We start from the raw sequence: 115,343 nt of genomic DNA, 5'->3' as shown, positions 1-115,343 counted from the left end.
TTTAGGACGATGGATATCATCAAGGCGATTAACACCGCGACCGTTCATCAGGTTCTGCGTTACCCAGTCGAACATGATATCGGCCATTTGCGCGTTGCGAATCAGCTGGTAGCGGTCATAGCGGTATTTATCATGCTGGTGCAAGTAAACATCGTTCAGGCTTGCTCCGCTATACAGGACGCTATCATCGATGATAAAGCCTTTGAAGTGCAGGACGCCAAGCGCTTCACGAGTATTAATCGGTACGCCGTAGACCGGAATATCGATCCCTGGGTTTTCTTGCGCCATTCGGCAATACCAGTCAGCGTTGGTATTGGAGGCCGCTGCGCCAATACGCCCTCGCTGGGCACGATGCCAGTCAACAAGTACCCGAATATCCAGTTCGGGACGCTGCCGCTTAGCCGCATAGAGCGCGTCGAGTATGCCTTTGCCACCGTCATCCTGCTCCAGGTACAGAGCTATGATGCAGATCCGTTGCGTCGCGCTGGCTATTTTCTCCAGCAGAGTCTCCCTGAAATTAGCGGGAGCATAAAAGAAATCTACATCATCAACTGACTGAGAAATCTTAGGTAGTTGGGCAAGGTGTTGTTGATGTTTATTACGCTTAAATTTTGACAACATCACAGTGCATTTCTTCTCTGTTCATTGAAGGGTCCTCTGTGCTATGCAGACGACATAAGCGAGCAATGATACCACCAGTACCCATTAATGTGGTCAACATTTCCAGTACCTTACTCACGATTCCTCAAATTGGGCCAGATTAAGCGTTAGCCCAACAATCCCCTCTTCGAGCTGGACGTCAACATCAAACCCGAGCTTCCGGGCCAGGGCGACCATCCCACGATTGTTTGGCATCGTAATACCATTCAGGCGCCTGAGTCCGTGATCTCGGGTATACGTAATTAACTTTTCCATCAATCGACGGCCGAGTCCCAGTCCTTTGAGATCGGATCGAACCAGTACAGCAAACTCTGCATCTACGTTATCAGGATCCGAGATAGCTCGCGTAACACCGAGGATCTCTTCATGGTTATCTCGACAACGTACGGCGACAAAGGCCATTTCCCGATCGTAGTCGATCTGCGTCATATTGGCTAAATCTTCATGGGTAAATTCGTTGATCTCACTGAAGTAGCGGTAATAAAGATCTTCTTTCGTTACCTGTGAAATGAACTGCTGCAGTTGAGGCTCATCCTCCGGCAAAATAGGGCGGAACAGGCAGCGTTCGCCGTTTTTCATCTCAACCCACTCTTCCAGTTGATGGGGGTAGGGGCGTACAGCCAGTCTGCTTTCGTTGTCGCCAGTGAAAGGGGCAATATCCAGCGTGACGTCCAGTGCAGTAAATTCACCGGCAGAGGCCAGAAGCGGATGGATATCCAGACGCTGAATCTCCGGACAGTCGACGATCAGGTTGGATACCTGGACCAGAAGCTGACTTAAACCGGCGATATCTAATGGTCGTAGTGCGCTGCGGGCGCGGATCTTTTTATTTTTGATCCCCTGAATCACCAGATAACGTGCCAGATTCATGTTCAATGGCGGTAATGCCACCACGGCTTGTTCTTCAGGCCTCCACTCAACTCCACCTTCGCCCAGCATAATCAATGGCCCAAATACCGGATCGTGTTCAACAACTACGCGAAGCTCCTGAGCACCAGCGCGGTTGGCCATACTTTGTACCAATAAACCGTGGATACGCGCCTGCGGCCAGGCCATTTTCACCCGATCAAAAATCGCATTAGCGGCCTGCTGCACCTCTGTTGCTGTACGCAGATATAACATTACCCCCTGAACTTCCGATTTATGCGGAATATCAGGGGAACGCAGTTTTAATGCCACCGGGTAGCCGATTTGTTCTGCGATGTGCACGGCCTCTGCGCTGTCACTGGCAATCCAGGTCGGCAGTGTGTGTAAGCCATAGGCTTGCAAAATTGGCTGTACTTCATGTGTATCGAGAGATGTCGCCCCGTCAGCGATCGCCCGCTGCAAAAGATTATGTGCTTCGGCGGTATTGGCGGTCAGGCTGTCGGGCAACGCTGGTGTTTCTCGCAATTGCTTCTGGTTACGCCGATACTCGACCATATGCATAAACGCGGTGATGGTTCCCTCCGGTGTGCGATAGGTGGGTAATCCAGCCTCACTAAACAGCCTGCGTGCCTCCTGGGATGAAAATTCTCCGCACCAGTTCGTCAGCAAGGAAATGAATTTCCCTCTGGGGTGGTGTTTAACTGCTTCGATCAGTGCATGTGCGCTCTCGGTGCCTGGAGCCGCAGCGCTGGGCGAGTGAATCACCATCAGGGCGTCGAAATCCTGGCTGGAGAGTAAAATATCCAGTGTTTTGATGTAGTGTTCGCTGCTGGCGTCGTCACGCAGATCCAGTGGATTTGCGATATCAACATGGACAGGTAAGGCATCGCGTAATTTCTGACAGGTCTCTTCACTCAGCGTGGCCAGCTTGCCGTTTCGTGACCACAACTCATCTAATGCCAGAGCAGCGGGAGCGGCACCGTTGCTGATAATCATTAACCTGTCGCCCCGTAGCGGGCGCATATGGCTCAGGGTTTCTACTGCAGAAAAAAGCTCGTGAGTATCCTGTACGCGTAACAGACCGGCACGCTGGATGGCGGCATCCCAGGCAGGGTCCATTCCCGCACTGGTATGAAGTAAACGCTGGGCTGCCGGACTTCGACCGCTTTTAATCACCAAAATAGGTTTATTGCGCGATGCGCTACGTGCCGCAGAGACAAAGCGTCGGGCATCACTCAAATGTTCGAGATAGAGCAGAATTGCGCTGGTTTTACTGTCACGAGCCAGGTAATCAAGTAGCTCATCAACGTCGATATCCAGGCTGTCGCCCAGCGCGATGAAATAGGAAAATCCCATTTCCCGCTGCTGCGCCCAGTCGAGAATAGTGTTGGATACGGCAGCAGACTGAGAGATAAATGCAAGCTTACCGCGCTTAATCGGTACCGGTGAAAAACTGGCGTTGAGTCCCTGCCAGGGGGCGAGAAGTCCCAAACTGTTGGGACCGAGCAGACGTATTTTATGGCGTGATGCGCAAGCTAACAGTTCAGCGTGCTGTGCTGCGGGCGCCGAGAGAATAATGCAGGTTTTACAGCCTTTTTCACCTAACGCTTCAAGCAATGCCAGATTGCGGCTCGCATTGGTGCACAAAACGGCAAGATCGGGAGTAAAAGGCAGGCTGGCGATATCGGGCCAGGCAAGAACACCTAAAACCGCTTTCCAGGCAGGTGTCACCGGTAAAACCGGCCCATTGAAACCTCCAGCCAGTAAGTTACGCATCATCAGGTAACCTGCACGATTGGGTTTCATTGATGCCCCAATCACCGCAATGGATTTCGGTCGCAGTAGCGCTTCCAGACCACGTTGACTCATATCGGCTTCCTTAATGACACCAGTGACCGAATGATTTTAAACGCTTTCTGCTGAATCTGCTGTGACGCTTCCCTGATGTTGAGTTTTTCCTGCCAGATAGCGTGTTTTAAAGCGTGTGAAGTGCCCACCTAATGCTTCTGCTGCTTGCTTGTCGCCAGCCAGATCCAGTAAGGCTATCGCCACTTCGGCAGTGCAATATTGCCCCTCAGCATGCGCTTCGCGCAGATCGTAGGCGGAAAGGCGCGATAAATCGACGGAAATCACCGGCAGGTTATCCAGGTAAGGACTTTTACGGAACATCTTGCGCGCTTCCGGCCAGGTACCATCGAGCATAATAAACAACGGCGGTTTATCTGCTGGTGGCTTGAAAATTACTTCACGTTCCTCACCTGCATATGAAGCGGGGAACACTACCATGGGGTGATAATCTGGATTTCGTGCCAGCTCAAGTAATGCCTGCGGCGGTTCGGTTCGTGACCACTGAAAGGCAACGGTATCTGGCAAAATATCGGCAATTAAACGCCCCGTATTGCTGGGCTTCATAGGTTCGGTATCAAACATCACCAGACAAAAGCGACTTTTTGCCTGAGAGGGCGCGAGCGTTTCGCAAAGGCAGAGCTTTAGTGGCAGCAGGCAACGCTGGCAGCGACGGATGCGATTACCTCTGGCAAGAAAAGGGCGCGTGGCGCGCGCAAGGCGCTCGGCACGTAACTGAAGAACGGCGTTATCTGTCATGGGGAAGCACGTTGAAAAACGTTATTGTCGCAGAGGACAAAACGGGGCACAAGACGTGCCCCGGATAGATTATAGTGATTCGTTAAGCCAGCTATCAAATGGGGCTTTTGGCACGGCGCCATTTAACATATCGACGACTTCACCTTTCTTGAAAATCATGATTGTCGGGATGCTGCGGATGCCGAAACGTGCGCTGAGTTCGCGTTCAGCTTCCGTATTCACTTTAACAAAGCGTACTTTACCGCTACGCTCTTCGGCAACATCTTCAAAAATTGGGGCGAAGTTACGGCATGGGCCACACCATGGTGCCCAAAAGTCGACTACCACCGGAAGATCGTCTTTTAATAACTTATCCAGTGTAGCTCCGGTCGCATTGATCACCTCACCATCAAACAGATCGTGACCACAGCGTCCGCATTTGGCCGTATCCTGAACGCGATCTTCAGGGATGCGGTTGATAGCCTGGCAGCTGGTACAAACGGTATTCATAACTAACCTCTGGATGAGTAGGATGGACTTCGCGGCAATGACGCCGGTATGTTTCTATTATGTTACATATTATCGGAGAGACTGTTTTAAACAACAATGCGTTTTATTCAATGAGTACAATAGTCATAAGCTTTTAAATGAAATAATGGCTAACGACGTGCACATCGGGTAATCTGCGCGCTTCGCGCAGCGCTGGTGGAGAAAAGCATGAACGATGAATTGAAGAATAAAAGCGGCAAGGTCAAAGTGATGTATGTCCGCAGTGATGATGATTCTGAAAAACGTACCCAGAACCCGCGTACCGGGAAAGGGGGAGGACGTCCAGGAAAGTCTCGTGCAGACGGTGGCCGTCGCCCCGCCCGCGATGAAAGAAATAATCAGAGCCGCGACCGCGACCGCAAACGTGAAGACTCACCATGGCGTACCGTATCCCGCGCGCCGAGTGATGATGTCGCGGAAAAGGCTGATCACGGTGGTATTAGCGGCAAGAGTTTTATCGATCCTGAAGTATTACGTCGTCAGCGTGCGGAAGAAACCCGCGTTTACGGTGAAAATGCCTGTCAGGCTCTGTTCCAGAGCCGTCCGGATGCAATTGTCCGTGCCTGGTTTATTCAGAGCGTGACACCACGATTCAAAGAAGCGTTACGCTGGATGGCGGCAAATCGCAAAGCCTACCACGTGGTTGACGAGGCCGAACTGGCGAAAGCTTCTGGTACCGAGCACCATGGCGGCGTTTGCTTCCTGATTAAGAAACGTAATGGTACTACCGTTAAGCAATGGGTCGGTCAGGCGGGCGCGCAGGATTGCGTACTGGCGCTGGAAGATATCGCTAACCCGCACAACCTGGGCGGTATGATGCGTAGCTGTGCGCACTTCGGTGTGAAAGGCGTGGTAGTGCAGGACGCAGCTCTGCTGGAATCTGGTGCAGCGATTCGCACCGCGGAAGGTGGGGCAGAGCACGTTCAACCAATTACTGGTGACAGTATTGTCGATGTGCTGGATGATTTCCGCCAGGCAGGTTATACCGTCGTCATGACCTCCAGCGACAAAGGTAAGCCGTTGTTTAACACAACGCTGCCGGAAAAAATGGTGCTGGTATTAGGCCGCGAACGCGAAGCTCTGCCGGAAGCGGCATGCTCAGCAGACGACCTGTGCGTCGCGATTGACGGCACAGGCAATGTAGAGACACTCAACGTCTCCGTCGCGACAGGCGTACTGCTCGCGGAGTGGTGGCGTCAGAACAAAGCCTGATAATAAAAATGCCAGCGAATCGCTGGCATTTTTTTACTCACTCTCAGCTGGCAGTACCGGCATCCAGTCAATTGTTTTTTCACCTCGTTGTTCCAGCCACGTATTTGCCTGTACAAAGTGATTGCAGCCAAAGAAACCGCGATGTGCCGAGAGCGGTGAAGGGTGCGGCGCTTTCAGGATATGGTGACGCTGCGCATCAATAATTGCCCCTTTCTTCTGCGCGTGCGCGCCCCAGAGCAAAAATACCACCCCTTCACGATGTTCATTGATCAGGCTAATGACTTTATCGGTAAAGGTTTCCCAGCCGAGACTCGCATGTGAATGCGCCTGACCAGCCCTAACGGTAAGGACAGTGTTAAGTAACAGAACACCCTGGCGTGCCCAGCTTTCCAGATATCCGTGTGCAGGTCGCGTAAAACCTGGAATTGTGGCTTCCAGCTCTTTATACATGTTCAGTAATGATGGCGGAATGGCAATGCCAGGACGGACAGAAAAGGCGAGACCATGTGCCTGACCTGGCCCATGGTAAGGATCCTGCCCCAGAATGACGACCTTAACATCGCCCAGCTCGGTAAAACGAAATGCGTTAAACACATCTTTTTGTGGTGGGTAAATTGTCATACCCGACTGGCGTTCGCCGGCGACAGTATGCAGTGTATTAACAAAGTAGGGCTGTTGTTTCTCTTCAGCCAGCACATCGTGCCAGGTTAATTCGGTGGCCATCTCGCTCTCCTGCGAATTTGCAATCGCTATAGCTTAACTGCTTCTTTATGAGGCGCAAAATTCTGTACGTTTCTCAATGGGCTACCCCTTAAAGATAGTTGAAAATTTATGTAAAAAGTTTACCTGAGCACTTGGCGTAAGTTGATGTAAAACAATAAAATCCACCCATCACCACTTTTGATGTGTGGTTTTTGTTGATTTAAATCAAAGATTCAAGGGTGTGTGAGGGGTATATATACACTCAAGCAACAATGGTTTTACCAATTGGCCGGAGAAACGGCTGACCGAAATCAAATAATTTTGCCGGGGAGGCATCAACATGATTACAGGTATCCAGATTACTAAAGCTGCAAATGACGACCTGCTGAACTCTTTCTGGCTGCTGGACAGCGAAAAAGGTGAAGCACGCTGCATCGTTGCGAAAGCAGGTTTCAATGCCGATGAAGTCGTTGCCGTCAGCAAACTGGGTGAAATTGAATACCGTGAAGTTCCAGTAGACGTGCAACCAGAAGTGCGCGTGGAAGGCGGTCAGCACCTGAACGTCAACGTTCTGCGTCGCGAAACGCTGGAAGATGCGGTTAAGCACCCGGAAAAATATCCGCAGCTGACTATTCGTGTTTCTGGTTATGCAGTGCGTTTCAACTCACTGACACCAGAACAGCAGCGCGACGTTATTGCTCGTACCTTTACTGAGAGCCTGTAAGGCTTACGGGGAATCAACCCCGCTAAATCAATAATCAAAAAGCGGAAGATGTCAGTGCATCTTCCGCTTTTTTACATCATTTAATAAAAGATCCTCACAGCGCAGTACACCAGCAGTAATGCCAGAATGACATTCAATTGCCGCCCATAGCTGCGAAAGATGCGCTGGAAAAAATGACCAGCCAGCGCCCAGCAGGCATTGCCGAATGTTCCTATCAATGCCAGTAGTACACTAACTCCAATTATCCAACTCAGCTCTTTTGTATGCGGCAAAACAAACGTGGATAACGCGGTAATGCCGTACAAAATGATTTTGACATTAACAAACTGCAAGCCAAAACTTGCCCAAAAGCTAATCGGTTTTGCCTCAAGGCTATCATTTGAGGTCGGGCTGGTGGCGATTTTTATGGCCAGCCATAAGATATATGCTGCCCCCGTCCAACTGAGCCAGTGGACGATAGCCGGATCAATGACTGCAAGCGAGAATGAAATCCCGGCACACAGCAACATGACTATCAAAAAGCCCAGGCTCATTCCCGCCAGAACACGCGTACTCTGACGAAAGCCATGTGATGTCGCTGCACTAAGCGCGAGGATATTGTTCGGGCCGGGGGTTAGCGCAGTAATCAGTGTATAGGTCCAGAATGCACTTAAAAGCGTGGGGGTCACTTGTTATCTCCTCTGTTTTAGCAGAGAGTACCCGACACAGAACATTTAAAAAAATGAATGTTTTTGCATTCTAAGTTCGATAATTTCGATAGGTTGGTGAAGATGGATTTACGTCGGTTTATTACGCTAAAAACGGTGGTAGAAGAGGGCTCATTTCTTCGGGCTTCGCAAAAACTTTGTTGTACGCAGTCAACCGTTACGTTTCATATTCAACAGCTTGAACAAGAACTCTCGGTGCAGTTGTTCGAAAAAATTGGTCGCCGGATGTGCCTGACCAGTGAAGGGAAACGGCTGATGCCGCATATACATGACTTGACGCGCGTGATGGCATCGATCCGGCAAACTGCACAACAAGATGCACAACCGAGCGGCGATCTCCGCGTCGCAACCGGAGAAACGCTGTTGGCTTATAAAATGCCTCAGGTTTTACAACGGTTTAAACAACGTGCGCCCAATGTTCGCTTATTCTTACAGTCACTCAATTGTTATGTCATTCGTGATGCTTTGCTGAGTGATGATGTTGATCTGGGAGTATTTTATCGGGTTGGTAATGACGATGCTCTTGAGATGCTGCCATTAGGCGAACAACCTCTTGTCCTGGTTGCTTCTCCGGTTCTTCAGCACGTTAATTTCACCCAGCATAACCAGCACATACCCTGCAGCTTTATCATTAATGAACCGCAATGTATCTTCAGGCAACGCTTTGAAAGTCTGCTGCGAAAGCGACAGATTACACTGGAAAATACCATTGAACTCTGGAGTATTGAGAGCATCAAGCAGTGTGTATCTGCTAATCTTGGTGTTAGCTTTTTACCGCGATTTACCGTTGAGAAGGAGTTGCGTTCAGGAGAATTGATAGCGTTACCGTTTGGTGAAGATTCTGAGTTGATTACCGCATTGTGCGCGCATCATGCCGGAAAAGTCGTCAGCCCGGCTATGCGGGTTTTCATGGATTGTATTGTAGAGAGCTTTGCGAGGCATGAAAAAATGCCGGGCTGACTGGCCCGGCATTCGGTTTATTCTTTGTCGGACTGCTGTGAGGCAGCTCCGCTCGGCTTACGACGCTTGCCGATATTCTTGGCATCGCGGTGACGTTTCTTCACACGCGGCTTCTCTTTATCCTTCGCCTTCTTCTCGGCGCGTTTTGCCAGCACTTTCTTGGATGGCTTGCCGTTAGATTTTTCACTTGGCGCACGGGTTGTTGGACGCAGTTCGTCAATAACTCGCGGCTTCAGTGGTTCATCTACATAACGGCTTGCTTTGCCGAGCAGCAGGTGGTCATGCGCTTCAACCAGAGAAATCGCGGTACCTTTACGGCCAGCACGACCGGTACGACCGATGCGGTGCAGATAGGCATCGCCACTGCGCGGCATGTCATAGTTAAACACGTGGCTGACGTCTGGGATATCAATACCACGTGCGGCCACGTCGGTCGCAACCAGTACGTTCACCCGACCATCGGTCAGTCGTTTGATCGCTTCGTTGCGTTTATTCTGTACCATCTCGCCTTCGAGATAGCAGTTATTAATCCCCGCCTGGCGCAGCCAGCCTGCAAGTTCGTGCACACGCTCGCGTTTGCGTACAAAGACAATTGAGCGGGTCGCTTCAGGCTGTTTTAACAGATGGATCAGCAGAGCTGTTTTATGCTCGATGTCATCGGCGCGGTAGTACCACTGATGGATCTTCTTGCGTTCGCGCGTTGACGGATCCGCTGAGACCTCAACCGGATCTTCCAGCAGACGCTCGGCAAAATCTTTAATCGCATCACCTTCCAGCGTGGCGGAGAACAGCATGGTCTGCTTGCGCCAGCGTGTTTCACCGGCGATGTGCTCGATGTCCTGGGCAAAGCCCATGTCCAGCATGCGATCGGCTTCATCGAGGATCAGTGTTTCGACTGCATGGCAGTCGAAGTTCTCTTCTTTAATATATTGCAGCAGGCGGCCTGTGGTTGCGACCACGATGTCCTGGTTTGCGCTGAAGACTTCCATGTGGTTCATGTAAGCCACGCCGCCGGTAATAGTGGCGATATCCAGATGCGTATTTTTGGCCAGTTCACGAGCGTGTTCGGCAACCTGCATCGCCAGTTCGCGCGTCGGCGTCAAAATTAAAATGCGCGGTGGACCGGATTTTTTGCGCGGGAAGTCGAGCAGGTGCTGCAACGCTGGCAGCAAGTATGCCGCCGTTTTACCGGTGCCTGTCGGCGCAGAACCGAGTACATCACGTCCATCGAGCGCAGGCGGAATGGCGGCAGCCTGAATGGCGGTCGGGCGAGTGAAACCTTTTTCCTGGAGGGCATCCAGCAGGCTTTCATCGAGTTCAAGTTCGGAAAAAGTCGTTACAGTCATGTTCTACCTCTGTGTGGGGCGCTGATTATAGACGTTACGGCTGCAATCTTCATCTGTTTGTATGGATATACCTTCTCAGGTATTGTTTTTATCCAATGTTATCGTTTTTTTTCCAGGAAGGTTGTTCTTCATGCCCCAGTCTACATCCGTACTTCGACGTAATGGATTTACTTTTAAGCAGTTTTTTGTGGCACACGATCGTTGTGCAATGAAAGTCGGAACGGACGGTATTTTATTAGGCGCCTGGGCGCCCGTCGCGGGTGTAAAACGGATCCTTGATATTGGTACCGGGAGTGGCCTGCTGGCGCTGATGCTGGCCCAGCGCACGGATGAAAGCGTCATTATTGATGCCGTGGAGCTTGATGTCGATGCCGCGCTGCAGGCTCAGGAAAACATTGTAAAATCTCCATGGATGCATCGTGTGACAGTGCATTCAGAAGATGCGCAGCTGTGGGTACCGCGCCAGACCGTGCGTTTCGATCTGATCATCAGTAACCCTCCCTATTATGAACAGGGGGTAGAGTGTGCCACGCCGCAACGTGAGCAGGCACGCTATACCACCACACTCGATCACGAAGCATTGTTAACACTGGCGGCTAACAGTATTACAGAAGAAGGTTTTTTTTGTGTGGTGCTGCCGGAGCAGATTGGTAACGCATTTACCCAGCAGGCTCTGGGTATGGGCTGGCATCTGCGTCTGCGTACGGATGTTGCAGAAACTGAGGCTCGTCTACCGCACAGGGTATTGCTGGCTTTCTCCCCGCAGGCCGGGGAGTGTTTTATTGACAGGCTGGTGATTCGTGGGCCAGACCAGCGCTATTCAGAAGGCTATACGGCGCTGACCCAGGCGTTTTATCTGTTTATGTGATGGCTTAACGGCGACAGGATAGAAGGGCCTGACTCGGGACGTTGTTCAGGATAATCCAGTGTGTAATGCAGGCCCCGACTCTCTTTACGTATCATCGCGCAGCGCACAATTAATTCGGCAACCTGCACCAGATTGCGCAGTTCCAGTAAATTGTTTGACACACGGAAATGGGCGTAATACTCATCAATTTCCTGTTGAAGCATGGTGATACGCCGCAGGGCGCGCTCCAGACGTTTGGATGTACGTACAATGCCAACGTAATCCCACATAAAGAGCCGTAGCTCATGCCAGTTATGCTGGATAACAACCAGTTCATCAGGGTTTTCTACCCGGCTCTCGTCCCACCCTGGGAGCGTACTTACGCCGCGCGCGTAAGGCATTCTTCGATCAATATCTTCCGCCGCAGACCAGCCATACACCAGACACTCCAGCAGTGAGTTCGATGCCATGCGATTTGCGCCATGCAACCCGGTATAACTGACCTCTCCGATGGCATACAGACCGTCGACATCGGTACGGCCAAAGTCATCGACCATGACGCCACCGCAGGTATAGTGTGCAGCAGGCACAATCGGAACCGGCTCTTTTGTCAGATCGATCCCCAGGCCCAATAATTTTTCATAAATCATCGGAAAATGCTGGCGGACAAATTCTTCCGGCTTATGGCTGATGTCAAGGAACATGCAGTCCGCGCCAAGGCGTTTCATTTCATGGTCAATGGCGCGAGCAACAATATCTCGCGGAGCCAGTTCTCCACGCTCGTCGAAGTCGGGCATAAAGCGCGATCCATCCGGGCGCTTCAAATGTGCCCCCTCGCCACGTAACGCTTCAGTCAGTAGAAAATTACGCGCTTGCGGGTGATACAGCGCAGTTGGGTGGAACTGGTTAAATTCGAGGTTGGCAACGCGGCAACCTGCGCGCCAGGCCATCGCGATCCCATCGCCCGAAGAAATATCCGGATTAGTGGTGTATTGGTAAACTTTGGATGCGCCGCCGGTTGCCAGTACCACGGATTTAGCTTGGCAGGTTTCGACGGCTTCTTTATTACGGTTCCAGATCCAGGCACCGACAACGCGACGCGTACCCGGCAGGCCGATTTTATCGGAGATAATCAGGTCCACGGCGTTGCTACGCTCCAGAACCTGAATATTGGGATGATTTTGTGCCTGGCTGACCAGCGTGGTTTCGACCTCTTTGCCAGTAGCGTCGGCGGCATGCAGGATACGTCGGTGGCTATGGCCACCTTCTCGGGTCAGGTGATAGCTCTCTTCGCCGTTGGGCTGAACCTGGGTATCAAAAAGGACGCCCTGATCAATCAACCACTGGACGCACGTGCGGGCATTGCTGGCAACAAACTCAACCGCATGTCGATCGCAAAGACCAGCCCCTGCAACCAGCGTGTCTTCAACGTGGGAGTCGATACTGTCAGTTTCATCGAAAACAGCGGCGATGCCACCCTGAGCATAGAACGTTGAGCCTTCACTTACCGGCCCTTTACTCAGCACAATGACCTGATGTTTTTCAGCCAGGCGTAACGCCAGCGAGAGTCCGGCAGCTCCGCTGCCAATGATCAACACATCACAGGATAATTCAGGGGTCGTATTCATGATTTTTGTTTAATTTACTAAACAGTGTTTGGTCACCATAGCACCACATTGCGCGATACTGCACGTTTTATTTTTGATTGTGTTGCAATGACTAAACATTAAAGAAATGTACGATGAGGAGTAAAATACGAAAAATATTTTGCGAAGCAGGCCGTTAGCAACAGATTAGGTGATGAAATAAAGTAGCCGTTGGGTTACTCTGCAAGCGGTTTAATGGGCATTTCTGAACAGATAGTGCGTTGATCGGGTTATGTAGACTTATAATGATAGATAAGACCTGTCTACAACATGACAAACAAAAACAAATGCGTAACGGAACTTTACGAAACTTGAGCACTCTAACTCGTTGCTTGCTCATAGTGCAGCTGATGGAGTGGCGTTTCGAAAGCGCGTGGAAATTTGGTTTGGGGAGACTTTACCTCGGATGAGCGAGCAGTTAACGGACCAGGTCCTGGTTGAACGGGTCCAGAAGGGAGATCAGAAAGCCTTTAACTTACTGGTAGTACGCTATCAGCATAAGGTGGCGAGTCTGGTTTCCCGCTATGTGCCATCGGGCGATGTTCCTGATGTGGTACAAGAAGCATTTATTAAGGCCTATCGTGCGCTGGATTCGTTCCGGGGAGATAGTGCTTTTTATACCTGGCTGTATCGTATTGCAGTCAATACAGCGAAGAATTACCTGGTCGCTCAGGGGCGTCGTCCACCTTCCAGTGATATAGATGCGATTGAAGCTGAAAACTACGAAAGTGGCGGAGCACTGAAAGAAATTTCGAACCCTGAGAACTTAATGTTGTCAGAAGAACTGAGACAGATAGTTTTCCGAACTATTGAGTCCCTCCCGGAAGATTTACGCATGGCAATAACCTTGCGGGAGCTAGATGGCCTGAGCTATGAAGATATAGCCGCTATCATGGATTGTCCGGTAGGTACGGTGCGTTCACGTATCTTCCGAGCGAGGGAAGCTATTGATAATAAAGTTCAACCGCTTATCAGGCGTTGACGATAGCGGGATACTGGAAAAGGTATTAGGCATGCAGAAAGAAAAACTTTCCGCTTTAATGGATGGCGAAACGCTGGACACTGAGTTACTCAAAGAGCTGACTCACAACCCGGAAATGCAAAAAACCTGGGAGAGTTATCACCTGATCCGCGATTCCATGCGAGGTGATACTGCCGACGTTCTCCATTTCGATATTTCCGCCCGCGTTATGGCTGCTATTGAAGCTGAGCCAGTACGCCAGACGGCGCCGTTGATCCCTGAGGCCCAGCCCGCACCGCATCAGTGGCAGAAAATGCCATTCTGGAAGAAAATGCGTCCGTGGGCCGCGCAGCTTACCCAAATGGGCGTGGCTGCGTGCGTATCGCTTGCAGTTATTGTTGGCGTCCAGCACTATAATGGACAATCTGAAATGTCCCAGCAGCCCGAAACGCCGGTATTTAATACATTACCGATGATGGGTAAAGCCAGTCCGGTGAGCTTGGGTGTACCTTCTGACGCGACGGCCAGCGGCGGTCAGCAACAGCAGGTACAGGAGCAGCGTCGTCGTATCAATGCCATGTTGCAGGATTACGAACTGCAACGCCGACTGCACTCCGAACAGCTTCAGTTTGAGCAGGCGCAAACACAGCAAGCCGCTGTACAGGTGCCAGGAATTCAAACTTTAGGAACGCAATCGCAGTAATGAAGCAACTTTGGTTTGCCATGTCACTTGTGGCTGGTAGCCTGTTCTTCTCTGTAAACGCCTCGGCCAATCCTGCGTCCGGGGCGTTGTTGCAGCAGATGAATCTGGCCAGCCAGTCGCTAACCTATGAGCTGTCATTTGTCAGCATCAATAAGCAGGGTGTTGAATCCCTACGTTATCGCCATGCACGCCTGGACAACCGTCCTCTTGCACAGTTGTTGCAAATGGATGGACCGCGCCGGGAAGTGGTGCAGCGTGGGAACGAAATCAGCTATTTTGAGCCTGGGCTGGAGCCGTTCACGCTGAACGGTGACTATATCGTTGATTCCCTGCCGTCTCTGATTTATACCGACTTTAAACGCCTTTCGCCCTACTATGATTTTATTTCAGTAGGCCGCACCCGTATTGCCGACAGACTCTGTGAAGTGATCCGCGTTGTGGCGCGTGACGGTACTCGTTATAGCTACATTGTCTGGATGGACACCGAAACCAAGTTGCCGATGCGTGTCGATCTGCTCGATCGTGATGGTGAAACGCTCGAACAGTTCCGTGTTATCTCCTTTACCGTGAATAGCGGTGTCGGTGACAGTATGCAGACGCTGGCGAAAGCGAACCTGCCACCGCTGCTGTCCGTTCCTGCGGGCGAGAAAACGAATTTTAACTGGAGCCCGTCGTGGTTGCCGCAAGGATTCAGTGAAGTATCCAGCAGCCGTCGTCCGCTACCGACGATGGATAATATGCCTATTGAATCTCGTCTTTACTCTGATGGTCTGTTCAGTTTCTCCGTGAACGTTAACCGTGCAATGCAAAACAGTGCCGATCAACTGCTGCGTACAGGACGCCGGACAGTCAGCACCAACGTGCGTGATAATGCCGAAATCACCATTGTGGGTGAGCTTCCGCCACAGACGGCGAAGCGTATTGCGGACAATATTAAGTTCAGGGCTGCACAATGATTAAAGAGTGGGCAACGGTTGTTTCCTGGCAGAACGGTCTGGCAACGGTCAGCTGTGACGTTAAAGCGTCTTGCAGCAGTTGTGCCTCACGAGCAGGCTGCGGAAGCCGTGTGTTGAACAAACTGGGGCCGCAGACGACGCATATTATTGTGGTGCCCAGCGACGAACCACTGGCTCCAGGTCAGAAAGTTGAACTTGGGATTGCGGAAGGCAGCCTGTTGGGCTCGGCAATGTTGGTCTATATGTCACCATTGGCGGGGCTTTTTGTTTTTGCAGCGCTGTTTCAGGTGCTGTTTGGTAGTGATATCGCAGCGTTAAGCGGTGCGATACTGGGCGGCGTGGGTGGATTTCTGATTGCACGCGGTTTTTCACGAAAACTGGCAGTACGTGAAGCCTGGCAACCGGTTATTTTAAACGTTGCTCTCCCGCCTGGAATACTGCGCGTCGATACATCCTCTACCGAAACAAGCCAGTGATATCTTCGTCTGATCTGGCCTGCAAGTGGCAATAATGTACATATTGTATTTGTCGGCCCGATAAGCGTGCTCCATCGGGCATAACGTTACCCTTGCGAGCTTTGCATTAGAAAAGCGAAGTTGTTTCCAGTTCCCGCTATCCTTGCTCTATGAACATTTCCTCGCCTCAGCGTTGTAGTGTAGAATGCGGCGTTTCACTTAAACAGACGTTAAGCTCAGAACAGCGACTTCTCAGAGCCTGTCGAATCAGGCGTAAGGCACAATAACTACTCTATATGAAGAACATACGTAACTTTTCAATCATTGCTCACATCGACCACGGTAAATCGACGCTGTCTGACCGTATTATCCAGATCTGCGGTGGCCTGTCTGACCGTGAAATGGAAGCGCAGGTTCTCGACTCGATGGATCTTGAGCGTGAGCGCGGTATTACTATCAAAGCGCAGAGCGTGACGCTCGATTTCAAAGCATCTGATGGTGAAACCTATCAGCTTAACTTTATCGACACCCCGGGACACGTTGACTTCTCGTATGAAGTTTCCCGCTCGCTTGCTGCCTGTGAAGGCGCACTGCTGGTTGTCGACGCCGGGCAGGGTGTTGAAGCGCAAACGCTGGCTAACTGCTATACCGCCATGGAAATGGATCTCGAAGTGGTGCCGGTATTAAACAAAATTGACCTGCCTGCCGCTGATCCTGAGCGTGTGGCGGAAGAGATTGAAGATATCGTCGGTATTGATGCGACTGATGCCGTTCGCTGCTCAGCGAAAACCGGGGTTGGCGTGACAGACGTTCTGGAACGTCTGGTACGAGATATTCCACCGCCGGAAGGTGATCCGGAAGGTCCGTTACAGGCGCTGATCATTGACTCCTGGTTCGATAACTACCTCGGCGTGGTTTCGCTAGTGCGTATTAAAAACGGCACTATGCGTAAAGGTGACAAAATCAAAGTGATGAGTACCGGACAGGTTTATAACGCCGATCGTCTGGGGATCTTCACACCAAAACAGGTTGACCGTACCGAACTGAAATGTGGTGAAGTGGGCTGGCTGGTTTGTGCAATTAAAGACATTCTCGGCGCACCGGTTGGCGATACGCTGACACAGGCTCGTAACCCGGCAGACAAAGCGTTGCCAGGTTTTAAAAAAGTGAAACCGCAGGTATATGCTGGTTTGTTCCCGGTCAGCTCTGACGATTACGAAAACTTCCGTGATGCGCTTGGTAAGCTGAGCCTGAACGATGCTTCGCTTTTTTACGAGCCGGAAAGCTCTACCGCACTGGGCTTCGGTTTCCGCTGTGGCTTCCTTGGTCTGCTGCACATGGAGATTATTCAGGAACGTCTGGAACGTGAATACGATCTGGATCTGATCACCACCGCGCCGACTGTAGTCTACGAAGTGGAAACCACGTCGAAAGAAACTATCTATGTCGATAGCCCGTCCAAGCTGCCGCCGCTGAACAACATTTACGAACTGCGTGAGCCGATCGCTGAGTGTCACATGCTGCTGCCTCAGGCTTACCTGGGCAACGTTATTACACTGTGTATTGAGAAGCGTGGCGTACAGACCAACATGGTTTACCACGGTAACCAGGTTGCGCTGACCTATGAAATTCCGATGGCAGAAGTGGTGCTCGACTTCTTCGACCGTCTGAAGTCGACCTCTCGCGGCTATGCGTCGCTGGATTATAACTTCAAACGCTTCCAGACCTCTGACATGGTGCGTGTTGATGTACTCATCAACAATGAACGTGTCGATGCGCTGGCGCTGATTACCCATCGCGATAACTCTCAGAGCCGTGGTCGCGAACTGGTAGAGAAGATGAAAGATCTGATTCCTCGCCAGCAGTTTGATATCGCGATTCAGGCGGCCATTGGTACGCATATTATCGCGCGTTCAACGGTTAAGCAGTTGCGTAAAAACGTTCTGGCGAAGTGCTACGGTGGTGATATCAGCCGTAAGAAAAAGCTGCTGCAGAAACAGAAAGAAGGTAAAAAGCGCATGAAGCAGATCGGTAACGTCGAACTGCCGCAGGAAGCGTTCCTCGCCATTCTGCATGTCGGTAAAGACAGTAAATAATCCTAAGGAGTTGGCATGGCGAATATGTTTGCCCTGATTCTGGTGATTGCCACACTGGTGACGGGCATTTTATGGTGCATTGATAAATTTGTCTTTGCACCAAAACGCCGGGAGCGTCAGGCGGCGGCACAAGCTGCAGCGGGTGATTCACTGGATAACGCAACGCTGAAAAAAGTCTCCCCTAAGCCGGGCTGGCTGGAGACGGGGGCATCTGTTTTTCCGGTGCTGGCGATTGTGCTGGTGGTGCGCTCGTTTATTTATGAACCGTTTCAGATCCCGTCGGGTTCGATGATGCCGACACTGTTAATTGGCGACTTTATTCTGGTAGAGAAATTTGCCTACGGAATTAAAGATCCGATTTATCAGAAAACGTTAATTGAAACAGGCCATCCGAAACGTGGTGATATCGTGGTGTTTAAATACCCGGAAGATCCGCGTCTGGATTACATCAAACGCGCTGTCGGTTTACCGGGAGACAAAGTGACGTACGATCCAGTGGCTAAAGAGGTCACCATTCAGCCCGGGTGCAGCTCCGGTCAGGCATGTGAAAACGCATTGCCGGTAACGTATTCTGATGTTCAGCCGAGTGATTTCGTGCAGACGTTTGCTCGTCGTAATGGCGGAGAAGCGACCAGTGGTTTCTTCGAGGTTCCGCTGAACGAAACAAAAGAAAACGGGATTCGTCTGACCGAGCGTAAAGAGACTCTGGGTGATGTAACGCATCGCATTCTGACCGTGCCGATCGCGCAGGATCAGGTGGGGATGTATTTCCGTCAGCCAGGGCAGCAACTCGCGACCTGGATAGTCCCGCCGGGACAATACTTCATGATGGGTGATAACCGTGATAACAGCGCGGACAGCCGTTACTGGGGATTTGTACCGGAAGCGAATCTGGTGGGTAAAGCGACAGCTATCTGGATGAGCTTTGATAAGCAGGAAGGTGAGTGGCCGACCGGTGTTCGTTTAAGCCGTATTGGTGGTATTCACTAATCTCTGATAATCGTTCACGTTGTCGTCATTATGGCGACAGCGTGAATTATTTCTTGGATAAATTCCCGCAGACTAACGACATCCCTTGTCGTTGTGTATAGAATATTCCCCCGAAGTTTTAGGTTGGCAGCGTTAGGTTGCCACGGCACACGAAACAGCGTTGGTTCGTATACATAAGCATTCTGGCTATGCCGAAACGGCTACCCGGATTGTGTATATCAGGTCTGTTTCGTGTGCTGGATTGTTGACGCATTCATTTATTGGTATCGCATGAACCCCATCGTAATTAATCGGCTTCAACGGAAGCTGGGCTACACTTTTAATCATCAGGAGCTGTTGCAGCAGGCATTAACTCACCGTAGCGCCAGCAGCAAACATAACGAGCGTTTAGAATTTTTAGGCGACTCTATTTTGAGCTTTGTTATCGCTAATGCGCTATATCATCGTTTCCCTCGTGTGGACGAAGGTGATATGAGCCGCATGCGTGCCACGCTGGTACGTGGTAATACGCTGGCGGAATTAGCCCGTGAGTTTGACCTCGGTGAATGTTTACGTTTGGGGCCAGGTGAGCTGAAAAGCGGCGGTTTTCGTCGTGAATCTATCCTGGCGGATACTGTCGAAGCATTGATCGGCGGTGTCTTCCTCGACAGCGATATTCAGACTGTTGAACAACTTATTCTTAACTGGTATCAAACCCGTCTGGATGAAATTAGTCCCGGCGATAAACAAAAAGATCCGAAAACGCGTTTGCAGGAATATTTGCAGGGTCGCCACCTGCCGCTGCCGTCTTATCTGGTAGTACAGGTCCGGGGCGAAGCGCACGATCAAGAATTTACTATCCACTGCCAGGTTAGCGGCCTGAGTGAACCGGTGGTTGGCACAGGTTCAAGCCGTCGTAAGGCTGAGCAAGCTGCCGCCGAACAGGCGTTAAAAAAACTGGAGCTGGAATGAGCGAAGAAAAAACCTATTGCGGATTTATTGCCATCGTCGGTCGTCCGAACGTTGGTAAATCCACCCTGTTGAATAATCTGCTTGGGCAGAAGATTTCCATCACCTCACGTAAGGCGCAGACAACACGTCACCGTATTGTCGGGATCCATACTGAAGGCGCGTATCAGGCTATTTATGTTGATACCCCGGGCCTGCATATGGAAGAGAAACGAGCCATCAACCGTCTGATGAACAAGGCTGCCAGCAGTTCTATTGGCGACGTTGAGCTGGTTATTTTTGTCGTGGAAGGCACTCGTTGGACGCCGGACGACGAGATGGTGCTGAATAAACTGCGTGACGGTAAAGCACCGGTTATCCTGGCGATCAACAAAGTTGATAACGTACAGGAGAAGGCCGATCTGCTGCCGCACCTGCAGTTCCTGGCAAGCCAGATGAACTTCCTGGATATCGTCCCCATTTCTGCCGAAACCGGCATGAATGTCGATACCGTTGCAGGTATCGTGCGTAAGCATCTGCCAGAAGCGATTCATCACTTCCCGGAAGATTACATTACCGATCGCTCTCAGCGCTTTATGGCTTCAGAAATCATTCGCGAAAAGCTGATGCGTTTTCTGGGGGCTGAACTGCCGTATTCCGTTACCGTTGAGATTGAGCGTTTTGTCTCTAACGAACGTGGCGGCTACGATATCAACGGCCTGATCCTTGTTGAACGTGAAGGGCAGAAGAAGATGGTGATTGGCAACAAAGGGGCCAAAATCAAAACCATCGGTATCGAAGCGCGTAAAGACATGCAGGAGATGTTCGAAGCGCCTGTGCACCTTGAACTGTGGGTGAAAGTAAAATCTGGCTGGGCTGATGACGAGCGAGCACTGCGCAGTCTCGGTTACGGCGACGACGTTTAATTCCCTGTTCTGAAAAGACGGCGGGTATGATGGAAGGATGGCAACGAGCCTTTGTCTTACATAGCCGCCCGTGGAGCGAAACCAGCCTGGTGCTGGACGTCTTCACGGAAGAGTCGGGTCGCGTGCGCCTTGTGGCTAAAGGCGCACGTTCCAAACGTTCCAATCTTAAAGGCGCACTTCAGCCTTTTACGCCGCTATTACTTCGCTTTGGTGGACGTGGTGAGGTCAAAACCCTGCGTAGCGCTGAAGCCGTCTCTCTGGCGCTTCCTCTAAGTGGTATCACGCTTTACAGCGGTCTTTATATCAACGAACTCATTTCTCGGGTGCTTGAGTACGAGACCCGCTTTTCCGAACTCTTCTTCGACTACCTGAATTGCATTCAGGCGCTGGCTGGCGCGACTGGCTCACCTGAGCCCGCCTTGCGTCGTTTTGAGCTGGCTTTACTTGGTCATCTGGGCTATGGCGTGGATTTCACCCACTGTGCCGGTAGCGGCGAGTCGGTCGAAGACACCATGACCTACCGTTATCGTGAAGAAAAAGGATTTATCGCCAGTGTGGTGATCGATAACAGCACCTTTACCGGGCGGCATTTGAAAGCACTTGAGTCGCGAGAATTTCCGGATGCTGATACGCTACGTGCCGCGAAACGCTTTACCCGCATGGCGTTAAAGCCGTATCTTGGTGGTAAACCGTTAAAAAGCCGGGAACTGTTCCGGCAATTTATGCCAAAACGCGCAGTAAAAACAAATAATGATTAACGAGGATTGTCATGGCTGAATTACTGTTAGGCGTCAACATTGACCATATTGCCACTTTACGTAATGCACGCGGCACCGCATATCCGGATCCGGTTCAGGCGGCGTTTATCGTTGAGCAAGCAGGTGCGGATGGTATTACCGTACATCTGCGTGAAGATCGACGCCATATTACCGACAGAGATGTGCGTATACTGCGTCAAACGCTGGATACGCGCATGAACCTGGAAATGGCTGTGACGGAAGAGATGCTGGCCATCGCCGTTGAGACAAAGCCGCATTTTTGCTGCCTGGTGCCGGAAAAACGCCAGGAAGTCACCACCGAAGGTGGCCTGGACGTAGCAGGTCAGCGTGACAAAATGCGTGATGCCTGCAAGCGACTTGCGGATGCGGGGATCCTGGTATCGCTGTTTATTGATGCCGACGAAGATCAGATTAAAGCAGCTGCCGAAGTGGGCGCGCCGTACATTGAAATTCATACTGGTTGCTATGCCGATGCAAAAACCGACGCTGAACAGGCCAATGAACTGGCGCGTATCGCTAAGGCTGCGACCTTCGCAGCCAGTCTGGGGCTGAAGGTTAATGCTGGTCATGGTCTGACTTACCATAATGTCAAAGCGATTGCACGGATCCCGGAAATGCACGAACTGAACATCGGCCATGCGATCATCGGACGCGCGGTAATGAGCGGCCTGAAAGATGCGGTTGTGGAAATGAAACGCCTGATGCTGGAAGCGCGTGGCTAATGGCAATTCTGGGATTAGGTACGGATATCGTGGAGATTGCTCGCATTGAGGCGGTGATCTCTCGTACCGGCGATCGTCTTGCCAGACGGGTTCTGAGCGATAACGAATGGGCTATCTGGGAAACGCATCAGCAGCCGGTGCGTTTTCTGGCAAAGCGGTTTGCGGTAAAAGAGGCGGCGGCAAAAGCTTTTGGTACCGGTATCCGCAACGGACTGGCGTTCAATCAGTTCGAGGTGTTTAACGATGAACTTGGCAAACCGAGTCTGCGGTTGTGGGGAGAGGCGTTAAAGCTGGCAGAAAAGCTCGGTGTGGCGCATATGCATGTGACGCTGGCTGATGAACGTCACTACGCCTGCGCCACGGTGATTATCGAGAGTTAAAGTTTGTCTGCGTGGTGCATTAATACAAACTTATCCCACAGCTGTTCTTCTGTTTCGACATGTGCCGGATCTTTCAAAATAGTATTGGGGATTGGGCACACTTTCTGGCAGGTCGGCGTGTCGTAATGTCCTACACATTCGGTACATTTGTCGCTGTTAATCTCGTAGATGCTGTCACCCATCGAAATCGCCTCGTTCGGGCATTCGGGTTCGCACATATCGCAATTGATACACTTTTTAGTGATTAACAGGGCCATCAGGAAACTCTCAAAACATCACAAATCGGGCGGGCATTATACGCGCATTCTTTGCTCAGACCAGTTTTTTTACCAACGCTTCGCTGTGACGGATACGCTCCGGCGCGTGCTCCAGATCCTGCTGAACCAGCGCCATAAACAACAAATCGGTAAGCATCATTTGCGCATGAGTGGATGAAATCGCAGCGCTCCGGGTGGCCTGCTCCTCTGCAATGGTGTACAGGCAACGGGTTGCACGTTGCTGCAGAGCATTGGGGGTAAATCCGGTGATGGCGAGGATTTTTGCTCCGGTGCGTAATGTTTCATCGGCAGCCAGATTGAGCTCGCGTCGTTCCCCTGTATACGAAATTGCCAGCAAGAGATCGTTTGGTGACATTGCCTGTACGGTCGCCAGCAAGGCGTGCATATCGCGTTCAACTACCGCATTAAATCCAATCTTCAACAGCTTCCAGGCAAAATTCTGCGCGACCAGACCGGATGCGCCAATACCTGTCAGTACAATGCGACGGGCAGACCGCAGCATTGTAACGCTTTCCATCAGCTTCTCTTCACTGTTGATATCCAGAGTTGCATGCATTGCTGCCACATTCTCTTTAATCAGTTTATCTCCGACCAGAAGCATGGGATCGTCACCGCGGATCTGATTGTGCACTGGAACAGAATGTGGATTGGGATTACTGGCCAGCGCTTCGCTGATCGCCAGTTTTAGTGCCGGAAATCCTTTGAATCCCATTTTCTGTGCGAACTTCACGACGCTGGACTGGCTGACGCCTGCCTCGCAGGCCAGTTGCTGTGAGCTGAGATGACGCGCATCATCCGGATGAGCAAGGAGGTAATCCGCAAGCTTTTTATCGCTTTGCGCGAGATCCGGGTAACGCTGACGAATGCGAATCAAACAGTTCATGCTGTCTCCTGGCGAAAACGTGATGGCGATTACAAAACAAAATTTCACTCGCCTGGGTGAATATAATATTCCATTATGGCGGATTATTATGAATTAAAAATTCCTAAGGAACAAAAAATGAATCTCGGTGCGTTAGTGTCAGAAACCCGCAATCCACAGACGATGGATCTCGATGCTTTATCCACGCTTGAGCTGGTTCATCGTTTTAATCAACAGGATACGCTGGTAGCGGAAGCAGTAAAAGCAACGCTTTCTGAAGTTGCGCATGCGGTCGATGCGGCAGCTGACGCGTTAAAAGCAGGCGGGCGGATTATTTACATGGGGGCAGGCACCAGCGGTCGTCTTGGCGTGCTGGATGCTTCTGAATGTCCACCGACCTTTGGTGTGCCACATGATCTGGTTGTCGGGCTTATTGCCGGAGGTCCGGGCGCGTTGCTGAAGGCGGTTGAAGGCGCAGAAGATAACCCTCAGTTGGGCGAAGATGATCTTCGGGCACTCAATCTTCGCATGCCGGACCTGGTTGTTGGTCTGGCGGCGTCAGGACGTACGCCGTACGTGATAGGCGGTCTGCAATATGCTCGCAAAGTGGGATGCACGACGGTGGCGATCTCCTGTAATCCGGATTCCCCTGTCGCCCGTGAAGCTGATATCGCCATCTCTCCGGTTGTAGGTCCGGAGGCCCTGACGGGGTCAACGCGTCTGAAGTCAGGTACTGCGCAAAAGCTGGTGCTCAATATGATCTCCACCGGGGCAATGGTGAAATTTGGCAAGGTATATCAGAACCTGATGGTGGATATGAAAGCGACCAACGTCAAGCTGGTAGACCGGGCGTGTCGCATGGTGGTGGAAGCTACCGGCATTGCGCGTGAAGAGGCCGAAGCACTGCTGAAACAGACTGACTTTGATGTTAAACCCGCCATACTGATGGCGCTAACCGGGTTGGATGCAACCGCAGCCAGAGCCAAACTTTCCGCTCACCAGGGTTTTTTGCGCGCGGCGTTAGAACACTAGAGGTGCATATGGACAAAACGGCGGTTCTTGCCAGCGACATCCTGCTGGGGATTGGCGGAGAGAAAAATATTCTGCGCCTGGAAAACTGTATGACGCGCGTCAGGGTGGAAGTGCAGGATGACGACCAACTGGACATTTCCCGGCTGAAGCAGTTACCCGGTGTCAGTGGCTATGTGAAGCAGGGGGCGCAGCATCAGATTATTGTTGGTCCCGGTAAGGCCGCCAAAGTGGTGGATGCCATGCGTTCTCTGATTGCTGATGACGGCGAACGTCCGAATGTAAATGACATTGAACGCACGAAGTCTCAGGTGAAAGCGAAGTACAAAGCGCCAATGAGCGATGCGCTGCGCAAGCTGGCGAATGTCTTTATTCCGCTGATCCCGGCGTTTATCGCCTCCGGTTTGATTACCGGCATCATTAACATCCTCAAACGACCGGATATTGTGGGTGATTTTGCTACTCACTATCCGAATATGCTGGGGTTGATGGGTATCTTCGGTAGCGCCGTATTTGCCATCATGAACATCCTGGTCGGGGTAAACACCGCCAAAGTGTTTGGCGGTTCGTTAGCGATGGGCGGCGTAATGGCTGGGATCCTCTCCAGTCCGCAGCTGGCACAGATTACTCTGTTTGGCGAAGCACTACAGCCTGGCCGCGGTGGAGTTATCGCGGTGTTGTTAGTGGTCGCGCTGATGTGCTGGATTGAGCGTAAATTTCGTGAGGTGCTGCCGGGCTCGTTGGAGCTTATCCTGAACCCTTTGCTGACGACTATCATCACCGGGACAATCGCGATTGTGGCACTGCAACCGCTCGGTGGCTGGATTTCGGAATCCATTGCTCATGGCGCATCCTGGGCTATCGATCGCGGCGGTTTCCTCGTCGGCGCGGTACTGGCGGGAACATTTCTACCGCTGGTACTCACCGGTTTGCATCAGGGGCTGGTGCCCATCCATGTTGAGCTGGTGCAGGCACATGGCTATAACGCGCTCTTTCCCATTCTGGCGATGGCGGGAGTGGGGCAGATTGGTGCCGCGATTGCTGTTCTGATGAAAACCCGTAACGCACGGCTGAAAAAAGTGATTAAAGGTGCGTTACCAGTAGGATTACTGGGGATCGGTGAGCCGCTGATTTTTGGTGTGACGTTGCCGCTGGGTAAGCCATTTATTGGCGCTTGTCTTGGCGGAGCGGTCGGCGGGGCGCTGATCAGTTACTGGAAGGTCGCGACGGTTATTACTTTTGGGATCTCAGGATTACCGCTGGCTCTGACGATTGTTGCCGGAAAAGTGATGTTCTATCTGTTAGGCTATCTGGTAGCGGTTATCGCCGGGTTTCTTTTTACCTGGCTATTGGGGTTCAACGATCCAGAGGAATAAGGTTTGACCAATCACGAGCGTCGCGTTGTCTTTTTTGATTTGGATGGTACGTTACACCAGCAGGATATGTTCGGCAGTTTTCTGCGCTACCTGTTACGTCGCCAACCGCTGAATGCGTTGCTTGTGCTGCCCCTGCTACCGATTATTGCGCTGGGGTTGTTGATTCAGGGGCGCGCCGCCCGCTGGCCGATGAGCCTGCTCCTTTGGGGATGCACTTTTGGTCGGAGTGAAGCGCGCCTGAAATCCCATCAGACCGATTTCGTGCGCTGGTTTCGACAGCACGTAACGGCGTTTCCGGCCGTGCAACAGCGTCTAACGACTTACCTGTTAAGCTCTGACGCTGATATCTGGTTGATTACCGGATCCCCAAGGTCACTGGTCGAACAGGTCTACTTCGACACCCCATGGCTACCGCGCGTTAATCTTATCGCCAGCCAAATTGAGCGGGGGTACGGCGGTTGGGTGCTACCTCTGCGCTGCCTGGGCCATGAGAAAGTGACGCAACTGGAACGTCATATTGGCGCTCCGCTGCGCCTTTACAGTGGCTATAGCGATAGCAAACAGGACAATCCGCTGCTTTCATTTTGCCAGCATCGCTGGCGCGTTACGCCACGCGGTGAGCTTCAGCAACTCGAATAGAGTAAACGATAGCGTCTGTGTATAATGCGCCCGCTTTGATTACCGGAGTTCTGCCTTTGTCTGATGTTGAATTTAGCCATGAGTACTGGATGCGCCACGCCTTAACGCTGGCTAAACGCGCCTGGGATGAGCGGGAAGTCCCGGTAGGTGCGGTATTAGTACATAACAATCGCGTTATTGGCGAAGGCTGGAACCGGCCGATTGGTCACCATGATCCAACAGCCCACGCTGAAATTATGGCGCTGCGTCAGGGCGGTCTGGTGCTACAAAATTACCGCTTACTGGACGCCACTCTGTACGTCACCCTGGAGCCGTGCGTTATGTGCGCTGGCGCGATGGTACATAGTCGTATCGGACGCGTAGTATTTGGTGCGCGCGATGCGAAAACGGGGGCCGCAGGTTCGCTGATGGATGTGCTACATCATCCGGGAATGAACCATCGGGTTGAGGTCACTGAGGGTATACTACGGGATGAATGTGCCACGCTGCTTAGTGATTTCTTCCGTATGCGTCGTCAGGAAATCAAAAACCTGAAAAAGTCTGCAAGTGAGTGATTACGTGTTCCAGCAAGCCGGATGCGGCTATTTTTCCTCTTTCTTCTGTGAGGAAAACAGCAGTGAAGGGGAGTGCGTCAGGTAATTAGACGATGTCTGAGACAGAAACGCAGAGAGAGGAAATTTCTCCTGGTCTAATAATTCTGCCAGAGATACCGCCGGGTAATCCTGTGCCAGTTGCTGCGTTTCTGTCGCCTGTTTTTCTTTCTCTTGCAGATATCCCACCAGGCTTATCTGGTATTTACGAATATTTTCTACATATGCGTAGGCTTCGTGGCCACGAGCATAGCCATACGTCAGCTTGTTGTAATATGGCTTCTGGCTGAGCAGTGGCAGGCGTTGCTTCACATCGGCCCAGCTGTCCGGGTTGCCTTTGGTTTTAACCGTTAACGCCCGGGCATCCAGCATATGTGCATATCCCATATTATATGCGGCAAGCGCAAACCAGATGCGCTCTCCTTCCGGTACGGTATCCGGCACTTTACTCATCATGTCCTGTAGATAACGCGCTCCACCGCTGATGCTCTGTTCAGCGTCGGTCCGGTCGGTCAGCCCCAGGCTTTGGGCGGTATTTTTGGTTAACATCATCAGGCCACGTACGCCGGTCGGGGAAGTAGCCTGCGCATCCCAATGGGATTCCTGATAGGAAATAGCCGCCAGCAGCCGCCAGTCTATCTCCTGTGCATATTTTTCAAACAATGGTTTGAGATCCGGCAGTACGCTATCTACAGCGCGTAAAAAAGTGCGAGTATCGACATAATCGAAATCATCGCCATGTCCGAGATACTTTTCTTCCAGTCGCGCCAGTGAACCGTCTTCATTAATAGTGTTAAAGAAATCCAGCAGGGCAGCGGAGAGTGTGTTGTCGTCATCCAGAGGACTAAACCAGGTTACTGGCTGTTCGTCTGAAACATCCAGCGCCACGGCAAGCTCCGGGTGCACGCGTTGGTACAGGCTGATAGCGACTGAATCGGCAATGGTATAGTCGAGCTTACCGGAGATGACATCATCAAGCAGTTCTGTCGTTCCTTTTTTGTCATCGATCTTCCAGCTCAGTTCGGGAAATTTTTTCGCTTTCAGCTGCTGCAAATCATTCACCACGACATGTCCGGGGGCGATAGTCAGCTGATTTTCATTCACGCTGGCAAGGGTGCGAGGGCGATATTTTCCGACCCGATACACCAGTTGCTGCGAAACCGAATAGTAAGTCGGACCCGGCTGGTAGTTTTTAACGCGTTCGCTGTTATAGACCAGGCCTGCGGCTAACAGATCGGCATCGCCGTTATCCAGGTCGTCAAAAAGTTGGCTGATATTCTGACGTACAGTGACTTTTAACTTCACCCCTAAATAGCTGGCGAATTGTTGGGTCAGCTCATAATCCAGACCAAAGGTTTTCCCGTTAAGGGTGGAGTGCGTTAAAGGCGAGTCGATTGTACTGACGCGCAATTCTCCCCGAGCTTGAATCGCGGCGATACGATTGTCGGCTTTACCGAACCAGGGGATAGATGGCCAGAGGGCCGCTGCCAGCAGCAGCGTCAATATGCCGATGAACAGATAATTAATCTTTAATTTTTTCAATTAGTTAATTCTCTGAATCGTGCGTAATCTTAGCCTGCTGTGATATTGATTAAGAAGTGAAGTAGTCATTAATGAGCGGCATTTTGCTTAAACTTGCGCCAGTTGGCAACTTATTCAGAAAACTGACCGCATTTGATGATAAGAGAAAGTCGTGATTTTATTTCGACGCAAACGGTTTCGTCTCCGCGGTAGATTCTTTATAATGACGCCCGTTTCCCCCCTTGCGCACACTTATAAGCGCCTCAGGCGCTTCGAAGACGAGAGACTTATGATGGAAATTCTGCGTGGTTCGCCTGCACTGTCTGCATTCCGTATTAACAAACTGCTGGCGCGTTTTCAGGCGGCCAATCTTCAGGTCCACAATATTTACGCCGAGTATGTCCATTTTGCTGACCTGAATGCCCCGTTAAACGAGGATGAGCATGCGCAACTTGCACGCCTGTTGAAGTATGGTCCTGTTCTTCGCAGCCATGTCCCTGAGGGCAAACTGCTGCTGGTAACGCCTCGCCCTGGCACCATCTCCCCCTGGTCTTCTAAAGCGACTGATATTGCCCACAACTGCGGTCTGCAGCAGATTAGCCGTCTGGAACGTGGCGTCGCCTATTATGTAGAAGCCTCTACGCTGACTGCAGAAGAGTGGCAGGACGTTGCTGCCGTACTGCATGATCGCATGATGGAAACGGTATTCTCTTCGCTGGACGAAGCAGAAAAACTGTTTGTGCATCACCAGCCGGCACCGGTTTCTAGTGTCGATCTGCTGGGTCAAGGCCGCCAGGCGCTAATTGACGCTAACCTGCGCCTGGGTCTGGCGCTGGCGGACGACGAAATTGATTATCTGCAGGATGCGTTTACCAAACTGGGACGCAATCCGAACGACATCGAATTGTATATGTTTGCGCAGGCCAACTCTGAGCACTGCCGTCATAAAATTTTTAACGCCGACTGGGTTATCGACGGAAAACAACAGCCGAAGTCGCTGTTCAAGATGATTAAAAACACCTTCGAAACCACACCGGATCACGTGCTGTCTGCTTATAAAGACAACGCGGCGGTGATGGAAGGTTCTGAAGTGGGCCGCTACTTTGCCGACCATCAAACGGGTCGCTATGACTTCCATCAGGAGCCGGCACATATCCTGATGAAAGTAGAAACACACAACCACCCGACGGCGATCTCGCCATGGCCGGGCGCGGCGACCGGTTCCGGTGGCGAAATTCGTGATGAAGGCGCAACCGGACGCGGCGCAAAGCCGAAAGCGGGCCTGGTTGGTTTTTCCGTCTCCAACCTGCGAATTCCTGGCTTTGAACAGCCGTGGGAAGAAGATTTCGGTAAACCAGAACGTATTGTTACCGCGCTGGATATCATGACCGATGGTCCTCTGGGGGGCGCGGCGTTTAACAATGAATTTGGTCGTCCGGCGCTGACCGGTTACTTCCGTACCTACGAAGAAAAAGTTAACAGCCACAACGGCGAAGAGCTGCGCGGTTACCACAAGCCAATCATGCTGGCCGGTGGGATCGGTAATATCCGCGCCGATCACGTACAGAAAGGTGAGATCGTCGTGGGTGCGAAACTGATCGTCCTCGGAGGCCCGGCAATGAACATCGGTCTTGGCGGCGGTGCGGCCTCTTCGATGGCTTCGGGCCAGTCCGACGCCGATCTCGATTTTGCTTCCGTGCAACGTGACAATCCGGAAATGGAACGTCGTTGCCAGGAGGTTATTGACCGTTGCTGGCAGATGGGCGATGCCAACCCGATTCTGTTTATCCACGATGTGGGGGCAGGCGGACTGTCTAATGCTATGCCTGAGCTGGTCAGCGACGGCGGGCGCGGTGGTAAGTTTGAACTGCGTGATATCCTCAGCGATGAGCCGGGCATGAGCCCGTTGGAAATCTGGTGTAACGAATCTCAGGAACGTTACGTGCTGGCGGTTGCCGCTGACCAGTTAGCGTTGTTTGACGAGCTGTGTAAGCGTGAGCGCGCACCATATGCAGTGATCGGTGAAGCCACCGAAGAACAGCACCTTTCTATGAATGACCGTCATTTTGACAATCAGCCGATCGATCTGCCACTCGATGTATTGCTCGGCAAGACACCGAAAATGACCCGCGATGTACAGACGCTGAAAGCGAAAGGCGATGCGTTAAATCGAAGCGATATCACGATTGCAGATGCGGTCAAACGCGTGCTGCACCTGCCCGCAGTTGCAGAAAAAACTTTCCTGGTGACAATTGGCGACCGTACCGTTACCGGCATGGTTGCACGTGATCAGATGGTGGGGCCGTGGCAGATCCCGGTCGCGAACTGCGCGGTGACGACTGCCAGCCTTGACAGCTACTATGGCGAAGCGATGTCAATCGGCGAGCGCGCACCGGTTGCGCTGCTGGACTTCTCCGCTTCGGCACGCCTCGCGGTAGGTGAAGCGCTGACCAACATTGCGGCAACGCAAATAGGTGATATCAAACGTATCAAACTGTCCGCAAACTGGATGGCGGCCGCCGGTCACCCTGGTGAAGATGCCGGGTTGTACGAAGCGGTAAAAGCGGTAGGGGAAGAATTATGCCCTGCACTTGGTCTGACCATCCCGGTGGGCAAAGATTCCATGTCGATGAAAACCCGCTGGCAAGAAGGTAACGAACAGCGTGAGATGACCTCGCCGCTGTCGCTGGTGATTACCGCTTTTGCCCGCGTGGAAGATGTGCGTCATACCATTACACCGCAGCTCTCGACCGAAGAGAACGCGCTGCTGTTGATTGACCTGGGCCTTGGCCACAATGCACTGGGTGCGACATCACTGGCGCAGGTTTACCGCCAGTTGGGTGACAAACCGGCTGATGTACGCGACGTCGCGCAACTGAAGGGCTTCTATGACGCCATTCAGGCGCTGGTGGCGCAGCGTAAGCTGCTGGCCTACCATGACCGTTCAGACGGCGGTCTGTTGGTGACTCTGGCTGAGATGGCATTTGCCGGTCACTGTGGTATTCAGGCTGAAATCAGCACACTTGGCGATGACGCTCTGTCTGCTCTGTTTAATGAAGAGCTGGGTGCAGTGATTCAGGTGCGTGCGACAGATCGCGATGTAGTAGAGGCTGTTCTCGCAGCTAACGGTCTGACAGATTGTGTACATTACCTCGGACAGGCAGTCGCAGGTGATCGTTTCACTCTGACAGCCAACGGCCAGTCCGTATTCAGTGAAAGCCGCACTACGCTTCGTATGTGGTGGGCAGAAACCACCTGGCAGATGCAGCGTCTGCGTGACAACCCGGAATGTGCCGATCAGGAACACGATGCCAAGGCGAACGATGCGGATCCAGGCCTTAACGTAAAACTGTCGTTTGATATCAACGAAGATGTTGCCGCGCCGTATATTGCCACCGGTGCGCGTCCAAAAGTGGCTGTGTTGCGTGAGCAGGGTGTTAACTCCCACGTTGAGATGGCCGCGGCTTTCCACCGTGCTGGCTTTGATGCCATCGACGTTCACATGAGCGATCTGCTGGGCGGACGTATCGGCCTGGGGAATTTCCAGGCGCTGGTTGCCTGTGGCGGTTTCTCTTACGGTGATGTACTGGGTGCCGGTGAAGGCTGGGCGAAATCAATACTGTTCAACAACCGCGTGCGTGATGAGTTTGAAACCTTCTTCCATCGCCCACAGACGCTGGCGCTTGGTGTATGTAACGGCTGTCAGATGATGTCCAACCTGCGCGAATTGATCCCGGGTAGCGAACTGTGGCCGCGCTTTGTACGTAACCACTCTGATCGTTTCGAAGCTCGTTTTAGCCTAGTGGAAGTGACGCAAAGCCCGTCTCTGCTGTTGCAGGGAATGGTCGGGTCAATGATGCCGATTGCCGTTTCTCATGGTGAAGGGCGCGTGGAAGTACGTGATGATGCACATCTGGCGGGGCTGGAAAGCAAAGGTCTGGTAGCGCTGCGCTATGTTGATAACTTTGGCAAGGTGACTGAAACCTATCCAGCGAACCCGAATGGTTCGCCAAACGGGATCACTGCGGTGACGACCGAAAATGGTCGTGTGACGATTATGATGCCGCATCCGGAACGAGTATTCCGTACTGTGAGCAACTCCTGGCACCCGGAAAACTGGGGCGAGGACAGCCCGTGGATGCGTATCTTCCGCAATGCGCGTAAGCAACTCGGCTAATCTTAACGATAGACATCAAGCCCCTCTTCGTGAGGGGTTTTTTTTGTCTGGTCCAGTTGAGCGACGTAAATCCTGTTAGGGGATGAGGCGTTTACACCTCCAGGGTGTCGGCAAATGCCGACAATGGCACGACCGGGGTGTCGCCTAAAAGAGACATTTAATTAATTGATTTATATATTATTTATTTTTTAGTGTTATATGTGTTGCTAATTAGCGACAAAAAGTGCAAAAAACAGACGGAAGACTTTTTAGCATATTTAAACATATTTCCTATATTTATCATCGTGTTAATAAAATGTTTTGATTATTGGCACAGTTGCTGCATAATAATAACCAGTGGCTCATTCACCCTCTTATGTCAGCCCCTTCGGGACGTGCTACATAAACTTCGAATGACGCACAACAAGGTGCCTGCCGTCCAACTTCTGATATTAGCGTTGCTCATATCAATCTCCGGGCGAAACGTCGAGTTAGGCACCGCCTTATTCCACAACAAAGCCGGGTTAATCCCGGCTTTGTTGTATCTGGCGTTTCCCTCAGTTAGCATCTTCTTATTCGTGTCCGTTGAGGTAACGCCTTGAAGCGCTGGTCTGTTTTCCCCCGTTCTTTACGCCAGTTGGTGACGTTGGCTTTTTTGCTGATCCTGCTGCCTTTGTTAGTGCTGGCCTGGCAGGCATGGCAGAGTCTGAACGTGCTTAGCGCCCAGGCTGCGTTAACGAACCGAACGACGTTGATTGATGCCCGACGAAGCGAGGCGATGACCAATGCGGCACTGGAGATGGAACGTAGCTATCGGCAATACTGCGTGCTTGATGATCCGACCCTGGCGAAGGTCTATCAAAGTCAGCGCAAACGCTACAGCGATATGCTGGATGCGCATGCGGGCGTTTTACCGGATGACAAACTCTATCAGGCGTTGCGCCAGGATTTAAACGACCTCGCACAGCTACAGTGTAAAAATAGCGGCCCTGATAGCGTGGCGGCGGCACGACTTGAAGCTTTTGCCAGCGCCAATACGGAGATGGTTCAGGCAACGCGTACGGTGGTTTTCTCTCGTGGGCAACAATTACAACAAGATATAGCGGAGCGTGGGCAGTTCTTTGGCTGGCAGGCACTGGTGCTGTTTCTCGTCAGCCTGGCGATGGTGTTGCTGTTCACGCGGATGATTATCGGACCAGTCAAAGGTATAGAACGGATGATCAACCGCCTGGGGGAAGGGCGCTCGCTGGGTGATAGCGTACTGTTCACCGGCCCTCGGGAACTGCGCTCGGTTGGTCAGCGAATTATCTGGCTGAGCGAGCGCCTTTCATGGCTGGAGTCTCAGCGGCATCAGTTTTTACGCCACCTTTCACACGAGCTGAAAACACCGCTGGCAAGTATGCGTGAGGGAACAGAACTGCTGGCAGATCAGGTGGTTGGTCCTCTGACGGCGGAGCAGAAAGAGGTTGTCGGTATTCTGGATGACAGCAGCCGCAATCTGCAGAAACTGATTGAGCAGTTGCTGGATTACAACCGGAAACTGGCTGATGAGGTGATTGAGCTTAAGAACGTTGAGATAGCGCCGCTGGTGGATGGCGTTGTTTCTGCACATAGCCTGCCCGCTCGCTCAAAAATGATACATACTGATGTTGCGCTGGCTGCGAGTTCCTGTCTGGCAGAGCCTGGGCTGTTAATGAGCGTGCTGGACAATCTTTATTCCAATGCGGTGCACTATGGGGCTGAATCCGGTACCATTTGTATCCGCAGCAGTTTGCATGGCTCTACGGTATATATAGATATAGTGAATACCGGCACACCGATTCCAGAAGCAGAAAAGACCATGATCTTCGAGCCTTTTTTCCAGGGGAGTCATCAGCGGAAAGGGGCGGTAAAAGGAAGCGGGTTGGGGCTTAGTATCGCCAGAGATTGCATCCGCCGTATGCGGGGAAAACTGTATCTGGTCGATGATAATGCGCAAGGTGTTTGCTTTCGCATAGAACTGCCGCTATCTGCAACGAAAAAACACTAAAATCAACCTAAGTCTGGTGAGTATGCCACACGTTGTTGTCCGAATGCTTAAACGACATTTTTTCCGCCGCGCCTTATGGGTGAGCTTGCCGTGCCTGGCGCTGGTAGGGTGTGTACCGAATGCGGTGAATCATATTATCGGTGATTCTTCGCAGGAGAAAATTCCTCCTCATCAATTGGCCGATTACCTTTCAACAGAATGTGCGGATATCTGGTCACTACAGGGTCAGTCCACAGAATCTAATCCGCTGTATTGGCTGCGGGCAATGGATTGTGCCGATCGCATGATGGCGGTTCAGGCGCGCAGTGAAGCCAGTGCCATGCTGGCGGATACCTGGCAGGGCGCTTTCAAACGTGGGATCCTGCTAGGCAGTGCCAATATTACCCCACCAGAACGGCGGGACGCGATTACGCGCCTTGATGCGTTAAGCCCGCAAATCCCCGCTCAGGTACGACCGCTTTATCAGGTCTGGCGCAGCAGCCAAACGCTGCAGTTACAGCTTGCAGAAGAACGCATGCGCTATAGCAAACTCCAGCAGGCATCAGACAGCGATCTTGATACGCTGCGTTTACAACAACAGCATTTGCAAGCCCAGCTCGATCTGACTACCCGCAAACTGGAGAATCTGACGGATATTGAACGCCAGCTTTCTACCCGCAAACCTGCCGGTAACTACAGTCCCGATACGCAGCATGGGAGTGATAAACTCACCACACCTGACAACGGGGATGGTGCGGTGTCGTCATCTGATGAGGTAACGCCATGATAAGCCGTAAACCCGCGCATTTACTGCTTGTAGATGACGATCCTGGGTTGTTGAAATTGCTCGGAATGCGACTGACCAGCGAAGGTTACAGTGTCGTAACGGCGGAAAGCGGTCTGGAAGGACTGCGGATCCTGAACCGTGAAAAGGTGGATCTGGTTATTAGCGATCTGCGCATGGATGAAATGGACGGTATGCAACTGTTTACTGAAATCCAGAAAGTCCAGCCTGGGATGCCGGTTATTATTCTTACGGCTCATGGTTCTATTCCTGATGCTGTTGCCGCTACTCAGCAGGGTGTTTTCAGTTTTCTCACTAAGCCGGTCGATAAAGACGCGTTATACAATGCCATTGACGGGGCGCTGGAACAGTCTGCGCCCGCCACTGATGACCGCTGGCGTGAATCAATCGTTACCCGCAGTCCTCTGATGTTGCGTTTGTTGGAGCAGGCACGGATGGTGGCGCAATCAGACGTCAGCGTACTGATCAACGGTCAAAGCGGTACCGGGAAAGAGGTTTTCGCTCAGGCTATTCACAACGCCAGCCCGCGAAGCCACAAACCTTTCATTGCGATTAACTGCGGCGCGTTGCCGGAACAACTGCTCGAGTCTGAACTGTTTGGTCATGCGCGCGGCGCCTTTACCGGCGCGGTGAGCAACCGTGAAGGGTTATTTCAGGCCGCTGAAGGCGGGACGCTGTTTCTCGATGAGATAGGTGACATGCCCGCGCCATTACAGGTCAAATTATTGCGCGTGTTGCAAGAGCGTAAAGTCCGCCCCCTTGGCAGCAATCGTGATATCGACATTGATGTGCGGATCGTTTCTGCGACGCACCGTGATCTGCCCAAAGCGATGGCGCGGGGTGAGTTTCGCGAAGATTTATTCTATCGCCTCAATGTCGTGAGTTTGAAGATCCCGACGCTGGCCGAGCGTACTGAAGACATCCCACTACTGGCAAACCATCTGCTACGCCAGTCTGCTGAGCGGCACAAACCGTTCGTGCGTGCATTTTCGACTGACGCGATGAAACGTTTAATGACAGCCAGTTGGCCAGGAAACGTGCGTCAGTTGGTCAACGTGATTGAACAGTGTGTGGCGCTAACTTCTTCACCGGTAATCAGCGATGCGCTGGTGGAGCAGGCGCTGGAAGGCGAAAATACTGCGCTGCCAACCTTTGTCGAAGCGCGTAACCAGTTTGAACTCAACTACTTGCGTAAGTTGTTGCAAATTACCAAAGGCAACGTTACTCATGCGGCGAGAATGGCGGGGCGCAACCGGACGGAGTTCTATAAGTTGCTCTCTCGACACGAACTGGATGCGAACGATTTCAAAGAATAATTTTACACTGCATCATTCAAGCTGCTGCCAGGCATCATGAATGATTTTGTGTAATCGTTTAATGTGTTAGGTTTATCCGATCAAAAGACAGGCGACCTTTTCAAGGAATAGCATGAAAAAGATTGATGCGATTATTAAACCCTTCAAGCTGGACGACGTCCGCGAAGCGCTGGCAGAAGTCGGCATTACCGGTATGACTGTGACGGAAGTGAAAGGATTTGGCCGTCAGAAAGGCCATACCGAACTGTATCGCGGCGCGGAATATATGGTGGATTTTCTGCCGAAGGTGAAAATTGAAATTGTGGTAACTGACGATATTGTTGATACCTGCGTCGATACCATTATTCGTACTGCACAAACGGGTAAAATTGGCGACGGCAAGATTTTTGTCTTTGACGTGGCACGCGTTATTCGTATTCGTACCGGTGAAGAAGACGACGCGGCAATTTAAGTCGGGTCTGCTTAGCAGGCCTGACAGGCGTAGCGCCATCAGGCCTGCTTTATAACGAACTACAGCACTTTATGTGGACCGAAACATTCGTAGTGTATGTTTTCGTTCTTCACGCCCAGACCGACCAGTTGCTTCGCGGCAAACTGCATAAAGCCAACCGGACCGCACAGATAAAACTGCATTGACGGGTCGCTGATTGCACCTTCCATCTTGTTTAAATCCATCAGTCCTTCGCTGTCATATCCACCTTTTTCGCGATCCGCTTCGTTCGGCTCACGATACCAGGTATGTGCAGTAAAGCGCGGCAGCGTTTTACCCAGTTCACTTACTTCATCGGCAAAAGCATGCACATCGCCGTTTTCTGCCGCGTGGAACCAGTTAACCAGTGCGGTGTGCCCGGATTTTGCCAGCGTATCCAGCATGGCCAGCATCGGCGTCTGACCAACACCCGCAGAAATCAGAGATACTGGCGTATCGGTTGCCACATCCATGAAAAAATCGCCCGCTGGTGCGGCTAAATGAACGATGTCACCGATATTCGCGTGGTTATGCAACCAGGTAGAAACCTGGCCGCCGTCTTCGCGTTTAACGGCAATACGATAGCCTTTACCATCCGGTTTGCGGGTCAGAGAGTACTGACGAATTTCCTGATGCGGGAAACCTTCCGGCTTCAGCCAGACGCCCAGATATTGCCCCGGATGGTATTCTGCCACCGCACCGCCATCGACCGGCTCAAACTCAAAGCTGGTGATTAACGCGCTACGCGGGGTTTTTGCCACGATACGGAACGGACGAGTACCTTCCCAGCCGCCATTTTTGTTGGCGTTTTCACTGTAAATCTGTGCTTCGCGGTTGATGAAGACGTTAGCCAGCACGCCATACGCTTTGCCCCAGGCATCCAGTACTTCCTGACCTGGACTGAACATTTCGTCCAGCGTTGCCAGCAGGTGACCGCCCACGATGTTGTACTGCTCGGGCTTAATCTGGAAGCTGGTATGCTTCTGGGCTATTTTCTCAACCGCAGGCAGCAACGCCGCCAGGTTTTCGATATTGCTGGCGTAAGCGGCGATGGCGTTAAATAACGCTTCACGTTGATCGCCATTACGCTGGTTACTCATGTTGAAAATTTCTTTGAGTTCGGGGTTATGCGTAAACATGCGATCGTAGAAATGGGCGGTCAGCTTCGGGCCTGTCTCAACCAGCAGGGGAATGGTGGCTTTCACTGTAGCGATGGTTTGTGCGTCAAGCATACTGTCTTCCTTTATCTGAGACTTTAATGATGTATGTCAAATACATCTTATAAAAAATACCCCTGCATTGTAAATGGTTCTTTGTAACTTTGCGTTGTAATGGTTACAACGTGAAAAATCTGCATCACAAACCTGAAAAGAAATCCGTTGAAATTAAGCAGACCTTTGTTCTCCAAAGCCTTGCGTGCTCTGAAGGTAATCGTTTGCGTAAAATCCTTTGTCAAGACCTGTTATCGAAGAATGATTCGGTTATACTGTTGGCCGAAGTCCAACGGGACTGCCTTTTTAGGCCGAAATTCTATTGTTAGCTGAGTCAGGAGATGCGGATGTTAAAGCGTGAAATGAACATTGCCGATTATGATGCCGAACTGTGGCAGGCTATGGAGCAGGAAAAAGTACGTCAGGAAGAGCACATCGAACTGATCGCCTCCGAAAACTACACCAGCCCGCGCGTGATGCAGGCGCAGGGGTCTCAGCTGACCAACAAATACGCTGAAGGTTATCCGGGCAAGCGTTACTACGGTGGTTGTGAATACGTTGATATTGTTGAGCAACTGGCGATTGATCGCGCCAAAGAGCTGTTTGGCGCAGACTACGCTAACGTCCAGCCGCACTCCGGTTCTCAGGCTAACTTCGCTGTCTACACTGCTCTGCTGCAACCGGGTGATACCGTTCTGGGTATGAACCTGGCGCAAGGCGGTCACCTGACTCACGGTTCCCCGGTAAACTTCTCAGGTAAACTGTACAACATCGTCCCTTACGGTATCGATGAATCCGGTAAGATTGACTACGAAGACATGGCGAAGCAGGCTCAGGAGCACAAACCGAAGATGATTATCGGTGGCTTCTCTGCTTACTCCGGAGTGGTTGATTGGGCAAAAATGCGTGAAATCGCCGACAGCATTGGCGCATACCTGTTCGTCGACATGGCGCACGTTGCCGGTCTGATTGCCGCGGGCGTGTACCCGAACCCGGTTCCGCATGCTCATGTTGTTACCACCACTACCCACAAAACCCTGGCGGGTCCGCGCGGCGGCCTGATCCTGGCAAAAGACGGTAGCGAAGAGCTGTACAAAAAACTGAACTCTGCTGTATTCCCTAGCGCGCAGGGCGGCCCACTGATGCACGTTATCGCGGCGAAAGCGGTGGCACTGAAAGAAGCGATGGAGCCAGAGTTCAAAGTCTACCAGCAGCAGGTTGCGAAAAACGCCAAAGCGATGGTGGAAGTGTTCCTGAACCGTGGCTACAAAGTGGTTTCTGGCGGTACTGAGAACCACCTGTTCCTGCTGGATCTGGTAGACAAAAACCTGACCGGTAAAGAAGCTGACGCTGCGCTGGGCCGTGCTAACATCACCGTTAACAAAAACAGCGTACCGAACGATCCGAAGAGCCCGTTCGTCACTTCCGGTATTCGTATCGGTTCCCCGGCTGTGACCCGTCGTGGTTTCAAAGAAGCCGAAGTGAAAGAGCTGGCTGGCTGGATGTGCGATGTTCTGGACAACATCAATGATGAAGCTGTAATCGAGCGCGTCAAAGCGAAAGTCCTGGATATCTGCGCACGCTTCCCTGTTTACGCGTAAGTCATTTTTATTGCCGGATGGTGGTTTAACATCACATCCGGTAGTTATATCGATTTAAGCGTCACTGACTCATCTAATAAAGCCGCTATCTGCGGCTTTTTTTCTGCCTGAATCCACTGCCTCAGTAATTGCATTTTACGCCCCTGATTTTTGAGCTATGTCAGTATTGCTCCGCCCTGTTCCGGCTCGTTAGCGATAGCTGTGAAGGCGTGGTTTAAACAGCAACAAAGTCAGACCATTATTGTTCAGGTCTCTACGAATATTCAGGTGATCATGAGCCTGGCCGGTACAGGAGAGGCTTTGATGCCCGGTTATATGAATAATTTTAATACCGAGCTGGTGGTTTTCAGGCCAAAAGTCGGCGATAAAATCTGCGCTGGCGGATTTTATCGCTACGGTACAGGGATGTTTGGCAGTGACTATGACGGGTAATGACTACAGCTCGCTAAGCTGTGATTCCACATACAGATAACCAATTCCCATCAATTGCTGAGCGCGGTTAAGTTGACCGAAGCTTATCTGTGTTGCTCTGGCACGCGGATTATCGCCGTGGTCGAACGGATTAAATCCGGTTTGCTGTACCAGAGTATGTAACCAACTATCACCAAAGGCGCAGCTACGGCCGTACAGCCATATTTGATTAATATTCAATATATTCAGAAAGTTATACAGACTCAGTCCAATTGCACTGGCTGCGTGTTCGGCCCAGGCCTGAATACGCACATCTCCGTGTTTCCAGGCATCAATTAGTTGATCGGTAGTCAGTGTTTCCGGATCATAATGGGGTGCCGGTTGAGATTTCATCCACACTCTGGCCTGTTTTTTCAGTGCACTAAGAGATGCCACTGTCTCCAGACAACCGTAACGCCCACAGTCACAGGCAATCCCATCGGGATCAATGATGGTATGACCAATCTGGCCGCTGCCATACAAACTGCCACGCCAGATACTGTCGTTGATCACGAACGATGAACCAATCCCGTAATCGACGTTAATGACACAAAAGTCGCCGTTAGCTGCCGGATTCTGCCACTTTTCAGCCAGTGCCAGCATGACACAGTCATTATCCAGACGTACCTGTACACCCAGCATTTCCTCCAGCAGATATTTTATTTCAACCGGTGTTTTCCACGGTGCCTGCGGCATCGTTTTGGAGGCACCGGTAACAGGATCAACCTGCCCGTGAACGCCCAGAGCGAGGTTAATGGTCACCTCGGGATACTGCCGACGATACTCCCGCCAGTGTGTCGCTAATGCAGCCAGTAACGCTTTTGGCGTCTCTGGAGTGATAACTTCATGTCGCCAGTCACCGACGGCCATCAACCGTGCGTCCGCCAGTTGGCTGATGATGCTGGTGGGAGTGACGTTAATACACAACGTCCAGGCGCCTTTTTCCGGCAAATGATAGCTGCCGCTGCTCAAACCGCGCTGGCTTAACGTTTCCCGGGAGTGGCTGATTCTCCCTTCATCCATTAACTCTTCGAGGATGTTGCTCACCGCCGGGATCGACAGACTGGTGAGCTGCGCCAGCTGTGACTTACTGAGCTGTTTTTCCCGCCACAGATGCGACAAAAAAATCTGTTTATTCGCCTGGCGAACTCTGGCGTTATTGAATCCCGGTCGCTGCATTCACTTAACTCCCTTAACTGTATTGCGTGAGCATTGCGCATTTTAACGCCACTTAACTGCCGCAGAATAGCATCAGGTTAAGTTTTTACTTTTGTTTATTGAGTGGAGAGCGGCATGTACGGTTCAGTTAAGGTTTGGCAGGAAACGATCACCCTCCCAACATGGACTGCGGGCGAGGAAGACGCTAACCCGATGTTTCTGGAGAAACGGGTTTATCAGGGATCTTCAGGCGCGGTTTATCCCTATGGCGTGATTGATACGCTGACTGGTAAGCGTGAAATGCGCGATTACCAGGCGGTGTGGATGGAGAATGATTTCATTCGCATTATGCTGTTACCGGAGCTGGGCGGGCGCATTCACCGTGCATATGACAAAGTGCAGCAGCGCGATTTCGTTTACTACAACGAAGTGGTCAAACCTGCGCTGGTAGGGCTGCTCGGGCCATGGATTTCTGGCGGTATTGAATTTAACTGGCCGCAGCACCACCGCCCAACCACGTTTATGCCGGTTGATTTTACGCAACAGCAAGGTGAGCAGGGTGAATACACCGTGTGGATGGGAGAAGTTGAACCCATGCGTGGTTTACAGGTCATGACCGGATTCACGCTGTACCCGGATCGCGCTCTGATTGAAATAACCGGTAAGGTGTTTAATGGCAATGCCACTCCGCGCCACTTTTTATGGTGGGCGAATCCGGCAGTGAAGGGCGGTGACGATCACCAGAGCGTTTTCCCGCCGGATGTGACCGCAGTTTTCGATCATGGTAAGCGCGATGTGTCTGCGTTCCCTATCGCTACCGGTACTTACTACAAAGTGGATTACTCCGCTGGCGTGGATATCTCCCGCTACAAAAACGTCCCGGTTCCAACCTCCTATATGGCTGAAAAATCAAACTATGATTTTGTCGGCGCATGGCATCACGGGGAACGTGGAGGATTGTTGCACGTTGCAGATCACCACGTTTCACCGGGGAAAAAGCAGTGGACCTGGGGATACGGTGATTTTGGCGTCGCCTGGGATCGTAACCTCACCGATGACAACGGTCCGTATATTGAACTGATGACAGGGGTCTTTACCGATAACCAGCCTGACTTTACCTGGCTTGCTCCGTACGAAGAGAAAGTCTTCGTACAAAATTTTCTGCCCTACAGTGAACTTGGCATGGTGCAAAACGCCAGCACGCAGCTGGCGCTTCGTCTGGAGCGTGATGGCAGCCAGCTCTCTATTGGTGTCTATGCCATTGCGCCGCTGCGGGATGTGCAGGTTACGCTTTCTGCAAAGGGACAACCATTCTATGAAAATACGCTGACCCTGGCGCCGGGGCAAAGCTGGCTGGCTGACGTGTCTGATGGCGGTCATACTCGGGTGATGATGAGCGTGACGCGGGCTGATGGTGTTACGCTTCTGGATTATGAAGAGCACATTGCCGAAGAGCTACCACTGCCTAAGGCGGCTGTTGCCCCTGCGCAACCAGAAGCATTGTCCAATACCGATGAACTCTATTTTATTGGGCAGCATCTGGAACAGTACAACCACGCCAGCCGCTATGCGGAGGACTATTATCGCCGTGCGCTCGAGGTAGACCCACAGGACTATCGCAATAATGTGGCGCTGGGAACGCTGGCACTAAACCGTGCTGACTGGATCCTGGCCGAACGTTGCGCGCGCAAGGCGCTGGAACGTGCGCATAAGCTTAATAAGAATCCGCGCGATGGTGAAGCGAGCATGTTGCTGGCCGCTGCGCTGGAGCGTCAGGGTGACGATGACAGCGCCTGGGAAAATTACTATAAGGCAAGCTGGAGCGGCAACTGTCGCGATGCGGCGTTCTGGTCATTATCACGCCTGGCGATGAAACGCCAGGACTACGCCGGTGCGCTGGAAAAGGTAGAACAGAGCCTGCGTTTTAACGGTAGTAATAACCTCGCCATGGGGTTGAAAGCCCTCGCGCTGGCGAAACTGAATCTTCCTGCGAAAGCACTGGACTATATTACCCAACAGCTTGTTGATTATCCGCTGAGTTATACCCTGCACTACGCGCGCTGGGCAATCAGCCAGGATGATGACTCAGCACAAGCGCTTATCTCCATTACCGGTCGACGTGGCACGAATGCCTGCGAGCTGGCAGGATGGCTGACCTCATTTGGTCAGCAGGATGCCGCCCGTGATGTGCTGGAACTGCTCGACAGCCAGGAAACATTACCGATGTTGTGGCGAGCCTCACTGAGCGAGGATCCGCAGCCTTTCATTGACCGTGCCCGTAAGTGTCTGCAAAAACGCGTGCGTTTCCCTAATACGCTGGATGAAGTGCAGATGCTGCAAACGCTGGCGCAGAGTGCCTTTGCCCGCTACTTGTTGGGGTGTTTCTGGTACAGCAAACGGCGTTATACCGAAGCGGTTTCTTGCTGGCAATTTACCCTTGAGCAGGAGCCGGATTTTGCCCCGGTGCACCGATTACTGGGGATTTACGCCTGGAACAAACAGCACGATGCATCGCTGGCGAAACGCTATCTGTCTCAGGCTGTGGCGCTGGAGCCACAAAATGCGCGTTTCCTGTTTGAACTCGATTATCTCAATAAGCTGATGGCGCAACCGGCTGAACAGCGTTTAGCAAAACTTGAAGCCAGTAAAGACGTGGTATTCCATCGCGATGATCTGACGGTAGAACTGCTCAGTCTGTGGAATGGGCTGGGGCACTATGATGCTGCTGCGGCAGTGCTGAGTGAGCGCGTATTTCACCCCTGGGAAGGAGGTGAAGGCAAAGCCACCGGACAATATCTGCTTAATCAACAACATCGGGCGCTGGCTGCTATTCAGGCAGGCGACTACCAAACTGCCATCATTTTGTTGCAGAAGGCATTGCACTACCCGCAGAACCTGGGGGAAGGACGTTTACCCGGACAAACGGATAATGACATCTGGTATTTGCTGGGTTATTGCACCAAACAGCAGGGATATATCGAAGAAGCCCGGCAGTATTTTGTGCGAGCAACTCGCGGTGGCAGTTCGCTTGATGCCGGACGCTATTACAACGATCAGCCGGTGGATTATCTCTTCTGGCAGGGTATGGCATTGAGAGCGTTGAGCGATAACGCAGAAGCAGACAACCTGTTTCACAGCTTCCTGCAATGGGTCGAGTCGCAACACGACAAGGTTCCTGAAGTCGATTTCTTTGCAGTATCGCTTCCCGATCTTGTAGTGCTGGACACCTCTGCACAAGCGAAACACCAGCAACACTGTCTGTTCATCAATGCGCTTGGGCATCTGGGACTGGGAAATATTCCTGACTCCCGGCACTTCCTGGATGCGCTTCTGCAACTCAATCCGGCGCATGACAAGGCGCAACTGCTGCGTCACGCCATTAACGTAAAGCTATTCCTGTAACGCTCTGATCGGGTGGGGGCGACTCCACCCGAAACCTTCTGTCCCCTGCGTTTCCCTGAAAGAGGAATCATAATGAATAACGCGCAGACACATTTAAAGATTGGCTATGTCTGGACTATCTGCCTGGTTGCGGCTTGCGGTGGTTTACTGTTTGGCTATGACTGGGTGGTGATTGGCGGGGCAAAACCCTTCTATGAAGCTTACTTCTCTATAACCGATCCGGCACAGTCTGGTTGGGCGATGAGTTCGGCGCTGGTGGGCTGTATCTTTGGTGCGTTGATTTCCGGTTGGTGCGCCGACAAGTTCGGCCGCAAAATGCCGCTTATTCTCTCAGCGATACTCTTCAGCGCTTCGGCCTGGGGTACCGCCGTAGCCAGCAACTTCGACATGTTTATTGTCTATCGAATTGTTGGTGGTGTAGGGATTGGTCTGGCGTCGGCGCTCAGCCCACTTTATATCGCCGAGGTCAGCCCGGCTGAAAAGCGCGGTCGCTTTGTGGCGGTCAACCAACTGACCATCGTAATTGGCGTGCTGGCAGCACAACTGATCAACCTGATGATTGCGGAACCGGTTGCAACCGGCGCCACGCAGCAGGCGATTGTTGAAAGCTGGAATGGCCAGATGGGCTGGCGCTGGATGTTTGGCGCCGAGTTAGTGCCTGCGGTGGTGTTCCTGGTTTTGATGTTCTTTGTACCGGAATCACCGCGCTGGCTGGTGAAGGCTGGGAAGGTCGAGCGTGCGCGAGCTATGTTGCAACGGATTGGTTCTGCCGAATATGCCGGACAAACTTTGCAAGAGATCGAACATACTCTGCAAAAAGATAATCATAGGGTGGCCTGGTCCACGCTATTACAACCGCAGATCAAACCGATCGTCATTATTGGAATGGTACTGGCTGTATTCCAGCAATGGTGTGGGATCAACGTTATCTTCAACTATGCCCAGGAGATCTTTGCGTCCGCCGGGTTCGATATCAATGGGACACTAAAATCTATTGTGGCGACGGGGATTATTAACCTGGTCTTTACCCTGGCCGCGTTACCACTGGTGGATAAAATTGGTCGCCGTAAACTGATGCTGTTTGGGGCCTCTGGACTTACGGTCATCTACGTGTTGATTGCCGGTGCGTATGGGTTAGGTATTCTCGGCTGGCCGGTCCTGGTCCTGGTGCTGGCAGCGATTGCCATTTATGCCCTGACGCTGGCTCCGGTTACCTGGGTATTACTGTCAGAAATTTTCCCTAACCGTGTGCGTGGGCTGGCAATGTCGCTGGGCACACTGGCGCTGTGGATTGCCTGTTTCCTGCTGACTTACACTTTCCCGTTGCTTAATGCGAGTCTCGGCGCATCAGGAAGCTTCCTGCTCTACGGTGTTATTTGTGCCATGGGTTACGTTTATGTGCTACGCAATGTGCCGGAAACTAAAGGCGTAACGCTGGAGGCACTGGAAGAAAAACTGGCGGCACAGCATACGAAGGTTAGTGCATCAGCCCAACAACGAAGCGCCCGATAATGAACGACGCGCTGACGTTGCAAAACGCACATCTGCGGATGTGCGTTGACCCTCAGGGCGGTTCGTTGCTGAGTCTGGTTTCGTTACAACATCAACAACCTGTCTTACGTGAAGGGCAAGGCAAGAAGCCTGGTGATTGCGGCCTGTTCCCTATGCTACCTGTTGCTAATCGTGTGGCGGACAATCGTTTTCTGCTGTGTGGAAACCGGGTGGTTTTACCCCAACATGATGCGGACGATGTTTTCTTTTTACATGGTGACGGTTGGCTGAAACGCTGGGAGGTTGTTGCTGCTACCGAAAGTCATTGTTTACTGCGGTTGCGCAGCCAGCACGCATGTGGCTATGACTATATAGCGGATCTTTGCTATCAGTTGGAAGAGTCAAGCCTTTACGCCTCGTTAATGATAACCCATTGCGGCGTGCAGTCGATGATCTATGGCTGTGGGTTCCATCCGTTTTTTGCCTTTGATTCGCACAGTACGGCGCAGTTTACCGCCGGTGGTTACTGGCCGGAGGGGGAGCAGCACCTGCCACTGAGCTGGCAAAGTGATATTCCGCCGCCTGCAGATTTCATACACGCGCAATATGGCGAAGATGACTGGTTAAATGTGGGATATTCCGGCTGGAGCGGACGGGCTGTTATCCAACATGATGTGATGAAGGTCACGCTTTTAGCGCAAACTCCCTGGCTGATGCTGTTCAGAATGTCGGGTGGCGAGTTCCTTTGCCTTGAGCCGCAGACGCATCCGGTGAATGCCCACAACATGCAGGGACTGCCGGGGTTAAGGGTATTAGGCCAGGGAGAACAGTGCCATTTTTCGATGCAAATTTGCGTAGAGTAGGGCAAGAATCATGTTATCTGCCTGTTAATGCTCTCTTGCGCCAGCCCGTGTTTATCGCCAGACTATCGCCACCAAACGGGAGGGAATCATGGCTTTGCATTCCACGCGCTGGCTGGCGCTCGGTTATTTCACCTACTTTTTTAGCTACGGTATTTTTCTGCCTTTCTGGAGCGTCTGGCTCAAAGGTTTGGGGCTGACGCCGGAAACCATCGGTTTGCTGCTGGGCGCGGGGCTGATTGCACGTTTTCTCGGTAGTTTGCTGATTGCGCCGCGCGTGAGTGATCCCTCTCGTTTGATTACCGCTTTACGTATTCTGGCGCTGCTGACGCTGGTGTTTGCTCTGGCATTTTGGGCGGGTACGCATGTGGCATGGCTGATGGTGGTGATGGTCGGGTTTAACCTGTTTTTCTCACCGCTGGTGCCGCTAACGGATGCGCTGGCTAACACCTGGCAAAAACAGATCACCATGGATTATGGTCGGGTACGTTTGTGGGGATCGGTGGCCTTTGTGATTGGTTCGGCGCTAACCGGTAAACTGGTGAGCCTGTTTGATTACCGGGTTATCCTGGTGCTGCTGACGCTTGGGATGGCTTCAATGCTGCTGGGTATGATGATTCGACCGAGCGTGCAGCCGCAGGGTGAAAGCCGCCAACAGGAGAGTGCCGGATGGCCAGCCTGGCGTTTGCTGATCACGCAGAGTTGGCGTTTTCTTGCCTGTGTGAGCCTGCTGCAAGGCGCACATGCTGCCTATTACGGTTTTAGCGCAATTTATTGGCAGTCCGCCGGGTATTCCGCCTCGGCGGTCGGTTATTTATGGTCGCTGGGCGTGGTTGCCGAAGTGATTATCTTCGCACTGAGCCACAAGCTGTTCCGCCGCTTTAGCGCTCGAGATCTGCTACTGCTTTCTGCTGTTTGTGGCGTTGTACGTTGGGGACTGATGGGTTGGAGCACAGAATTACCGTGGCTGATTGTGGTGCAGATCCTGCATTGCGGTACGTTTACCGTCTGCCACCTGGCGGCCATGCGTTATATTGCTGCGCGCCAGGGCAGTGAAGTGATTCGCCTGCAGGCGGTTTACTCTGCTATTGCGATGGGGGGGAGTATCGCCATCATGACCGTGTTCGCAGGCTTCCTGTATCAGCATTTGGGTAGTGGCGTATTCTGGGTGATGGCGCTGGTTGCTCTGCCTGCCATCGTCTTGCGACCTAAAGTGCAGGCGCAATCTCCGGCGTTATGATTCCAGTATTTTGCGGATCTGTTGTTGCTGATGAGGCGTAAGCGCCAGGTCCGCATGAATTAACGGCGGTGAAAACAGCGGTAGCGGCGTGGTGTACGGTGTGATAATCAGCGCCACGCCACGCGGTGAACCCTGTTTCTGAAAATCCTGCATCGGCATATGTTTTACGTTCAGCGGCAGCAGGGTCAGCTCACGTAGCTGTTGTTCAATATGCGTCTCAAGCCGTTCATTATTGCCCGTCAGCAGGATAATTTGCTTCTCGTGTAAATCCTTCTCCTGCATCAGCCATGCGCCGAAAATCACCGCGACCAGCCCCGCTTCTTCCTCTGAAAACTGCACATCGTATTCCGCTTCGAACCCGTTTAATGCCTCGCGTGTGGTGCGCACCAGCCGGGGATAAAGCCGGCTGAACTCTTCCGGCAGGGTGTTATCAATACCGATGGCAAATAAGCTTCGGTTAAGCGCCTGAGCAAGGTGTATATACAACTGGTCGTTCAGTCCTTGCTCGTCGCTGAAGCGAACGTTGCCATACTCGCGAAAACGCAGTACCAGCCGGGCGATGGCCAGACGCAGACGGCGGTCCTGCTGATGGTTATCACGAATAGGGTCAGGAATACGGATCATCGAAAATAGCAGCGCCATGAACAGCGACTCGCCCAGGGGGGCAGTCTGCATTACGTGGCGTTGCCAGTGACGGCCAATTTCTTCGGCGAGCGGATACTCGGCGCAAGATTGCGCCCAGACCTGCTGTACCGGATTAAACTCCGGGGTGATCCCTGTATGGTGTTGCAGCAGGCAATACTGCAAAAAAAGCCGCAGGAACTGGATATCACGACACTCAAATGGTTTCTGCAACCGCCGGGAACAGAGGTTGATGAGCGCCTGCAAATTAGTATCGTCATACAGCTGGCGTGCGATACCCTGTTGTTTCAGCTCCATTTTTAATGCTGGTGTAAATTGTTGGTTGATAAACGTCGGACACAGGCGCAGTCCACGTCGAAGCCAATGTAACAGGCACAGGCGTTGATTCAGCGGGGTCCCTTCGATTTGATAGCGACCGTTTTGAGTCGAGGTAATCGCGAGCCGGTGATAGCGCTGGATTTCGAGGCCCGCGCCAATGATATCCTCGCGGACAATATTGTCATCGACGCCATTGAGACTGCTGAAGGTCTGCGCAGTGGCGCTTTGTCCCGGCAGAAAAAGCGTCAGCAACATCTGGCAGCGACGTTGGGGAGCAGAAAGTACAGATGGCGGGGCAAGCGTTGACATCATCTGTAAGGTCTCCCGAAAGTATTTTTGATAAGAATAGCTAAAGTTTGCTGATAGAAATGGAGAATGGAATCCTTTCCGCCAGGAATGCTGGGAGACGTCACAGAATTTTTAACGTAAGGAACAGAAGGTCGTAGTTAAACGCAGCGCGTTAACCTGTTTTTTCGCTGTTTTATCTTTGTTTAAACAACAAAAACCCCGCCAGCGGGTGACGGGGTTGGAAAAGTGAGCGGAAATGCGCGGTTTAGACTTTCTGCTTCTGACTTAGCGTTAATCCTACATCACCGCCTGGATGCACCGCCAGCAGGGTTTCTTTTGAGTATCCACTCTCGCTCATCAGACAGGCACAGGCGGCATCAAAGATAGCCAGAACCAAAATAATAGATGTGGTTGCCAGCATATTCAGCGGATCGGCCTCGCGCTGCACGCCCGTGGAAATCACCAGTCTGGAAGCGCTGGCGATGGCTGAATTCGCGTTTTCAGTTACGCTCAGAATCGGTACCTTTCTCGCTGCCAGCCCAGGCAGCAGTCGGGTGAGTTCATCGGAGTTGCCTCCGCGCGACAGCATAATGACCAGATCGCCAGTATCCAAAAAACCCAGGTCGCCATGAGCTGCATCGGTGGCATTGAGGTATATCGCCGGACGCTCAACGCAGGCAAGCATATGCGCCACTTTGCGCGCCGCAATGCCAGAAGTACCCACGCCGGTTACCACTATTTTACCTTTGCAACTGCGCAATTCTGTCAGCAGAGCTTGCCAGACCTGTTCATTCAAATGGTGTTGAAGACCTGCGAGGGCATCGCTGTAGAGATGCCACACGTGGGTGGCCTGAGACCATGAATCACTCATGCGTCCTCCTGCATCAGCTTGCGGTATTTCATATGATCCTGATACATCTCGTGGAAGACGCGATATTTACGGTCATAGTACTGCTTAATCCGGTTGGTCTGTGGCGTGACTGTTTTACCAATGCGGCTCATTGCCGACATTGCTTCCGGGAAAGTTTCGAATACCCCTGCCGCGATAGTTCCCATCATTGCGCTGCCCAGCAGCATGGCTTCGCTCTCTTCCGGCAGCAGCATGGCGCAGCCGGTGGCATTGGCATGTTCCTGAACAAAGATTGGGTTTTTCGTGCCGCCGCCACTGGCCATAATCGTATCGATGTTGTAACCGCTTTGATTCATCGTTTCGATAATATGACGCGTTCCCAGGGCAATGGACTGGATGGTTGCCAGATACTGCAACGCCATATCCTCGGGCGTGCGGGACAGCTTCAGCCCGGTGATAGCGCCGGTGAGTGTCGGGTTCGCGCGCGGTGAGCGGTTGCCGTGGAAATAGGGAAGAATATGCATATCACGGGTCAGGAACGCGATGTCTTCCGGTTCGCCAGCCATTTTACGTAGCAATGAATTCAGTACTTCGTAAATAGTCTGTCCCTGAGATTTTGCCTGTGCCAGCAGCGTTTCGTAGCATGGGTGCGACTGAATGACGTGGTCGATTAACGCTCCTGTTGCAGACTGCCCGCCTTCGTTGAGCCAGTATTCCGGCAGCACAGCAGAGTAGTAAGGCCCCCAGACACCGCCGATAAAACGCGGCTCTTTGGAAATCGCCATATGCCCGGTAGATGTGCCGCCAATTAGCGCAACGCGGCGGTCAAAATCAGCCACTTCTCCAGAAACGCCGCAGGCCCCAAGCGTGCCGAGCGTACCAGCGTGCGCATCGATAATTGATACGCTGACCGCAGTCCCCGGGATCAGACCCAGTTCGCTGGCGGCACGTGCTGACAACCCGTGCCCGAGCGGTTCGCCCATGGTTTTCACGTAACGACCAATTTTGGCGGCATCGTGCTCCAGCAGGTCTTCCAGCCCAATCTGGCGGAAATAGCTGGCGTCCCATTTGTCTTCATGGCCCATGTAGGTCCATTTGCACACGGTTGAACACAGTGAGCGCGTGTCATCTCCGGTGGCGCGCCAGGTCAGGAAATCAGGCAGATCAAAATAGTAACCCGCGTTTGCCCAGGTGTTGGGCATATGCTGTTTCAGCCATAGCAGTTTTGGGGTCTGCATTTCCGGAGAAATAATTCCTCCGACGTAGTCCAGCACCCGATGGTGCAGGGCGTTAATACGCTCGGCCTGGGTAATGGCCCGGTGATCCATCCACACAATAATGTTCTGCTCGCTGCGCCCGGAAGGGCTGATAGTCAGCGGCTTACCTTCTTTATCCAGAACAACCAGTGAACAGGTAGCGTCGAAACCCAGACCTTTAACCTGGATAGGGTTTATATCTGACTGGTTAATAGCGTCGCGAACCGCGTTACACACAGCCTGCCAGATATTATCAGAGGACTGCTCAACGAAATCAGCTTGCGGACGGTAGATCTCAATGGCCCGACTGGCCTGCCCGACCATCCTGCCGTTGAGATCAAATACCCCTGCGCGGGCGCTTCCGGTTCCGACATCCACACCAATAAAGTAACTTGCCATAATTTTTTCTCCTGAAATCAGGCTTTACGATTCTGTAATGCGATAAAGAGGATCAGTACTGCGCCCCAGAGAGCCATCGTCAGATAGCTACTGATCCCCAGCAAGTTAAGGCCGCTTTCCAGCATTTGCAGCACAATGAGCGCCAGCACCAGGCCGATAATGCGCCCAAAGCCACCATCCGGATTGATACCGCCAAGCACGGAGGCGAGGATGGTTACCAGCAGGTATGATTCACCGTATCCGGCTTTTGCCGAGTTGAATTTCGCCATCATCAGAATGGCCGCTACCCAGCCGAGCAGAGCAGATATGACATACACGGAAATTTGTACGCGAACGGTATTCACACCGCTGTAGCGGGTAGCCTGTTCATTGGAGCCGACAAGATACAGGCTGCGTCCCAGCGTGGTGTGCTCCAGCAGTACCCACAGCAATATGGCGACCAGGAAAAAGAGCAATAGCGCCACAGGGATACCGGCAATGGTGGCATTACCGAGATATTGAATGACCGGCGGGAATCCGGAGATCACCGTCCCGTTGGAGAGCAGAATATTCAGCCCTGAGATAAGCGTCATCGTGCCGAGGGTGGCGAGAATCGGTGAAACGCCCACCCAGGCGATCAGCGCGCCGTTCAGTGTGCCAATGGCAACTGCTACCGCGGCGCCCGCCAGCAGAGCGAGAACCAGAAATAGTGGATTATCCGGGTGGGTGACAATCACCGCAGCCATTACCAGCGAGCAGGCGTTAGCACCGGCAATAATCGACAGGTTAATGCCCCCAGTCAGCATGGTCATGCCCATCCCGAGCGCCAGCATCCCGAGGATCGGTAATTGTGAGCCAATAGACTGGAAGTTAGCGACGCTGAAAAAGCGGCTACCCAGCAGGGCCGAGAAAACCAGCGCCACGACCACAATAATGACGCATTGCAGGCGAATGATGGCATCACCGGGTAAAAATCTGGCGAATGTTTTCATCTCAAAGCTCCTTTGCCAGTTTGCGTTTTTCGTTCCAGGCCGTGGCGCTAATACTGACCAGGATAATGGCGCCGCTGAAAACAGTGTGCCAGTAAGAGGAGACGCTCAGCAGCGTCAGGCCATTTTGTAAGAAAGCCAACAGGACAACGCCGAGCAGAGTTCCCGTCAGCGTACCGCGCCCGCCGCTCATGCTGGTTCCGCCGAGAACGACCGCCGCCAGAACGGTTAGCTCAAAGCCGAGCAGTGAATTGGGAGCGACCGATTGAGTGATTTGTGCCTGAACCACTGCGGCGATGCCTGCGAGAATACCCATATAGCCATACACGTAGAAATGCAGCTTCAGTAGGTTCAGCCCCAGGCGTGAAGCCGCGTCGCGGTTGCCGCCCATGGCGTAAACCTGGCGACCGAGGCGGGTATAGTTCATTAGCACGGCAGTAAAAATAATCACTGCTGCCAGACACAACAAGGGAAGAGTAAGGCCGTAGTCGTAGCCGTCCGCAGCAGTGAACGAGAACCAGTTGATACCGTTCATAAACCAGTCTGGAAAACCGTACAGCCAGGTGCCCTTCGTTGTGTAAACCAGCAGACCGTAGTAGACGTTCAGCGTGGCAATGGTAATGATGATCGCCGGAACACGCAGCCAGTAGACCAGAAAACCGTTGATAAGCCCGAGCAGTAGACCGACAGCAATCGCGATAACCAGCGCCAGCGCGAAGTTGCCGCCGTGGCCGATAATCCAACTGGCCATCGCGTATTGGGCAATGGCGGTCATAGCAGGGAATGAAATATCGATTCCGCCGGAAATCAGTACTACAAACAGCCCACAGGCAAGGATGCCGAGAATGGCGTAGCTGGTGGCGACGTCCGTCAGGTTCCCCAGTGACAGGAACTCATCGGTGCTGACGCTCAGTCCGACGGCAAGGGCAACCACCAGCAGCCCCAGCCAGAACTCATGTTGCCCGATCAAACGGGAGATACGCATACTATTCATTGATTACCTCAACCACTTCAGCAATCTCCTCTTCACTACAGTGATGAGGATTAAATTCCGCCACCAGCTTGCCGCGACGCATCACCAGCACGCGGTGGCTGTTGTAATACGCTTCCGGAATTTCATCGCAAATCATTAACACAGCCATTCCCTGTTCGGCCAGATCGCGGGCGATCTGGTAAATGCCCTCTTTGTTAGCGATGTCCACGCCAACGGTTGGTGAGTCAAGGATCAGGATGCGCGGATTAGTCGCCACCCATTTGGCAATGGCAATGCGCTGGGCATTGCCGCCGGAAAGTGTTTTCACTGGCAGATGCGGATCGGAGACTTTAATGTTCAGCTCGCGGATCAAATCAGAGACCAGCTTCTGCGCTTTGCGATGATCGAGCAGACCGCTGCGAGTGTGCAGTTGGTCAAATACGGTGACGATGGTGTTGTCGTAGATTGACTGCTCCATGATCAGCCCTTGCGTCAGGCGATCTTCCGAGACATAGCCGATCCCGTGTTTAATAGCGTCGTGGTTATTGCGAAGCTGAACCGGCTGACCGTTAATACGGATCTCACCGCTTTCAGGATGCGTCATGCCGAACAGGCTCAGGCATAGCTCGGTTCTCCCGGCTCCCAGCAGGCCGACAATGGAAACAATCTCACCGCTACGCAGAGACAGATTGATATTTTGGTATTTTCCTCTACGACTGAGATCGCGCAGTTCCAGTAACGGTTCCTGTTCGACGGGCGGTTTCTCTGGCAACGGGCTGTAGTGGAAGCGCTGCCCGGTCATCAGGAAGGCCAGTTCGTGACTGTCAAGTTCACTGGCAGGGAAAGTCCCCACCAGCTTACCGTCGCGCATTACGCTGATACGGTCTGCTACTTCCATCACTTCATCAAGGCGATGGCTGACAAAGACAACGCAGATCCCGGCTGCTTTTAATTCGTTGACTACCCGCAGCAGACCATTCACTTCCTGGCGGGTCAGGGAGGCGGTTGGTTCATCCATGATCACCAGACGGGCGTCGGCAGCAATTGCCCGACAAATAGCCACTAACTGGCGATCGGCAATAGAGAGTTTTTCGACTTTTTTATCAGGATCGATGGTCACACCGATACGCTTCATTGCGGCCAGAGCCTGTTGCTTCATGGACCCGCGACGCACCCAGATATCACCACCCGGCAGGTAGCGGTTGACCGCAATATTTTCCGCGACGCTAAAATTTGGAAATAACGACAGGTCCTGATAAATAACCTGAATGCCGTAATGTGAAGACAGCTGTGGCGTCAGGTGGTGGAACAATTTGCCGTCGAGTAAAATCTGCGCACCTTTTTCAGGATGATAAACCCCGGAGATCACTTTAATAATGGTGCTTTTGCCACAGCCGTTCTGACCTGCCAGACAGTGAACTTCGCCTTTTTTCAGCGTCAGATTCACGTTATCCAGCGCCAGCACGCCCGGGAATTGTTTGCTGATATTCTCAAGAGTGATAAATGCGGTGGTGTCTGTCATGGACAATACCCCTGCGAGCGTCCTGCTGGACGCTGAGTGTTAGTTTTGTGGATAACGCCGACCAGGCGGTCGGCGTGAGGTTCCCTGGTGTTGGCTAAGGCCTTAGAAACCGAGTGATTGTGCGTTATCTTTGGTGACTTCGAGGATCTTGTTAAAGCGGATCACTTTCTTCTCCATGTCGACATCGGCTTTCCCTAAACTATCGATACTCAGATCGGCGTTGACTTCTTTACCCTGCAACAGTTGATCGGCAACCGTGACCAGTGCGTAGCCAGCGTCTTTCGGATCCCACAGCAGCGCTTTTTTGATATCGCCGCGCATCAGGTAAGGTGCAGCCTGTGCTGGCATGGCGATACCAACAACGGCAATCTTGTCTTTAGCGCGTTTTTTCTGAACGGCCTGACCTGCTCCGATAGGACCCAGTGAGCCGAAACCAATGATGCCTTTCATCTGCGGATAGGTTTTCATCAGATCCAGCGTAGTGGAGTAGGATTTATCGATACTCTCCGCTACTGGCAGGCGCGAAGTGACTTCAAACATCTCAGGGTATTTTTCTTTCTGATATTTAATCGCGTAGTCAGCCCATGCGTTATGCAGCGGCACCGTCAGCGAGCCCACATAGATGGCATAACCGCCTTTGCCGCCCATATTTTTTGCCAGCTCATCGACGTTGGCCTGTGCGTATTTTTCACTGTCGATGGTTTCGATATCCCACTGACCAATTTGCTCGTCCGGGGATTCGTGGGTCAGAACGACAATGCCTTTCTCGCGAGCTTTTTTCAGGACAGGCTCAAGGACCTTGGCGTCATTCGGCACTACGATTATCGCGTTGACGTTTTTGGCGATCAGATCTTCAATCACTTTTACTTGCTGAGCCGGATCCGGCGTAGAAGGACCGGTCTGGTAAGCATTTACATCTAATTTTTTTGCTGCTTCATTGACGCCGGTTTCCATGCGGTTAAACCATGGAATACCGGTGACTTTAGCAACCACAGCAATCTCATATTTTTCCGCCGCAAAGGACGTACCGGACAACATGCATGCAGAAACCAGGGTTGCACTGAGTAATGCGAGTTTGAATTTCATAGTTGTACCTTTAGTAGGGGGCAGGGCATGTCACGGCGTGAAGTTAACAACGAATGGAAGAGGGAATGAATCATAAGTTTGGTAAATGTGATCTGCGCCCGTTTTTGTGGTTTTTTAGATAAATAATGGTTAAATTTTTGTTAAATATGAATGATTGGGCATTCATGCACTTCAATTGTTTGTTAATAAATAATTAAAATGAAACTATTAATTAACAATTTATTATCATCTTCCTTAAGTTAATGCCTCATGGAAGCATTTTTGCCTTTATCGTCGGGAAACAAAATTTCAAAATTGAGAACTGAATCGAGACCACAAAGAGGGGCTAAATATTCTTCCGTTCAATGGTATGCTCACCACACTTTCGCCAAAGACGTCATCATTGCGATTGTGGCGGCCTGTATTTTTATCGTGGAGAACTCATGCAACGCTTTAAACATATTGTCATAACGTTGCTTCTCGCTGTTCTGTCCTTTAGTGCTGGCGCGCATCCGCATAGCTTTATTCATCTGAAAACCGAGATAGTCAGCGAAAATAACCAGTTTGTGGCGTTGAAAATGCGCTGGACAATGGACGAAATCACCTCGGCCGACCTGCTATATGACGCGGGCAATGCCAAACCGGGAGATGAAGTGTGGAAAAAACTGGCGGCAGAAGTGATGGCGAATGTACTCGGACAACACTACTTCACCGAAGTGTGGCATGCCGGGCAAAAGGTAAAATTTAAAAATCGCCCGACAGAATATGGCATGGAGCGTAAGGAACACCAGGCGGTGCTGACGTTTGTTTTGCCGCTGGCCGAACCGCAGCCGCTGGGTGGACAGGCCTATGTCATATCCACGTTTGATCCAACCTATTACGTGGATATGAGCTACGACAAAGACAGCGATGCCACCCTGGCGCCGGCCATAAGCAAGCAATGCCGGATTAGCGTGCACACGCCAACGCCTGATGAAGAAACGCTGAGTTTTGCGCAGTCGCTGGATAAAGAAGATGCGCCGCCGGAGGATATGGATTTGGGTAAACAGTTTGCACAGAAGGTAACGGTGGAATGTCAGTAATCTGGCAACAACGTATATCCGGCCGCCGCTGGCTGACACTGTGGCCGCTGGTCGTGTTTTTGCTGCTGGCGACAGGCGGTGGGCTGTGGTTATGGCATGCCTGGCCGCAGGTCATGGTGAAAAGTATTCTCTGGCAGCGTGAGGTCAATCAGCAAATGAGTGGCTTGCTTAAAGCCGTCGCCGCCAGCCCCACCCAGGCAGGTGGTTCGTTGCTGTTGTTTAGTTTTGTTTATGGAGTATTGCACGCGCTGGGGCCGGGGCATGGAAAAATCGTCATCACCACCTGGCTGGCGACGCACCCTTCTAAGCTTAAATCGAGTATCGGACTGACGCTCGCCTCTTCCTTATTACAGGGGCTGGTAGCGATTGGGCTGGTGGTTGCGGTGCTGACAGTTCTGCAATTGCCGGCTCGACAGCTACACATGAGCAGTTTCTGGCTGGAAAAGGGGAGTTATGCGCTGGTGGGCATACTGGGCGTTTTGCTGTGCTGGCGGGCGCTGAAAAAATTAAGCAAGCTGTTGCGTCGCCCCAAATTTACCTCCTTCACGGCCCATCATGTACATCACGACGGTTGTGGTTGTGGGCATCAGCATTTACCTGACCCTGAACAGATACAGAGCGGTGATGACTGGCGCGCCCGGATGATGATTATTCTCTCAATGGGTATGCGCCCGTGTTCCGGGGCGATTATGGTGTTGCTGTTCAGTAAAGTGGTTGGTGTATTTAGCTGGGGAATGGCATCGGCGCTGGCAATGGCGGCGGGAACATCCCTTACCATTTCTTCTCTGGCATTACTGGTACACTTTTTCCGTACGCTGGCGGTGAGGCTCAGTAGAAATAAGGCACCGGTGTTATGGCGTCAGGTCGGCTGGAGCACGCTGGCATTAGCCGGGGGGGCGGTGTTGATTGTTGCTGCCGTGGTGATGTGGGTAAGTGCAGTACCGGTTGGCAGGGGATTAAGACCGTTTTGAAAAGTGCCGGATAGTTTTCAGGCCCGGCAGGCGGTAACGCCACCGGGCACTGCTGAGATTAACGCTTCAGCGCATCACTCAGTTCGTCACGCATGTTCGCCAGCATAGCTTTAACGACGCGCGGATTGCCTGCAACGATGTTGCCGGTTGACATGTAGTTATGACCACCGGTGAAGTCGCACACCAGTGCGCCTGCTTCACGAGCAATCAGTTCACCTGCGGCAAAATCCCACGGCTTAAGGCCGATTTCGAAGTAACCGTCAACACGAGCGGCGGCAACATAGGCCAGATCCAGCGCAGCAGAGCCGGTGCGACGGAAGTCAGCGCACTCGGTAAACATTTTGCCAAGGATCTTCATGTAAGAGGCGGCGTGTTGCTTCGCTTTAAACGGGAAACCAGTAGCGATGATAGTGCCGTCCAGATCGCGAGCGGTGCTACCACGCAGACGGTAACCATTCAGCTGTGCGCCCTGACCGCGAGTTGCGGTGAAGAGTTCGTTACGCATTGGATCGTAAACAACAGCGACTTCAGTACGGCCTTTGATGCGTACTGCGATGGATACCGCGAAGTGCGGCAGACGTTTTACGAAGTTGGTAGTGCCATCCAGTGGATCGATAACCCATTGAACATCCAGATCTTCACCAACATGTTCACCGCTTTCTTCGGTGATGATGGTGTGCTGTGGGTAAGATTTGCGGATCGTTTCGATAATAATCGCTTCTGCGGCTTTATCGACGTTAGTCACGAAATCATTGCTGCCTTTCTGGCTGGTTTCTACAGAGTCAGGCGTTTCGTAGTGTTTGGCAATTACATTACCCGCCTTGCGCGCTGCGCGCACGGCGATGGTCAGCATCGGATGCATCGGTCTCTCTCACTGGATGTTAAAGAACGGGAAAACGGCGCAGAGTATAGCAGCGAGTTCGGAATATGTCTTCGTTTTATGATAATATGGCCGAATAATCTTAAGCTGAAGAAATACAATGCTGCAAAATATTCGAATTGTGCTGGTGGAGACTTCTCACACTGGCAATATGGGTTCTGTCGCCCGTGCCATGAAAACCATGGGTTTAACCAATCTGTGGCTGGTAAATCCACTGGTAAAACCGGACTCCCAGGCCATCGCCCTGGCGGCTGGTGCCAGTGATGTGATTGGCAATGCGCAAATCGTTGACACGCTTGATGAAGCGCTGGCCGGTTGCAGTCTGGTTGTCGGTACCAGTGCGCGTTCGCGTACATTACCGTGGCCGATGCTTGACCCACGCGAATGCGGATTGAAAAGCGTCGCTGAAGCGGCGAATACTCCTGTGGCGCTGGTCTTTGGTCGTGAGCGCGTTGGGTTGACCAACGACGAACTGCAGAAATGCCATTATCACGTCGCCATTGCGGCTAACCCGGAATACAGTTCGCTTAATCTGGCGATGGCAGTACAGGTCATTTCTTATGAAGTGCGTATGGCCTGGCTGGCAACGCAGGAAAGCGGTAAGGCTGCGGACTATGAAGAAACTCAGTATCCGTTGGTGGATGATTTAGAACGTTTTTACGGTCATCTGGAACAGACGCTGTTGTCGACGGGCTTTATTCGTGAGAACCATCCGGGGCAGGTAATGAATAAACTGCGCCGTCTGTTTACCCGTGCGCGCCCGGAGAGCCAGGAGCTGAATATTCTGCGTGGAATGCTTGCATCTATTGAGCAGCAGAATAAAGGAAAATAGACCGCTTTAATGCTGGATGGCACTGCGCTTATCCGGCGCTAAGAATAGCGCACTGAAAGTTAAATACTTGACTAAATTAGTCAAGTAAATAGTTGACTGATTTAGTCGGGAATGTCAGACTTGCCCCTGCTATGCAATACCCCCATTTTACAATAAAAAACCCCGGGCAGGGGCGAGTTTGAGGCTAAGTAAGACATGAGACTGACATCAAAAGGGCGTTATGCCGTGACCGCAATGTTGGACGTTGCGCTCAACTCCGAAACGGGCCCGGTACCGTTGGCTGATATTTCTGAACGTCAGGGAATTTCCCTGTCATATCTGGAGCAGCTGTTCTCCCGTTTGCGTAAAAACGGTCTGGTTTCCAGCGTACGTGGACCAGGCGGCGGGTATCTGCTGGGTAAAGATGCAGGTAGCATCGCAGTAGGTGAAGTAATCAGCGCTGTTGACGAGTCGGTTGACGCCACTCGTTGCCAGGGCAAAGGTGGTTGTCAGGGTGGTGATAAGTGCCTGACACATGCGCTGTGGCGTGATTTGAGTGACCGTCTGACCGGTTTCCTCAACAACATAACCTTAGGTGAACTGGTGAATAACCAGGAAGTACTGGATGTGTCTGGTCGCCAGCACACGCATGACGCTCCACGCACTAACCGTGCACAAGACGCGATCGACGTTAAGTTACGCGCTTAATAATAGTATTTCAGAATCAGGCCGGGGTGTTGCACACCCCGTTAACTCGGTCGTACATCCAGCCGGTTGCCTGATTCCTTGCATTGAAGCGATGTACGGAGTTTATAGAGCAATGAAATTACCGATCTATCTCGATTACTCCGCAACCACGCCGGTGGACCCGCGTGTTGCCGAGAAAATGATGCAGTTTTTGACCCTGGACGGAACCTTTGGTAACCCGGCCTCTCGTTCACACCGTTTCGGCTGGCAAGCAGAAGAAGCGGTAGATATCGCCCGTAATCAGATTGCTGATCTGGTCGGTGCCGATCCGCGTGAAATCGTCTTTACCTCTGGTGCGACTGAATCCGACAACCTGGCGATTAAAGGTGCTGCCAACTTTTATCAGAAAAAAGGCAAGCACATCATCACCAGCAAAACGGAACACAAAGCCGTGCTGGACACCTGTCGTCAACTGGAGCGTGAAGGGTTTGAAGTGACTTACCTCGCCCCACAGCGCAACGGCATCATCGATCTGAAAGAGCTTGAAGCGGCGATGCGTGATGACACCATTCTGGTTTCTATCATGCACGTGAACAACGAAATCGGTGTGGTACAGGATATCGCGACTATCGGCGAAATGTGCCGTGCGCGCGGTATCATCTACCACGTTGACGCAACCCAGAGCGTGGGCAAACTGCCTATCGATCTGAGCCAGTTGAAAGTGGATCTGATGTCTTTCTCCGGCCACAAAATCTATGGTCCGAAAGGTATTGGTGCGCTGTACGTTCGTCGTAAACCGCGTATCCGTATCGAAGCACAGATGCACGGTGGTGGTCACGAGCGCGGCATGCGTTCCGGTACTCTGCCTGTTCATCAGATCGTCGGTATGGGCGAAGCTTACCGTATCGCGAAAGAAGAGATGGAAACCGAGATGGCGCGTCTGCGCGGTCTGCGTAACCGTCTGTGGAACGGCGTTAAAGATATGGAAGAGGTGTACCTCAACGGTGATCTCGAGCATGGCGCTCCGAACATTCTCAACGTCAGCTTCAACTTTGTTGAAGGTGAGTCGTTGATTATGGCGCTGAAAGATCTGGCTGTATCCTCCGGTTCTGCTTGTACTTCTGCAAGTCTGGAACCATCCTACGTGCTGCGCGCGCTGGGTATGACTGACGAGCTGGCACACAGCTCAATCCGTTTCTCTTTAGGTCGTTTTACTACCGAAGAAGAGATTGACTACACCATCAATCTGGTTCGCAACTCCATCGGCCGTCTGCGTGACCTTTCTCCGCTGTGGGAAATGTTCAAACAGGGCGTGGACCTGAACAGCATTGAATGGTCACATCACTAATCGGTAGATAAGGAGAATTCATCATGGCTTACAGCGAAAAAGTAATCGATCATTACGAGAATCCACGTAACGTGGGCTCTTTTGACAATAGCGACGAGAACGTGGGCAGCGGCATGGTGGGTGCACCAGCTTGTGGCGACGTGATGAAGTTGCAGATCAAAGTCAACAATGAGGGTATCATTGAAGACGCGCGTTTCAAGACTTATGGCTGCGGTTCCGCGATTGCCTCCAGTTCTCTGGTCACCGAATGGGTGAAAGGGAAATCACTGGACGAAGCACAGGCGATTAAAAATACCGATATCGCTGACGAGCTTGAACTGCCACCAGTGAAAATTCACTGTTCTATTCTGGCTGAAGACGCGATCAAAGCCGCGATTGCGGATTACAAAAGCAAACGTGAAGCAAAATAATTAAGAGTTGAGGTTTTATTATGTCGATTACCTTAAGCGACAGTGCAGCAGCGCGTGTAAATACCTTCCTGGCAAACCGCGGTAAAGGGTTTGGTCTGCGTCTGGGCGTGAGAACCTCCGGCTGCTCAGGTATGGCCTATGTACTGGAATTTGTTGACGAGCCGGCGGCTGAAGATACCGTGTTTGAAGACAAAGGCGTTAAAGTTGTGGTCGACGGCAAGAGCCTGCAATTCCTCGACGGTACGCAGTTAGACTTCGTCAAAGAAGGTCTGAACGAAGGGTTTAAGTTCACCAACCCGAACGTGAAAGACGAATGTGGGTGCGGCGAAAGCTTCCACGTGTAACGCGCTTACCGATAACCCCACCGTGGTCGCCTGCGTGTGGGGTTTGTTTTACCTGACTCTCTGGTTTTGCCACATCGAACAACAGAGAATCGATGCCCTGAGAATGTTATGGACTACTTCACCCTCTTTGGCTTACCGGCCCGTTATCAGCTCGATACTCAGGCGCTGAGCCTACGTTTTCAGGATCTACAACGTCAGTATCATCCTGATAAATTCGCCAGCGGTTCCCAGGCGGAACAACTCGCTGCTGTTTCGCAGTCCGCCACTATCAACCAGGCCTGGCAAACGCTGCGCCATCCCTTGATGCGCGCCGAATATTTACTGTCTTTACACGGCTTTGATATCCAAAGCGAGCAGCATACGGTGCGTGATACCGCGTTCCTGATGGAGCAGCTCGAACTGCGCGAAGAGCTGGATGAAATTGAACAGGCAAAAGACAGTGAACGTCTGGATGCATTGATGAAACGCATCAATGACATGTACACCGTTCGTCATCAACTGATGGTGGAACAGCTGGATAGCGAGGCGTGGGACGTGGCGGCAGATACCGTGCGTAAACTGCGTTTTCTCGATAAACTGCGAAGCAGTGCAGAACAACTCGAAGAAAAACTGCTCGATTTTTAATTTCGGAAGCGAAAATGGCCTTATTACAAATTAGTGAGCCTGGTCTGAGCGCTGCGCCACACCAGCGTCGTCTGGCGGCAGGCATCGACTTAGGCACCACCAACTCTCTGGTCGCGACCGTACGCAGCGGCCAGGCCGAAACGCTGGCTGACCACGAAGGTCGCCACCTGTTGCCGTCAGTGGTTCACTATCAGCAGCAGGGGTATTCGGTTGGTTACGATGCTCGTGCCAACGCTGCGCTTGATACGGCAAACACTGTTAGCTCGGTAAAACGCATGATGGGCCGCTCGCTGGCGGATATCCAGGCGCGCTACCCGCATCTACCTTATTCGTTCCAGGCGAGCGAAAACGGCTTGCCGATGATCGAAACCGCTGCCGGTTTGCTCAATCCGGTACGCGTCTCAGCCGACATACTGAAAGCGCTGGCCGCGCGGGCGACCGAAGCGCTGTCCGGCGAACTGGATGGCGTGGTGATCACTGTTCCGGCTTACTTTGATGATGCTCAGCGTCAGGGGACGAAAGACGCCGCGCGCCTGGCTGGCTTGCACGTGCTGCGCCTGTTGAACGAACCGACAGCTGCGGCAATCGCCTATGGCCTGGATTCCGGTCAGGAAGGTGTGATTGCCGTTTATGACCTCGGTGGCGGTACTTTTGATATTTCTATTCTGCGTCTGAGCCGTGGCGTGTTCGAAGTACTGGCGACCGGTGGTGATTCCGCGCTCGGCGGCGACGACTTCGACCACCTGCTGGCTGATTACATTCGCGAGCAGGCGGGCGTTGCCGATCGCAGCGATAATCGCGTGCAGCGTGAACTGCTGGATGCCGCCATTGCCGCTAAAATTGCGCTCAGCGACGCCGGGTCCGTGACGGTCAACGTGGCGGGCTGGCAGGGTGAAATCACCCGCGAAACCTTTAATGAACTGATTTCCGCACTGGTTAAGCGCACGCTGCTAGCCTGCCGTCGCGCACTGAAAGATGCCGGCGTTGAGGCGCAGGACGTGCTGGAAGTTGTGATGGTCGGTGGTTCAACGCGCGTACCGCTGGTGCGTGAGCGCGTGGGTGAATTCTTTGGCCGTACGCCGCTGACTTCTATTGATCCGGATAAAGTGGTCGCCATCGGCGCGGCAATCCAGGCTGATATTCTGGTCGGGAATAAACCAGACAGCGAAATGCTGTTGCTGGACGTTATCCCACTGTCCCTGGGGCTTGAAACCATGGGCGGTCTGGTGGAAAAAGTGATCCCGCGTAACACCACTATTCCGGTGGCGCGCGCACAGGATTTCACCACCTTTAAAGACGGTCAAACCGCGATGTCCATCCACGTGATGCAGGGCGAGCGTGAGCTGGTGCAGGACTGCCGTTCACTGGCGCGTTTTGCGCTGCGTGGTATTCCGGCGCTGCCAGCAGGCGGCGCGCATATCCGCGTCACCTTCCAGGTCGATGCGGACGGACTGCTAAGCGTGACCGCCATGGAGAAATCCACTGGTGTGGAATCCTCCATCCAGGTCAAACCATCCTACGGATTGACCGACGGTGAAATCGCCTCAATGATTCAGGATTCGATGAGTTTTGCCGAGCAGGATGTCAAAGCCCGCATGTTGGCAGAACAAAAAGTCGAAGCGGCACGTGTGCTGGAAAGTTTATCCGGTGCGCTCGCTGCTGATGCCGCGTTGTTAAGCGCCGCAGAACGTCAGGCTATCGACGCCGCCGCCGCGCATTTGAGCGAGGTTGCACAGGGCGACGATGTTGACGCTATCGAACAAGCCATTAAAAACGTAGACAAACAAACCCAGGAATTTGCCGCTCGCCGTATGGATAAATCCGTCCGTAGCGCGCTGAAAGGCCATTCCGTGGACGAGGTTTAATATGCCAAAGATTGTTATTTTGCCTCATCAGGATCTCTGTCCCGATGGCGCAGTTCTGGAAGCTGAGACCGGCGAAACTATTCTCGACGTTGCCCTGCGTAACGGCATTGAGATTGAACACGCCTGTGAAAAATCCTGTGCCTGCACTACCTGTCACTGCATCGTACGTGAAGGTTTTGACTCTTTACCGGAAAGTACGGAAGAAGAAGACGACATGCTGGATAAAGCCTGGGGGCTGGAGCCGGAGAGCCGTTTAAGCTGTCAGGCGCGCGTCACCGGGGATGATTTAGTGGTCGAAATCCCACGTTACACAATCAATCATGCGCGTGAGCATTAACAGAGGGTAGTATGGGACTGAAGTGGACCGATAGCCGCGAAATCGGTGAGGCGCTGTATGATGCGTTCCCCGATCTCGATCCTAAGACCGTTCGTTTCACCGATCTTCATCAGTGGATCTGCGATCTTGAGGAATTTGATGACGACCCTGGCGCATCCAATGAAAAAATTCTGGAGGCGATTCTGCTAGTCTGGTTAGATGAAGCAGAGTAAGTCACATAACGGGCTGCCATATGGCGGCCCGTTTGCTAATAAGGATAAATAAAATGACAGAAGCCATGAAAATTACGCTTTCCACGCAACAGGCCGATGCTCGCTGGGGTGAAAAGGCGACATACAGTATTAATAATGACGGCATTACCCTGCACCTTAATGGAAAAGATGATCTGGGGCTTATTCAGCGTGCCGCGCGTAAAATTGATGGTCTGGGTATCAAACATGCCCAACTTGACGGCGAAGGCTGGGATATCGAGCGTAGCTGGGCATTCTGGCAAGGCTACAAAGGGCCTAAAGGCAGCCGCAAAGTTGAATGGGCAACCCTGGATGAGGCGCAGCGCAAAGAGCTGGACAGCCGCCTGAAAATCATTGACTGGGTACGAGACACCATCAATGCCCCGGCAGAAGAGCTTGGCCCGGAACAACTGGCGCAGCGTGCTGTTGACCTGCTGTGCAGTGTGGCGTGTGATAATGTTTCTTATCGCATCACCAAAGGTGAAGATCTGCGCGAACAGAATTATATGGGACTACATACGGTTGGCCGGGGTTCTGAACGTCCGCCGGTACTGCTGGCGCTGGACTACAACCCGACAGGCGATAAAGAAGCGCCTGTCTATGCCTGCCTGGTCGGCAAAGGGATTACCTTTGACTCCGGTGGTTACAGCATCAAACAAAGCGCGTTTATGGACTCCATGAAGTCTGACATGGGCGGTGCGGCAACGGTGACCGGCGCGCTGGCGTTTGCAATCACCCGTGGTCTGAACAAACGTGTGAAGCTGTACCTGTGCTGTGCGGATAACCTGATTAGCGGTAACGCGTTCAAGCTGGGCGATATCATTCGCTATCGCAACGGCAAAAATGTTGAAGTGATGAACACTGACGCTGAAGGGCGTCTGGTACTGGCGGATGGTTTAATTGACGCCAGTGCGCAGAAGCCGGAGCTGATTATTGATGCCGCTACCCTGACAGGTGCAGCGAAAACGGCGTTAGGTAATGATTATCACGCGCTATTCAGCTTTGATGACAAGTTAGCGGCTCGCCTGCTGGCAAGCGCTGCTGAGGAAAACGAACCGTTCTGGCGTCTGCCGCTGGCGGAATTCCACCGGAGTCAGTTGCCGTCTAATTTTGCGGAACTGAATAATACCGGTAGTGCTGCCTATCCAGCAGGTGCGAGTACCGCTGCGGGGTTCCTGTCACACTTCGTGGAAAACTATCAGCAAGGCTGGCTGCATATCGACTGCTCTGCAACCTATCGCAAAGCGCCCGTTGAGCAGTGGTCCGCGGGTGCGACCGGTCTGGGTGTACGCACGATTGCTAACCTGTTAACCGCGTAACTTATGACTGTATTGCCGGATGGCGTTTCGCGCATCCGGCTTGCACGTATTCATCCAATTTGTGGTTCTTATGTCTGAAACAAAAAACGAATTAGAAACGTTGCTGGAAAAAGCCGCGACAGAGCCTGCGCATCGTCCGGCATTTTTTCGCACTTTGCTGGAGTCTACCGTCTGGGTACCGGGTACAGCCGCAGAAGGTGAGGCGGTGGTTGAAGACAGTGCGCTGGATTTGCAGCACTGGGAAAAAGAAGACGGCACTACTGTAATCCCGTTTTTCACCTCCCTTGAAGCGCTGCAACAGGCCGTTGAAGATGAGCAGGCGTTTGTCGTCATGCCGGTGCGTACACTGTTTGAAATGACGCTGGGCGAGACGCTGTTTCTCAATGCCAAGCTGCCGACGGGCAAAGAATTTATGCCGCGCGAGATCAGCTTGTTGATGGGAGAGGAAGGCAATCCACTGAGTACCCAGGAAGTACTGGAAGGCGGTGAATCGCTGATCCTCTCTGAAGTCGCGGAGCCTCCTGCGCAGATGATTGACTCGCTGACTACGTTGTTTAAGACCATTAAGCCGGTTAAACGCGCGTTTCTTTGCTCAATTAAAGAAAGTGCAGATGCCCAGCCTAACCTGCTGATTGGCATTGAAGCCGATGGTGATATTGAAGAGATTATTCATGCAACAGGTAGCGTAGCAACTGACACGTTACCGGGGGATGAACCTGTTGATATCTGCCAGGTGAAGAAAGGTGAGAAAGGGGTAAGCCACTTTATTACTGAGCACATCGCACCGTTCTATGAGCGCCGCTGGGGCGGTTTCCTGCGCGATTTTAAACAGAATCGAATTATCTAAAAGATGTTGCCGGATAAGCGAAGTGTTATCCGGCATTTCAAACGTTATGCCGGTTCTACTGGTAAATCGTTGCGCGCTCCCCATTCACTCCACGCGCCGTCATACAACGCCACGTTGGGGACGCCAAGAGTAGCAAGCGCCAGCACCACGACGGCAGCCGTAACGCCGGAACCACAACTGGCAATGATTGGTCTGTCGAAACTGACGCCGTGGCTAAAGAAAATGGCATCCAGCTCGTCGGTTGTTTTTAATTCCCCGTCACGAACCAGTTCTGTCCACGGTACGTTCAGTGCACCGGGAACATGGCCGCGCTTCAGGCCAGGACGCGGTTCGTCAATCTGTGCATTAAAACGTGCAGCCGGACGGGCATCCACGATCTGTGCCGTTTTTTCATGGCTGGCCAACAGGACATCGGTCACCTTAACTACAGCTTCTGGTGTAAACGCCACGTCAAACTCACCCTCTGGTAAATCAACGATTCCTTCCTGCAGCGGTAGCTCATCACGCTGCCAGCCCGCCAGACCGCCCGCCAGAATAGAGACATTTTCTACGCCAAATGTCCTCAGCATCCACCATGCGCGCGGGGCAGAGAACAGATTGCCTTCGTCGTAGATCACCAAATGTTTATCCTGATGAATACCAGACTCGCGCATGGCGACGGCGAAAGCTTCCGGGCGCGGCATCATATGCGGTAACGGTGATGTATGGTCGGAGAGTGCTTCGATATCAAAAAAGATCGCGCCGGGAATATGGCCAGAACGATACTCTTCGCCAACATCGCGATCTTCCTGTCCTGGCGGTGCCATACGGGCATCAAGAATTTGTATTTCCGGATCGTCAATATGTTCGATAAGCCAGTCGGCAGCGACAAAGAAGGCGGTGGTCATAGGCATCTCCATTTTTACCAGGTTTCGGCAAATTGTCGGATGTTTACCTGAAAGGGACAAGTAAAAGAGGCTGATTTGTCAGGCGGATCCACATTAATCACGAAAATTTAGACTACGCGGACGAGTTACTGGCTTCCACAACCTGAAATCTCACGCATAATAGTTGTTCTACGTAGCTAACAGGCCACTACGGCCAGGGATGAAAAATGAAATATATACGCGTAGCGGCCTGTATGCTGATGTTGGCGCTGGTGGGGTGCGATAATAACGATAAGCCGCCGACGGACGGGAAAAATGATGCACCAGCCCCGCAAACCGCCCCGGCAAAAGATAAGGCCCAGTTACAGAAACTGACGCAGCAAAGTCAGGGTAAGGCGCTGACGCTGCTCGATGCCTCTGAAGTTCAGTTAGACGGTGCGGCGACGTTGGTGCTGACCTTCTCCATTCCGCTCGATCCAGAGCAGGATTTTTCCCGTGTCGTGCACGTTGTTGATAAGAAAAACGGCAAAGTAGATGGTGCCTGGGAACTGGCGCCAAATCTGAAAGAATTGCGTTTACGTCATCTGGAACCTAACCGCGAACTGGTGGTGACCATTGAGCGTAATTTGCTGGCGCTGAATAAGGCAACATTTGGCATCGATTATGAAAAAAACATCACCACGCGCGACGTCCAGCCGAGCGTAGGATTTGCCAGTCGTGGTTCTCTGTTGCCGGGTAAAGTTATCGAAGGGCTGCCGGTGATGGCGCTGAATGTCGATAGTGTGGACGTGAACTTCTTTCGCGTGAAGCCGGAGTCGCTCGGTGCGTTTATCAGCCAGTGGGAATACCGCAACTCCCTGTCCAACTGGGAGTCAGACAATCTTCTGAAGATGGCCGAACTGGTCTATACCGGGCGCTTTGACCTCAATCCTGCGCGCAATACCCGTGAGAAACTGTTGTTGCCGCTGGGCGATATCAAACCGTTGCAGCAGGCAGGCGTTTACGTTGCGGTGATGAATCAGGCCGGGCATTACAACTACAGCAATGCCGCCACGCTGTTCACCCTCAGCGACATTGGTGTTTCCGCACACCGTTACCACAACCAATTGGATGTCTTTACCCAGAGCCTGGAAAATGGAGCTTCCCAGGAGGGAATTGATGTCACCTTGCTGAATGAGAAAGGGCAGACGCTGGCGCAGGCGACCACTGATGCACAGGGACACGTTAAGCTTGAGACCGATAAAGAAGCGGCGTTACTGCTGGCGCGCAAAGACGGGCAAACCACGCTGTTGGATCTGAAGTTGCCCGCTCTGGATTTGGCTGAATTTGATATTGCGGGCGCGCCGGGATACAGCAAACAGTTCTTCATGTTCGGCCCGCGCGATCTTTATCGTCCTGGTGAAACGGTGATACTTAATGGATTGCTGCGCGACAGCGACGGCAAAACGTTGCCCGATCAACCGATTAAACTGGAAGTGATAAAACCCGATGGACAGGTGTTACGCACCGTAGTCAGCCAGCCAGAGAACGGTCTTTACCGTCTGAGCTGGCCGCTGGACAGTAGCGCGCCAACCGGAATGTGGCATATCCGGGCAAACACCGGGGATAACCATGCGCGGATGTGGGATTTCCACGTCGAAGATTTTATGCCAGAGCGGATGGCGCTCAATCTCACCGCCAGCAAGATGCCGATAGCGCCGACTGACGACGTGAAGTTCTCGGTTGTTGGTTACTATCTGTACGGTGCGCCAGCGAATGGCAATGCCTTGCAGGGACAGCTTTTCCTGCGGCCACTGCGTGAGGCGGTGCCGGCATTGCCAGGATTCCAGTTTGGTAATATTGCCGAAGAAAACCTCTCCCGCAGCCTGGATGAAGTTCAGCTCACGCTGGATGAAAACGGTTGTGGTGAAGTGGTAACGAATAGCCAGTGGCAAGAAGCGCACTCCCCTCTACAGGTTATTTTGCAGGCGAGTTTGCTGGAGTCGGGCGGTCGTCCGGTGACGCGCCGGGTCGAACAGTCTGTCTGGCCTGCCGATATTCTGCCGGGCATCAGGCCACAATTCGCAGCGAAATCTGTATATGACTACCGTACGGATACCACCGTTAATCAGCCCATTGTTGATGAAGACAGCAATGCAGCTTTTGATGTTGTGTATGCTGATGCCCAGGGATCGAAAAAAGCCGTTTCAGGTTTACAGGTTCGTTTGATTCGTGAACGCCGGGATTACTACTGGAACTGGTCAGAAGGCGAGGGGTGGCAATCACAATTTGATCAAAAGGATCTGGTTGAAGGTGAACAGACGCTGGATCTTAAGGCCGATGAAACCGGTAAGGTTAGCTTCCCGGTTGAGTGGGGGGCTTACCGTCTGGAGGTCAAAGCGCCGAACGATACGGTGAGCAGCGTGCGCTTCTGGGCCGGATACAGCTGGCAGGATAACAGCGATGGTAGCGGTGCGGTGCGTCCCGATCGAGTAACGCTGAAACTGGATAAACCCAACTATCGTCCTGGCGATACCATGAAGTTACACATCGCTGCGCCAACCGCTGGCAAAGGCTACGCGATGGTGGAATCCAGCGAGGGGCCACTGTGGTGGCAAGAGATAGATGTACCTGCTGATGGACTGGATCTCTCTATCCCGGTCGATAAAACCTGGAATCGACACGACCTTTATCTCAGTGCACTGGTAATTCGTCCTGGTGACAAATCGCGTTCTGCAACACCAAAACGCGCAGTCGGATTGCTGCATCTGCCGTTGGGTGATGAAAACCGCCGTCTTGATTTGACGCTGGATAACCCTGCCAAAATGCGTCCAAATCAGCCTCTGGCCGTTAAAGTGAAGGCCAGTGTTAAAAACGGTGCAGTGCCAAAACAAGTTAACGTACTGGTTTCTGCGGTGGACAGCGGAGTGTTGAATATTACGGACTACACCACGCCGGATCCATGGCAGGCGTTTTTCGGGCAGAAACGCTATGGGGCGGATATTTACGATATTTATGGTCAGGTGATCGAAGGGCAGGGCCGTCTGGCGGCGCTGCGTTTTGGTGGCGATGGCGATGAGTTAAAACGTGGCGGTAAACCGCCGGTCAATCACATCAATATCGTGGCACAACAGGCGTTGCCGGTAATACTCAACGATCAGGGTGAAGGCACGGTGACGTTGCCGATTGGTGATTTTAACGGTGAACTGCGGGTGATGGCCCAGGCCTGGACGGCGGATGATTTTGGCAGTAGCGAAAGTAAAGTGATTGTCGCCGCGCCGGTCATTGCCGAACTGAATATGCCGCGCTTTTTAGCCGGAGGCGATAGTTCGCGCCTGACGCTGGATGTGACTAACCTGACTGACAGGCCGCAGACGCTGAATATCAAGCTTACCGCCAGTGGATTACTGGAGCTGATTGGTCAGGCCCCTGCGCCGGTGAATCTTGCCCCGGGAGTGCGTACTACGTTGTTTATCCCGGTGCGGGCGCTGGAAGGGTTTGGCGATGGCGATATTCAGGCGGTTATCAGTGGTCTGGTGTTGCCAGGAGAAACGCTCCCGGCTCAGCATAAGCAGTGGAAGATTGGTGTTCGTCCGGCATTCCCGGCGCAGACCATCAATAATTGCGTGGCGCTGCAACCTGGTGAAACGTGGCAGATCCCGGGGGAGGAACTGATCAATTTTTCCCCTGTAACCATGCAGGGGCAACTACTGTTCAGCGGTAAGCCGCCGCTAAATCTGGCACGCTACATCCGTGAACTAAAAGCCTATCCGTACGGTTGCCTGGAGCAAACGGCAAGCGGATTATTCCCGTCTTTGTATACCAATGCCGCGCAACTGAAGGCGTTAGGGATTGCTGGCGATAGTGATGAGAAGCGTCGTGCAGCGGTTGAGATTGGTATTTTCCGGTTACTGCAAATGCAGCGTGACAACGGAGGTTTTGCTCTGTGGGACAAGAACGGTCCTGAAGAGTACTGGCTGAGCGCGTATGTGATGGATTTCCTCGTTCGCGCTAACGAACAAGGCTACAGCGTTCCGGCAGAAGTGATTAACCGGGGTAACGAACGACTGCTGCGCTATTTGCAGGATCCGGGCATGATGTCGATTCGCTACACCGACGATACACCGGCAAGCAAATTTGCCGTGCAGGCATACGCCGCGCTGGTACTGGCTCGTCAGCAAAAAGCACCGCTTGGCGCACTGCGTGAGATTTGGGAGCGTCGTGCTCAGGCCGCTTCCGGTTTACCGTTGCTGCAACTGGGGATTGCGCTGAAAAACATGGGTGATGCGAATCGCAGTGAACAGGCGTTGACGCTGGCGCTGAATACTCCGCGTCGCGATGCACAACAGTGGATGGCGGATTACGGCAGTCAGCTTCGTGATAATGCACTGATGCTGGCATTGCTGGAAGAGAACAAGCTTAAACCTGATGTGCAGAACACGTTGTTGAATACGTTGTCGGAACAGGCTTTTGGTCAACGTTGGCTCTCAACTCAGGAAAATAACGCGCTGTTCCTGGCCGCGCGTACCCTACAGGATCTACCGGGAACCTGGCAGGCGCAGACCTCGCTCTCCGAACAACCGTTGGCAGGTGAAAAATCGAAAACCCATAATCTGGATGCCGACCAGTTATCCACGCTGACGGTAACCAATACGGGGAATCTGCCGCTGTGGCTGCGCCTGGATGTGAGTGGTTATCCGCAAACTTCACCGCTGCCGACAAACAATGTGCTGAGTATTGAGCGTCAGGTGCTGGGTACGGATGGACAAAGTAAATCACTCTCGACGTTGCGTAGTGGGGAACTGGTGCTGGTATGGCTGACGGTGAAAGCTAACCAGAATGTACCGGATGCACTGGTGGTTGATTTACTGCCTGCCGGACTGGAGCTGGAAAACCAGAATCTGGCTAACGGCAGCGCGAGTCTGCAGGACAGCGCAAGCGAAGTGCAGAATCTGCTTAATCAGATGCAGCAGGCGGATATCCAGCACGTTGAATTCCGTGACGATCGCTTTGTCGCTGCAGTGGCTGTCAACGAAGGGCAACCGGTCACGTTGGTGTATCTGGCGCGAGCGGTAACGCCGGGAACGTATCAGGTTCCCGTCCCGCAGGTGGAATCGATGTATGTTCCGCAATGGCGAGCCACCGGTACGGCAGAGGGACCACTGATTGTCAGACCGTAAATGATGCGCTGGGTTGGTAAACGCGGCCGCTGGCTTTGGCTGGCAGCTGCACCGCTTTTGATGGCGGCAGTTGTCTGGGGTGCAGACAAAATCTGGCCACTGCCGCTCACTGAGGTCAACCCGGCACGCGTGGTGGTGGCACATGACGGTACGCCGCTGTGGCGCTTTGCCGACGCTGAGGGTATCTGGCGTTATCCGGTAACCATTGATGAAGTATCGCCCCGTTACCTTGAGGCGTTGATCAACTATGAAGATCGCTGGTTCTGGAAACATCCCGGCGTCAATCCGTTATCAGTGCTCCGCGCTGCCTGGCAAGATCTCTCGTCGGGGCGAGTGATTTCTGGTGGCAGCACGCTCACCATGCAGGTGGCCAGGCTGCTCGATCCTCATCCGCGCACCTTTGGCGGCAAGTTTCGCCAACTCTGGCGCGCACTCCAGCTTGAGTGGCATCTCTCCAAAAATGACATTCTGACACTGTATCTGAACCGTGCGCCGTTTGGCGGCACGCTTCAGGGGGTCGGCGCGGCAAGCTGGGCGTATCTTGGCAAATCACCTGCGCAACTGAGTTACTCCGACGCTGCTTTACTGGCTGTTCTGCCACAGGCACCAAGTCGTCTGCGCCCCGATCGATGGCCGGATCGTGCCGAAGCCGCGCGCAATAAAGTGCTCGAGCGCATGGCGACGCAGGGTATCTGGTCAGCTAAGCAGGTGCAGGAATCACGTGAAGAACCGGTCTGGCTGGCACCAAGACAGATGCCGCAATTAGCACCATTATTCTCGCGCATGATGTTGGGCAAAAGTCAGCGTGACAAAATTGTGACCACGCTGGATGCAGGACTGCAACGCCAACTGGAAGAACTGGCGCAAAACTGGAAAGGACGGCTTCCGGCGCGCAGTTCGCTGGCAATGATTGTCGTTGATCATACCGATATGAGCGTCCGTGGCTGGGTGGGGTCAGTGGATATGAATGACGACGCCCGCTTTGGTCATGTGGATATGGTGAATGCGATTCGCTCGCCAGGCTCGGTGCTTAAACCCTTTGTCTATGGTCTGGCGTTGGATGAGGGACTGATTCATCCGGCTTCCCTGTTGCAGGACGTACCGCGACGTACAGGGGATTATCGTCCCGGTAATTTTGACAGCGGTTTTCATGGCCCAGTGAGCATGAGCGAGGCGTTGGTACGTTCGCTGAATTTACCTGCTGTCCAGGTGCTTGAAGCCTATGGCCCGAAGCGATTTGCCGCTAAATTGCGTAACGTCGGTTTACCGTTGTACTTACCAACCGGAGCGGTGCCGAATCTTTCGTTGATCCTGGGAGGTGCAGGTGCAAGGCTTGATGACATGGCGGCGGCGTACAGCGCATTTGCCCGGCATGGCAAAGCGGGGACATTGCGCTTGCAACCAGACGACCCACTGCTGGAACGTCCGCTGATGTCACCGGGGGCGGCATGGATCATTCGTCGGATTATGGCGGATGAAGCCCAGCCGTTACCGGATAATGCCCTGAGCAGAGTTGTGCCGCTGGCATGGAAAACCGGTACCAGCTACGGCTATCGCGATGCGTGGGCGATTGGTGTTAACGCACGATATGTGATGGGTATCTGGACTGGCAGACCGGATGGTACTCCGGTGGTCGGGCAATTCGGTTTTGCCAGTGCTGTGCCTTTGCTGAATCAGGTTAATAATCTGCTGCTGGCGCGCGGGGCGAATCAGCCTGAAGATCCACGTCCAGATTCTGTCAGCCGTGGTGTGGTGTGCTGGCCTGGGGGGCAATCGCTTCCAGCCGGTGATAGCAACTGTCGTCGTCGCTTAGCCACCTGGCTACTGGATGGCAGCCAACCGCCCACGCTGTTATTACCTGAGCAGGAAGGGGTCAGTGGTATCCGTTTTCCAGTCTGGTTAGATGAGGCGGGAAAACGAGTGGCTGCGGATTGCGAACAGGCGCATGAACAAACGTTAATCGTCTGGCCTTTACCACTGGAATCCTGGCTACCACCTTCTGAACGCCGTACTGCACGGCTACCGCCAGTTTCATCAATTTGTCCTCCGCTGGGACAGGACGCTTTGTTACCGCTCCAGTTGACAGGTGTGCGTGATGGCGCGATTGTGAAGCGCTTACCCGGTTCACCGGAGGTCTCAGTACCGGTGTATATCAGCGGTGGAGCAGGTGAGCGCTGGTGGTTTCTTAACGGCGATCGACTGGAGGAGCGAGGACGCTCTCTTACCTTGCGGTTGGCGGTTAAAGGGGAATATCAGTTGCTGGTCATGGATGATGCTGGGCAGGTTACGACGGTGAGATTTTCTTTGCAATAGAATCGTTTGATAGCGGTTGTTGCTAAAATTCATCTTATTTTAAAGAAATGTTACCTTCGTCAATAGTCAACCGCCGGGATGCTCTTTATAATCCGCGCCAGGTAAACCACAACAAAACATCTTTTTTCAGAGGTAATCATGGCTATTGAACGTACTTTTTCCATCATCAAACCAAATGCGGTGGCAAAAAACGTTATTGGGAACATCTTTGCGCGCTTTGAAGCTGCAGGGTTCAAAATTGTCGGTACTAAAATGCTGCACCTGACCGTTGAGCAGGCTCGTGGTTTCTATGCCGAGCACGACGGTAAGCCGTTCTTTGACGGTCTGGTTGAATTCATGACCTCTGGTCCAATTGTTGTTTCCGTGCTGGAAAGCGAGAACGCCGTTCAGCGTCATCGTGATCTGCTGGGCGCTACCAATCCGGCGAATGCGCTGGCGGGTACCCTGCGTGCGGACTACGCTGACAGTTTCACCGAGAACGGCACTCACGGTTCCGACTCGGTAGAATCTGCCGCGCGCGAAATCGCCTATTTCTTCGGTGAAGGCGAAGTGTGCGCTCGTACTCGTTAATTTAACGGGTTCGTTTACATATTATTTTCGCTAATGCTTCGTGCAAACGTGGCATCCCTGCGCCAGACTTTGTACAATGCAACGCCCCGGAAGAGCAGACCGCTTGCCGGGGCGTTTCTTTTTAACCCTCCACGGGCCATAACGTGTAACAACGAGGCCGGAAAATATTATGTCTGAATTAGTTAACACCTCTGAAGTCGCCATTGCTGCGGTTCCAAATAAAAATGGAAAAATTAACCTGCTGGATCTGAACCGTCAGCAGATGCGCGAATTCTTCAAAGAGATGGGCGAAAAGCCGTTTCGTGCCGATCAGGTCATGAAATGGATGTACCACTATTGCAGCGACAACTTTGATGACATGACTGACATCAATAAAGTGCTGCGTAACAAGCTGAAAGAAGTGGCTGAAATTCGTGCGCCTGAAGTTGTTGAAGAACAACGTTCGTCTGATGGCACCATCAAATGGGCCATCGCGGTTGGCGATCAGCGCGTTGAAACGGTCTACATCCCGGAAGATGACCGCGCTACCCTGTGTGTTTCTTCACAGGTTGGTTGTGCGTTAGAGTGCAAATTCTGCTCTACGGCTCAGCAGGGCTTTAACCGCAACCTGCGAGTATCGGAAATCATTGGTCAGGTCTGGCGCGCGGCGAAGATCGTCGGGGCGGTGAAAGCGACGGGCGTGCGCCCGATTACCAACGTAGTGATGATGGGCATGGGTGAACCGCTGCTCAATCTGACTAACGTGGTACCGGCAATGGAAATCATGCTTGATGACTTCGGTTTTGGCCTGTCAAAACGCCGCGTGACGCTGTCTACTTCAGGCGTTGTACCTGCGCTGGATAAGCTGGGTGATATGATTGACGTTGCGCTGGCGATCTCTTTGCATGCGCCGAACGATGAAATTCGTGACGAGATTGTGCCGATCAACAAAAAATACAATATTGAAACGTTCCTGGGGGCTGTGCGTCGTTATCTGGAGAAATCCAATGCGAACCAGGGGCGCGTTACGATTGAGTATGTGATGTTGGATCACATCAACGATGGTACCGAACATGCCCATCAGCTTGCCGAATTGCTGAAAGATACGCCGTGTAAGATCAACCTGATCCCATGGAACCCGTTCCCTGGCGCGCCGTATGGCCGTAGCTCCAATAGCCGTATCGATCGTTTCTCCAAAGTGTTGATGAGCTATGGTTTCACGACCATTGTGCGTAAAACACGTGGTGACGACATTGATGCAGCCTGTGGTCAGCTGGCGGGTGATGTTATTGACCGCACCAAGCGTACTCTGCGTAAGCGTATGCAGGGTGAGTCTATCGATATCAAGACCGTTTGATGTTGAGCGCACTACGGTATAATTAATGTGCCGTAGTGCGATATAAGTACATGAGGTTCTTTGTTGTCGCTGCCTCGACAATAATAACGGTGCGTTTTTGTCGACTTTAAGGCAGTATGTAGCGGCGCAACAAGAGTTTAGCCCTCAGGTTTACGCTGTTTTGTCATTGATAGTCAGACCGTTTTATACTGTCAGACTAAGGTTAACTGACCAGATGTTTCGCGGTGTGGGTGAGCATTGTGACTCACCGGCATCAGAACCCCAATTTACGCAGCTGTAGCGAATGAATACTGAAGCCACGCACGACAAAAATGAAGCACTAACCACCGGCGTTCGTCTGCGCAATGCCCGTGAACAACTCGGATTCAGCCAGCAGGCAGTCGCGGAGCGACTTTGCCTGAAGGTTTCCACGGTACGTGATATTGAAGAAGATAAGGCGCCAGCCGATCTTGCTTCAACATTCCTGCGTGGATATATCCGTTCCTATGCGCGTCTGGTGCATATTCCTGAAGAAGAACTGTTGCCAGGGCTGGAAAAACAGGCTCCGATTCGCCCAGCCAAAGTTGCCCCGATGCAAAGCTTTTCGCTGGGTAAACGTCGTAAAAAACGTGACGGTTGGTTAATGACCTTTACCTGGCTGGTGCTGTTCGTCGTTGTAGGACTGACAGGTGCCTGGTGGTGGCAGAACCATAAAGCGCAGCAGGAAGAGATCACCACGATGGCCGATCAGTCTTCTGCTGAGTTGAATGCCGGTAAAGATAATGCACAAAGCGTGCCGCTGGATACCAGCGCAGCAGCAAGCCAGGATAATACCCCGGCTCAGGAAGAGAGTGCAGTAGCCGGTTCAGCGCAAACGCCTGATGCTGCTACGACACCAGCACCTGCTACAGATGCTTCGCAAAATGCTGTTGTGGCACCTTCTCAGGCGAATGTTGATACTGCGACCACAGCCCCTGCTGCGCCAGATACAGCTGCGCCGTTGCCTACTGATCAGGCGGGTGTCACAACACCTGCTGCTGATGCTAATGCCCTGGTAATGAACTTTACCGCCGACTGCTGGCTGGAAGTTACGGACGCGACCGGTAAAAAACTGTTTAGCGGCATGCAGCGTAAAGATGGCAATTTAAATCTTACCGGCCAGGCACCGTACAAACTGAAAATTGGTGCTCCGGCAGCAGTGCAGATTCAGTATCAGGGTAAACCTGTCGACCTGAGTCGTTTTATCAGAACTAACCAGGTTGCGCGTCTGACCGTTAATGCCGAACAATCACCGGCTCAGTAACAGACGGCAATGCGGGAGATTTTTTAATGCATAACCAGGCTCCAATTCAACGTAGAAAATCGACACGCATTTACGTTGGGAATGTGCCGATTGGCGATGGCGCACCCATCGCCGTACAGTCTATGACGAACACACGCACCACTGATGTGGCGGCGACGGTCAATCAAATCAAAGCACTGGAACGCGTAGGCGCTGACATTGTTCGTGTCTCAGTACCGACAATGGATGCCGCCGAAGCGTTCAAGCTCATCAAACAGCAGGTATCTGTCCCGCTGGTTGCCGATATTCACTTCGACTATCGCATTGCGCTGAAGGTGGCGGAATACGGCGTCGATTGCTTGCGTATCAACCCTGGCAATATTGGTAACGAAGAGCGTATCCGCATGGTGGTGGATTGCGCTCGTGATAAAAATATTCCTATCCGTATTGGCGTAAATGCCGGATCGCTGGAAAAAGATCTACAGGAAAAATACGGCGAACCTACGCCGCAGGCGTTGCTGGAATCAGCTATGCGTCATGTGGATCATCTCGATCGTCTGAACTTCGACCAGTTCAAGGTCAGCGTTAAAGCTTCGGACGTTTTCCTCGCGGTAGAATCCTATCGTCTGCTGGCGAAACAGATCGATCAGCCGTTGCATCTTGGGATCACCGAAGCCGGTGGCGCGCGCAGTGGTTCGGTTAAATCTGCGATCGGACTTGGATTGTTGTTGTCCGAAGGGATCGGCGACACGCTGCGAGTCTCTCTGGCAGCCGATCCGGTCGAAGAGATCAAAGTGGGATTCGATATTCTGAAATCGCTGCGCATCCGCGCGCGCGGGATCAACTTTATCGCCTGTCCAACCTGTTCCCGTCAGGAATTTGACGTCATTGGTACGGTTAACGCGCTGGAGCAACGTCTGGAAGATATCATCACGCCAATGGATGTTTCGATTATCGGTTGTGTGGTAAATGGACCTGGTGAAGCACTGGTTTCGACGCTGGGCGTGACCGGCGGCAACAAGAAAAGCGGCCTGTATGAAGACGGCGTGCGTAAGGATCGTATCGATAACGACGATATGATTACGCAGCTTGAAGCCCGCATTCGTGCCAAAGCCAGCATTCTGGATGAAACGCGTCGAATTGATGTGCAGCAGGTTGAAAAATAATAACGTGATGGGAAGCGGCGTGCTTCCCGTGTATGATTGAACCCGCATGGCGCCCGTAGAATTCGGGTTAGCGTTGAGGGTTCATTTTTATATTCATAAAGAGAATAAACGTGGCAAAAAACATTCAAGCCATTCGCGGCATGAACGATTATCTGCCTGGCGAAACCGCCATCTGGCAGCGCATTGAAGGCACACTCAAAAACGTGCTCGGTAGCTACGGTTACAGTGAAATCCGCTTGCCGATTGTAGAGCAGACCCCGTTATTCAAACGTGCGATCGGTGAAGTTACCGACGTGGTTGAAAAAGAGATGTATACCTTTGAGGACCGTAATGGCGACAGCCTGACTCTGCGTCCTGAAGGAACCGCGGGCTGCGTACGCGCCGGCATCGAACATGGTCTCCTGTACAATCAGGAACAGCGTCTGTGGTACATCGGGCCGATGTTCCGTCACGAACGTCCGCAAAAAGGACGCTATCGCCAATTCCATCAGTTGGGTGTCGAAGTGTTTGGCCTGCAAGGTCCGGACATCGATGCAGAGCTGATTATGCTGACAGCTCGCTGGTGGCGCGCGCTGGGTATATCCGAGCATGTTAGCCTGGAGCTGAACTCTATCGGTTCACTCGAAGCGCGTGCAAATTACCGCGATGCACTGGTGGCCTACCTGGAGCAGCATAAAGAAAAGCTGGACGAAGACTGTAAGCGTCGCATGTATACCAATCCGCTGCGCGTGCTGGACTCTAAAAACCCTGAAGTACAGGCCCTGCTTAATGATGCTCCTGCACTGGGTGACTACCTGGATGACGACTCTCGCGAGCATTTCGCGGGTCTGTGCAAGCTGCTTGAATCTGCTGGAATTGCCTACACCGTTAACCAGCGCCTGGTTCGTGGCCTCGACTACTACAACCGCACCGTGTTTGAATGGGTAACCAGCAGCCTGGGTTCGCAGGGTACCGTGTGTGCGGGTGGACGTTACGATGGCCTGGTAGAGCAACTTGGCGGTCGTGCGACTCCGGCAGTGGGTTTTGCCATGGGTCTGGAACGACTTGTTTTGTTAGTTCAGGCAGTTAATCCGGAATTTATTGCTTCCCCTGTTGTCGATATATACCTGGTCGCTTCGGGCGTGGATACACAGTCGGCGGCAATGACGCTGGCTGAACGTCTGCGCGATGAAGTTCCCGGTGTGAAACTGATGACCAACCACGGTGGCGGCAACTTTAAGAAACAGTTTGCCCGCGCCGATAAGTGGGGCGCCCGCGTTGCACTGGTACTGGGTGAGTCCGAGGTGGCTGACGGTACTGTTGTAGTGAAGGATTTGCGCTCTGGTGAGCAAACGGCAGTAGCGCAGGATAGCGTTGCCACGCATTTGCGCACTTTACTGGGCTAAGGAGAAGGACAGCGTGGAAATTTACGAGAACGAAAACGACCAGGTTGATGCGGTTAAACGCTTCTTTGCTGAAAACGGCAAAGCACTGGCTGTTGGGGTAATTTTAGGGGTTGGCGCGCTGGTCGGCTGGCGTTACTGGACCAGCCATCAGACGGAGTCCGCACGCTCTGCTTCTCTGGCATATCAAAATACGGTGACTGCGGTAAGCGCAGGTAAACCGGATAGTATTCCTGCCGCAGAGAAATTTGCCGCGGAGAACAAAAATACATACGGCGCGTTAGCTTCAATGGAACTTGCGCAGCAGTTTGTTGACCAAAATGAACTTGAGAAAGCCGCTACCCAATTGCAACAAGGACTGGCGGCCACCAGCGATGAGAATCTCAAAGCGGTGATTAATCTGCGTCTTGCACGCGTGCAGGTTCAGCTTAAACAAGCCGATACTGCGCTGAAAACACTCGATGCTGTTAAAGGCGAAGGGTGGGTGGCTATCGTGGCCGATCTGCGTGGTGAAGCGTTGCTGAGCAAAGGCGATAAACAAGGTGCGCGTAGCGCATGGGAAGCTGGCGTGAAAAGCGATGCCTCTCCTGCTCTGAGCGAAATGATGCAGATGAAAATCAATAATTTGTCCATCTGAGAGGGACCCGATGCAATTGCGTAAATTACTTCTGCCAGGGCTGCTTTCCGTTACCCTATTGAGCGGCTGTTCACTGTTTAGTGGCGAAGAAGATGTCGTTAAGATGTCCCCATTACCGGTGGTCGAAAATCAGTTTACTCCGTCTACAGCCTGGAGCACCTCTGTAGGCAACGGTATTGGTGATTTCTATTCTAATCTTCATCCTGCGCTGGCGGATGACGTCGTTTATGCTGCCGATCGTACTGGTGTAGTTAAAGCATTGAACGCGGCCGATGGTAAAGAAGTCTGGTCCGTCAATCTGGCGGAGAAAGACGGCTGGTTCTCCAGAACGTCAGCACAGCTTTCCGGTGGTGTGACGGTATCCGGTGGTCATGTTTATATCGGTAGCGAAAAAGCACAGGTTTACGCATTGAATACCAGCGATGGTACTACGGCGTGGCAGACGAAAGTCGCCGGTGAAGCCCTGTCTCGTCCGGTTGTCAGCGATGGCGTGGTGTTGATTCATACCAGCAATGGTCAGCTACAGGCGTTAAATGAAGCGGATGGTGCCATTAAATGGACCGTTAACCTGGATATGCCTTCCCTTTCTTTACGCGGCGAATCAGCCCCAGCAACCGCTTTTGGCGCAGCCATTGTGGGTGGGGATAACGGTCGTGTGAGTGCCGTGCTGATGCAGCAAGGTCAGATGATTTGGCAACAGCGTATTTCTCAGGCAACGGGTCCAACTGAAATCGATCGTCTGAGTGACGTTGATACCACGCCGGTTATCGTCAATGGCGTTGTTTACGCCCTGGCTTATAATGGTAACCTGACGGCGCTTGATCTGCGCAGCGGTCAGATTATGTGGAAACGCGAACTGGGGTCAGTGAATGACTTCATCGTTGATGGAAACCGTATCTATCTGGTTGATCAGAATGACCGCGTGCTGGCGTTAACTACTGACGGCGGCGTAACGCTGTGGACGCAAAGCGATCTGCTGCACCGTCTGCTGACGTCTCCGGTGCTGTACAATGGCAACTTAGTCGTGGGTGATAGCGAAGGCTATCTGCACTGGATTAACGTTGATGACGGTCGTTTTGTGGCCCAGCAGAAAGTTGATAGCTCAGGCTTCCTGACCGAACCTGTTTCGGCTGATGGTAAACTGCTCATCCAGGCGAAAGACGGTACGCTGTATTCCATTACGCGTTAATCGTCCCGGCCGCTCGCTTTGAAAAACGGCTCCTGGTGCAGGGGCCGTTTTACTGTTTTTAACAACGGCGCAAAAATGCGTCCGTTGTCTGATGATTTTTTAAATGAGGCTTTAAACATGGTACCTGTGGTCGCGCTTGTCGGGCGCCCTAACGTTGGCAAATCCACGTTATTTAACCGTCTAACTCGCACCCGAGATGCGCTGGTTGCGGATTTCCCGGGTCTGACTCGTGACCGTAAGTACGGTCGTGCGGAAATTGAAGGCCGCGAGTTTATCTGTATTGATACCGGCGGTATTGACGGCACTGAAGACGGTGTCGAAACCCGAATGGCTGAACAGTCATTGTTAGCCATTGAAGAAGCTGACGTTGTGCTGTTCATGGTGGATGCTCGTGCTGGACTGATGCCGGCAGACGAAGCCATTGCCAAACATCTGCGTTCCCGCCAGAAACCCACTTTCCTCGTCGCCAATAAGACTGACGGGCTCGATCCGGACCAGGCGGTTGTCGATTTCTATTCGCTGGGCCTGGGTGAAATCCACCCGATCGCGGCTTCCCATGGTCGTGGTGTTCTCAGTCTGCTGGAACATGTTCTGCTGCCGTGGATGGATGACGTAGCTCCTCAGGAAGAAGTCGATGAAGATGCGGAGTACTGGGCAAAACTCGAAGCTGAAGAAAACGGTGAAGAGGAGCCAGAAGATGATTTCAACCCGCAAGATTTGCCGATTAAACTGGCGATTGTTGGCCGTCCTAACGTAGGTAAGTCCACACTTACTAACCGTATTCTGGGCGAAGACCGCGTTGTGGTTTACGACATGCCGGGAACGACGCGCGACAGTATTTATATCCCGATGGAACGTGATGGTCGTGAATATGTGCTGATTGACACCGCGGGTGTTCGTAAGCGCGGTAAAATTACTGAAGCGGTAGAAAAGTTCTCCGTTATCAAGACGCTGCAGGCGATTGAAGACGCCAACGTAGTGATGTTGGTGATTGACGCACGCGAAGGTATCTCTGACCAGGACTTGTCGCTGCTCGGCTTTATCCTCAATAGTGGGCGCTCACTTGTCATTGTCGTCAACAAATGGGACGGCCTGACGCAGGAAGTGAAAGAGCAGGTAAAAGAGACGCTGGACTTCCGTCTGGGTTTTATCGATTTTGCGCGCGTACACTTCATCTCTGCGCTACACGGTAGCGGTGTGGGTAACCTGTTTGAATCCGTACGTGAAGCGTATGACAGCTCAACGCGTCGCGTCAGTACCGCAATGCTGACTCGCATCATGACCATGGCGGCAGAAGATCATCAGCCACCGCTGGTACGTGGACGTCGTGTGAAGCTGAAATATGCTCACGCCGGTGGTTATAACCCGCCGATTGTGGTGATTCATGGCAACCAGGTGAAAGATCTGCCAGATTCTTACAAACGCTATCTGATGAACTACTTCCGTAAGTCACTGGAAGTGATGGGGACGCCGATCCGTATTCAGTTCAAAGAAGGGGAAAACCCGTTTGCGAACAAACGTAATACACTGACCCCAACCCAGATGCGTAAACGTAAGCGTTTGATTAAGCACATTAAGAAAAGCAAATAATATTTGCTGAGTTCGAAAAAACCGCGCTCGTCGCGGTTTTTTTTTGTTTTTTTAAAGCGTATTTTTGTCTACGCGATGTCAAACACTATTCTTCATTCGCCAAGTTTAAATCTAAGAAAGTAGACAATTGTCGAATTTTCATCTTAAAGTCCTGGGGTTGGTACTAGACAAAACTGGCATCAGGTTATCAAATGGTTAAATTATTCTTCGCCGCATGTAAAAAATCGGCCAGATAAGTAACTGGCTGGCGTACATCGCGGTGTTTATAAGCACAACGACATACCTTTTCGGGAGAATTATGCAATCCTCTGTTAATCAAAAAGAAAGCCGAACGTTCCTCGGTCATCCTTATCCGCTCGGCTCACTGTTCTTCACTGAGATGTGGGAACGTTTTTCGTTTTACGGTATTCGTCCGCTACTGATCCTGTTTATGGCCGCCACCGTTTATGATGGCGGCATGGGGCTGGCACGTGAAAATGCCTCAGCGATTGTCGGTATCTTTGCCGGCACCATGTATCTCGCCGCGTTGCCTGGCGGGTGGCTGGCGGACAACTGGCTCGGTCAGCAGAAAGCAGTCTGGTATGGTTCTATCCTGATTGCGCTTGGCCACCTGTCGATTGCGCTCTCAGCCGTAATGGGTGACAACCTGTTCTTTATCGGCCTGATGTTCATCGTGCTCGGCTCCGGCCTGTTCAAGACCTGTATCTCTGTTATGGTCGGTACGCTGTACAAAAAAGGCGATGCGCGACGTGACGGCGGTTTTTCACTGTTCTACATGGGCATCAACATAGGCTCCTTCATTGCTCCATTGATCTCCGGCTGGCTGATTAAAAGCCATGGCTGGCACTGGGGCTTTGGTATTGGCGGGATAGGGATGCTGGTAGCATTGCTCATCTTCCGTATCTTTGCTGTGCCAGCAATGACACGTTACGACAGTGAAGTCGGACTGGATTCCACCTGGAACAGTCCGGTGGTGAAGAGAAAAGGTGTGGGAGCGTGGTTGCTGGCACTGGCAGCAGGTGTGGCAATTGTTGTTACGTTGATCGCCCAGGGCGTGATTGTGATTAACCCGGTCGCAGTAGCCAGCATGCTGGTGTACGTGATTGCGGCATCCGTTGCCCTCTACTTTATCTACCTGTTCTTCTTTGCCGGATTGAACCGTAAAGAGCGTGCCAGACTGCTGGTTTGCTTTATTCTGCTGATTTCTGCTGCATTCTTCTGGTCGGCGTTCGAGCAAAAGCCAACCTCATTCAACCTGTTCGCCAACGACTACACTAACCGTATGATTGGCGATTTTGAAATACCGGCTGTCTGGTTCCAGTCGATCAATGCGCTGTTTATCATCCTGCTGGCACCCGTGTTCAGCTGGGCGTGGCCGAAGCTGGCCAGCATGAACATTCGCCCGAGCAGTATCACCAAATTCGTTATTGGCATTCTCTGTGCTGCGGCGGGCTTTGGTCTGATGATGATGGCGGCGCAAAACGTGCTGAGTAACGGCGGTGCGGGCGTTTCACCTTTCTGGCTGGTGGGCAGTATCCTGATGCTGACTCTCGGCGAACTGTGCCTGAGTCCGATTGGTCTGGCGACTATGACGCTGCTGGCACCAGAAAGAATGCGTGGTCAGATGATGGGACTGTGGTTCTGCGCCAGTGCGCTGGGTAACCTGGCGGCGGGCCTGATTGGTGGTCACGTGAAGGCCGATCAGCTAGATATGCTGCCGGATCTGTTTGCGCGCTGCTCCATTGCGCTGCTTATCTGTGCCGCAGTACTGATTGTTCTCATTGTTCCGGTACGCCGCATGCTGGAGAATGTGCAGACTAAACCGGCAACCAACACCTGATAAAACCTCAACTTTGTCGGGGCAGGTGTTATGCCCCGGCAATTCAATCGATGAGGTGAGTACATGCTGTTAGGGTTTGTTGGGCTTGGCGCAGTGGTTGAAACGGCATATTTGCCCGCAATACGAAACCTCTTCGGGAATTCAGCCAGTTGTCTCGGATTTGATGTGCAACCTGTAAAGCAGCCAGAAGGTGTGACACGCTGCTCGTCACTCGCTGAACTTTTAACCCAGCCTCTTGATACGTTGTTTGTCACGACCGCATCCCTTCACCATCTTGACGTTCTTGAACTGGCGCTGGCCTCACCCATATCACGCATAGTGGTCGAAAAACCGATTGTCGCTACGCTTCCTCAAATAGAAAAACTGAAAACGTTACTTGCGATGCCTGGCGTCGCGTCTCGTGTGTTGGCGCTCGATCACTGGATGGCACGCACCGGTGCGATGCAACTGGCATTGGGGAAACTCGATCCGCAGTGGCGTGGTGATAACCGCCCGCAGGCTCTTATCTCTCATTTTTCCGACATCGTCAGAATCGAAGGTTTTTTGCAGGAGCCGAGTGGATTTAACGCAACAGGGGAGCCAATAGCGCTCAACTTTGCTACTGGTGAGCCGGATACACGCGAACTTCGCCATCCGGATGGCGTGATACTGGATATTGGTACACATGTGCTGGCGATGCTGCGTGAAACAGTGCGTTACCTGGGGGGAAATGACGACATCACGTTGCAAGTTATGAAGGCCAAAGACCGTCCTGGACGTGATATCAGCCTGGGCGATCTGCACACCGCAGAGGGAGAGGCTCATCTCCAGGGGCAAATTAGCGGTATTGCGCTGGATATCTGGCTAAACAAATACGCGGGTCCGGCTGGTGGACAAAAAGGTTTGCGACTTCATTTAAGTGATGGACGAATCATCAGCTATGACCGACGTGGCGCAGAAGATGCACTTGAACTTATTGATGGTGACACTGTGCTGCGCTGGAGTCTTCCAGGTACGATTTACGCTCATTGCCTGGCAGAGCACATTCTGGGGGCGCAAAGTCTGTTTGAACGCAGCCCGCAAGAGGTGGGGCGCACGACACAACGCAGGCTTGAAGAAGTCGAGCACTTGCTAACGTTGCAGCAACAGTTGCGTGGGCCACATTAAGTGTATCGTGTTAATATCAAAGCAATAATGAATTCCCTGTAAGGAGTCTCCATGTCGATTAACTGCCCGGATTGTCATGCTCAACTGGAACCACAAAACGGTGTGGCACACTGTGAGCGCTGCAATAAAGATGTCCAACTGGAGGCGCATTGCCCGGAGTGCCATCAGCCACTCCAGGTACTAAAAGCCTGCGGTGCAGTGGATTATTTTTGCCAGAATGGCCATGGGCTCATCTCTAAAAAACGTGTGGAGTTTATTGCACGTTGACTGAATGATTTTAATCAGATGTCATTATGTCCCGAAATATTCATTTTATGAATATTTCGGGACAAGGATGAATATAATCTTAAAAAACGTGTTTAGTTATTTTTAAGAATTAATTTAGGTTTTCTGAAGTGCATGTTTTCGTAGTTCCATAATATAATATTAATGAGGCTGATTAATTTCATATTAATAATGGAAGCCTTAATTCATAGGGATATATTATGGTGCAATGGATGCGCTTTATTATTTTTATGCTCATTTCTGGTGCGGCATATGCAGTACCGGAGACATCTGCGAACAAGGGTGAGTCCTCTTCTGATAATTCATTTCCCGATTTGGCAAGTGAATCCACGCAGGAAGAACAAGAACACAAAAAAAGTTCACTTAAAGAGCAAAGTGCCGACTATGTCATGGGGTCTGCGACACAGGGATTTACGAACCTTACTCCTGAAGCGCTGGAGTCGCAGGCCAGAAGCTATCTGCAAGGGCAGATAACCTCAACGGCTCAATCCTCTCTTGAGGGGCTGATGTCTCCTTATGGTAAGGTGCGAACCAATTTGTCTGTTGGAGAAGGCGGTGATCTGGACGGTTCTTCAATCGATTATTTCGTTCCCTGGTATGAGACCCGGCGTACTGTTTATTTCAGTCAATTTTCAACCCAGCGAAAAGATGATCGTACTATTGGAAATATGGGGGTTGGTGTAAGACATGATTTAAATGAATGGCTTCTGGGTGCAAATATATTTTATGATTATGATTTTACCCGTGGGCATCGTCGACTTGGTTTAGGCGCAGAAGCATGGGCAGATTATTTAAAACTCTCCGGAAATTATTATCACCCGCTTTCAGACTGGAAAGATTCTGAAGATTTGGATTTCTATGAAGAGCGACCGGCGCGTGGCTGGGATGTTCGCGCAGAAGCCTGGCTGCCCGCGTATCCTCAGTTTGGCGGCAAAATTATTTATGAGCAGTACTACGGTAATGAAGTTGCCCTTTTCGGGAGCGACAATTTAGAAAAGGATCCTCAGGCTATTACGCTGGGCCTGAACTATCAGCCTGTTCCATTACTGACCATCAGTACGGATTACAAAGCCGGTACGGGTGACAACAACGATCTCGCCATCAATGCTGCACTGAGCTACCAGTTCGGCGTGCCTCTAAAAGATCAACTCAATGCAGACAATGTGAAAGCATCGCATTCGCTAAAGGGGAGCCGTCATGATTTTGTCGAACGTAACAATTTTATTGTGCTGGAATATCGTGAGAAAGCACCACTAGACGTCACGCTATGGCTGAAAGCTGATGCAACTAATGCGCATCCGGAGTGTGTGATTAAGGATTCCCCGGAAGAAGCCATCGGGCTGGAGAAATGCAAATGGACGATCAACGCGCTTATTAGTCATCACTACAAAATCATTGCTGCATCCTGGCAAGCGAAAAATAACGCCGCGCGTACGTTGGTTATGCCAGTCATCAAAGAAGAGGCGATCACCGAAGGTAACAATAACCACTGGAATTTGACGCTGCCTGCCTGGCAGTACAGTTCTGACGAAGCGGAACAGCAGAGGATCAATACCTGGCGAGTACGGTTGACGCTGGAAGATGAAAAGGGCAACCGACAAAACTCCGGCGTGGTTGACATAACCGTTCAACAGGATCGCAAAATCGAACTTATCGTCAATAACATTTCCAGCGTACCGGATGAGAACAATCACAACCATGATGCCCGTGCTCAGGCAGATGGTGTCGATGGCGTAGTGGTTGATCTTGACGTTACCGACAGTTTTGGTGATGGCACTGACAGCAAGGGGAATCCTTTGCCGGATGATAACCTTAGTCCGGAACTGTATGACGCGAATGATAAAAAAATCAGCCTGGCGAAGAAATCCTGTCCAGGTGAAACGCCCTGTGTATTTATTGCGGCACAAGATAAAGAGAAAGGTACTCTCACGCTGGCCAGTACGCTGGCGGGTACTTTCCGCTGGAAAGTTAAAGCACAGCCTTACAACGACAGTAACTATATCAATGTGACGTTTTTTGATGCTGGCTCAGGGGAATTAAATGCGCTTATTTATCGGATTGGCGCGGCTAAACCTGTGAATTTAATCGGCAGTAAAGAGCCTCTTCTTCTCGATAGTACCTACCGTTTTATTCTTTGGCGCGATGCCAACAAAGATAGTCACTTCCAGCAGTCAGAAAAATTAAGCGACAACGAAATGGCGCAATATGACTACCGTTGGCAATTCACCGGACAGAGCGCGCATGGTGAAACGGGAGCCCAGGCTAATACCGATAATAAAGATATGGTTATTCCTGCCAGCAATCGAGAGGCAGCACAGATGTTTGGTGCGGGGGCCGGTGATGGGGTGCAAGGCTATGGGCTGCGCGTCATGTATCGCAAGAGATGAAATGGGCGTAATGGCCGATCGGCCAGCAGCTGAAGTTTAACTAAGGAGAGTAAATATGCAGCAGGAAACAAAACAGCATTTGACCAAAGTCGCGCTGGCATTGGCTTTAGCGGGTTATTGTGCAGTGCCAGCGATAGCGGCAGATGGGCAACTGAAAGCCGGGCAATGGCAGTCAGTAACAGAGAATACCGGGAGCATTCAAGGGACGGTGCCGTGGATCACCCGAAGCGCGACAGATATTGCCGATACTGATAAAGCGCATGTCACTGTTACTGTTGATCGCGGCAGTCGTACAGTCAGCTCTGAAGGTGACAGGCAGTTCCATGTCGGCGACAAAGTGACGATAAACTGGGCCATTGGCGATGAGCAGGGTGACCTGGATAACAATAACACGGCGACAAAAGCAACCGTGCAGTGGATGAGTTACAGCGATCAGTCTGGTGCAGATCCTCAGGAGATCGGTTCGAAAGGCAGCGATAGCTACACGATTGTAGACGCGGATGCAGATCGCTATATCGGTATCAAAATAACACCGACAACAACCACCGGCGATCCTAATGTGGCACAGGAGATTTTGCTGAACGATTTGTCAGCCAATACGGGTGGGGGATCGGACAGCGATGATATCCCAGAGGGCCCGGTATTTGATGATGCAGTGCATGCTGTTATCTATGAAACCGGCTCAACCACCAACCTGCTTGGCACAACCACCAAACTTAAAACCAATACCACCTATAAGGTCCTGCTGTGGAAAGATAAAGCGGGGGGAACGCCTGATAAATACGATACGGGCGAAGAGGTTACCAACCAGTATAACTATCGCTGGCGGTTCACCGGCACCAGCTTGCAGTTGGGTACAGCGGGTGGGTTGGTCAATCCTGGCAACAACAACCAGGATCTGGTTATTCCGCTTACCAATGCCGAAGCGAAGGCAGCTTTCGATTATACCGGAGATGGCATCACCATTGGCAACGACGGTGTTCAGGGCTACGGTTTGTCTATCGATTTCCAGCGCAAGTAACATCAATAAATGTCATCCCTTATGGGATGGCATTTTCCATACGTTTTGCTTAGCGAAAGCCTCTAATCAAAACGTATTGAACAAAGATGATGAAAAGGTGGTTTTTACTCATGGATGGGTATCAGAAGCTTGCTAAATGGATGATTTTTTTGTTGCTTACTCCTGCGGTGATATTCCCTTCACAGGCGGCGTTAAAAGGAGGGCAATGGATACAACCAGGGATTTCAACCGGGGTGATCAACGGCACCAGCCCCTTTGCCGATAGTGCCAGCGTGCCGGTCTATCAGGGCAGCGTCCAACTTGATCCCACCACAGAGCACGCGGTCGCTTTTGATGCAATGCCCAGGGACTTTAGCGTAGATGCAACGGCTACCAGTATGGTGCTTATTAACCCGCGCGATACGGAGGGCGACATCTTCGGTAGTCCACCCATGCTACGTTGGGCAAATCAGACTCTGCCCGCTGTTTCACTGGTCTGGACCGAAGCCGCTATGCCGGATATACCGCTCAACCCGCAACCCCGGCCGGATCGTTCCTTCTGCGCACAAAATCTGGCAGGACATAAACTGGCAGCGATCCCACAGTTTGATCCGAATGAAAGCTTACCCTCGCTGGATCTGTTCACGTTGACCGGTACACCAAATCAAGGTCCGGTTGTACTCAGCGAAAAGCTGGTGACGTTGAATATTTCGCCAGCGCAGGGCGATCTGGTTACCGTGAACGTTGCTGGCTATGACGACACGCTTAACGCTGCGAAAGCCAAAGTCGGTGATGCCATTACGTTGATCGTCACCACGAAAGATTGCCAGGGAAATCCCGCGGGCAATATTCCATTTATCATCAAGCGCGGTGATGCAAAAAACCGTCAGGGTGTGGTGAACAATGCCGGGCCGGTAATGCTGGAGACCACGGAGCTGACCACCTCCGCGACGGAATATCATGGCACTACCAATGCCAGTGGTGTGGCGATGGTGAAGGTGACGCAGCAGAATGGTCCGGGGGTTAAAACATCTCTGACTGTCCATTTGCCGGGGATCGCACAGACCAGCGAAACAGCAGTGATCTTCACCGTCCTTACCAGCCCCGATGTATCGCAGGCTAACATGTGGGGCCATATGGAAGACACATTGACGGCGCAGCAGTACACCTTTACCCGCCCGAAACTGGCGGCTGAAGTGAGCAATGAAGACGGTACGGTTGAGGATCACAACGAAACCTGGTCGACATTTATCTGGAGCGGGGCTGATAAACACTGCGCTATTCTGCCAGGGATGCGCCAGTTCGGCGCGCTGGCAACGGTGGTTCCGACCTCCATTCAGGAAGTCGCAGGCTGGCCGATGCAGGGTAACTACTACTGGTCATCTCTGGCTGGTATGACCGGGCAGCATCATGCGGCAGACGTGTCTGACCGCAGCGAAGCGCAAAAGCCGGACAGCACAAAATTCATCGTGAGCTGCGTGGATAAAACAGAGCCTGATGTCGAGCCGGAGCTTACGCTGACGCTGGAACAGTATGATAAGAGTCTACAGGCGACGAAAGTGCAGGTGGGCGAACAGGTTGCCATGCGTCTGTCCATTACCGATAAGAAAGATAATAATCAGCCGCTGTCATACTACTACTTCTCGCTGCATCTGGATGATGGCGTCAACCGCAAGGGCGAAACCAGTCCGGACTGGGAGATTCACCCGGTACAGCTCACGGGCGACAGTAATTTGCGGAAGATGGACGAGCACAACTATGAGGGGATGACCGACGTCAATGGCCAGGCGACTGTGCTGCTGACGAACGCCGGTGGCGCTGGGGTAAAAACGCATATCACGGCGAAGATGCGCAGCAACTTTACCGCCACGGACGCAAAAGACGTGATCTTCACCGTCGTCACCAGCCCGGACAGCTCATATGCCCGAATGTGGGGACATATGGGCAATGGGATTATGGAAGCGGGTCATCTCTACAAACGCCCACGTTTGGTGGATGAAACGACTAACGAAGTCGGTTCGGTGCGTGAAAATAACGAGGACTGGGCGCTGTTTGATCAAGGCACCAGCATGGAGACAGAATGCGGTGCCGGACATATTCCTGAACAACGCTCTCTGGAAAGCTTATATGCAGACCACCAGGAAAACACCATCAGTACCGAACACGGCTGGCCGACGGCAAAGCAGGATTATCTGACGGCTGTGGCGCAACCTGACACGCATGTCTCCGTTGACCTGGGGAGCGGGGCGGTCGATTCCTATTCAGGGCTTAAGCCAAACTACCTCACCTGTTCTGCCGACGAGCTGATAGCGAAAGTGGTCGTCGATACCGACAAAGACACTGCGCCGGACTCAAAACTTGCCAAAGCGAAGGTCGGTGAAAAAATCACTATGACGGTGCATACCGTCAATGCTGCCAATAATGCGCCAGTCCCTAATGCGGCTTTTACGATTACCAAAGGAATGGGGCTTGATCGGGCTGGTCAGGCGTCAGGCTACACCGATCCGACCAGTGGTGTTATCACCGTGAACGGCACACAGTACGGTACCGGGGAGACATCAACGGTCTATTCCGGCACCACGGATGCGCAGGGGATCGCTACGGCAGAAATTGAACAGCCGCAGGGGGTGGGTTTAAGAACACCGCTTACCGTTATGCCGGTCAATTCCTCTCTGCCGAATACCGTTAATTACTCCGTCGTTTTTACCGTCCCAACCAGCCCGGATGTTTCCGGCGCGCAAATGTGGGGGCATATGGATGACACCATTCATGTCGGCTCCCTGACCTTTGAACGCCCGAAATTAGCCTCAGAAGTGGCAGGTGAGCAGAGTTCGCTAACCGAAAATAATGAAATCTGGGCGCGTGTTGCGCAGGCAGATATCGAAGATATCTCTGCAGGCGGTTGCGAACCGAATAAGGTACCGGGCAGAACGCAGCTGGCCGCGCTATACGATGCCAACAGCAATAACTCCATTCAGGCCGTACACGGCTGGCCGACCCAACGCGAGGAATACTGGAGTAGCACACCAGCCGATAAAGTACCGCATCTCTACGCCACCTGGCTGAACAACGGCACGCTGGTAAATAACAACAGCTCACCCGTCTATATGAGCTGTCTGACCAACGCGAATCCCTCTGCTCAGAACATCACCCTGGAGGTGGTGGATCAGGCGCAGTGGAGTAGTTCACTGAACGCCGCGAAGCTTAAAAAGGGCGAAACGTTACAGGTGAAGGTGACGATAAAAGATGCGGCAGGCAATCCGATGCCGGATATGCCATTTACCCTTAATCGTGGCGATGGATATACCCGATCCAATGAAAAACACATTGCCGGTAGCGGTGACGGCATTGTTGCTCCGGTGGTGGTGGAAGGAACTTCGCTGAACGATGTTGCAACGCTCTACACCAGCATAACTGGCAATGATGGTAGCAAAATTCTTACTATTACCCGGCCAGACACCCACGGCACCAAAACGGCTATCACTGCTACGCTTTACTCTGATCCGACCAAAAAAGCCTCCATAGATACTATTTTCACCGTGCCCACCAGCCCGGATACCAGTAAAGCGAAAATGTGGGGCCATATGCCGCAAACGTTAGTGGCAGACGGTATAACTTTTAAGCGCCCAATCTTATTTGCTGAACTTACGGGTAATCCCGGCAATAAACGTAAAGGGCCGGAGGAAGATAACGAAATCTGGGCGCTGTTTACCGAAGCGCAGGCGGAGAAGAGCAGCAATGGTGGCTGCGGGGCGGCATATATTCCCAATGTGGATTCGCTGTCAGGTTTATCAGGTAGCTGGAGAGGGCATGAGGTTGATGGCTGGCTTGTCCTGAAAAACTATGGCTCCAGCTCTGCGAATCCCGCAAATTCAGGGGATCGTCGATACAAAAGTGTCCAGCTCAGTAATGCAACCAGTACCGTCCTGTCTGCAAGTGACATGAGGTATATGACCTGCCAGACCACCGCTAATTTGATGGTGGCAAAGGTTGAGCTGACTTCGAGTGATGCGGTTAAAATTGACGGCTACGATGTGGTTAAAGTCAAAACCGATGAACCAGACAACCATGAGCGCGCAGTCTTTAAGGTGACCACGCGTGACAGTAAGGGCAACCTTTTGGGAAATGCGCCCTTCATGATTAATCATGGCGTAGCGGTAAACCGCCAGGGCGTTGAATGGCATGATTATCAGTCAGTGCTTATCTGGGTCACAGATAATGCCAGTCAGATCGTTGGATTGTTGACCGACGATAATTTTTACGGTGTTTCCGGCCCCGACGGTACCGTCATGCTGGACGTTTACCAGACTGGCAGGGGGCAGGGTGTCAGAATACCACTGCAGGCGACACTGGATGATGGAAGTGCTGCATCGCAAACACTAAGCGCCGTTTTTACCACGCTCACAAGCCCGGACACCCCAAAAGCGAACTTCTGGGGTCATATGCCGGAAACGTTCACCAGTAGCGCTGGCGTGAAGTTCCGACGTCCGCAGCTTAAAGCTGAACTGTCGGGGGCATCCTTTATCACTATTAATCGTGAGGATTGGGCGAAGCCGTCGGGAGTCGATAAATCAGACAGCAGCCAGTCAGGGTGTAGCGAGGAGTATCAGCCGCTGCGCAGTGAACTACAGGTTTTGTATAACGATCACCCGAACTCGAAGATAGAAACTGACCTGGGGTTACCGCTTTTCACAGGCGCTAACTGGTGGGCGTATGACCAGATGCAATCGGGAAGTAAATGGGATAACCAGTCTATCAGTTTCATTGACGGTAAGTGGCGGCGGGATATCAGTACGACAATCACAAACCTGATTCTTTGTCTGGTGGATCCACATCCTAAAGCGGAAATGATTGAACTGACTTCGACGGCGTTTGATACAGGTACTCAGGCTACGAAAGCGAAAAAAGGAGACGCTCTGCCTGTCACCGTAACGGTGAAAGATAGTGCCGGGAAAACGGTGCCAAATGTCGCCTTTACTCTGACGCGTGGTGATGCCTTGCCCCGAAATGTGGGAGAAACGCTGTACGGCGACGTAGATGCGATGGACGATCTCACCGTTCAGCCGCCATCCGGTGCTGCGGTTACACTTGCCGACAGCGGTAACTCAGTAAAAGGTACTACCGGAGCAGACGGTACGGCGACCTTTACGATTAAGCAGAACAATACGCCGGGGTATAAAACGACGCTGAAAGTTACGCTCGATAATAACGCCAGTATTAACGCGACGCTGGACGCCATTTTTACCGTGGTCACCAGCCCGAACGTAGCGTCGGCAAATTTCTGGGGACACATGCCGGATACGGTTACAGTAAATGGCAAACAGTTGCATCGGCCATTACTGACGTCTGAAATGCGCTCAGGCTTTACCGCACCGCTCAGCCTGAATCTGGATAATGAGCACTGGGTGCTGGCCTATACCCACAATACCGGTCAGTACGATTTGGCTGCGCAATGTGGCAGCTTGAGCGATGCACCTGATATCAACGACTTGAACGCCTTGCACAACCAGATGAGTAGCACTGGCTGGCCAACAACGCCGAGCTATCTCTATTTATCTAATACGACGAGTTCGAGTTACTTCTGTGGATACAATGAATCCAACGGGACGGAGAACTGCATTGTTCATCCGGCAACGGACAAAGGTTTCGCCACCTGCATACAGTAACGTTTACGGTCAGTGAATTTAGCTTACTTTGCGCGAACGTGGTTTTTTGAGCGGGGTGATTTTTTTCACCTCGCTTTCCACCCAGCCATCGCTAAGGCGTGTTGTGAGCGTTTCGCCGGGTTTTACCTGCTTCGCTTTTGTCAGAGCCTTTCCGTCCGTTGCGGTAGTGACACTGTATCCTCGCGCCAGCGTTGCCAGTGGGCTGACGGCTTCCAGATGTGTTACCGCATTGCCAAAACGTTCGCGTGTTGCACTCATTTGTGCGCGGACGAGCTCTGCCAGACGATACTCAAGCTGTTGGATACGCGTCTGTCCGCGATGAATACGCGGCTGCGGGTTTTGCTGGTTCAGTCGCTGTGCCAGTCGCAGCTGTTGCTGACTGGCGCGTTTGAGTTGGTTTTCCAGCGCAAAACTCATGCGTTTTTGCAGGCGATCCAGCGCGGTTTGCTGACGTGCCAGGCGTAGCTGAGGGTGTTGTTGCTGTAAGCGGTGATGAATCTGGGTAAAGCGACGACTGCGATTAGCGAGAAAATAATCCATTGCCATTTCCAGACGCTGCTGTGCGGACTGCACCTGGCGTAGTAATTCCTGCTGGTTGCGGCTTACCACTTCGGCAGCGGCTGACGGCGTTGGCGCACGCAGGTCACCAACAAAATCGGCGATGGTTACATCGGTTTCATGGCCGACGGCGCTGACTACCGGAATGCGGCTGGCAAAAATTGCCCGTGCTACACGTTCGTCGTTAAAGCTCCATAAATCTTCCAGCGAACCGCCGCCCCGACCAACGATCAATACGTCGCACTCGCTACGCGCATTCGCCAGTTCAATGGCGCGAACGATTTGAGCAGGCGCTTCATCACCCTGAACGGCAGTCGGATAGATGATAACGGGCAGGGAAGGATCGCGTCGTTTCAACACGTGGAGAATATCGTGCAATGCGGCCCCGGTTTTCGAGGTGATCACGCCGACGCAATGGGCCGGAGAGGGCAGAGGTTGCTTATGCTGCTGATCGAACAGCCCTTCAGCCTGAAGTTTGGCTTTGAGTTGCTCATATTTTTGCTGTAACAAGCCTTCACCCGCAGGCTGCATGCTTTCAACAATAATCTGATAGTCGCCGCGCGGTTCATACAACGTAATGTTGGCGCGAACCAGCACCTGCTGTCCGTGCTGCGGGCGAAAGGTTACACGGCGGTTGCTGTTGCGGAACATCGCACAGCGTACCTGGGCACCATCGTCTTTTAAGGTGAAGTACCAGTGACCTGATGAGGGCTGGGTAAAGTTAGATATTTCGCCGCTGATCCATACCTGCCCCATTTCTTGCTCGAGCAGCAGACGCACCGTCTGGTTAAGGCGACTTACGGTAAAAATTGAAGAGGTCTGGGAGGATAACATGTGAGCGGGATCAAATTCTAAATCAGCAGGTTATTCAATCGATAGTAACCCGCCCACAGGGGATCGCAAGGTTTTTTTGCAAAAAAGTGTGGATGCAATCGGTTACGCTCTGTATAATGCCACGGCAATATTTATTAACCACTCTGGTCGAGATATTGCCCATGCTACGTATTGCCAAAGAAGCCCTGACGTTTGACGACGTCCTCCTCGTTCCCGCTCATTCCACCGTTCTGCCGAATACTGCTGATCTCAGCACGCAGCTGACGAAAACCATTCGTCTGAATATTCCTATGCTCTCCGCAGCCATGGATACCGTGACTGAAGCGCGCCTTGCAATTGCACTGGCACAGGAAGGCGGCATCGGTTTTATCCACAAAAACATGTCTATTGAGCGCCAGGCGGAAGAAGTTCGCCGTGTGAAGAAACATGAATCAGGCGTAGTGACTGATCCTCAGACTGTATTGCCAACCACAACTCTGCGCGAAGTGAAAGAACTGACTGAGCGTAACGGTTTTGCGGGCTACCCGGTTGTGACTGAAGATAACGAACTTGTCGGTATCATCACCGGTCGCGACGTGCGTTTTGTAACCGACCTCAACCAGCCAGTTAGTGTTTACATGACGCCGAAAGAGCGTCTGGTGACTGTGCGCGAAGGTGAAGCGCGTGATGTTGTATTTGCCAAAATGCACGAAAAACGCGTTGAGAAAGCGTTGGTTGTTGACGATGGTTTCCACCTGATTGGCATGATCACCGTAAAAGATTTCCAGAAAGCTGAGCGTAAACCTAACGCCTGTAAAGATGAGCATGGTCGTCTGCGTGTAGGTGCTGCAGTAGGTGCTGGCGCAGGTAACGAAGAGCGTGTTGACGCGCTGGTTGCCGCGGGCGTTGACGTTCTGCTGATTGACTCCTCTCACGGCCATTCTGAAGGTGTGTTGCAGCGTATTCGCGAAACGCGTGCCAAATACCCGAATCTGCAAATCATCGGCGGTAACGTAGCGACTGGCGCAGGTGCACGCGCCCTGGCAGAGGCTGGAGTAAGCGCAGTGAAGGTAGGGATCGGTCCTGGCTCTATCTGTACTACTCGTATTGTTACCGGCGTAGGTGTTCCGCAGATTACTGCGGTTTCTGACGCAGTTGAAGCGCTGGAAGGCACTGGTATTCCGGTTATCGCCGACGGTGGTATCCGTTTCTCTGGCGATATCGCCAAAGCTATCGCCGCTGGTGCTGCTGCTGTCATGGTTGGCTCCATGCTGGCAGGTACTGAAGAATCCCCGGGCGAGATTGAACTGTACCAGGGCCGTTCTTACAAATCTTACCGTGGTATGGGTTCTCTGGGTGCGATGTCCAAAGGGTCTTCCGACCGTTATTTCCAGAGCGATAACGCCGCTGACAAACTGGTTCCGGAAGGTATCGAAGGTCGCGTAGCCTATAAAGGCCGCCTGAAAGAGATCATCCACCAGCAGATGGGCGGCCTGCGCTCCTGTATGGGCCTGACCGGTTGTGGTACTATCGACGAGCTGCGCACTAAAGCAGAATTTGTACGCATCAGTGGTGCCGGTATTCAGGAAAGTCACGTTCACGATGTGACCATCACCAAAGAGTCCCCTAACTACCGCATGGGCTCCTGATATGTTTCCGCGCCTGGCTATATGCCAGGCGAATTTGTTTCACTTGCCTCGGAATTAGCGTCAATGACAGACAATATTCATAAACATCGCATTCTCATCCTGGATTTCGGATCGCAATACACTCAGTTGGTGGCTCGTCGCGTACGTGAACTGGGCGTCTACTGTGAACTGTGGGCATGGGATGTTACGGAAGCACAAATTCGCGAATTCAACCCAAGCGGTATTATTCTTTCTGGCGGGCCTGAGAGCACTACCGAAGACAACAGTCCGCGCGCGCCGCAGTACGTGTTCGAAGCTGGTGTACCGGTATTTGGTGTCTGTTACGGTATGCAGACCATGGCGATGCAGCTTGGCGGTCATGTAGAAAGCTCAACCGAGCGTGAGTTCGGCTATGCGCAGGTGGAAGTGAAAACCGACAGTGCCCTGATCCACGGCATCGAAGACTCCCTGACAGCAGACGGCAAACCGCTGCTGGACGTGTGGATGAGCCACGGCGATAAAGTGACGGCAATTCCTTCTGACTTCGTCACCGTTGCCAGCACTGAAACCTGTCCGTTCGCTATTATGGCAAACGAAGAAAAACGTTTTTACGGCGTGCAGTTCCACCCGGAAGTTACCCACACTCGTCAAGGCCTGCGTATGCTGGAGCGTTTTGTTCGCGACATCTGCCAGTGTGAAGCTCTGTGGACGCCGGCAAAAATCATTGATGACGCCGTTGCCCGTATTCGTGAGCAGGTTGGCGACGATAAAGTGATCCTCGGCCTGTCCGGCGGTGTTGACTCCTCCGTTACCGCAATGCTGTTGCACCGTGCAATCGGTAAGAACCTGACCTGCGTATTTGTTGATAACGGCCTGCTGCGCCTGAATGAAGCTGAGCAGGTGATGGACATGTTTGGTGACCACTTTGGTCTGAATATCGTTCACGTCCCGGCAGAAGAACGCTTCCTGAGCGCGCTGAAAGGCGAGAACGATCCAGAAGCTAAACGTAAAATCATCGGTCGCGTATTCGTCGAAGTGTTTGACGAAGAAGCCCTGCGTCTGGAAGACGTGAAGTGGCTGGCGCAGGGGACAATCTACCCTGACGTGATTGAATCTGCCGCTTCTGCAACCGGTAAAGCACACGTTATCAAATCTCACCACAACGTGGGCGGTTTGCCGAAAGAGATGAAAATGGGCCTCGTTGAACCGCTGAAAGAGCTGTTCAAAGACGAAGTGCGTAAGATTGGTCTGGAGCTGGGTCTGCCGTACGACATGCTGTACCGTCACCCGTTCCCGGGGCCAGGTCTGGGCGTGCGCGTACTGGGCGAAGTGAAGAAAGAGTACTGCGACCTGCTGCGTCGTGCGGATGCTATCTTCATTGAAGAGCTGCACAAAGCTGACCTGTACAACAAGGTAAGCCAGGCGTTCACTGTGTTCCTGCCGGTTCGTTCGGTTGGCGTTATGGGCGATGGCCGTAAGTACGACTGGGTTGTTTCCCTGCGTGCTGTTGAAACTATCGACTTTATGACCGCTCACTGGGCGCACCTGCCGTATGATTTCTTAGGCCGTGTTTCCAACCGTATCATCAACGAAGTGAACGGTATTTCCCGCGTAGTGTATGACATTAGCGGTAAGCCGCCAGCTACGATTGAGTGGGAATAACACCTACTTTTACCTGATTCTGAACAGGTAGTAACACGCTTAAAGCCCTCTGTTTTTACAGAGGGCTTTTTAATTTCAGCACGGCTCCGTTGCAGTCGTAATAGCAACGCCACATCGAAATATGAGGAGTAGATTCACAGGGGGTGAGCATTTAGTAACGCTGACGTCTGGTGCTGGTTGAGGCTGAAAGGCGTAACAAAAAAGTGTTCAGGCGGTATTAAGCCGCCAATTTTCTCACGGGGGCAGTCAACAAAAGTTAGCGTTGAGCAGGCGTTTCTACGGAGAGTGAAGACTGTTGCGCTTCTTTTTTATCCTGGTGATGATGCCAGGCACCAATGGCAGAGTAGACGAAGCGTCCGAAGAAGAAGAGAAAACTGATAAGCAATATGATACGGATCATGCGACTGTTAAATCGATGTCGTTTTCGCATACTGGTAGCCTGACTCACAAAAGGTTCCTTCAAATGTACCCAACAGTGTGGGCGATACTTACATTAAGGCACACTGTGAGGGAATGGTCAATTCATCATTATGTAAAATGTAAAAACGCATCGGTTGTTTTATCTTTTTATGTTATGGAACATAATTTTATTATTTGCATTAATAATGAATTAACGAAAATAAAAAAGAAAAAAAGTAATAAATGATTAATGAGGGATATTTTTTTTGATACATATCAAATGCCCTCCGTAAGCGATAACTAAAATTGAGGGCCGCTGTGATGAACTAAACATCATTTTTTAAAGTCAGGTGGGATACCTGTCTGAAACTCCTTCAGGATGTGAAGGATCCTACTGAGCATCTATGAAACTCAATAAAAACTATATTCGCATTAGAGATAAATGGTGGGCATTACCTCTCATCTTACCTTCCTTGCTGCTGCCTTTATTGAGCTCAGCAAATACTTACGCACATATTAGTACCGGTAATATTGTCCTTTTTTATCTGCCTTTAGCACTGATGATTAGTCTGATGCTATTTTTTGGCCTGGCAGCATTGCCGGGAATTATCATTGCTATTTTCTGGTCTAAATATTCACAGTTAGGTCTGTCTGAAACGTTTTCAATTATCACGCACTTTATAATCACAGTTGTACTCAGTTGGGGTGGGTATCGGGTGTTTTCCCCACGACGCAACAATGTTGCTCATGGTGACTCTCATCTGATGCTCCCGCGCATGTTTTGGCAGGTTTTCTGCCCGGCTACGTTATTCCTGATACTCTTTCAGTTTGCTGCGTTTGTTGGCGTGTATGAAAGTAAATCTGGCATGATGGGAGTTATGCCTTTTAATATTACGACACTCATTAACTATCAGGCATTGCTGGTGGGGAATCTCATCGGTGTTCCAATGTGTTATTTTATTATCCGAACTGCGCGTAATCCACTGTATTTGCGTAGCTATTTTTCTCAGTTAAAGCTGCAATTTGATACTAAAGTATCAAAAAAAGAGTTCGCTATCTGGTTGATAATATTGGCTGCGTTAATGGTATTGCTGTGTATGCCATTAAATGATAATAGCTCAATATTTAGCACGAATTATACCCTGTCGCTCTTATTGCCTGTTATGTTGTGGGGGGCAATGCGTTACGGTTATAGATTTATTTCGTTAGCTTGGGCTGTAATACTGATTGCTGCAATTCATTATTATCAGCGCTATATGCCTTGGTATCCCGGCTACGATACACAGCTTGCGATCACCTCCTCGAGCTACCTGGTTTTTTCTTTTATCGTATGTTACATGGCAGTGCTGGCGACACGTCAGCGAATTGTCAGCGCTCGGGCCCGCCGTCTTGCTTATCTGGATCCTGTAGTACATATCCCTAATCTTCGAGCTTTAAATCGGGCGTTAAAGAGTACGCCATGGTCAGCACTCTGCTATTTGCGCGTGCCGGGGTTAGAGCTACTCGGGAAAAACTATGGCGTTATGCTCCGCATCCAGTACAAGCAGAAGCTTTCTCACTGGATCACCGAACAACTGGCACCCGATGAATGTGTATACCAGATGTCCGGACACGACCTTGTTTTGCGTCTTACTACCGAATCACACCAGCGACGTATTGAGGCACTTGATAAGCATATTAAGCAATTCCGCTTTATCTGGGATGGTATGGCTCTACAGCCGCAGGTCGGGATGAGCTACTGTTATGTACGCTCTCCGGTCAGTCATATCTACCTGCTATTAGGCGAACTGAGTACCATTGCCGATTTCTCCCTTGTCACCAATGCGCCTGAAAATTTGCAGCGACGTGGTGCCATGAATTTGCAGCGAGATCTGAAAGATAAAGTAGCAATGATGAACCGACTTCAGCAGGCGCTGGAGCATGATCACTTTTTCCTGATGGCGCAGCCGATTTTGGGTGTACGCGGTGATATGTATCATGAAATCTTGCTACGGCTTAAGGGGGAGGAGGGGGAAACCATTCCTCCTGATTGTTTTTTACCCGCAGCTCATGAGTTTGGGCTGTCATCCAGTATTGACCTTTGGGTAATTGAAAACACACTGAAATTTATGGCTCAAAATCGGGAAAGCATTCCAGCCCGTCGTTTTGCTATCAATTTGTCTCCAACATCAGTGTGTCGTGCCCGCCTTCCATCCGATATCGCTAAATTGCTGGAGAAATATCAGATTGAAGCGTGGCAACTGGTTTTTGAGATAACGGAAAGTAACGCCCTAACCAATGCGGAACAGGCCCAGGCAACATTGCTGCAATTACAGGTATTGGGGTGTCAGATTGCGATTGATGACTTTGGTACTGGTTATGCCAGCTATGCGCGGCTTAAAGACGTGAGTGCCGATATCCTGAAGATTGACGGCAGCTTCATTCGTAATATTGTCTCGAACAGCCTTGATTACCAAATTGTTGCTTCGATTTGTCATCTGGCGCGGATGAAAAGAATGATGGTGGTTGCGGAGTATGTCGAAACCGAAGAGCTTCGCAGCGCTGTGATTTCTCTGGGCATTGATTACATGCAGGGCTATCTGATTGGCAAACCGTTGCCGCTGAATGAGATTCTGGAGGAACAGGTGTCAGACGCGCTGACACCTGCTGAAAATTCACGCTGCGATATCGGGTGAGCTTTCTTCCTCGATCTTAAGACGCCAGCCTGTTACGGCTTCCCAGTACTGCTGCTCCTTTTCCAGATCTAGCAGGACGAGCGCGTTCTGGCTGAACCAGTCGTGCGGGAAGCGTAATGTCCAGTGATTTTCGTCAGTTACCAGCGTAAGTGTCGGCGGCGTTGTGGTCGCCTGACGCTGATTATTCAGCAATACACCCAGTCGTAATAGTTGGATCAACGGCAGAAACTGTTTCTTCTTGAACAACGTAAAGCGTGGTAAATCATCCAGCTTTACGGCTTTACGATGGTAGCGAACTAACGTCGCCATCATCAATTGCTGTTCCTGGTTGAAACCTGGCAAGTCGCTGTTTTGCAGAATGTAAGCCGAGTGACGGTGCAGGCCACTGTGATTGATGTTCAGCCCAACCTCGTGCAGCATGGCTGCCCATCTGAGCAATGCTTCCAGTTGCGGATGGGCCAGTTTGGGCTGCTGTGCATGCCACTGGTCGTACATCTGCATGGTGGTTTCCAGCACGCGACGAGCTTGTTCGCTGTCGATATTGTACTGGTTCGCCAGGCTGCTGGCGGTGCGGCTACGTACATCCTGATGGCGAAAACGTCCTTCCATCTCATACAACACGCCTTCACGCAGTGCGCCATCAGAAAGTCGAAGTTCACGGATACCCAGCGCATCAAAAACGCCACACAGGATAGCCAGGCCCGGTACAAAAACAGCTTTTCTGTCCTCGGATAACCCAGGCATACTGAGCGCTTCGAATGAGGAATGTCTCAGCACTTCGCTGGTCAGCATGTCCAGACGTTCGGGGGTGATAAAACCATCTTTTTCACCCATTTCCAGCAGCACTTCGTGCGCCGCTTTGATCGTGCCTGAGGCTCCCAGCGCCACGTTCCAGCCCTGAATACGAAACTGCCAGGTTAACGTTTCAAGTTTTTGCGCGGCCGCCATGCGCGCGCGCTGGAAATTTTCCCGGCTGATTGTGCCGCCAGGGAAATACATTTGAGCAAAACTGACGCAGCCCATACGGCGGCTTTCGACCAGTTTCGGCTCGAAGTCTTCCCCAATAACCAGTTCAGTCGAACCGCCGCCGATGTCGATAACCAGCTTGCGACCTTTCTCCGGCTGTGTGTGCTCAACGCCCATAAATATCAGTCGCGCTTCTTCGTTACCGGAGATAATTTCAATCGGGTAGGGGATGACCTTTTCTGCTCGCTTCAGAAAATCAGTCGCATTCAGCGCCTGGCGCAAAGTGTGAGTTCCCACAATGCATACGCTTGATGGTGGAAAGCCCTGCAGACGTTCCGCGAATAATGACAGACAGCTTAATCCGCGCTCCATCGCCTCTTCGCTCAGCTTGTTGTCTTCGCCGAGCCCATCTGCCAGATGTACGCGTTGTTTCAGGCGTCCGATAATTTGCATCGCGCCATCGACTACCCGGGCAATGACCATATGAAAACTATTTGAACCAAGGTCGACCGCAGCAAACTCCTGCGGTCGTGGTGACTTGTCGTGTATTGGCATAGCGTTTATCCGTCATACTTCAAGTTGTGTTTGTGTTGGCTGCTTTCGTACACCCCAGTCACTTACCGGCGTAAGCTCCCGGGGACTCTCTCATTTGCCGCCTTCCCACAACTTGAATTATTTAGGCTAGTGTCAGGTTGCTCGAGTGATTTGATGTAGTCATAAATCGCCAATTGTGACTGAACCTTACGGCGGTTTCCACGTGGCACGTAGCGATTACTTAGTTCTTTATCAATGTAACGGGCTTTCACCGTATCGCTGAACAGGATCTCTATAATATCCAGCACGCGTTGCTTAAGGCGTGGATCGAGAAGCGGTGTGGCAACTTCGATACGATAATCGATGTTTCTCGTCATCCAGTCTGCGGAGGAGAGGTAAACCTGTTTATCACCGCCGTTTTCGAATATATAGACCCGGTCGTGTTCAAGGTAGCGGTCAACGATACTGATGACGCGAATATTGTCACTGATACCTTCCAGATTCGGGATCAGGGAGCACATACCGCGGATCAACAAATTGACCTGCACACCTGAGCCTGATGCCGCATAGAGGCGGTCAACCAGGCCTTTATCAACCAGGTTATTCAGTTTTAACGTGATGCCGGAAGGCTTACCTTGCTGTGCATTGGCAATCTCTTTATCGATCATTCCGTACAGCAGACGTCGTGAGTTTTGCGGGGAAACCAGCAGGTAATCGAAAGTTACCGGACGATACGGATTTTCAATAAAGTTAAATACCCGGCGGACTTCGTTGGTAATGCGCGAATCGGCAGTCAGTAAAGAGTAGTCGGTATACAATCGTGCCGTTTTTTCGTTGAAGTTACCCGTCCCGATATGCGCGTAGCGCACGACTTCATCGCCTTCTTTACGTGAGATCAGGAATAGCTTGGCGTGAATTTTCAGCCCTGGCGCGGAGAAGATAACATGTACGCCTGCTTCGGTAAGACGCTTGGCCCAGTGAATGTTAGCTTCTTCATCAAAACGCGCCTGCAATTCCACCACCACGGTGACTTTTTTACTGTTGTGAGCGGCATGAATCATCGCGTCGATGATGCGAGAGTCTTTTGCCACGCGATAGATGTTAATTTTTATCGCCAGCACGCTCGGGTCGAAGGAGGCCTGTCGCAGTAATTCAAGTACGTGCTCAAAAGTGTGGTACGGATAATAAAGCAGAACATCGCGTTCACGGATCGCGTCAAAGCCGTTACGAAATTTCTCGTTATCAAACCAGATATGGCGCAGCCGGGGCAGCGGTTTGTTCACCAGATTGGCTTTGCCAACGTTAGGGAAGTTAATAAAGTCTTTGAAGTTATGGTAACGACCACCGGGAACTATCGAGTCATAGCGAGAAATGGTCAATTTTTCACGCAGAACCTCAACCAGCGCATTCGGCATATCACGTTGATACACAAAGCGCACGGGTTCTGCGGTCAGACGCTGCTTCAGACTGGATGACATGAGTTCCATCAGGCTGGATTCCATCTCGTGCACCAAATCGTATTCGGCATCGCGGGTCATTTTCATCGAATAGGCATTCAGCGCATCGTAATCAAAGAACCCTTTGAAAATATCATCCAAGCAATAACGTAAGATGTTATCCAGCAAAATCATTGGTTTGCGGCGGCGCGGCGTTTCCGGCGGCAAATTCACAAAGCGGGGAACCTTGTCGGACGGAATTTCCAGTAGAGCATAACGAATGGTATCGCCGCGAATAATCTCCACGGCCAGATAGGTATAGTCGTCTTTCAAAAACTGAACTAAATCTGTCTCGCGGTTAATCAGGATCGGCGTGATGTGCTGGCGAAGGTATTGCTTGAAGTAATGGCGTAACCAGCTCTGTTGATTCACTGATAACTGGCGTTCATTGATTAAGAAGATCTGGTTGCGCGCCATCTCCAGCAGTAATTCATTGTACAGGCCGTCAAATTCCTGATCGGCTTTCAATACTCGGGCCTGGATTTTGCCTAACAGATGGCGGGAGTGGGAGTTTGAACCCTGTTCTTCGCTAATAATGATACGGCGCTTCAGTTCGGCAAAACGAACTTTGTAAAACTCGTCAAGATTATTGGAATAGATGCCTAAGAAACGCATCCGTTCAATCAACGGGTTTGATTTATCAGCAGCTTCCTGGAGTACACGTTCATTGAACGCTAACCAGCTGAGTTCTTTCTCGATGTATAGCTTTTCCTGACCCATTACCACTTTTACTCCGTTTCATTCACGGGACACTACCGATTTATTATGGCGAGCTTTGCTCTCAGATGTCCAACTGTGCCAGAAAAGTATGACAATAAACCGTCTGGTAGCAAAGAGAAAGGGGAAGAGTAGATGCGCCATCGGGCAAGCTGGGGCTTCATGGCCGGATGGTGACATCATTGCGTCCTATCCGGCCATGTGAGGGACTTTTATTCGTCAGCGGCATAGCCTTGTGGTGAAAGGCGATTGCCGTCCAGCCAGGCCGCGTTATCGCGCATTTTCAGGCGACCGTCGGTAAACCAGCTCACCACCAGCGGATAAATGGCGTGTTCCTGCGCCTGAACGCGGGCAGTAACATCATCTTCGCTGTCACCGTCAAAAACCGGAACCTTCGCTTGCAGAATAACCGGGCCACCGTCGAGTTCATCGGTCACGAAATGAACGGAGGTTCCATGTTCTTCATCCCCGTTTTCCAGCACCTGACGGTGGGTATGTAGGCCGGGATATTTAGGTAACAGGGAAGGGTGGATATTGAGTAAGCGTCCGGCATAGTGGTCGACAAATGCCGGGCTGAGGATGCGCATATATCCGGCCAGCACCACCACATCCGGTGCATAAGCATCTATCTCTTTTATCAGTTCCCGATCGAATGCTTCTCGGCTGGCAAACTGGCCTGCTTCCAGCGAATGTGCCGGAATAGTTGCCTCTCGTGCACGTTCAAGGCCGAACGCGTCGGCCTTGTTACTAAATACTGCACGTATGGTGCCATTGATTTTTTTCTGTTTGCAGGCGTCAATTATCGCCTGCAAATTGCTTCCGTTGCCGGAAATGAGCACCACGATGTTTTTCATTCAATAACCACACGCTGTTCGGAATCAGAAGCTTTGATGATACCGATTCTCCAAGCGTTTTCACCTTTCTCATTCAGCAGGGCGAGTGCTTTTTCCACTTCAGTTTCCGGCAAGGCAATGACCATACCTACGCCGCAGTTGAAGGTACGATACATCTCGTGCTGGCTGACGTTACCTGCGGTTTGCAGCCAGTTGAAGACGGCTGGCCATTGCCATGAGGATTCGTCGATGACCGCCTGCGTGTTATCTGGCAGTACGCGCGGAATATTTTCCCAGAAACCGCCGCCGGTCAGGTGTGCGATAGCATGCACATCGACCTTCTCGATCAGTTCCAGAATGGATTTCACATAGATGCGTGTCGGCGCCAGTAAGTGGTCGGCCAGTGGTTTTCCTTCCAGTTCGGTCGTTTCCGGGTCACAACCGCTGACTTCCACGATTTTACGCACCAGGGAATAACCGTTGGAGTGTGGGCCGCTGGAGCCGAGTGCAATCAGCACATCGCCATCAGCTACTTTTGAACCGTCGATAATTTCTGATTTCTCTACTACCCCAACGCAGAAGCCGGCCACGTCGTAATCTTCGCCGTGATACATCCCCGGCATTTCAGCGGTTTCCCCGCCGACCAGCGCACAACCAGACTGCAGACATCCCTCAGCAATACCGTTAATCACGCTGGCAGCGGTATCCACATCCAGTTTGCCGGTAGCGTAGTAATCGAGGAAAAACAGCGGTTCAGCGCCCTGAACCACGAGGTCGTTAACGCACATCGCCACCAGGTCAATACCAATGGTGTCATGGCGTTTTAGATCCATTGCCAGACGCAGTTTTGTACCTACGCCATCAGTGCCGGAAACCAGTACAGGTTCACGATATTTTTGCGGCAATGCGCACAGCGCGCCGAAGCCACCCAATCCACCCATAACTTCCGGGCGACGAGTTTTCTTCACTACGCCTTTGATTCGATCAACCAGAGCATTACCTGCGTCAATATCAACACCGGCATCTTTATAGCTAAGAGAGGTTTTATCGGTCACTGCTTGGGTCCCCACGCGTTAACTTGCGGTAGCAATTAAATTCGGCGCAATTCTAACAGGGAAAGCAAACGTTTGCGAGCCTGCTCTGCAACGACTTTTTTCTGCTGTTTTTTTCAGCGTTTGACCTTTTCAATAGCACAATAAACCGCAACCCGACGATGCTGGATACGTGTTAACGGGTGTGAGTCTGATGAACAATATTCAGAAAATCTTTTTTGTGGCTTCAATACGTCATACAGACCAGAAGATAATGCTTATATAATTCAATATATTGATACTATTTTCCGTCAAGGCTGTGGCCTTGTTTTATACTCATCTCCCGAACGCAAATGACTTTGGTTGATCCATATCAAGCGTATGCAGTGTTGCGCCAGAGAGGAAAAGCGGTATAATCCGGCGATTTTTTTTGTGGTTGCCACTCGTCTGAGGAAAGGAGAAGAGTATGAAGATCGTGGAAGTCAAACACCCACTCGTCAAACACAAGCTGGGACTGATGCGTGAAAATGACATCAGCACTAAACGCTTTCGTGAACTCGCCTCGGAAGTTGGCAGCCTGCTGACCTATGAAGCAACCGCTGGTCTGGAAACCGAAAAGGTAACCATCGAAGGCTGGAATGGCCCGGTTGAAGTAGACCAAATTAAAGGTAAAAAAATCACTGTTGTACCAATCCTGCGTGCGGGCCTGGGTATGATGGAAGGCGTACTGGAAAACGTTCCGAGTGCGCGTATCAGCGTAGTTGGCATGTACCGTAACGAAGAGACTCTGGAGCCGGTACCGTACTTCCAGAAGCTGGTTTCTAATATTGATGAGCGTATGGCGCTGATCGTCGACCCGATGCTGGCCACTGGCGGTTCCGTTATCGCCACCATCGACCTGCTGAAAAATGCGGGCTGCAGCAGCATTAAAGTACTGGTGCTGGTAGCCGCACCGGAAGGTATCGCGGCACTGGAAAAAGCGCACCCGGATGTTGAGCTATATACCGCATCTATCGACCAGGGGCTGAACGAGCAAGGATACATTATTCCGGGACTCGGCGATGCTGGCGATAAGATTTTTGGTACTAAGTAAATGAATAAATAAAAAGAAGCCGACTTTAAGAGTCGGCTTTTTTTTGAATAAAACAACCTAATCACTAATAACAAACAACACTCAGAGGAAAACACTATGACGCGCCGTGCTATCGGGGTGAGTGAAAGACCGCCGCTTTTACAGACGATCCCGCTTAGTTTGCAGCACCTGTTCGCCATGTTTGGTGCAACGGTACTGGTGCCTGTCCTGTTTCATATCAACCCGGCAACTGTCCTGCTGTTTAACGGTATTGGTACACTGCTGTATCTCTTCATTTGTAAAGGCAAAATTCCTGCCTATCTGGGGTCCAGCTTCGCGTTTATTTCTCCGGTATTGCTGTTGCTACCGCTTGGGTATGAAGTGGCGCTCGGTGGTTTTATTATGTGCGGCGTTCTGTTCTGCCTGGTTTCTTTCATCGTTAAGAAAGCAGGGACCGGCTGGCTGGATGTGATGTTCCCGCCTGCGGCCATGGGCGCAATCGTTGCCGTTATCGGTCTGGAACTGGCTGGCGTTGCAGCTGGTATGGCTGGTTTGCTTCCTGCAGAGGGGCAAATGCCAGATTCCAAAACAATTATCATCTCTATGGTAACACTGGCGGTAACTGTTTTTGGTTCAGTACTGTTCCGTGGCTTTATGGCCATTATCCCCATTCTGATTGGTGTACTGGCGGGTTATGCGCTCTCCTTTGTGATGGGCGTTGTGGATACCACGCCGATTGCTCAGGCTCACTGGTTTGCTCTGCCGACCTTCTACACACCACGCTTTGAATGGGTTGCCATTCTGACCATCCTGCCTGCGGCACTGGTAGTTATTGCTGAACACGTAGGGCATTTGGTGGTAACGGCCAATATCGTGAAAAAAGATTTGATTCGCGATCCTGGACTGCATCGCTCGATGTTCGCCAACGGTCTGTCGACGGTGATCTCCGGTTTCTTTGGATCCACGCCTAACACCACTTACGGCGAAAACATCGGCGTGATGGCCATTACCCGTGTATACAGTACCTGGGTTATTGGCGGTGCGGCTATTTTTGCCATTCTGCTCTCCTGCGTCGGTAAACTGGCTGCCGCGATTCAGATTATCCCGCTACCGGTGATGGGCGGTGTGTCGCTGCTGCTGTACGGAGTTATCGGCGCATCTGGTATTCGCGTGTTGATCGAATCGAAAGTTGATTACAACAAAGCGCAAAACCTGATCCTGACGTCGGTTATTTTGATCATCGGTGTGAGTGGTGCAAAGGTTCACATTGGTGCCGCTGAACTGAAAGGGATGGCACTGGCGACCATTGTCGGCGTATGCCTGAGCCTGATCTTCAAAGCGATTAGCTTGCTGCGTCCGGAGGAAGTTGTCCTCGACGCCAAAGATGCAGAAGACACCCCGCAACACTAAGTCTTTGACCGGGCAGCGACGCTGCCCGGTTCTATCACGACGTATTTCTGTGGTAAACTCAACGCGATTTTATGAAATCCTGGGTTGAGGTATCTCTGAACACACCGGCACAGCTCTCTCTGCCACTTTATCTTCCTGACGATGAAACTTTCGCGAGTTTCTGGCCGGGGGATAACTCCTCTCTACTGGCTGCACTGCAAAACGTGCTGCGTCAGGAACATAGCGGGTATATCTATCTCTGGTCGCGCGAAGGCGCGGGCCGTAGCCATTTGCTGCATGCAGCATGCGCCGAGTTGTCTCAGCGCGGCGATGCGGTAGGTTATGTACCACTGGACAAACGTACCTGGTTCGTACCGGAAGTGCTTGACGGTATGGAGCATCTGTCACTGGTGTGTATTGATAACATCGAATGCGTTGCCGGGGATTCCCTGTGGGAAATGGCTATTTTTGATCTCTACAACCGTATTCTTGAGTCAGGGAAAACCCGGCTGCTGATCACCGGCGATCGCCCGCCAAGACAGCTGAATCTGGGACTACCGGATCTTGCTTCGCGCCTGGAC

At 52.0% G+C, this 115,343-nt stretch carries 92 protein-coding genes and 3 pseudogenes (2 of these 95 only partly in view); 67 read left to right on the top strand and 28 right to left on the bottom strand.

Going from position 1 to position 115,343, the window contains the following annotated elements:
• The 4 genes from pssA to trxC form a co-directional block, all read right to left on the bottom strand.
• Positions 1–621 carry the 5' end (the start) of a CDP-diacylglycerol--serine O-phosphatidyltransferase gene (gene pssA / locus LG384_RS17365; protein WP_048220784.1) on the bottom strand. The gene continues 735 nt to the left of window position 1, outside the view, so the window shows 621 of its 1,356 coding nt (coding positions 1–621); the start codon lies at positions 619–621; the stop codon falls past the left edge of the window.
• Between the two features lie 114 nt (positions 622–735).
• Positions 736–3,396, bottom strand: a complete 2,661-nt coding sequence (gene pat / locus LG384_RS17355) for a protein lysine acetyltransferase (RefSeq protein WP_225761279.1) — start codon at positions 3,394–3,396, stop codon at positions 736–738.
• A 36-nt stretch (positions 3,397–3,432) separates the two neighbouring features.
• Positions 3,433–4,131, bottom strand: a complete 699-nt coding sequence (tapT, locus tag LG384_RS17350; RefSeq protein ID WP_225761278.1) for a tRNA-uridine aminocarboxypropyltransferase — start codon at positions 4,129–4,131, stop codon at positions 3,433–3,435.
• Between the two features lie 69 nt (positions 4,132–4,200).
• Entirely contained in the window at positions 4,201–4,620 is a 420-nt protein-coding gene (trxC, locus tag LG384_RS17345) for a thioredoxin TrxC (RefSeq protein WP_045446319.1), read from the bottom strand.
• A gap of 207 nt (positions 4,621–4,827) precedes the next feature.
• Between trxC and LG384_RS17340 the strand changes: the two genes are divergently transcribed.
• Positions 4,828–5,871 (top strand): tRNA/rRNA methyltransferase, encoded by a 1,044-nt coding sequence (locus LG384_RS17340; protein ID WP_225761277.1) that lies wholly within the window; start codon positions 4,828–4,830, stop codon positions 5,869–5,871.
• Between the two features lie 33 nt (positions 5,872–5,904).
• On the opposite strand, the gene ung is transcribed toward LG384_RS17340, so the two are convergent.
• Complete coding sequence (gene ung / locus LG384_RS17335) at positions 5,905–6,594, bottom strand: uracil-DNA glycosylase (protein WP_045446313.1); 690 nt, start codon at positions 6,592–6,594, stop codon at positions 5,905–5,907.
• A 319-nt stretch (positions 6,595–6,913) separates the two neighbouring features.
• On the opposite strand from ung, the gene grcA reads away from it, so the two are divergent.
• Positions 6,914–7,297: an autonomous glycyl radical cofactor GrcA gene (gene grcA, locus LG384_RS17330; protein ID WP_003037563.1), complete on the top strand. Its 384-nt coding sequence runs from the start codon at positions 6,914–6,916 to the stop codon at positions 7,295–7,297.
• 80 nt (positions 7,298–7,377) lie between these two features.
• On the opposite strand, the gene eamB is transcribed toward grcA, so the two are convergent.
• The gene (gene eamB, locus LG384_RS17325; RefSeq protein WP_048220788.1) at positions 7,378–7,965 is read right to left on the bottom strand and encodes a cysteine/O-acetylserine transporter; all 588 of its coding nucleotides are present in this window, start codon (positions 7,963–7,965) and stop codon (positions 7,378–7,380) included.
• A gap of 102 nt (positions 7,966–8,067) precedes the next feature.
• Between eamB and LG384_RS17320 the strand changes: the two genes are divergently transcribed.
• A complete protein-coding gene (locus LG384_RS17320; RefSeq protein ID WP_136345497.1) occupies positions 8,068–8,964 on the top strand; it encodes a LysR family transcriptional regulator in 897 nt (298 codons plus the stop codon).
• 17 nt (positions 8,965–8,981) lie between these two features.
• On the opposite strand, the gene srmB is transcribed toward LG384_RS17320, so the two are convergent.
• Positions 8,982–10,310, bottom strand: a complete 1,329-nt coding sequence (srmB, locus tag LG384_RS17315) for an ATP-dependent RNA helicase SrmB (protein WP_200010350.1) — start codon at positions 10,308–10,310, stop codon at positions 8,982–8,984.
• A 130-nt stretch (positions 10,311–10,440) separates the two neighbouring features.
• Between srmB and trmN the strand changes: the two genes are divergently transcribed.
• Positions 10,441–11,178 (top strand): tRNA(1)(Val) (adenine(37)-N(6))-methyltransferase TrmN, encoded by a 738-nt coding sequence (trmN, locus tag LG384_RS17310; RefSeq protein ID WP_045446293.1) that lies wholly within the window; start codon positions 10,441–10,443, stop codon positions 11,176–11,178.
• Here trmN and nadB read toward each other — a convergent pair.
• A complete protein-coding gene (nadB, locus tag LG384_RS17305) occupies positions 11,163–12,785 on the bottom strand; it encodes an L-aspartate oxidase (RefSeq protein WP_225761276.1) in 1,623 nt (540 codons plus the stop codon). The genes trmN and nadB overlap by 16 nt on opposite strands.
• Positions 12,786–13,048: 263 nt before the next feature.
• Here nadB and rseD point away from each other — a divergent pair, with 263 nt between their 5' ends.
• From rseD to acpS, 12 genes are all read left to right on the top strand, one after another.
• Complete coding sequence (rseD, locus tag LG384_RS17300) at positions 13,049–13,213, top strand: rpoE leader peptide RseD (RefSeq protein ID WP_136345495.1); 165 nt, start codon at positions 13,049–13,051, stop codon at positions 13,211–13,213.
• The gene (gene rpoE, locus LG384_RS17295; protein ID WP_045446287.1) at positions 13,210–13,785 is read left to right on the top strand and encodes an RNA polymerase sigma factor RpoE; all 576 of its coding nucleotides are present in this window, start codon (positions 13,210–13,212) and stop codon (positions 13,783–13,785) included. The genes rseD and rpoE overlap by 4 nt, the downstream gene beginning before the upstream one ends.
• 31 nt (positions 13,786–13,816) lie before the next feature.
• Entirely contained in the window at positions 13,817–14,467 is a 651-nt protein-coding gene (gene rseA, locus LG384_RS17290; RefSeq protein ID WP_045446284.1) for an anti-sigma-E factor RseA, read from the top strand.
• Positions 14,467–15,423, top strand: coding sequence for a sigma-E factor regulatory protein RseB (rseB, locus tag LG384_RS17285; RefSeq protein ID WP_225761275.1), 957 nt, complete (start codon positions 14,467–14,469; stop codon positions 15,421–15,423). Before rseA ends, rseB begins: the two co-directional genes overlap by 1 nt.
• Positions 15,420–15,899, top strand: coding sequence for a SoxR-reducing system protein RseC (rseC, locus tag LG384_RS17280; RefSeq protein WP_225761274.1), 480 nt, complete (start codon positions 15,420–15,422; stop codon positions 15,897–15,899). The genes rseB and rseC overlap by 4 nt, the downstream gene beginning before the upstream one ends.
• A 275-nt stretch (positions 15,900–16,174) precedes the next feature.
• Positions 16,175–17,974, top strand: coding sequence for a translation elongation factor 4 (gene lepA, locus LG384_RS17275; RefSeq protein ID WP_048220792.1), 1,800 nt, complete (start codon positions 16,175–16,177; stop codon positions 17,972–17,974).
• A gap of 15 nt (positions 17,975–17,989) precedes the next feature.
• Entirely contained in the window at positions 17,990–18,964 is a 975-nt protein-coding gene (gene lepB / locus LG384_RS17270) for a signal peptidase I (protein ID WP_048220793.1), read from the top strand.
• Positions 18,965–19,234: 270 nt separating this feature from the next.
• Entirely contained in the window at positions 19,235–19,915 is a 681-nt protein-coding gene (gene rnc, locus LG384_RS17265) for a ribonuclease III (protein ID WP_003037579.1), read from the top strand.
• The gene (era, locus tag LG384_RS17260) at positions 19,912–20,817 is read left to right on the top strand and encodes a GTPase Era (protein WP_045446265.1); all 906 of its coding nucleotides are present in this window, start codon (positions 19,912–19,914) and stop codon (positions 20,815–20,817) included. The genes rnc and era overlap by 4 nt, the downstream gene beginning before the upstream one ends.
• A 29-nt stretch (positions 20,818–20,846) precedes the next feature.
• Positions 20,847–21,575: a DNA repair protein RecO gene (recO, locus tag LG384_RS17255; protein ID WP_045449747.1), complete on the top strand. Its 729-nt coding sequence runs from the start codon at positions 20,847–20,849 to the stop codon at positions 21,573–21,575.
• A gap of 11 nt (positions 21,576–21,586) precedes the next feature.
• Positions 21,587–22,318: a pyridoxine 5'-phosphate synthase gene (gene pdxJ / locus LG384_RS17250; protein ID WP_048220795.1), complete on the top strand. Its 732-nt coding sequence runs from the start codon at positions 21,587–21,589 to the stop codon at positions 22,316–22,318.
• Entirely contained in the window at positions 22,318–22,698 is a 381-nt protein-coding gene (gene acpS, locus LG384_RS17245) for a holo-ACP synthase (protein WP_045446261.1), read from the top strand. Before pdxJ ends, acpS begins: the two co-directional genes overlap by 1 nt.
• Here the strand turns inward: acpS and LG384_RS17240 are convergent.
• Together LG384_RS17240 and LG384_RS17235 are read right to left on the bottom strand one after the other, a co-directional pair.
• Positions 22,695–22,955, bottom strand: a complete 261-nt coding sequence (locus LG384_RS17240) for a YfhL family 4Fe-4S dicluster ferredoxin (protein WP_003037590.1) — start codon at positions 22,953–22,955, stop codon at positions 22,695–22,697. The genes acpS and LG384_RS17240 overlap by 4 nt on opposite strands.
• Positions 22,956–23,010: 55 nt before the next feature.
• Complete coding sequence (locus LG384_RS17235; RefSeq protein ID WP_045446258.1) at positions 23,011–23,859, bottom strand: MurR/RpiR family transcriptional regulator; 849 nt, start codon at positions 23,857–23,859, stop codon at positions 23,011–23,013.
• A gap of 117 nt (positions 23,860–23,976) precedes the next feature.
• Between LG384_RS17235 and murQ the strand changes: the two genes are divergently transcribed.
• The 4 genes from murQ to tadA are packed head-to-tail and all read left to right on the top strand — an operon-like array spanning position 23,977 to position 27,436.
• A complete protein-coding gene (murQ, locus tag LG384_RS17230; protein WP_225761273.1) occupies positions 23,977–24,870 on the top strand; it encodes an N-acetylmuramic acid 6-phosphate etherase in 894 nt (297 codons plus the stop codon).
• Between the two features lie 8 nt (positions 24,871–24,878).
• Complete coding sequence (locus LG384_RS17225) at positions 24,879–26,243, top strand: PTS transporter subunit EIIC (protein ID WP_045446252.1); 1,365 nt, start codon at positions 24,879–24,881, stop codon at positions 26,241–26,243.
• Between the two features lie 3 nt (positions 26,244–26,246).
• Positions 26,247–26,882 (top strand): phosphatidylglycerophosphatase C, encoded by a 636-nt coding sequence (gene yfhb, locus LG384_RS17220; protein WP_045446249.1) that lies wholly within the window; start codon positions 26,247–26,249, stop codon positions 26,880–26,882.
• Positions 26,883–26,899: 17 nt separating this feature from the next.
• Positions 26,900–27,436 (top strand): tRNA adenosine(34) deaminase TadA, encoded by a 537-nt coding sequence (tadA, locus tag LG384_RS17215; RefSeq protein ID WP_075261753.1) that lies wholly within the window; start codon positions 26,900–26,902, stop codon positions 27,434–27,436.
• Positions 27,437–27,463: 27 nt separating this feature from the next.
• Here the strand turns inward: tadA and mltF are convergent, their stop codons facing one another.
• Complete coding sequence (gene mltF, locus LG384_RS17210; RefSeq protein WP_048220800.1) at positions 27,464–29,014, bottom strand: membrane-bound lytic murein transglycosylase MltF; 1,551 nt, start codon at positions 29,012–29,014, stop codon at positions 27,464–27,466.
• A 268-nt stretch (positions 29,015–29,282) separates the two neighbouring features.
• Between mltF and purL the strand changes: the two genes are divergently transcribed.
• From purL to glnB, 5 genes are all read left to right on the top strand, one after another.
• Positions 29,283–33,170, top strand: coding sequence for a phosphoribosylformylglycinamidine synthase (gene purL / locus LG384_RS17200; protein ID WP_225761272.1), 3,888 nt, complete (start codon positions 29,283–29,285; stop codon positions 33,168–33,170).
• A 577-nt stretch (positions 33,171–33,747) separates the two neighbouring features.
• A complete protein-coding gene (gene qseE, locus LG384_RS17195) occupies positions 33,748–35,178 on the top strand; it encodes a two component system sensor histidine kinase QseE/GlrK (RefSeq protein WP_045446234.1) in 1,431 nt (476 codons plus the stop codon).
• 22 nt (positions 35,179–35,200) lie between these two features.
• Entirely contained in the window at positions 35,201–35,944 is a 744-nt protein-coding gene (gene qseG / locus LG384_RS17190; protein WP_225761271.1) for a two-component system QseEF-associated lipoprotein QseG, read from the top strand.
• Positions 35,944–37,278 (top strand): two-component system response regulator GlrR, encoded by a 1,335-nt coding sequence (gene glrR / locus LG384_RS17185; RefSeq protein WP_304413159.1) that lies wholly within the window; start codon positions 35,944–35,946, stop codon positions 37,276–37,278. The genes qseG and glrR overlap by 1 nt, the downstream gene beginning before the upstream one ends.
• 112 nt (positions 37,279–37,390) lie before the next feature.
• Positions 37,391–37,729 (top strand): nitrogen regulatory protein P-II, encoded by a 339-nt coding sequence (gene glnB / locus LG384_RS17180; protein ID WP_002914032.1) that lies wholly within the window; start codon positions 37,391–37,393, stop codon positions 37,727–37,729.
• 59 nt (positions 37,730–37,788) lie between these two features.
• On the opposite strand, the gene hmpA is transcribed toward glnB, so the two are convergent.
• On the bottom strand, positions 37,789–38,979 hold the full coding sequence (hmpA, locus tag LG384_RS17175) for an NO-inducible flavohemoprotein (RefSeq protein WP_225761270.1): 1,191 nt from the start codon (positions 38,977–38,979) through the stop codon (positions 37,789–37,791).
• A gap of 326 nt (positions 38,980–39,305) precedes the next feature.
• On the opposite strand from hmpA, the gene glyA reads away from it, so the two are divergent.
• On the top strand, positions 39,306–40,559 hold the full coding sequence (gene glyA, locus LG384_RS17170) for a serine hydroxymethyltransferase (RefSeq protein ID WP_045446222.1): 1,254 nt from the start codon (positions 39,306–39,308) through the stop codon (positions 40,557–40,559).
• A gap of 150 nt (positions 40,560–40,709) precedes the next feature.
• Positions 40,710–41,031: pseudogene (locus LG384_RS17165) on the top strand (hypothetical protein); the annotation flags it as partial.
• On the opposite strand, the gene LG384_RS17160 reads toward LG384_RS17165, so the two are convergent.
• On the bottom strand, positions 40,995–42,188 hold the full coding sequence (locus tag LG384_RS17160) for an ROK family transcriptional regulator (protein WP_045446219.1): 1,194 nt from the start codon (positions 42,186–42,188) through the stop codon (positions 40,995–40,997). The pseudogene LG384_RS17165 and the gene LG384_RS17160 overlap by 37 nt on opposite strands.
• Positions 42,189–42,302: 114 nt before the next feature.
• On the opposite strand from LG384_RS17160, the gene LG384_RS17155 reads away from it, so the two are divergent.
• The 4 genes from LG384_RS17155 to LG384_RS17140 all read left to right on the top strand — a co-directional run bounded on the left by LG384_RS17155 (position 42,303) and on the right by LG384_RS17140 (position 49,160).
• Positions 42,303–45,569 (top strand): DUF5107 domain-containing protein, encoded by a 3,267-nt coding sequence (locus LG384_RS17155; protein WP_225761269.1) that lies wholly within the window; start codon positions 42,303–42,305, stop codon positions 45,567–45,569.
• Between the two features lie 72 nt (positions 45,570–45,641).
• Positions 45,642–47,081, top strand: a complete 1,440-nt coding sequence (locus LG384_RS17150) for a sugar porter family MFS transporter (RefSeq protein ID WP_045446211.1) — start codon at positions 45,642–45,644, stop codon at positions 47,079–47,081.
• Entirely contained in the window at positions 47,081–47,923 is an 843-nt protein-coding gene (locus LG384_RS17145; RefSeq protein ID WP_045446208.1) for an aldose 1-epimerase, read from the top strand. Before LG384_RS17150 ends, LG384_RS17145 begins: the two co-directional genes overlap by 1 nt.
• Before the next feature lie 88 nt (positions 47,924–48,011).
• A complete protein-coding gene (locus LG384_RS17140; RefSeq protein ID WP_200010329.1) occupies positions 48,012–49,160 on the top strand; it encodes a 3-phenylpropionate MFS transporter in 1,149 nt (382 codons plus the stop codon).
• Here the strand turns inward: LG384_RS17140 and csiE are convergent.
• The 7 genes from csiE to LG384_RS17105 all read right to left on the bottom strand — a co-directional run bounded on the left by csiE (position 49,155) and on the right by LG384_RS17105 (position 57,462).
• On the bottom strand, positions 49,155–50,432 hold the full coding sequence (gene csiE / locus LG384_RS17135; RefSeq protein WP_045446202.1) for a stationary phase inducible protein CsiE: 1,278 nt from the start codon (positions 50,430–50,432) through the stop codon (positions 49,155–49,157). The two genes, LG384_RS17140 and csiE, sit on opposite strands and share 6 nt — an antisense overlap.
• Before the next feature lie 241 nt (positions 50,433–50,673).
• On the bottom strand, positions 50,674–51,279 hold the full coding sequence (locus tag LG384_RS17130; RefSeq protein WP_225761268.1) for an SIS domain-containing protein: 606 nt from the start codon (positions 51,277–51,279) through the stop codon (positions 50,674–50,676).
• Complete coding sequence (locus tag LG384_RS17125; RefSeq protein WP_048220814.1) at positions 51,276–52,913, bottom strand: FGGY-family carbohydrate kinase; 1,638 nt, start codon at positions 52,911–52,913, stop codon at positions 51,276–51,278. Before LG384_RS17125 ends, LG384_RS17130 begins: the two co-directional genes overlap by 4 nt.
• Before the next feature lie 17 nt (positions 52,914–52,930).
• Complete coding sequence (locus tag LG384_RS17120; RefSeq protein ID WP_045446193.1) at positions 52,931–53,884, bottom strand: ABC transporter permease; 954 nt, start codon at positions 53,882–53,884, stop codon at positions 52,931–52,933.
• Between the two features lies 1 nt (position 53,885).
• On the bottom strand, positions 53,886–54,875 hold the full coding sequence (locus tag LG384_RS17115; protein ID WP_225761267.1) for an ABC transporter permease: 990 nt from the start codon (positions 54,873–54,875) through the stop codon (positions 53,886–53,888).
• Entirely contained in the window at positions 54,868–56,376 is a 1,509-nt protein-coding gene (locus LG384_RS17110) for a sugar ABC transporter ATP-binding protein (protein ID WP_045446187.1), read from the bottom strand. The genes LG384_RS17115 and LG384_RS17110 overlap by 8 nt, the downstream gene beginning before the upstream one ends.
• 102 nt (positions 56,377–56,478) lie before the next feature.
• The gene (locus tag LG384_RS17105; protein ID WP_045446184.1) at positions 56,479–57,462 is read right to left on the bottom strand and encodes an autoinducer 2 ABC transporter substrate-binding protein; all 984 of its coding nucleotides are present in this window, start codon (positions 57,460–57,462) and stop codon (positions 56,479–56,481) included.
• Positions 57,463–57,884: 422 nt separating this feature from the next.
• Between LG384_RS17105 and LG384_RS17100 the strand changes: the two genes are divergently transcribed.
• Positions 57,885–58,523, top strand: a complete 639-nt coding sequence (locus LG384_RS17100; RefSeq protein ID WP_045446182.1) for a DUF1007 family protein — start codon at positions 57,885–57,887, stop codon at positions 58,521–58,523.
• Complete coding sequence (locus tag LG384_RS17095) at positions 58,514–59,494, top strand: nickel/cobalt transporter (protein ID WP_045446179.1); 981 nt, start codon at positions 58,514–58,516, stop codon at positions 59,492–59,494. The genes LG384_RS17100 and LG384_RS17095 overlap by 10 nt, the downstream gene beginning before the upstream one ends.
• A gap of 58 nt (positions 59,495–59,552) precedes the next feature.
• On the opposite strand, the gene suhB is transcribed toward LG384_RS17095, so the two are convergent.
• Positions 59,553–60,356, bottom strand: coding sequence for an inositol-1-monophosphatase (suhB, locus tag LG384_RS17090; protein WP_045446176.1), 804 nt, complete (start codon positions 60,354–60,356; stop codon positions 59,553–59,555).
• A gap of 118 nt (positions 60,357–60,474) precedes the next feature.
• Here suhB and trmJ point away from each other — a divergent pair, with 118 nt between their 5' ends.
• The 11 genes from trmJ to sseB all read left to right on the top strand — a co-directional run bounded on the left by trmJ (position 60,475) and on the right by sseB (position 69,196).
• The gene (gene trmJ, locus LG384_RS17085; RefSeq protein WP_048220818.1) at positions 60,475–61,206 is read left to right on the top strand and encodes a tRNA (cytosine(32)/uridine(32)-2'-O)-methyltransferase TrmJ; all 732 of its coding nucleotides are present in this window, start codon (positions 60,475–60,477) and stop codon (positions 61,204–61,206) included.
• Between the two features lie 195 nt (positions 61,207–61,401).
• On the top strand, positions 61,402–61,893 hold the full coding sequence (gene iscR / locus LG384_RS17080; protein ID WP_003037674.1) for a Fe-S cluster assembly transcriptional regulator IscR: 492 nt from the start codon (positions 61,402–61,404) through the stop codon (positions 61,891–61,893).
• 112 nt (positions 61,894–62,005) lie between these two features.
• Positions 62,006–63,220 (top strand): cysteine desulfurase, encoded by a 1,215-nt coding sequence (iscS, locus tag LG384_RS17075; RefSeq protein WP_045446170.1) that lies wholly within the window; start codon positions 62,006–62,008, stop codon positions 63,218–63,220.
• 23 nt (positions 63,221–63,243) lie between these two features.
• Positions 63,244–63,630 (top strand): Fe-S cluster assembly scaffold IscU, encoded by a 387-nt coding sequence (gene iscU / locus LG384_RS17070; RefSeq protein ID WP_002913991.1) that lies wholly within the window; start codon positions 63,244–63,246, stop codon positions 63,628–63,630.
• A 20-nt stretch (positions 63,631–63,650) separates the two neighbouring features.
• Positions 63,651–63,974 carry an iron-sulfur cluster assembly protein IscA gene (gene iscA / locus LG384_RS17065; RefSeq protein ID WP_003037681.1) on the top strand — a complete coding sequence of 108 codons (324 nt, stop codon included), beginning with the start codon at positions 63,651–63,653 and terminating at the stop codon, positions 63,972–63,974.
• A gap of 108 nt (positions 63,975–64,082) precedes the next feature.
• Positions 64,083–64,598 carry a co-chaperone HscB gene (hscB, locus tag LG384_RS17060; RefSeq protein ID WP_045446165.1) on the top strand — a complete coding sequence of 172 codons (516 nt, stop codon included), beginning with the start codon at positions 64,083–64,085 and terminating at the stop codon, positions 64,596–64,598.
• Positions 64,599–64,612: 14 nt separating this feature from the next.
• Positions 64,613–66,463 carry a Fe-S protein assembly chaperone HscA gene (hscA, locus tag LG384_RS17055; protein ID WP_048220821.1) on the top strand — a complete coding sequence of 617 codons (1,851 nt, stop codon included), beginning with the start codon at positions 64,613–64,615 and terminating at the stop codon, positions 66,461–66,463.
• 1 nt (position 66,464) lies between these two features.
• Positions 66,465–66,800: an ISC system 2Fe-2S type ferredoxin gene (gene fdx / locus LG384_RS17050; RefSeq protein WP_042317595.1), complete on the top strand. Its 336-nt coding sequence runs from the start codon at positions 66,465–66,467 to the stop codon at positions 66,798–66,800.
• An 11-nt stretch (positions 66,801–66,811) separates the two neighbouring features.
• Positions 66,812–67,012: a Fe-S cluster assembly protein IscX gene (iscX, locus tag LG384_RS17045; protein WP_045446157.1), complete on the top strand. Its 201-nt coding sequence runs from the start codon at positions 66,812–66,814 to the stop codon at positions 67,010–67,012.
• A gap of 53 nt (positions 67,013–67,065) precedes the next feature.
• Entirely contained in the window at positions 67,066–68,349 is a 1,284-nt protein-coding gene (pepB, locus tag LG384_RS17040; RefSeq protein ID WP_225761266.1) for an aminopeptidase PepB, read from the top strand.
• A gap of 70 nt (positions 68,350–68,419) precedes the next feature.
• On the top strand, positions 68,420–69,196 hold the full coding sequence (gene sseB, locus LG384_RS17035) for an enhanced serine sensitivity protein SseB (RefSeq protein ID WP_225761265.1): 777 nt from the start codon (positions 68,420–68,422) through the stop codon (positions 69,194–69,196).
• 44 nt (positions 69,197–69,240) lie between these two features.
• Here sseB and sseA read toward each other — a convergent pair whose 3' ends face one another.
• Entirely contained in the window at positions 69,241–70,083 is an 843-nt protein-coding gene (sseA, locus tag LG384_RS17030) for a 3-mercaptopyruvate sulfurtransferase (protein ID WP_045446151.1), read from the bottom strand.
• Between the two features lie 206 nt (positions 70,084–70,289).
• Between sseA and LG384_RS17025 the strand changes: the two genes are divergently transcribed.
• From LG384_RS17025 to LG384_RS23405, 17 genes and pseudogenes are all read left to right on the top strand, one after another.
• Complete coding sequence (locus LG384_RS17025) at positions 70,290–75,221, top strand: alpha-2-macroglobulin (RefSeq protein ID WP_225761264.1); 4,932 nt, start codon at positions 70,290–70,292, stop codon at positions 75,219–75,221.
• Positions 75,222–77,534 carry a peptidoglycan glycosyltransferase PbpC gene (gene pbpC, locus LG384_RS17020; RefSeq protein ID WP_225761263.1) on the top strand — a complete coding sequence of 771 codons (2,313 nt, stop codon included), beginning with the start codon at positions 75,222–75,224 and terminating at the stop codon, positions 77,532–77,534.
• 138 nt (positions 77,535–77,672) lie between these two features.
• Positions 77,673–78,104, top strand: a complete 432-nt coding sequence (gene ndk, locus LG384_RS17015) for a nucleoside-diphosphate kinase (RefSeq protein ID WP_045446143.1) — start codon at positions 77,673–77,675, stop codon at positions 78,102–78,104.
• A gap of 169 nt (positions 78,105–78,273) precedes the next feature.
• The gene (locus LG384_RS17010) at positions 78,274–79,440 is read left to right on the top strand and encodes a bifunctional tRNA (adenosine(37)-C2)-methyltransferase TrmG/ribosomal RNA large subunit methyltransferase RlmN (protein ID WP_045446140.1); all 1,167 of its coding nucleotides are present in this window, start codon (positions 78,274–78,276) and stop codon (positions 79,438–79,440) included.
• A gap of 283 nt (positions 79,441–79,723) precedes the next feature.
• Positions 79,724–80,722: a cytoskeleton protein RodZ gene (gene rodZ, locus LG384_RS17005; RefSeq protein ID WP_200010313.1), complete on the top strand. Its 999-nt coding sequence runs from the start codon at positions 79,724–79,726 to the stop codon at positions 80,720–80,722.
• A 26-nt stretch (positions 80,723–80,748) separates the two neighbouring features.
• On the top strand, positions 80,749–81,867 hold the full coding sequence (gene ispG / locus LG384_RS17000; protein ID WP_048220829.1) for a flavodoxin-dependent (E)-4-hydroxy-3-methylbut-2-enyl-diphosphate synthase: 1,119 nt from the start codon (positions 80,749–80,751) through the stop codon (positions 81,865–81,867).
• 110 nt (positions 81,868–81,977) lie between these two features.
• Positions 81,978–83,252, top strand: coding sequence for a histidine--tRNA ligase (gene hisS, locus LG384_RS16995; protein WP_045446131.1), 1,275 nt, complete (start codon positions 81,978–81,980; stop codon positions 83,250–83,252).
• 13 nt (positions 83,253–83,265) lie between these two features.
• Positions 83,266–83,886 (top strand): YfgM family protein, encoded by a 621-nt coding sequence (locus LG384_RS16990; RefSeq protein ID WP_045446128.1) that lies wholly within the window; start codon positions 83,266–83,268, stop codon positions 83,884–83,886.
• A gap of 10 nt (positions 83,887–83,896) precedes the next feature.
• Positions 83,897–85,075 carry an outer membrane protein assembly factor BamB gene (bamB, locus tag LG384_RS16985; protein ID WP_045446125.1) on the top strand — a complete coding sequence of 393 codons (1,179 nt, stop codon included), beginning with the start codon at positions 83,897–83,899 and terminating at the stop codon, positions 85,073–85,075.
• Positions 85,076–85,192: 117 nt separating this feature from the next.
• Positions 85,193–86,665 (top strand): ribosome biogenesis GTPase Der, encoded by a 1,473-nt coding sequence (der, locus tag LG384_RS16980; protein ID WP_045449743.1) that lies wholly within the window; start codon positions 85,193–85,195, stop codon positions 86,663–86,665.
• Positions 86,666–86,963: 298 nt separating this feature from the next.
• Positions 86,964–88,505 (top strand): peptide MFS transporter, encoded by a 1,542-nt coding sequence (locus tag LG384_RS16975; RefSeq protein WP_225761262.1) that lies wholly within the window; start codon positions 86,964–86,966, stop codon positions 88,503–88,505.
• A gap of 63 nt (positions 88,506–88,568) precedes the next feature.
• Positions 88,569–89,651: a Gfo/Idh/MocA family oxidoreductase gene (locus LG384_RS16970; protein WP_225761261.1), complete on the top strand. Its 1,083-nt coding sequence runs from the start codon at positions 88,569–88,571 to the stop codon at positions 89,649–89,651.
• A 51-nt stretch (positions 89,652–89,702) separates the two neighbouring features.
• Positions 89,703–89,918 carry a zinc ribbon domain-containing protein gene (locus LG384_RS16965; RefSeq protein WP_045446115.1) on the top strand — a complete coding sequence of 72 codons (216 nt, stop codon included), beginning with the start codon at positions 89,703–89,705 and terminating at the stop codon, positions 89,916–89,918.
• Positions 89,919–90,136: 218 nt separating this feature from the next.
• Positions 90,137–92,323, top strand: a complete 2,187-nt coding sequence (gene sinH, locus LG384_RS16960; protein ID WP_225761260.1) for an intimin-like inverse autotransporter SinH — start codon at positions 90,137–90,139, stop codon at positions 92,321–92,323.
• Positions 92,324–92,378: 55 nt separating this feature from the next.
• Entirely contained in the window at positions 92,379–93,344 is a 966-nt protein-coding gene (locus tag LG384_RS16955) for a SinI family autotransporter-associated protein (RefSeq protein ID WP_045446108.1), read from the top strand.
• Between the two features lie 110 nt (positions 93,345–93,454).
• Positions 93,455–98,563: pseudogene (locus tag LG384_RS16950) on the top strand (adhesion domain-containing protein); the annotation flags it as partial.
• A gap of 6 nt (positions 98,564–98,569) precedes the next feature.
• Complete coding sequence (locus LG384_RS23405; protein ID WP_370637157.1) at positions 98,570–98,989, top strand: adhesion domain-containing protein; 420 nt, start codon at positions 98,570–98,572, stop codon at positions 98,987–98,989.
• An 18-nt stretch (positions 98,990–99,007) separates the two neighbouring features.
• Here LG384_RS23405 and xseA read toward each other — a convergent pair whose 3' ends face one another.
• On the bottom strand, positions 99,008–100,381 hold the full coding sequence (gene xseA, locus LG384_RS16945) for an exodeoxyribonuclease VII large subunit (protein ID WP_225761258.1): 1,374 nt from the start codon (positions 100,379–100,381) through the stop codon (positions 99,008–99,010).
• 161 nt (positions 100,382–100,542) lie between these two features.
• Between xseA and guaB the strand changes: the two genes are divergently transcribed.
• Together guaB and guaA are read left to right on the top strand one after the other, a co-directional pair.
• Complete coding sequence (gene guaB, locus LG384_RS16940; protein WP_045446098.1) at positions 100,543–102,009, top strand: IMP dehydrogenase; 1,467 nt, start codon at positions 100,543–100,545, stop codon at positions 102,007–102,009.
• Between the two features lie 63 nt (positions 102,010–102,072).
• Positions 102,073–103,650, top strand: a complete 1,578-nt coding sequence (gene guaA, locus LG384_RS16935) for a glutamine-hydrolyzing GMP synthase (protein WP_045446095.1) — start codon at positions 102,073–102,075, stop codon at positions 103,648–103,650.
• 256 nt (positions 103,651–103,906) lie between these two features.
• On the opposite strand, the gene LG384_RS16930 is transcribed toward guaA, so the two are convergent.
• The gene (locus LG384_RS16930) at positions 103,907–104,098 is read right to left on the bottom strand and encodes a YfgG family protein (RefSeq protein ID WP_048220835.1); all 192 of its coding nucleotides are present in this window, start codon (positions 104,096–104,098) and stop codon (positions 103,907–103,909) included.
• A 355-nt stretch (positions 104,099–104,453) separates the two neighbouring features.
• On the opposite strand from LG384_RS16930, the gene LG384_RS16925 reads away from it, so the two are divergent.
• A complete protein-coding gene (locus LG384_RS16925) occupies positions 104,454–106,724 on the top strand; it encodes a sensor domain-containing phosphodiesterase (RefSeq protein ID WP_200010304.1) in 2,271 nt (756 codons plus the stop codon).
• Here the strand turns inward: LG384_RS16925 and ppx are convergent.
• From ppx to purM, 4 genes and pseudogenes are all read right to left on the bottom strand, one after another.
• Positions 106,704–108,245, bottom strand: coding sequence for an exopolyphosphatase (ppx, locus tag LG384_RS16920; RefSeq protein WP_045446089.1), 1,542 nt, complete (start codon positions 108,243–108,245; stop codon positions 106,704–106,706). The two genes, LG384_RS16925 and ppx, sit on opposite strands and share 21 nt — an antisense overlap.
• A gap of 131 nt (positions 108,246–108,376) precedes the next feature.
• Positions 108,377–110,440 (bottom strand): annotated as a pseudogene (gene ppk1 / locus LG384_RS16915) (polyphosphate kinase 1); the annotation flags it as partial.
• A gap of 209 nt (positions 110,441–110,649) precedes the next feature.
• Positions 110,650–111,291 carry a phosphoribosylglycinamide formyltransferase gene (gene purN, locus LG384_RS16910; protein WP_045446086.1) on the bottom strand — a complete coding sequence of 214 codons (642 nt, stop codon included), beginning with the start codon at positions 111,289–111,291 and terminating at the stop codon, positions 110,650–110,652.
• Entirely contained in the window at positions 111,288–112,325 is a 1,038-nt protein-coding gene (gene purM / locus LG384_RS16905; protein ID WP_045446083.1) for a phosphoribosylformylglycinamidine cyclo-ligase, read from the bottom strand. Before purM ends, purN begins: the two co-directional genes overlap by 4 nt.
• Positions 112,326–112,767: 442 nt before the next feature.
• Between purM and upp the strand changes: the two genes are divergently transcribed.
• The 3 genes from upp to LG384_RS16890 all read left to right on the top strand — a co-directional run.
• A complete protein-coding gene (gene upp / locus LG384_RS16900) occupies positions 112,768–113,394 on the top strand; it encodes a uracil phosphoribosyltransferase (protein ID WP_045446080.1) in 627 nt (208 codons plus the stop codon).
• 96 nt (positions 113,395–113,490) lie between these two features.
• Positions 113,491–114,783: a uracil permease gene (gene uraA, locus LG384_RS16895; protein ID WP_045446077.1), complete on the top strand. Its 1,293-nt coding sequence runs from the start codon at positions 113,491–113,493 to the stop codon at positions 114,781–114,783.
• A 95-nt stretch (positions 114,784–114,878) separates the two neighbouring features.
• A protein-coding gene (locus tag LG384_RS16890; protein WP_223307030.1) for a DnaA inactivator Hda crosses the window boundary here: on the top strand, positions 114,879–115,343 show its 5' portion. The gene runs 237 nt beyond the window's last position; only the first 465 of its 702 coding nucleotides appear in the window; the start codon lies at positions 114,879–114,881; its stop codon lies off the right edge, out of view.

Source organism: Citrobacter sp. Marseille-Q3906, from assembly GCF_916618775.1.
GTDB lineage: Bacteria > Pseudomonadota > Gammaproteobacteria > Enterobacterales > Enterobacteriaceae > Citrobacter > Citrobacter murliniae.
Note: the sequence above shows the minus strand (reverse complement) of the source record. Positions and strands in the feature narration are given on the sequence as shown.

What these genes read in the sequence shown, in the direction of transcription:
- pat (WP_225761279.1), bottom strand. Translation starts at nt 3,396, where the DNA reads ATGAGTCAACGTGGTCTGGAAGCGCTACTGCGACCGAAATCCATTGCG.
- tapT (WP_225761278.1), bottom strand. Translation starts at nt 4,131, where the DNA reads ATGACAGATAACGCCGTTCTTCAGTTACGTGCCGAGCGCCTTGCGCGC.
- trxC (WP_045446319.1), bottom strand. Translation starts at nt 4,620, where the DNA reads ATGAATACCGTTTGTACCAGCTGCCAGGCTATCAACCGCATCCCTGAA.
- LG384_RS17340 (WP_225761277.1), top strand. Translation starts at nt 4,828, where the DNA reads ATGAACGATGAATTGAAGAATAAAAGCGGCAAGGTCAAAGTGATGTAT.
- ung (WP_045446313.1), bottom strand. Translation starts at nt 6,594, where the DNA reads ATGGCCACCGAATTAACCTGGCACGATGTGCTGGCTGAAGAGAAACAA.
- grcA (WP_003037563.1), top strand. Translation starts at nt 6,914, where the DNA reads ATGATTACAGGTATCCAGATTACTAAAGCTGCAAATGACGACCTGCTG.
- LG384_RS17320 (WP_136345497.1), top strand. Translation starts at nt 8,068, where the DNA reads ATGGATTTACGTCGGTTTATTACGCTAAAAACGGTGGTAGAAGAGGGC.
- srmB (WP_200010350.1), bottom strand. Translation starts at nt 10,310, where the DNA reads ATGACTGTAACGACTTTTTCCGAACTTGAACTCGATGAAAGCCTGCTG.
- trmN (WP_045446293.1), top strand. Translation starts at nt 10,441, where the DNA reads ATGCCCCAGTCTACATCCGTACTTCGACGTAATGGATTTACTTTTAAG.
- nadB (WP_225761276.1), bottom strand. Translation starts at nt 12,785, where the DNA reads ATGAATACGACCCCTGAATTATCCTGTGATGTGTTGATCATTGGCAGC.
- rseD (WP_136345495.1), top strand. Translation starts at nt 13,049, where the DNA reads ATGATAGATAAGACCTGTCTACAACATGACAAACAAAAACAAATGCGT.
- rpoE (WP_045446287.1), top strand. Translation starts at nt 13,210, where the DNA reads ATGAGCGAGCAGTTAACGGACCAGGTCCTGGTTGAACGGGTCCAGAAG.
- rseA (WP_045446284.1), top strand. Translation starts at nt 13,817, where the DNA reads ATGCAGAAAGAAAAACTTTCCGCTTTAATGGATGGCGAAACGCTGGAC.
- rseB (WP_225761275.1), top strand. Translation starts at nt 14,467, where the DNA reads ATGAAGCAACTTTGGTTTGCCATGTCACTTGTGGCTGGTAGCCTGTTC.
- rseC (WP_225761274.1), top strand. Translation starts at nt 15,420, where the DNA reads ATGATTAAAGAGTGGGCAACGGTTGTTTCCTGGCAGAACGGTCTGGCA.
- lepA (WP_048220792.1), top strand. Translation starts at nt 16,175, where the DNA reads ATGAAGAACATACGTAACTTTTCAATCATTGCTCACATCGACCACGGT.
- lepB (WP_048220793.1), top strand. Translation starts at nt 17,990, where the DNA reads ATGGCGAATATGTTTGCCCTGATTCTGGTGATTGCCACACTGGTGACG.
- rnc (WP_003037579.1), top strand. Translation starts at nt 19,235, where the DNA reads ATGAACCCCATCGTAATTAATCGGCTTCAACGGAAGCTGGGCTACACT.
- era (WP_045446265.1), top strand. Translation starts at nt 19,912, where the DNA reads ATGAGCGAAGAAAAAACCTATTGCGGATTTATTGCCATCGTCGGTCGT.
- recO (WP_045449747.1), top strand. Translation starts at nt 20,847, where the DNA reads ATGGAAGGATGGCAACGAGCCTTTGTCTTACATAGCCGCCCGTGGAGC.
- pdxJ (WP_048220795.1), top strand. Translation starts at nt 21,587, where the DNA reads ATGGCTGAATTACTGTTAGGCGTCAACATTGACCATATTGCCACTTTA.
- acpS (WP_045446261.1), top strand. Translation starts at nt 22,318, where the DNA reads ATGGCAATTCTGGGATTAGGTACGGATATCGTGGAGATTGCTCGCATT.
- LG384_RS17240 (WP_003037590.1), bottom strand. Translation starts at nt 22,955, where the DNA reads ATGGCCCTGTTAATCACTAAAAAGTGTATCAATTGCGATATGTGCGAA.
- LG384_RS17235 (WP_045446258.1), bottom strand. Translation starts at nt 23,859, where the DNA reads ATGAACTGTTTGATTCGCATTCGTCAGCGTTACCCGGATCTCGCGCAA.
- murQ (WP_225761273.1), top strand. Translation starts at nt 23,977, where the DNA reads ATGAATCTCGGTGCGTTAGTGTCAGAAACCCGCAATCCACAGACGATG.
- LG384_RS17225 (WP_045446252.1), top strand. Translation starts at nt 24,879, where the DNA reads ATGGACAAAACGGCGGTTCTTGCCAGCGACATCCTGCTGGGGATTGGC.
- purL (WP_225761272.1), top strand. Translation starts at nt 29,283, where the DNA reads ATGATGGAAATTCTGCGTGGTTCGCCTGCACTGTCTGCATTCCGTATT.
- qseG (WP_225761271.1), top strand. Translation starts at nt 35,201, where the DNA reads ATGCCACACGTTGTTGTCCGAATGCTTAAACGACATTTTTTCCGCCGC.
- glnB (WP_002914032.1), top strand. Translation starts at nt 37,391, where the DNA reads ATGAAAAAGATTGATGCGATTATTAAACCCTTCAAGCTGGACGACGTC.
- hmpA (WP_225761270.1), bottom strand. Translation starts at nt 38,979, where the DNA reads ATGCTTGACGCACAAACCATCGCTACAGTGAAAGCCACCATTCCCCTG.
- glyA (WP_045446222.1), top strand. Translation starts at nt 39,306, where the DNA reads ATGTTAAAGCGTGAAATGAACATTGCCGATTATGATGCCGAACTGTGG.
- LG384_RS17160 (WP_045446219.1), bottom strand. Translation starts at nt 42,188, where the DNA reads ATGCAGCGACCGGGATTCAATAACGCCAGAGTTCGCCAGGCGAATAAA.
- LG384_RS17155 (WP_225761269.1), top strand. Translation starts at nt 42,303, where the DNA reads ATGTACGGTTCAGTTAAGGTTTGGCAGGAAACGATCACCCTCCCAACA.
- LG384_RS17150 (WP_045446211.1), top strand. Translation starts at nt 45,642, where the DNA reads ATGAATAACGCGCAGACACATTTAAAGATTGGCTATGTCTGGACTATC.
- LG384_RS17145 (WP_045446208.1), top strand. Translation starts at nt 47,081, where the DNA reads ATGAACGACGCGCTGACGTTGCAAAACGCACATCTGCGGATGTGCGTT.
- LG384_RS17140 (WP_200010329.1), top strand. Translation starts at nt 48,012, where the DNA reads ATGGCTTTGCATTCCACGCGCTGGCTGGCGCTCGGTTATTTCACCTAC.
- csiE (WP_045446202.1), bottom strand. Translation starts at nt 50,432, where the DNA reads ATGATGTCAACGCTTGCCCCGCCATCTGTACTTTCTGCTCCCCAACGT.
- LG384_RS17130 (WP_225761268.1), bottom strand. Translation starts at nt 51,279, where the DNA reads ATGAGTGATTCATGGTCTCAGGCCACCCACGTGTGGCATCTCTACAGC.
- LG384_RS17125 (WP_048220814.1), bottom strand. Translation starts at nt 52,913, where the DNA reads ATGGCAAGTTACTTTATTGGTGTGGATGTCGGAACCGGAAGCGCCCGC.
- LG384_RS17120 (WP_045446193.1), bottom strand. Translation starts at nt 53,884, where the DNA reads ATGAAAACATTCGCCAGATTTTTACCCGGTGATGCCATCATTCGCCTG.
- LG384_RS17115 (WP_225761267.1), bottom strand. Translation starts at nt 54,875, where the DNA reads ATGAATAGTATGCGTATCTCCCGTTTGATCGGGCAACATGAGTTCTGG.
- LG384_RS17110 (WP_045446187.1), bottom strand. Translation starts at nt 56,376, where the DNA reads ATGACAGACACCACCGCATTTATCACTCTTGAGAATATCAGCAAACAA.
- LG384_RS17105 (WP_045446184.1), bottom strand. Translation starts at nt 57,462, where the DNA reads ATGAAATTCAAACTCGCATTACTCAGTGCAACCCTGGTTTCTGCATGC.
- LG384_RS17100 (WP_045446182.1), top strand. Translation starts at nt 57,885, where the DNA reads ATGCAACGCTTTAAACATATTGTCATAACGTTGCTTCTCGCTGTTCTG.
- LG384_RS17095 (WP_045446179.1), top strand. Translation starts at nt 58,514, where the DNA reads ATGTCAGTAATCTGGCAACAACGTATATCCGGCCGCCGCTGGCTGACA.
- suhB (WP_045446176.1), bottom strand. Translation starts at nt 60,356, where the DNA reads ATGCATCCGATGCTGACCATCGCCGTGCGCGCAGCGCGCAAGGCGGGT.
- trmJ (WP_048220818.1), top strand. Translation starts at nt 60,475, where the DNA reads ATGCTGCAAAATATTCGAATTGTGCTGGTGGAGACTTCTCACACTGGC.
- iscR (WP_003037674.1), top strand. Translation starts at nt 61,402, where the DNA reads ATGAGACTGACATCAAAAGGGCGTTATGCCGTGACCGCAATGTTGGAC.
- iscS (WP_045446170.1), top strand. Translation starts at nt 62,006, where the DNA reads ATGAAATTACCGATCTATCTCGATTACTCCGCAACCACGCCGGTGGAC.
- iscU (WP_002913991.1), top strand. Translation starts at nt 63,244, where the DNA reads ATGGCTTACAGCGAAAAAGTAATCGATCATTACGAGAATCCACGTAAC.
- iscA (WP_003037681.1), top strand. Translation starts at nt 63,651, where the DNA reads ATGTCGATTACCTTAAGCGACAGTGCAGCAGCGCGTGTAAATACCTTC.
- hscB (WP_045446165.1), top strand. Translation starts at nt 64,083, where the DNA reads ATGGACTACTTCACCCTCTTTGGCTTACCGGCCCGTTATCAGCTCGAT.
- hscA (WP_048220821.1), top strand. Translation starts at nt 64,613, where the DNA reads ATGGCCTTATTACAAATTAGTGAGCCTGGTCTGAGCGCTGCGCCACAC.
- fdx (WP_042317595.1), top strand. Translation starts at nt 66,465, where the DNA reads ATGCCAAAGATTGTTATTTTGCCTCATCAGGATCTCTGTCCCGATGGC.
- iscX (WP_045446157.1), top strand. Translation starts at nt 66,812, where the DNA reads ATGGGACTGAAGTGGACCGATAGCCGCGAAATCGGTGAGGCGCTGTAT.
- pepB (WP_225761266.1), top strand. Translation starts at nt 67,066, where the DNA reads ATGACAGAAGCCATGAAAATTACGCTTTCCACGCAACAGGCCGATGCT.
- sseB (WP_225761265.1), top strand. Translation starts at nt 68,420, where the DNA reads ATGTCTGAAACAAAAAACGAATTAGAAACGTTGCTGGAAAAAGCCGCG.
- sseA (WP_045446151.1), bottom strand. Translation starts at nt 70,083, where the DNA reads ATGACCACCGCCTTCTTTGTCGCTGCCGACTGGCTTATCGAACATATT.
- LG384_RS17025 (WP_225761264.1), top strand. Translation starts at nt 70,290, where the DNA reads ATGAAATATATACGCGTAGCGGCCTGTATGCTGATGTTGGCGCTGGTG.
- pbpC (WP_225761263.1), top strand. Translation starts at nt 75,222, where the DNA reads ATGATGCGCTGGGTTGGTAAACGCGGCCGCTGGCTTTGGCTGGCAGCT.
- ndk (WP_045446143.1), top strand. Translation starts at nt 77,673, where the DNA reads ATGGCTATTGAACGTACTTTTTCCATCATCAAACCAAATGCGGTGGCA.
- LG384_RS17010 (WP_045446140.1), top strand. Translation starts at nt 78,274, where the DNA reads ATGTCTGAATTAGTTAACACCTCTGAAGTCGCCATTGCTGCGGTTCCA.
- rodZ (WP_200010313.1), top strand. Translation starts at nt 79,724, where the DNA reads ATGAATACTGAAGCCACGCACGACAAAAATGAAGCACTAACCACCGGC.
- ispG (WP_048220829.1), top strand. Translation starts at nt 80,749, where the DNA reads ATGCATAACCAGGCTCCAATTCAACGTAGAAAATCGACACGCATTTAC.
- bamB (WP_045446125.1), top strand. Translation starts at nt 83,897, where the DNA reads ATGCAATTGCGTAAATTACTTCTGCCAGGGCTGCTTTCCGTTACCCTA.
- der (WP_045449743.1), top strand. Translation starts at nt 85,193, where the DNA reads ATGGTACCTGTGGTCGCGCTTGTCGGGCGCCCTAACGTTGGCAAATCC.
- LG384_RS16975 (WP_225761262.1), top strand. Translation starts at nt 86,964, where the DNA reads ATGCAATCCTCTGTTAATCAAAAAGAAAGCCGAACGTTCCTCGGTCAT.
- LG384_RS16970 (WP_225761261.1), top strand. Translation starts at nt 88,569, where the DNA reads ATGCTGTTAGGGTTTGTTGGGCTTGGCGCAGTGGTTGAAACGGCATAT.
- LG384_RS16965 (WP_045446115.1), top strand. Translation starts at nt 89,703, where the DNA reads ATGTCGATTAACTGCCCGGATTGTCATGCTCAACTGGAACCACAAAAC.
- sinH (WP_225761260.1), top strand. Translation starts at nt 90,137, where the DNA reads ATGGTGCAATGGATGCGCTTTATTATTTTTATGCTCATTTCTGGTGCG.
- LG384_RS16955 (WP_045446108.1), top strand. Translation starts at nt 92,379, where the DNA reads ATGCAGCAGGAAACAAAACAGCATTTGACCAAAGTCGCGCTGGCATTG.
- xseA (WP_225761258.1), bottom strand. Translation starts at nt 100,381, where the DNA reads ATGTTATCCTCCCAGACCTCTTCAATTTTTACCGTAAGTCGCCTTAAC.
- guaB (WP_045446098.1), top strand. Translation starts at nt 100,543, where the DNA reads ATGCTACGTATTGCCAAAGAAGCCCTGACGTTTGACGACGTCCTCCTC.
- guaA (WP_045446095.1), top strand. Translation starts at nt 102,073, where the DNA reads ATGACAGACAATATTCATAAACATCGCATTCTCATCCTGGATTTCGGA.
- LG384_RS16925 (WP_200010304.1), top strand. Translation starts at nt 104,454, where the DNA reads ATGAAACTCAATAAAAACTATATTCGCATTAGAGATAAATGGTGGGCA.
- ppx (WP_045446089.1), bottom strand. Translation starts at nt 108,245, where the DNA reads ATGCCAATACACGACAAGTCACCACGACCGCAGGAGTTTGCTGCGGTC.
- purN (WP_045446086.1), bottom strand. Translation starts at nt 111,291, where the DNA reads ATGAAAAACATCGTGGTGCTCATTTCCGGCAACGGAAGCAATTTGCAG.
- upp (WP_045446080.1), top strand. Translation starts at nt 112,768, where the DNA reads ATGAAGATCGTGGAAGTCAAACACCCACTCGTCAAACACAAGCTGGGA.
- uraA (WP_045446077.1), top strand. Translation starts at nt 113,491, where the DNA reads ATGACGCGCCGTGCTATCGGGGTGAGTGAAAGACCGCCGCTTTTACAG.